We start from the raw sequence: 91,119 nt of genomic DNA on the forward strand, positions 1-91,119 counted from the left end.
GCTGACCACACCCCCTCAACCGGGTTGAGATCGGGAGCGTAACCGGGCAGTTGCTCCACACTCAGCCAGTCCCGCTCACCGATACTGTTTTGTACCGGGTCTGCTGGAGGCTGCTGCGCGTGTCGGGATCGCCTCCCGTCACCCGATACATCCAGTGATACCTACCGGTAGGTGGACCAGCGGGTGGTGGTGTCTCCGTGCTGGAGGGTGTCGAGGCGGTGGCGCCACTGGGTGCGTAGCCCGGGGTTGGTGTTCAGGACCGGGAGGACACTGGTGACCAGCCTGAGCTCACGGAGTTGGCGCAGGACGGGGAAGCCGGACCAGGTGAGGATGTCGAAGCCGTACTCGGCCGCGAGGGGGCTGTGGTGGTCGGTGGGGTAGTCCATGCGGACCTTGCCCACCGCAGCGGGAACCAGGTCCCATTCGCGGGGGCCGTGACTGAGGCTGTCGAAGTCGCAGATCACCGGCCCCTCAGGACCCGGGATGAGGTTGCCCATGAACGGGTCGCCGTGGAGCACTCCGGCGGGAAGTTCGAACTCCAGGTCCTGGACCAACAGCTCCAGGTGGCCGGTGCGCTCGGTGAGGAAGACCCGGTCGGCCTCGGCCAGTCCTTCGGCATCGACGATGCGGCTGCGGATACGTGCGAACGGCTCCCACGACGGCAGTGCGAAATTCGGCGCTGGCAGGGTGTGGATGTGTTTGAGGAGGCGGCCCAGATCGGTACCGGTGGGCTCGGGGCCGGTGGAGGGCACCAGGTGCCAGAAGGTCGCCGTGGCCCCGGAGGCCCGCACCGGTTGGGGGATCTCTTCGACCAGCCGCACCGCGGGCGCGTCGTGCCGGGCGAGCCACCGGGCCGCTTCGATGACGACGGGGACGCGTTCGGCCACGGTCGCCGAGCCAGCGATGCGCACCACCAGCTCCGTCCCCGGGAGGCGGTAGACGGCGTTGTTGGTGAACTTGATCAGCTCGGCGTCATCGGCCGCACGGGAGCCGATTCCGGCCTCCTCGCACAAGGCGGCCAGGAGCTCGTGAATGCGGTCGCGGGTGAGAGCGAAACGGTGGCTGGCGGAGGGGGCTGGAGGGGTGCTCATGATGTGCGAAGGGTAGCAATTTCAGCGGCCAGTTCTGCTGTCTCACCCCGGCTTCGGTAGGCCAGGGCGGCTTGCTGGAGTGGAGCGAGCCGGTCGATGACGCGCATCGAGCGGACCTGGCGGGCGAGGTCGACGGCTTGACGGCCGACACGGACACCTTGGTCAGGGTCGCCGTTGCGGATGTGAGCGGTGGCCAGGGTGGTCAGTTCGAAGGCTTGGCTGCGGCCCATGTCCGGGCTCCGGGCGTTCACGGCCCGGTACAGGTGCTCGGTCGTGGCCGTGTACGTACGAGCTGAGGGTGTGGGGAGCGCGGCGTTGACGACCCCGGACATGGCGTCCAGGTCGGCTTCGTGGAAGAACCGCACCCACGGAGTGGTGTCGGTCTCGGCACGGGCGAAGGCATCGTGCGCACGGGCCAGGGAATCCATCGAGCGCTTCTCATCATCGAGGACGGCATAGGCCCAGGCGGCATTGGCACACATGAGCGCGACGGTGCGCTCACACCCGGAGTCCTGGGCGGCGATCTGTCCCAGTTGTAGGAAGCGCAGGGCCTGGACGGTGTGGCCACGATGCAGGTGCAGGCGGCCCATCCGGTAGAGCACGTTGGCCACCAGTGAGGGCTCCTCGATGTACTGGGCCTGCTCCAATGCCAGGGACAGATGCTCGGCCGCAACCTTGTAGCGGCCGACATCGAAGCTCGCCCACCCGGCGAGATTGTGCAGATCGGCGACGGCTCGGTAGAGCTGGAGGCCGAGCCGGTTCGCGGGTTTGACCGCGCGCAGCAGACGGTGGGCGTAGGCCAGGTGCGCCATGATCGCATCCAGGCACGCACCGCCCCCGAGTTGGTAGTCGGCGGCTCGCAGTGCCTTGGTGACCGTCTCGACGTGGTCCACGTCGGTTCCCGTCACCCGTTGGACGGGCAGGGGCGACTCGGGAAGGTTCGGCCCGCGCCACCTGTGGGGATGGATGTCCGCCGCTCCCATGGTGACCTGAGCGGCGTGCGCCAACAGCCTGGTGCTCTCGACACTCTCCTGCTGCGTGCGGGTGGCCCTCACCCGAGGCGCCCCGAGCCCGTCGAGAAAGCGACGCAGCTTCACCACGTCCTTCAACTCGCGCTTGCGCGATTCGAGTTGGGAAACCATCGACTGGGACAACCCGGTCAAACGCCCAAGGGCCTCTTGGGACAGATCGGTGCGCGAACGCAGGAGGCGCACGAGCGAACCCGCGTCGAGGCGCCCAGCGGCCTCCTGTGCCTCAGATATATCCCAGAATCCCTTGGGTATACACGAACACCGTTTCTTTGCATCAGCGACAGATGCCCTCTTCCTGCCGCAATTCGCACATATCGACACCATGGATCCCTTGAACGGGGAAATGTTCGCTCCCCATGGAACAGGGCTCCTGTCCTGCCTCGACAGCCCTGCTCTCAAAAGCATCACCACCGTAATAGCGATCATCACCCCTGTTCATGGGAACCGAAGGCGTGCCAATCCGAAACTGAGAACTCGTCAACGACCTGGAACTGACGCACAAGGCACGGTGACCAGGCACGGGAGGACGGTGATGGAGATGAGGACCGTGTTGGAACGGGCAGAGGACACGGAGACCGGCACCGGGAGGCGAGAAGTTCCCTCGCTACCCAAACGCGCCACCGCACCTTCGGTCGCGCCCCGGTCCTGCTGGGAGTCAGCGACGAGGTCATCGGGTCCGCGATGACCGTTCCTGGCAACCCCTCCTACGCCAAGGTCATGCGCCGTCGCCTACGGACACTGACCTCCCTGCCTGACTGGGAGGTTCGCCCGATCGAACTGCTCGCCTCGGAACTGTTCAACAACTGCATCCGCCACACCCGATCGGGCGGACCGGATGGCGAGGTCACCATCAGCGTGTTCAAACTGGCGGGCCGTACCCAGGTGCGCATCACCGATGCCGGCCCCCGCGACGGGGAGATCACCATGCCCCACCTGCACCCGCTCGACCCCGACAGCGAGAGCGGGCGCGGGCTGCACCTGGTCGCGACGGACGCGAGCCGGTGGGGCACCATCCACCACGACGACGGGCGCACCAGCGTCTGGTTCGAGGTGGACCGCATCGAGCGCGCCTCCGGCAATCCCGCCGACCGCACCGACCAGGCCGGGCGGTGATCGCGGTGGCCTGGGACATCAGAAACGACCACGACCCGTACATGGCCGCCAGTTGGCTCCAGCTGCGCCACCGGAGCCGTTGGATCGTGATGTGGGGACCGGGTTCGCGGGACTTCTTCGCCTTCTACCGAGGCCGCGCCCACGGACCAGGAACTGCACCGCCGGATCCTGCGCACCGAAACGGTTCTCGCAACGACCACACCCTCCGATCGCCCCTACTCGGGCGCCACATGCGCTGGACTTCCAGAGCGCCTCCCTATCACCTCACCGAGCCAGGCGGATCGTTCCACCAGTCCGGCGGGGGCGACACGGCGATCCGCGCCAGCCGCCCCCTTGCACTCACCTGTGCCGAACAGCGCCGTGAAAGCACGGTTCGAGGGGCCCTTGGAGGAAAGCCCACCTTCACCAGGAGCCTTGGAGCCGGCACCGATGCCCCTGAACTCTTCCAGCTCATGACCACCCGAGCGGGGAGGAAAAGCTCCTCGCGGTCGGGCTCCGTCCAGCCGACCACGAGGCATCGCGGTGACACGCCCCTGTAAGGAACAGGACCCGTCACCGCACTCCATGAAGCAAACACATGAAGGGAAACCCGCAGATGCAGAGCACGCAGTTCGACGGCGACCTGATGGTCGCGGTCGAGGACATCCAGGCCGAGCGCACCCGGGGCGACCAGCCCTCCGACGGCGGCGGCACCGGCCGCTCCGACACCAACGACGGCATCCGCTAGGAGAACACCCGTGTCCGCTGACCTGATCAGCGGCCGTCTGGGCGGGGACCAGTTCCCCGCCCAGGTGCTCGGCCGCACCCACCGCCGCTATGCGGCGAACGCCACCCAAGCCACCGACTTCGCGCAACTACTCACCTGGCCCGACCTCAACCAGCTCCTCGCCACCCGACGCCTCGACGTACCCCGGATGCGGCTCTCGGACGGACAGACCGTGGACGTGGACCGGTACACCCGGCTGCAGACCTACCGGCGCATGCCCAGCTGGAACGCCCCGGTACCGCACCTGTTCCACGAACAACTCCGCTACGGCGCCACGCTGGTCGTGGACGCGATCGATGAGATGCATCCGCCCATCAACACCATGGCCGCCGGGCTGGAAGCATGGCTGGGCACCCGCGTCCAGGTCAACGCCTACGCCTCCTGGACCGCGAAGGAGGGCTTCGGTGTCCACTGGGACGACCACGACGTCATCGTCCTGCAGGTCTCAGGCCGCAAGCGCTGGCGGATCTACGGCACCACCCGTCAGGCACCGCTGTACTCCGACGTGGAGGTGGACAACGACGCTCCCACCGAGCCCATCGACGAGTTCACGATGGAGCCCGGCGATGTGCTTCATGTTCCCCGGGGATGCTGGCACGCCGCGTCGGCTTCGGAGGGAGAGCCCAGTCTGCACCTGACCTGCGGGCTCAACACGACCACGGGCGCGGACTTTCTCCACTGGCTCGGCGGACTGATGCGCGAACACGTCGAGGTTCGCAGCGACGTCCCCAGGAACAGGGCCGATCAGACGGAGTGGACCTATCGCCTGGCGGAGTTGATCACTCAGCGGCTCCAGTCGCCTGGGGTGGTCGAAGAGTACTGGGACCATCTGAACCAGACGGCCCCGGCGAGAATGGCGTTCAGTCTGCCGGTCGCCGTGACCGGGACGCTGTCGATGTCTTCCCGGGTGCGGCTGGCATCCCGCAGGGGTTCCGTGAATGAAGAGAACGGCCAGGTGGTTCTCTCCGCTCAGGGACGCCGTTGGCGCCTGGCACCGGTAGCCGCACCGGTACTCCACCGCCTCGCCGACCACGGACCGGTCACCGTCAAGGAGTTGCACCGGATCGCCTCGGAGATCTCCGAAGACGCCCTGATATCCCTGCTACGGCGACTGATGGACGACGGCGCCCTGGTTTGGGAGGGCGAAGAGTGACCCTTCTCGGACTGGGCACCTACCGCAGCCGCGACGCCGCCCGCTCGGTGCGCATCGCGGCTGCGGCAGGCTGCCCGCTCATCGACACTGCCCCCGTCTACGGGCACGGCACCCACCAGAGCGCCATCGCCTCCACCCTGCAAGCCAACCCAGAGATACGAATCGCCTCGAAGGTCGGGCACATGACCCCCGGTCAGGCCGAGATCGCCGTGTCCCATGGAGCACTCTCGGCGGAGGAAGCGCGCGGTCTGCACAGTATCGCCGCCGACTACGTCCGCCATCAGATCGCGATGAACCGGCTGGAACTGGGCCGGTCACGCCTGGACCTGGTGTACCTGCACAACCCCGACCATCACCACGACGGCGACCGCGCTGGGCTGCACGATCGCATCCGGGCCGGGTTCGCCGTCCTGGAGGAAGCCCGCGCCGACGGCCTGATCACGGGGTACGGGGTCGCCACCTGGTCCGGATTCACGCAGGCGTTCAGTGTGACCGGCCTTCTCCGACTGGCACGTGAAGCCTCAGGAAGCCTCGAGACCGGCCTGTCCGCCATCCAACTGCCCGTATCACTGGTCAACATCGACCCGATCAAGGACGCCTTGACCAGAAGAGGACCCCTCGCCGAGGCACACGAGGCAGGATGGGAAGTATGGGCCTCCGCCCCACTCCACGGAGGCAAGCTCGTCCACCTGGTGAACGAACGCCTCGCCCACCACATCAGCGAGGGAGCCTCACCTGCTGAGGCAGCCCTCATGGTGACCGCCTCAGCGCCCGGTCTGACCGGGATGCTGCTCAGCGCCTCGAGTGCAGGGCACTGGTCGAACGCGGCCTCGGTGGCGGGTCGCCCACCGTTGCCCGAGAACCGACTCAAGGACATCTGTGACCTCCTCTCAGGAGAAAAAGCCTGATCTGGAACAGGCGTGGCAGCACGCGGTCGCGGCCTTAGACCTGGTCGCACCGCCTGGCGTGACGCTGCACCGCGGTGTGGGCGGCCGGACTCTGAGCGGGCCGGTCGCCACCGTTGAGGGCTTTTTGTGCTGGCTCCGCGTCATGTCCGCCCCCACGCCCGGAGGGAAGGTATGGGAAGGGGCCGGGCTCGCCGCCGAGCTGATCGGCGACGGTGTTCCTCGGCCGTGCCTGCTCAGCGAATACACCTGGGGGGAGGGACCGGTCTTCCAAGCACTACTGTGGGAGCGGCTATCGGGGACAGTTGTGTCGGCGACCCCGGATCTCACCGTTCCTGTGAAGGTCGAACCCGGTTGGTGGGGCGGTCTACGCCAAGCTCTGGATGCTCTCCACGAGGTTCCCACGCCCGAGGGACGCCAGGTGTTCAGCCAGGCGTTCGTCCACCGCATTCCCGACCACATCCCCGAAACTGCTGAGACCGGGATCGACACGACCGTACGTAAATGGGTGACCGCTCACGGCGACCTGCACTGGGCCAACCTCACCGACAACCCGCTGAGCATCATCGACTGGGAGGGGTGGGGTGCCGCGCCGGCCGGGTACGACGCCGCTGTCCTGCACGCCTACGCCCTGCCCGTTGCGGAGATCGCGGCGAAGGTCCGCCAGGTCTTCGCCGACGTACTCGACACCGACGACGGACATCTGGCACACCTGATCATCTGCGCCGAGATCATCCAAGCGAGTGAACGGGACGAACTCCACGCCCGGCTGGCCCCCTACGTAAAGCGGTTCGTGTCCGAACTGCTGACTTCAACGTCGCCGTAGCCGCAGGACACGGGACTGCGCTTGATGAGCTGAACCGGCGCCGTGTCCCATACCCAGGGCACCGGACCAGGACCCGAACGGGTTCCCTGCGGGTGGCCGTAGGTCCTGAGCCGCGCCGAGCTCGGCCAGGTGTTGGCGGGAGGTCACCACAGCGCCTGGCTCGTGAGAGCCGTCCGGCCAGGGCGATAGATCTGCACGGCCCCTGTGGGCATGGACGGGCCCCGGCCTGGGGGTTGTTCGTGCCCACGGGCATCGCAGGCGTGACGGGGTGGCTGGTTGCCGAGCGGAGCGCCGTCGCTCGGATTCTTTTTCGGGTTCTATGACTTTTCTGAACCTGGTGGGTTGAAACTTCTCGCAAGTATAGGGAAACATCAAAACCGCTGTTCAGTCCGGGTGAACGCGACCATTCACGTCTGGCGGATTTACTCGCATGCTTGAAGTGGGATCATTTGTCATTTCTGTGTTTCCCCTGAGAAACACGCGCCTGCCTTGCCTCTGGCGGACGTAGGCGCCAGCTGACAGGGCTGGCCGCGCCGTGCCGAGCGGGGTGAGGAAGCGCAGCTCTAAAGGCGGGGCGACCTTCGGAGCCATTGACATCCGGCCGGTTCTGAACACGAGCTCGTGATCTATCGAGAAGACCGGAAGAGAAAGCGCCTCGGGTGGTGAGCCACCACCGGCCCGAGGCGTGATCCCCCACCTGGAATCAGCAGGAGGAAGATCTATGAGTCATGCTACGGGTCGGCACCGCAGGCGCCGACAGGGATGGGCCAGCCGTGCGCGGTAGGCTGTGCGTACGGTACTCGCCACGATCATCGGAGCAGGGCCCGCACCACCACCTCCGCACCCAGCGCCGCTCAACGGACAGGCGGTCTCGCCGTCACGGCGGGAACCCGTGAATTCACTGACCAAGCGTCCGGCTCCTGGGCCGGAATGGGTGAGGCGTTATGACGAGGCGCGGCGCTCCCACACGGATCGAGCGTGGCCCTTGTTTACAGAGGGCAGTGAAAGGGACACATCAGATGCCCCGGCCCAGCTGTCAGGGTCCGGTTGGTGTGTGGACGAAGACAGGGTGCGGACGGTGCGCCCGTACCTGGTCGCCCATGAACAACGCCAGCGGGACGGGCGGCGACGAGAAGCACCACCAACCTCTTGCCAAGGCAGGCCCGCGCCGGATGTCCCCGCTGAAGCGGCCGATGCGAACTTTCCTGGTGAGTGGGACGAGTTGGCCGGACTGATCCGCCAGTGGGGCGCGCAACGAGCTCCTGCGCTCTGAACCCGAGTAACGTCTGCGGGGCTGTCCTCATACAGGGACAGCCCCTTCGGTCTCGTTGTACGCCGCATCGGTAGTGCGGGCCCGTGTCCTCTCTTGCGGCGAGCAAATGGTGGCCATGGGCCGAACGAGGGCCTGTGACTCCGCCTGTGACTGGGCCTTTTGGGGGCCTGTGACTCCGCCGGTCGGTGGGCCGCTTTGAACGGCCCATCCTGTGGGCGTTATCTGTGCAGGTGGGAGCCGCTTCGGGTGGGCCGATGAGGGCCCAGACTTATACCCAGAGGTAGTCCTGTTCACGTAGGCGGGCGGTCCCGCTCTGGCAAGCTTAGGCGGGGCTGCCACGGCAGCCCGTTGGCCCACATGGCCACCACCTTCTGAACACCAGGAGAGGCTTCTCATAAGGTAGCCCCTCGTGGTCTGTAAGAGTCAGGACATCGGAAAAAGAACGGCTACGGGGAGATCACCAGCTTCGACCGTGGCCTGGTTGATGGACAGTTCGCAGTAGTTCCCGACTGCGGAGAACACCGCTGGCAGGAGTTCTTTCTGATGCTTTTCCCAGTACAGTTCCACCTCCTCCTCTGTCGTGTCCAGTACTGAGGGGTAGACCGCCCCGGCTTCTTGTAGCGCGACATCGAGTGCTGATCCGCAGCCGGTGTCCTGTCCGTACTCCACGCTGACGATGTGACCTTCGAGAGTGGCGTGTGAGATGTAAGGGGGTGGGTCGTCCATATTTCTGCTTACGCAGATGGTTTCCACCCCGGCCAGCTCGGTCATCGGTGGGCCGCCGTGACGGTGCAGGTGCCAGGTGGCCATTCCCCAGTCCTCCAGCGCATATACCCAGTTCCCGCAGGTACCGTACATGGCGTACCTGACGTCCCAAGGTTTCACCCCTTCGGAGAAAGCCACTGATCGCCAATCCTTGTACAGATAGCCCTCGTCAAGCTGTAGGGGCTCTGCCCCGAGACAGGTAAGGAAGTCCGCTGTGTCGATGTCCCGGGCCGTCGTGAGGGAGATACCGCCGAACATCCCGAGGATGCTCGGATTCGGGTTCTGATCGCTGTATTCGCCGATCCATCGGATTTTATCGCTCATACGGCCACGGTAGTCGGCAGTGGACTTGGAGTCTCACCGTATCCGGTGTTCTCGGCTGCTTGGTTGACCGCTCCGGAGTGTTTGACCTGCTGATTGCGGCTTTTCCCTGGGGTACCAGAACTGGCGTTTCGCGCACTTCAGAGGTTGGAGCACGCTCTTCGGAGGCTGACCTGGGTACAACTACTTGAGAATCTTTTTGTTTTGAGCCTGGTACATACCAAAGTCCTCTCCCAGTCTTGCAGAGGTCAGGACAGCGGGAAGAGAACAGCCAGGGGAAGGTCACCGGCTTCGACCGCGGCCTGGCCGATGGACAACCCGCAGTAGTCCCCGACCGCGGAGAACACGGCTGGCGGGAGTTCTTCCATATGTTGCTCCCAGTACAGTTCCAGCTCGTCCTCTGATGTGTCCCGCACGGACGGAAAGACCGCCCCGGCCGCGTGCAGCGCGACATCGAGCGCTGATCCGGATCCCGTGTCCTCTCCGAACTCCACACTGACAATGCGGCCTTCAAGGGTGGTGTGCGCGATATGGGGGGGGTGGATCGTCTTGGTTTTTACTCAAGCAGACTGTTTCCACCCCGGCCAGTGCCGTCATTGGCGGGCCGCCGTGACGGTACAAATACCAGGTCGCCCTGCCCCAGTCTTCCAGTACGTACACCCAGTCCCCGCAGGTGCCGTACATGGCATATCTGACGTCCCCAGGTTTCACCCCATTGGGAAGGGCCACCGATCGCCGGTCCTTGTACAGATGGCCTTCGTCGAGCTGGAGCGGCTCTGCACCGAGACAGGTAAGGAAGTCCTCTGTGTCGATGTCCCGGGCCGTGGTGAGGGAGATACCGCCGAGCATTCCGGGGATGCGGTTGTTCGGTCTTTGGTAGATGTGCTCGCCGATCCATCGGATTCCATCGCTCATACGGCCACGGTAGTAGGTAGCGGACTTGGCGCGTCACCGTATCCGGTGTTCTCGGCTCTTGGACCGACCAGGGCAGGACGTGTGACCTGCTGATCGTGATCTTTCCTGGGACTGAGACGGCTTCTGTTCTGCGTAATTCGCAAGGCATAGAGTGTGGCACCTGGGCTCTGGCCTGCGCAGATATGGGTGTGACTGTTCAATGGTCGTTTCTGTGGGCGGTGGGGTTCTGGCTGGTCAGCGGGGTGTGGTTGAAGGTCGATGGCCCGTTCAGGGCGGGGAGGCCGAGTTGGGTGAGCAGGTCGGCCTGTGGCTTGGACAGACAGGTGACCGGGCAGGATGTTGCGGCGGATCCGGTGAAGGTCTTGGTGCGCAGATACGGGAGTTCGCGGCGGGTCTGGGATCAGGTGGTCCTGGCCTCGAGACCGATTCGCGGTACCGGCGGCATGTCCTGGTTCGTTCCTTGCGCCGCTCATGGCATCTGACTGTGGCGCGCGAACTCCTGCGGGGTGAAAAGTTTCGCTGAACCGGCCGTATGCGGCTGTGGGGCGACAAGGCGCTTCACAGGGTTCGGGTGCCCGTGCGAGGCGGTGCCGGGGCGGCTGTGGGGCGCTGGCGGGCGGACACGCGGTCCCCCGACACGAAACCGCCAGGGTCACGAAACGGCAAAATGCTCCGCGAGGTGCTCCTCCGCCTGTACTGGACCTTGCACTGCGGAGCACACACGGAGCATTTCAGGCCTCGATCCGGGCCGAGCGCCTCGTCTGTTCGACTCGCGCACCCCGTCTGACCTGGGGTTTTGTGGCGCACCCGGCAGGATTCGAACCTGCGACCGTCGGATGAGAAGTCCGGCGCTTTGCTACCTCTTGGGGTTGTTCTGTGCCGTTGCGTGCCACCCCATCCGATCAGCCGTGCCGTCTGGGGCCGTGTGATGCCGTCTGGTGTCGTGCCAGTACGGAACTGCGGAGCATGAACGGAGCACACACCGGCCCCTGGCGGCGTCCGATGGCACCTCGCGAGGTCCCCACGAGCAGGGAGCCACCTTCCGTCACCCGGGGGAAGGGCGCCTACTTCTTCGGTGTGTCCGTTGACCGGTACTGGGTGTGGGTCCACACCCCCACCAACAGGGCCGCCCCGACCGCGATCAACGCGACCGCCCACGACCCCACCGGCGCCATGGACGTCTCACACCCACCGACCACCATGCTGGGCGGCGCCTCTCCGTAGGCGAACCATCCGAAGGCTGCCTCGCCTCTGGACGGGGCCCACCAGCCCGCTCCGCATGGCCCGGCGGGGACCAGCCCGAGGGCCCCGCCACCGGTGATCAAAGCGGTGGCCACCGTGCGGATGATCTGAACAGGGGACACGGATCTCTCCTCGATGCAGGGTTTTCCACGTGGGGCGCCCTGCGCACCCTACTGTTTGCCGCCACATACGTGGGTCTCAGATCCGGTGACCCTGACTGCGGTGCCAAGCGCATCGGCAGGCCCGTTCGGGTTCCTTCTGACAGGCCGGATCGCCATGAACGAGACATCGGATGAGCAGAATGCTCAAGCTTTTTTGGCAACGGTGCGTCTTGGCGAGCATTGCAGCGGGACCGTCACCAAGGTGACCCGCGACGGCGACGTGATGGTGGCCCTGGGCGGCTTTCCTGGACGACCGCTGGGGGTGGTCGGACCGTTGGACGTCTCCTGGACCCGGTTTCCGGCCGCGACCAGGGAAGTGGAGGTCGGACAGCGTGTCACGGCGGAGGTGATCGCCGTCGACCGGGACACGGGTCGGGTTCATCTCCTACGCCGCGTTGTCCTGGCACCGCTTCGACAAGGCTTCGGACATCGTTCAGATCGGGCAGCGTGTCTCGTGCGAGTTCCTCGGTTTCCACACATCGAACGGAGAGGCCCGGTTATCGCTGAAAGCGATGCAGCCTGACCCGTTCACGGTGTTCGCCGACAGTGTGCGAGAGGGGCAGGTGTTGTGTGGGCGCGTCACCAAGCTCGTGCCGTTCGGTGCCTTCGTTGAGCTGGCCGATGGTGTTGAGGGTTTGGTGCATCTGCGAGATCTGACGGAAGTGCCGGTGGAAACTCCGGAGGAGGGGGTCAGGGTGGGTGGGGAGCTCTTGGTGGTCGTCCTCGAAGTGGATCGAGAACATCGCAGGCTGGCTCTTGCCCGGCACCAGGTTCTGTCTGACTTCTGGTGACCTTGGTGCTCTGTGGGCAGGAGAGGCTCTGGATACTGACGGGATCGCCTCCCACCACTTCTATGAGTCGGACAGTAACCACCAGCGCTTCCCCAGGAGCACGCTGGCGGCGCAGCCGGGAGCTGTACCAGCCTCGTTCTGGCAACGCACACCTACGCGAGCGCGCTGCCGGATACGGCAGGGAGAGCAGGCAAGCGAACCGTGTGGCCCGTGCTGGACGATCTGATTCGGGTTAAGGGAGGAAGCATCGGGAACTGGGGTTTTGCGTCCTACCCAGCATGGATCCGCCTCTGTTGTCAATGAATCCGAAGTTAAACATGAGCTGCGTGTCCGCATGTGGCCAAAGTGAGGCCAGGCTCCCCTTCTAGGACCATAAGTGCACGTTATTCACCCATGGGGGATTTTTTGTGGCGTGTGTCACCTATGGTGCTTTTTCTTGCGGCCGGCTAACTTCTTCCCTCGTCCCAGGACAACCACCACCCGTGCCCCGACGGCACGGAACCCCGCTAGGTGATCCCCCGCCCTGGGTTAGAGAGCGCTCGCCATGTCCCGCCGCGCACGGGCACTCGGTGCTGCCTTGACGGCGCCGGTGCTCCTGCTGTCTGCCCTGTCCGCACCTGCCCTGGCGCAGGAGGAGCCCGAGGCCGACCCCATCCCGTCCACCCCTGAGGCGATCAGCGAGCAGACAGCTCTGGTCCTGGCCCAGGAGAGCGGTGAGCCGGTCGAGATCACGGCCGCCACCACCGAGACCACCCGGCACCTGGCCAACCCCGACGGCAGCTTCACTATGGAGCAGGCCGCCCACCCGGTCCGGGTACGCGGACGGCAAGGGTGGACCCCGGTCGACACCGACCTGGTCGTGGCCTCCGACGGCACGTTGCGCCCTCGGGCGGCCGTGGCCGACATCGCCTTCTCCGGAGGCGGGGAACAGGCTCTGGCCCGGGTCGGTATCGGTTCCAACTCCGTCGAACTCAGCTGGCGCGAGGACCTGCCCGCACCCACCATCGACGGCCCTCAGGCCACTTACGCCGATGTCCTGCCGGACGTGGACCTGGTGTTGACCGCGGGGGTGGACGGGTTCGGCCAGGTCCTGGTGGTGCACACCCCCGAAGCCGCCCAGCACGAGGATCTGGCCGAACTGGAGATGGGGCTGGCCACCACCGGGGTGACCATGCGCCTGGCCGACAACGGCATCCTCGAAGCCATCGGAGACCGGGGGCAAGAGAGTGTCTTCACCGCGGTCGCCCCGGCGATGTGGGACTCGGCCGGCGCCGAGGAGACGGGTGAGGATCCCACGGTGATGGCCCCCATGGGCGCACGCACCGAGTTCCTCGACGTGGACCTGACACCGAACAGCATCCGTCTGGTTCCCGACACGGCCATGCTCGGTGACGCCGAGACCCAGTACCCGGTTTACATCGACCCCTCGGTGGCGGTCAGCAGGGTGGGACGCACCTACGTCAACGCCCGTTTCCCCAGCCAGTCGTACTGGAACTATGCCACCTCCCACACCCCGGGCGTGGGATACGAACCCAGCCAGGGCAGCACCAAGCGCGCGTTCTGGCGGTTCAACATCGACTCGCGCACCCGTAACGCCGACATCACCCGAGCCACGTTCCGCGCCAAGGTCACCCACGCCTACGGGTGCACCAACGCCCAGGTGCAGCTGTGGCGCACCAACGCCATCACCTCCTCGACCACCTGGAACTCCCAGACTTCGGCCTGGAAGACTCGGTTGGACACCCGTACCATCAACGCCGGCCGTGCGGCCTGTTCCGGCGGTGCTTCGCCGACGGTGGAGTTCAACGCCACCGCCGGATACGTGTGGAGTCGAGACGCGGGCAATGCCACCACCACCCTGGGGTTGCGTGGCAACGAGACCAAGTCCTCCAGTAACTGGGACTGGCGGCGCTTCGCCTCCAACCCGACCTTGCAGGTGGACTACAACAACCCGCCCGAGATCCCCACCCAGTTGTCGGACTCCCACGGCGGTACCTGCTCCACCGATCCGGACAACCCGCGCCTGATCAACCAGACCCGGCCCACCTTCACCGCTTACGTCCGCGACCGCGACTCCACCTCGGCCAACCGCCAGAAGGTCAAGACACGTTTCGCCTGGTGGGTGGACGGCGCCCGGGTGGGTGAGGTGGACACCGTCTCCAGCAACGTGGCCGTGTGGTCCTCGGGCTCCTACCAGTCGGTGCGTGCGAGCACTCTTCCCGAGGACGTGTTGATCGCCTACCGGGCCAACGCCAACGACGGCACCTCCTGGTCGGGTTGGTCGCCCTACTGCTACCTGATGGTCAACACCTCCCGCCCCGAACAGGGACCCGAGGTCGCCTCCACCGACTATCCGCTGGGGGAGGAGTTCCACGGCTCACCCGGTCTGCCCGGGGAGTTCACCTTCACCAACAACGGAGTCGAGGGTGCCCAGAGCTACTTCTACGCCCTCAACGACGACTCCTGCGTCCACCAGGCCGAACCCGACGAACCGGGTGGACCGGTGACGGTGACCCTCACCCCGCGCCTGGAGGGACCGAACTGGGTCTACGCCCGCACCGTCGACGCCTTCGGCAACTCCTCCGACTGCGTGCTCGCCTACTCCTTCCTGGTCGCCGCGCCCACCGACCCGGTGGCCCACTTCGCCTTCGACGAGGGCCAGGGCGACCGCGCCGCCGACACCGCCAATCCTGGCCAAGGCGCCACCCTCTCCGACGGGGTGGAATGGGTGCGTGGACGGGTCGGCACCACCGACAACCCCGACACCAACCCCACCCCGCGCCTGGAAGGCACCGCCGTGCACACCAGCGGCTACACCGACGGCGACCCCGGCCCCTACGACGAGATCAACGCCGACCACTCCGCGGTGGACACCTCCGGCACTTTCTCGGTGTCGGCGTGGGTGAAGCTGGACCGCGCCTATGCCCATCACACCGCCGTCGCCCAGGAGGGTGAGGAGCAGAGCGCCTTTCACTTGGGCTACCAGGGCAACACGGGTGAGTGGGTGTTCAAGATGTCGCCCGAGGACGAGTACTGGGACGGCTCCCGGCAGTGGGCCACCATCACCTCTGCCGCACCCGCTCAGGTGGGGGTGTGGACTCACCTGCTGGGCACCTACGACGAGCAGACCGGGAAGATCACCCTGTACGTGGACGGTGTGGAACAGGGCACGGCCACCCACACCGGACCATGGAACGCCCAGGGACCCCTCACGGTGGGACGCGCCCTGTTCCAGGGTGCGGGCAACTACTACTGGCCCGGCGCGATCGACGACGTCAAGATCTGGGACCGCCTGGTGCTGGACGAGACCGTGAGCGTGGAGGAGACCACATCCGAGGTGTGGCGCCTGGCCAACCGCCCGGTGGCCGCCCAGGGCCGGTGGATGCTCGACGAGTACGAGGGCACAGCGGTCGCCGACTCCACCGACCACGGCCTGGACGCCGTCCTGCACGCCGACCCGGACACCGCGTGGAACGTGGCCGAGAACGGCATCACCGCATCCCCCGGGGTGCGGCTGAACGGGGAGAGCGACCACATCGAGGCCTCCGGCCCCGCCCTGCGCACCGACCGCAGCTTCAGCGTCTCGGCCTGGGTGCGCCTGGACGAGACGGGGGAGGGCGTCAACACCTCCGCCGTGAGCCAGACCGGCCACTTCCAAAGCGGATTCCACCTGGGCTACCAGGGCTCCAACGGAGCGTGGACGTTCAAGATGGCCCCCCACGACGACTCCCCCACCTCGGGCTCGGCCGGGTGGACCTACGCCTCTTCCACCACCACCGCCCGGCTGGGGGAGTGGACCCACCTGGCCGGCGTCTACGACCACACCACCGGTGAACTGGTGCTCTACGTCAACGGCCTCGAGGAATCACGGGTGGGCGTCGACCACGCCTGGCACGCCGACGGACCGCTCCGGATCGGCAGCGCCCAACACCAGGGCGCCAACACCTACCACTGGACCGGCGACATCGACGACGCCCACGCCTACCAGGGTGTACTCAACGACCGCGACCTGTTGCAGGTGCATACGGGGGAGTTCCCCGACGCCCAGGGCTGACAGCGTTTCCGACCCCACCCCCACCCCTGTGATCATCCCCCGCCGCCCAGGCGGGGAACAGAAGGATGACTGTGACCCCGCGCAGTGACACCCCCGCCCGCCCCGGACCGATCCGCCGAGGCATCACCTACTCCCTCGCCCTCGTTCTGGCCGCCGGACTGCTGAACACGCTTCCGGCGTCCGCGAACGCCTACAACCCCAGACCCGAGACAGAGGAAACCCCTTCGGTGGAGGGGCACGACCTGCTGCCCTCGGCCACGGGGGGAAGCGACGCGATCGCCGAGGCGGCTCTGACCGAACCGGAGGAAGCGGACTGGCCTGAGGCCTCCTCCAGCGAGGTCGCCCTGAACGGCGCCCGGGTCCAGACCCTGGATGCCCAAGAGGATTCGCCGGTCACGATCACGCCGGTGACAGGCGAGGAGCTGCAGGAGTGGGAGGTCCCCCAGCACTGGCAGGAGTGGGTACCACAGGCGCCTGAAGAGGAGGACCAGACCGAAGAAGAGGGGGCCGAACAGGAAGAACCCGCTGCGGAAGAAGAGGCCCAGGAGAACCCTGAGGCGGAAACTCCTTTCCCCGACACCGACACGGACACTCCAGACGAGGCCGACCCCTCAGCCGAGCCCGAGGAGCCCACCGCCCCGCGGGACGGGATGCGCAGGGAACCCGTCGCTTCCGAGGAGCACCCGCCGGAGGTGGACGCCTTCGCCGCTCCCGAACCGGTCGAATCGGTCCAGGTCGAGGTCCTGGACGAATCCGCCGCCGAGGCAGCCGGGATCAACGGCCTGCTCGTGCAGATCACCCGCACCGACGACTCACCCACCCTCGCCCCGGTCCAGATGGAGGTGGACTACTCCGACTTCGCCGCCGCGTTCGGCGGTGACTACGCCTCTCGCCTGCGCGTCATCGAACTCGACCCCTGCGTCCTGGACGACTCCTGCGCGGCGGAGGAGACCGTCGCCTTCGACGCGCCCCGCCTCCTCGACAACAGCGTCCAGGAACAGAGCCTGTCCGCCGTGGTGGGCGCGGCACCGGCCCAAGGTGCGCTTTTCGCCGTCACCTCCGCTCCTTCCGGCGGCAACGGCGACTACGGTGCCACCCAGCTTTCCGCTTCCTCCAGTTGGAACGTCAACACTCAGTCGGGTGACTTCTCCTGGTCCTATGGTTTGACCGCGCCTCCCGCGCCCAGCCAACTGTCCCCGTCGGTGGGGTTGAGCTACTCCTCCGGCGGTGTCGACGGACGTATCGCCACCTCCAACAACCAGACCTCCTGGCTCGGGGACGGGTTCTCCTACGCCCCAGGATCGATCGAACGCCGCTACGCCGCCTGTGCGGACTCCGGACACCAGACCGGCGACCTGTGCTGGAACACCGACAATGTCACCCTGTCCATGAGCGGCCACTCCGGTGCGCTCATCAAGCACTCCGACGGCAGCTACCGGTTGTCCAACGACGACGGCACCAAGGTCGAGCGGCTCACCGGCGCCACCAACGGTGCGCACAACGGTGAGTACTGGAAGGTCACCACCACCGACGGCACCCAGTACTTCTTCGGCCGCAACCGCCTGCCCGGCTGGTCCACCGGAGACCCCGAGACCAAGTCGGCCCAGACCATGCCCGTCTACGCCGCCGCGTCCGGGCAGCCCTGCTACAAGTCCAACTTCTCCGACTCCTGGTGCCAGCAGGCCTACAAGTGGAACCTGGACTACGTCGTGGACGTGCACGGCAACGTCATGACGTTCTACTACGACGCCGAGACCAACCACTACGGCCGCAATCTCACCAACACCGCCACCCCGTATGTGCGTGCGGCCAACATCAAGCGCATCGAGTACGGGCTGCGCAGCGACGACGTCTACGCCACCGCTCCGGCGAGGGTGGTGTTCTCCACCTCCGAGCGGTGCCTGGTCACCGACTCCTTCGACTGCGCCCCCGAAAAGCGCACCTCGGGCAACGCCGAGCACTGGCCCGACGTGCCCCTGGACCAGGACTGTAAGTCCGGAACCTCCTGCGCGGGACGGCACTCGCCCACCTTCTGGTCCACCAAGAAGCTCGACGCGATCACCACGCAGATCCGCCAGGACGGCGAATACACCAAGGTCGACACCTGGGCCTTCGACCACTCCTTCCCCGAAGCCGGAGACGGTACCGGCCCGACACTGTGGCTGAACTCCATCGAACACACCGGCCACGTGGGCGGCAGCGAGACGCTGCCCAAGGTGACCTTCGGTGGCACACAACTGCCCAACCGAGTGGACTCGCCCACCGACGACATCGCGCCGATGCTGCGCTGGCGGATCACCGAGGTCAGGACCGAGTCCGGCGGACAGTTGGACATCACCTACTCCGAACCCGAGTGCGAACCGGGCAAGACCCCGCAGCCGCATGACAACACCAAACGCTGCTATCCGGTGAAGTGGACCCCCGAGGGCGGGGTGGAACTGACCGACTGGTTCCACAAGTACGTGGTCACCGAGGTCAACGAGCTCGACCTGGTCACCGACCAGCCCACCCTCACCACGAGTTACGACTACGTGGGTACCCCGGCCTGGCGGTACACCGAGGCCGACGGCATGGTCAAGGACAAGTACCGCACCTGGGCCGACTGGCGCGGCTATGACCGGGTCATCGTGCGCACCGGCCACCCCGGTGAGGAACGCACCGAGACCGAGTACCTGTACTTCCAGGGCATGGACGGCGACAAACAGCCCAGCGGTACACGCAGCGTCTCCATCACCGACTCGCGCGGGGTCGAGCACACCGACCACAAGGAGCTTCACGGCACCCTACGCGAGGTCATCATCCGCAACGGTGAGGGCGGAGAGGAAATCTCCCGGGAGATCACCACACCGTGGCGGAAGAAGACCGCCGAGGTCACACACGGCTGGGGCACACAAAGCGCCCACATGATCCAGACCTCCCGGGTTTACAGCTTCACCCTCCTCTCCGACGGCACCTGGCGTCAGACCCGTGTCGACAACACCATCAACGACGCCGGCGCCATCACCAGGACCCGCGATCACGGAGACGTGGACGTGGCCGGTGACGAGAAGTGCGTCCACACCACCTACGTCAGCAACACCGACGCCTGGATCCTCAACCTCGTCTCCCGCAAGGAGACCTTGGCCGTCGACTGCGAACAGACGCCCGACCGACCTGAGAACGTCCTCACCGACGAACGGGTGTCCTACGACGGCAAGGCACACGGAGCCACCCCGGACCGAGGACTGCCCAGCCGCACCGAGAAACTCGACTCCTACTCCAGCGGAGAACCCGTCTACCAGATGGTTCAAGAGGCCGAGTTCGACAGCTTCGGCAACACCGTCGCCGAAACCGACGCCTCAGGTGGAGTAACCACCACCGACTACACCCAGACCTCCGCCGGGCTTCCGGAATCGGTCACCGAGACCAACCCCCTCGGGCACACCACCACCACACTCGTGGATTCGGCCCGTGGGCTGCCCGTGGCCGAGACCGACGCCAACGGTCGGACGATGACCATGGCCTACGACCCGCTCGGCCGACTCACCGGTGTATGGCTGCCCGACCGGGACCAGGCCGCGGGGGACAGGCCCACCGCCAAATTCGAATACCACATCCGCCAAGACGCACCAACCTCGATCGTCACGCACACACTCAGAAGCCCCACCGAGTACACGATCGGTTACGAGATCTTCGACGCGTTCCTACGCCCCCGGCAGACACAGGCCCCGGCACCGGGCGGAGGACGGGTGATCACCGACACCTTCCACGACACCCGCGGGCAGGTCGTCAAGGAACGCCAGGCCTACTACAACGCAGAAGACCCCAGCGACACGCTGCTGGTTGTCGCCAACGACAGTGATATCCCGCGCCAGACCGAGACCATCTACGACGGGGCCGGCCGAGCCACCGACGTCCTGCATGTGGCCTTCGGAGAGGAACGCTGGCGCACCAGCACCGAGTACCACGGGGACCGCTCCCTGCTCACCCCGCCTGCCGGCGGTATCGCCACCACCTCCCTCACCGACGCCCAAGGACGTCTGGTGGAAGTGCGCACCCACGAGGGCGGCACCCCTGAAGGCGACTACGAGGCCATCACCTACACCTACACCGGAAACGACCAGCTGGCCACGGTCACCGACCCCGAGGGCAACACCTGGAGGCACACCTACGACCTGCGCGGTCGTCTGGTGCAGACCGAGGACCCCGTCGCGGGCACCACCACGATGACCTACAACCAGCTCGACCAGCTGGTCACCACCACCGACGCCCGCGGCCAGACCCTTGCCTACTCCTACGACGCCCTCGGCCGCCAAGTCGGACTGCACGACGACACCCCCGACGGGGCCCTGCGCGCCAAGTGGGTCTACGACACCCTGGCCAAGGGACACCTGACCTCCTCCACTCGGTACGTGGACGGCAACGCCTACACCAACCGGGTAGTGACCTATGACCGGTTCTACCGGCCCATCACGACCGAGGTCCTCATCCCCTCCAGCGAACCAGGGCTTTCAGGCCGTTACCGCTTCTCCACCCACTACGGACCCGACGGCACCATCAAGTCCCAGACCTTGCCCGCCGCCGGAGGTCTGGGCCGGGAAACGGTGGCCTACTCCCACAACGAACTCGGCATGCCCACCCACATGTCCGGGTTCACCGGCTACGTCGCAGGAACCGTCTACAACAAGCTGGGCCAGATGACCCAGCGCACGATGGACATCGGCGCCTCCGGCACCCACGCCACTTGGCTGACCCGCCACTACGACCAGGCCACCGGCCGCATGTCCCAGACCAGCCTGATCCCCGAACGCGGAGTCGTCGGATCCCTGGTCAACCAGCACTACACCTACGACGACGCCGGCAACGTCCTCAACCTGCGCAACGAACCCACCGCCGACCACCTGCAGCCGGACGTGCAGTGCTTCACCTACGACCACATGCGCCGCATGAGTGACGTATGGACCCCCGACACCACCGGCGAACAGGCCTGCGCGGCCGAACCCACCGTGGACACACTCGGCGGAGCCGCCCCCTACTGGCACTCCTACGCCTACGACGCTCTGGGCAACCGCACCAGCGAGGTCCAACACGGCCCCACCGGCAACGTCACTCGCACCTACACCCACGGCGACGCCGCCGGACTGCGCTCCCAGGCACTGGCCCGGGTGGAACAGACTGGCCCCAGCGGCGACCGGTTGGAGGAGTACTCCTACGACGAGGCCGGGAACATGACCGGCCGCACCACCGCCGCCCGCGACCAGGACCTGGAATGGGACGCCGAAGGCAACCTGGCCCAGGTGACCGAAGAGGACGGCTCGGCCACCTCCTACGTCTACGACGCCGACGGCCAACGCCTGATCAGGCACGACCCCGACGCCTCAACCCTGTACCTGGCGGGCATGGAACTGCGCCTGGACAAACAGAGCCTGCTCAAAGAGGCCACCCGGTTCTACTCCTTCGCCGGAGAGACCGTCGCGATACGCCAAAACGACGGCACCCTGTCCTGGATCCACTCCGACCGCCACGGTACCGGACAGGTCGCCGTCAACGCCCGAACCGGTGAGGAGACCCACCGGTACATGACCGCGTTCGGCGCCGACCGTGGCAGCCAGGGGCAGTGGCCCTCCGACCGGGGGTTCGTGGGCGGCACGCTCGACGCCTCCACCGGACTGACCCAGATCGGCGCCCGGGCCTACGATCCAGGGTTGGGCCGGTTCATCTCGGTGGACCCGGTGATGCATCTGACCGACTTCCAGCAGATGCACGGCTACACCTACGCCAACAACAACCCGATCACCTTCACCGACCCCGACGGCCGCAGCATGCTGTGCATCGACGTGTGCGGACCCGGCGGTTACCTCATCATTCCGTCCACCCCCACACGCCCGGGTGGGATGTATGACTACAGCAAGGAGCGCACGAACTACTACGACCCCAAGACCGGATGGTCGGGCTGGGTCTCCACACCCTCACCGCGTACCCGAAAGAACAGCGGTGGTAGCTCCAGCGGTGGTGGTAGGACGACTTACCAGGCGCAGTACTCCCAGGCCTATCTGGATGCCAAGGCCGAGAAGGAAGAGGCCCAGCGCAAGCTGATCAAGGCCGCCACCGGGTTGGCCCAGTTGGTCGCGGACGAGCTGGGGATCACTGCGGGGTTGGAGTGTTTCACCACTGGTGATCTGGGTGCGTGCGGTGAGACCGCGTTGAACGTCGCGTTGATGTTCGTGGGCGGGTTGCCGGCCAAGATCGCGGCGAAGTACGGGCTTCGGTGGGGCAAGGCAGCGGAGCTGGGGCGTAAGATCGCCCGGCTCGGTGGTGACCTGGTCGACGGGGTCAGGGACCTGGTCAAGGCCAACCGCAAACTGGACAACGTGAGCTGCCCGATCGGGAACAGCTTTGTTCCGGGCACGCGGGTGGTGATGGCCGACGGATCGACCCAGCCGATCGAGGCGGTCGATGTCGGCGAGAAGGTGTTGGCCACTGATCCGGAGACGGGGGAGCAGACCGCGCGGACGGTGCTGGCCACCATCAACGGTGAAGGCACCAAGACCTTGGTGCAGATCACCGTGGATCCGACCACCGAGCGCGAGGCCGCCGGTGAGGACAGCGCTGCCGAGGACGAGCGGTCGGGGATCCCGGGGCCGGTGGCGGCCGGGGATGTGGTGATCGCGACCGACGGGCACCCGTTCTGGGTGCCGGACCTGGGGCTGTGGGTCGACGCGGTCGACCTGGTGCCGGGGATGTGGCTGCAGACCTCGGCAGGCACCTGGGTGCAGGTTTCCGCGGCGCAGGTCTGGACGCAGACCGCGACGGTTCATAACCTGACCGTCCAGGGCGTCCACACCTACCACGTGGCCGCTGGTTCGCTGGACGTCCTCAACCACAATTGTGATCCGTCTTCGAAGGTACTCCCAAGTCGAAAATCGGCTTTTAGAGAGGCGAAGAGAGATCTTGGTGTCCCAAATAGCCAACATCCGGATGAATTTCGGAGGGTGCCTATGACTGATCGGTCGGGCAGGGCAATTATGGGAGCCAACGGATCTCCAATTATTACTCGCGAGTATATTTTTAAGAGGAACAATGGAGATAAGGTTATTATTCAAGACCATTCCGCCGGGCACTATTATGGCGAAGGGGGGGTTGGTGACCAAGGTCCTCATTTCAATGCTCGGCCGTTTGATAATCCTAGGACGGGAAAAGTTCCTGGCACGGCCCAGCATTATGAATATTAGGGGAAATTGTGGCTAGTTGGGTGGATGCCCTAAGTAATCCGCAAGGGGTTCGTGCTATTTACGGAGGCGTGCTGCCAGTCTTGGAGGAGGTGAAGATCCACGAGATATGCATGAGTATGGATGGTCCAGTGGTCAAAATTAAATTTGACCTTCCAGGGTTCCCGAAAAACCCTCCGGAAAAATGGCGTCGAGATAACTTGAATACTGTCCAGTTTGAAATTTCTTTTATCGGTGTCAGTGAGGTGAGTGTGGTGCGATTTTCGGAGAATCCGATTTGTTCTCTCTCGATTCGGAAGAAGGGGGTTGTTTATTTTGGCGGGGAGTCTGAAAGTGTAGAATTTTCAGGAGTTGCTGAGGCAGTGGCAGTGTTGCGAATTTCCGCATACTTAGACGAATAGGGTTGCGGGTGGTGGAGTGGCCTTTAGAGATCATCTCAAAAGCCATCAGCATGCTTGGCCAGATGCTTGTAGCAGATGAGGACGCAGGCGATCCCGAGCATGGCCAGGAAGGTGGAGGCCTTGCGCTCCCAGCGCACGTTCAACCTGCGGTAGGAGCCCAACCAGGCGATGGAGCGCTCGACCTTCTACCGGTACCGTCCCAGACGCTGGGAGGACTCGATGCCAGGACGGGCCAGACGCACCCCGATGCCACGTTCGCGCAGCCAGCGGCGCTGAGCCCGCGAATGGTAGGCCTTGTCGCCGTGGAGCTTGGCGGGACGCCGCCGCCGGGGGCCTCGCCGTGAGCGCACCGCCGGGATACCCCGAACCAGAGGCTTGAGTGCCTCGATGTCGTTGACGTTGGCTGCGGAGACCGCACAGGTCAGCGGCAGGCCCTGGTTGTCGCACAGCAGGTGGAGCTTGGAGCCGGGGTTGCCGCGATCAGTGGGGTTTGGCCCCGTGCTCTCCCCCTCTCTTGGCGCGGATCGACTGGGAGTCGACGGTGGCGCGGGACCAGTCCAGCAGGGCGCTTCTGCCCAGCTCATCCAGGATCGTGCGGTGGATCCTGGGCCACAGGCCCATCCGGGTCCAGGTCTGGAACCAGCGGTGGGCGGTGGCACGGGTGACGCCGAACAGGCCGTCGGCCTTCTCCCAGGAGCAGCCGGAGGCCTGGACGAACAGCACCGTGGTCAACACGGCTCTTTGATCCACACGCGGTCGGCCGGTCCTCGGCGCGGGAGGCAGGAGCGGCTGGACGATCTCCCAGAGCCCATCGGGCAACACATCACTCACAGCACGTGATCATGCCAGGCACAGGGCCACCTCGCAGGGCTTTTGAGATGAGCTCTTAGGGAGTTTGTTTTTCGATATTGGTAAATTTCAGAGCGGAGAAACAGTGAGCCCTTTTCATCCTGAAGGTGCAGGTCACAGCCCTGTACCGGTTTCTCCGAGTCTCTTCTGGACAGCAAGAAGCCCCTGGTAGGTGGGTTAACAACCACGAGAACCTGCCACACCAAGGGCTCTGCATGCTGTTCTACCGCTCCGCGCTGCCGTTGTCACGCCGCACCCTGAACCTGGCCGCCCGCACCATCCGCGCCCACCGCAAGAGGACGGGGTCCCGGTGGCGGCGCCTGGATCCGGCACAACAGGCCCTGCTGGTGCTGGTCCACCTGTACAAGGGTGAGCCGTTCACCCACCTCGCGGCCGGGTTCGGTATCGGCACCACCACTGCCTGGCGGTACGTGCATGAGACCATTCGGTTCCTGGCCGAGCAGGCGCCCACCCTGGAACAGGGGCTGCGCCGCGCCCGTCGCAAAGGCTGGGCGTACGTGATCGTCGACGGGACCCTCCTTGCTTGCGATCAGGTGGCGACCGACCGGCCGTTCTCCTCCGGCAAACACCAACGGCACGGCATGAACATCCAGGTGGTGTCCGCTCCCGACAGGCGACCGCTGTGGACCTCTGAGTCGCTTCCCGGTGCGGTGCACCACCCCGGGCGGCCCCAGGGCTGTTTCAAAGTCGGGATCGTGACCCATCAGCGCTGATTACAGCCCTGTAGCAATCCGGTCGAAGCCCCCACCAACAAGCAACGGAGCCCGCTAGAAGATCAGGGACTCTCACATCTCTGACTTCCAAGGGACTCCGTTGCACCACCAGTCTGCCATGCCCGCCACCGGCCCCGTCGGCCTTCTCAGCAAGCTCGCGCACCTGGAAGATCCCCGCACGCCGCGGGGTCGCCGCCACAGCTTGGTAAGCGTCCTGCTGTGCGCCCTGTGCGCGATGCTCGCCGGAGCCCGCAGAAGCTGGCGGACTCTTTCAGCCGGATCATGGTCGCTTGTCGGCCGTTGTTGGCCCCGGGCGGGGTGGTGGTGGTCACCACCCGTCCCTACCGCAAGGACGGGCAGCTGGTGGACTTCCCCGGCCAGGTGGCCGAAGCGGGACGGCGGGCGGGGTTGGTGCAGATCGACCGGTGCGCGGCTTTGTTGTGCGCGCTGCGGGAGGGGGAGGTGGTCTCGCGCACCTCGTTCTTCCAGCTCATCGAGACCAAACGGCTGCGTAAGGAAGGCCGGCCGGTGCACGTGATCCAGCACGAGGACGCCCTGGTCTTTGCCAACCCCATCCCGGTCGGGCAGGAAGGGAGCGTCGCGGCGTGAGTCGATACATCCACGACCCCAGAGCCGACCAAGAAGACACCGACGAAGACCACACGGAAAGGTCGGGGAAGGCATTCTTCACCGATGCGGCGGGGCCGGAGTTGCGGGCGCGGATCATCGGGGACATGCGCGCGTTGGCCGACTTCCTCCAAGCCCACCCCGAGCTGCCCATCAGCCGGTACACGAGTGTGGACGTGACCTACTTCCCGCTCACCGATGACGAGGCTGTGGCGGTGGGGGAGGTGGCCGAGGCCGGGGCCCGATTGGGGCGGATGCCCGCCTGGGAGGGCGGCCACTACCTGGTCGAGCACGCGGTGGGGGCGGGCCGGTACCGGGTGGTGGCGGTCCCCGAGCGGGTCGCGGCTTCCTATCGGGCCTGGTTGGCCGCCACCGGCCACCGGCGTCCCGACTAACACAGGGAGCCGGGGCGGGGCGGTGTGGGGGCCTGTGTGCCCCCACACCGCCCCCACGAACCTGGCCCCGCTCCCCGTGGGGGCAACGCTGGGCGTTGGGCCGACACGGGGCTCCTGGGGCAGCGACCAGGGGAAACGGCCTATCGCCCGAAACGGGTGGGCCATTGAGTGGGGAGCGTGAATCCGGTGGCGGGTGGGGTGAATCCGCTTGCACTTCTCGGCGAGGTTGAGCGTGGATGCGTGGTGCCCCGCGTGGTGCGGGGCCGCGCACCGCATCCGTGCAGGTCACAGGTGGTGGGGAGGTGGGCAAGGTGGGCGTGAACCCTCAGATCACGCTGGATGAGGTGGGCTCGTTGCCGGTGGCATTAGACCCAGTGACGGCCGGGCGGATGCTCGGTTTGGGCCGCACCACCACTTACCGGCTCCTGCGCCAAGGTGCTTTTCCGGTGCCCGCGCATCGGGCGGGCAAGGCCTGGGTGGTGCCCACCGCCGGGATCCTGGCCCACCTGGGCCTCGAGCTTCCCCGCACCTACTGCTGTGGGTGCGGGTGTGGTGCGCGCAGCGATCACACATAGGAGAAGGAGTCATAGATGGCTTCTCATGACGGGTCGGTGTTCAAACGCTGCGGCTGCCGCGACCAGAGCAGCGGCAAACTTCTGGGAGCGAAGTGCCCGAAGCTACGCCGAGAAGAAGGTGGCTGGAACCCTCGGCACGGCGAGTGGGGCTTCCAACTGGAATTGCCCCGCACGACCGAAGGGCGCCGCCGCCAGGCCCGGCGCGGAGGTCTGAGCTCCCAGGAAGGGGCCCAACGGAACCTGGACCACCTCAAGGTGCTCATCGGCTTGGCCGAGGGTGAACCGGACGTGGAGGTGCAGGTCGCCGACCTGATCCAGAGCGCGCTACGGGGTCGGCACCGCCTGCCGGAGGTGGCGGAGGTCAAGCGCCGTATCGGGGTGGGGGTGCGGATGCGGGAACAGGTGCCCACCGTCGCCGCCTGGCTAAAAGAATGGTTGGAGGGCAAACCCGACCTGGCGGAGAAGACCCGCCTGTCCTACGACGGGCACATCCGCAACCATCTGGTTCCTCATCTGGGTCGGACCCGGTTGGACAAGCTCACCTCCTGGCAGGTGGAGCAGATGTTCGCCCAGATCGAAGAACAAAACGCCCACATCCTGGAGTGCCAGGAGTCTGAGGATGCGAAGGTGCGGGCCTCGGTGAAGGGCCGGCGGGTGATCAGCCTGTCCACCAAGCACCGCATCCGCGCCACCCTGCGCAGCGCTCTCTCCGAAGCAGTCCGAAGGCCCGACCTGCCTGTAAACGTGAACATCGCCTCCCATGTGCGGTTGCCCTCGTGCCCGCGTACCAGGCCGCTGGTATGGACGGCCGACCGGGTGCGCCAATGGCAGGTGGACGGAATCGTGCCGGGGGAAGTGATGGTGTGGACCCCGGAACAGACCATCACCTTCCTGACCCACGCCAGGAAGTACACCTGGCTGTTCCCGCTGTTCCACCTCATCGCCGTCAAAGGCCTACGCCGCGGAGAAGCAGTCGGACTCCCGTGGGCGAACACCCGGCTCACCGACGGGCAGGTGGACATCCGCACCCAGGTGGTCACCCTTGGCTGGAAAATGGCCACGACGACGCCGAAGAGTGCGGCGGGGCGGCGCACCATCACCCTGGACACCGACACCGTACGGGTGCTGCGCTCGTGGAAGAAGTTCCAAACCGAAGCCCGCCTCGAAACAGGGCAGAGCTGGAACGATACGGGGTTGGTATTTACCCAGTCAGATGGGTCTGGGTGGCACCCGGGGCAGGTGACCCGGTGGTTCAACCGGATCAGTAAGGCGGCGGGGTTGCCGCCGATCCACCTGCACGGGCTTCGCCACGGTGCTGCCTCGCTGGCTTTGGCGGCGGGGGCAGATGTGAAGGTGGTCTCCGGCGAACTCGGACACGCCACCACGCACTTCACTCAGGACACCTACCAGACCGTGTTCCCCGAAGTGGCGCGGGCGGCGGCGGAGGCCACCGCCGCGATGCTCAAACCCGCACGCGCATAGCGGGACCGGGGAACATACCAGGGGCCACACGGCACCGACCCCAGATCAGCCCACGGGTTCGCCCGGCTGACCTGGGGTTTTCCCATGTTTGGAGGCGCTTGGCCACCGGATCAAAGGTCTCCTGCGGCGATGGTCGACGAAGAGAGGCAACTTTTGAAACCCTGCCGCAGGGAGGGAAGGAGGTATGAAGTCTCCAAGGTTCAGGTTTCTCCTGGTCGATGAACCCTTTGTCCAAGATTCCGCGTCTTCGGGCCGACCAACACGCTACAGTGCTCGCCCAGGGGGTGCGGCAGCACACCCAACCTCAACAAGCACCCTAGAGTTCGCCTTTAGCCATGGGGAGGGCTGAACTTCATGACCACAGTTGGTGAACATATCCGGAATGCGGATGGGGCAATCTGCCGAAACATCGAGGAATTGATAGGTCAGCGTGCACTGCTTTCCCAAAATCTTCTTGCTCAGCTCCGGAACCTGGTTGAGGGTGTCGCGGTTCGCCTTCAGAAAGGTTCCTCCGATGCCGAGTACAACTGGGACGCAATCAGGCTCGGAGTCGCCTTCATCAAGGGTAGCAGCAAGGGTCAGTATCGATTCCTGGGCCGGTTCTACCAACTCCTCGAAGCGAGCGCCTCTCACTACACGGTTGACGGGGATGCCTCCGAACGTCTGATGCTCAAGTATTACGAATACCTTCACCGAATCCGAACGCTTCTCCGGGACAGTTGCGGGATCGCTGTGCTGGCGAACCTTGAGTCCTTCCCGGTCGACCTCGATCCATCGTTGCGGGAATATCACCAGAAGATCGCCGCTCGCATCGAGGCACCTCGTTCGACTAGCTCAAGCGGTGAGACGCGGGCACGGTACTATATCCATAAGACGCGCCCGTTCTTCGTTGGCGAGCGTATTTACTACGAAGTTACTTTCTACCGAGCCGTCAACAAGGTCAGTAAGTTCGACCGCATTATTGCCTTCACCGACATCGACATGACTGACAAGTACTCGGCCATGCTTACCCTGCAGCGCGACTCAATTCGGGTGCTTGACCAGACGATGCCAATCACGCTCATCCGTGAGTGGGAAGTATCGATCCGTCCCTGTGAGTTCGACAACTTCGCCCGACTCCTGGGCATCACGATCAAGGTCAAGACCAGCTTCGCGGAGTACCGCTTCCTGATGCGTGGTCTCACAGCAGGATCGGGAAGTCTACTCGACCTCATCGACATGCCCACTGACCAGTATGCAGAGATCAAGGCCACAGGGACAGCAAAGGCTACCAAGCCGCAGATCTTCCCCGTGCTGGATGAAGCGCGCCGCATCGTGAGGTCGGATGCACCTGGCCATAACGTCATCCGCTACCTCATGCTGCGAATGCATAACCAGGTTCTCAGGTCGCAGTACAGCGTGGATGAGTGCGGATATCTGTCGAACCTGAATCTTCCCTATGGCTGTATACCGTTCGATCAGATGCCTTTCTGCACCTCACTGCCGGGCCACAACCCGCGCTACTGGGACCTCGTCGAGGCCCTTGACGCGACCGACCGGAACCACGAGTTGTTCGCTCGGAGGGTACGCAACAACATCGATCGCCATGGAATGCTCTACACCCCTGCCAAAGGTCTGAAAGGGTTCGGCGACGTCACTCAGCTGATCGCCGCCTACAACGGCAAGCTCTACTACAAGCACACAGGGCGCCAGCTGGTGCAGGACAAAGGCCATGTCTTCATTCGCGGGTACGAGGACGACACCCTCGCCATCGTCGAAAAGCTCCAGGAGCACGCGGAATCTGGGGTCGACGGTTACACCCAAGCCGTTGAGCACTGGCTCGACGAGGTACCACGGGGCATCGACGACAAGATCAAGGAGGACGCACTCAAACACCTGTTCAGCCAATCGAAGGTCGCCCTGGTTTACGGTGCGGCTGGTACGGGTAAGTCAACAATGGTCGATCACATTGCCAGCTACTTCGACGATGAGAAAAAGCTGTTCCTCGCTCACACCAACCCGGCTGTCGATAACCTCAAACGCAAGGTTAGTTCCCAGGAGTCGACCTTCCGCACGATCAGCAGCCAGATTCGCAGGGCCGTCTCGGAACCGGAGTACGATCTTCTAGTTATCGATGAGTGCAGCACGGTCAGCAACGCTGACCTGCTCAAGGTACTGGAGCGGACCTCCTTCAAGCTGCTCGTGCTCGTTGGCGATATTTTCCAGATCGAATCGATTCAATTCGGCAACTGGTTCAGCATCATCCGGTCGTTCATTCCGAGAACGTCGATCTTCGAACTGACGACGCCATACCGGACCACGAGCGAGTCGCTCCTGAGCTTCTGGAACAAGGTCCGGCACCTCGAGGACGACGTTGCCGAGACCATTGCCCGTAACGGCTACTCGACCGTGCTCGACAAGTCTCTGTTCGAGACCCAGCGCCAAGACGAGATCATCCTGTGCCTGAACTACGACGGCCTCTACGGCATCAACAACGTTAACCGCTTCCTCCAGAGCAATAACCCGAATCCGGCGGTAACCTGGCGAGACTCCACATACAAGGTCGGTGATCCGGTGTTGTTCAACGAGACCGAGCGGTTCAGGCCAGTGATTTACAACAACCTCAAAGGTTGGATTGTCGACATTAACCATGCACCTGGCGAGATTCAGTTCGACGTTGAGCTGGACCGATCACTGAGCGAGTTCGACATCGGCAGCGAAGAACTCGAATGGGTAGATGATTCAACTGTCCGATTCTCGGTCTACGACTATGACACCAGCGACGAGGACGACGACTCCGTCAATACCTCAGTACCGTTCCAGGTGGCATACGCTGTCTCGATCCACAAGGCGCAGGGCCTCGAATACGACTCTGTCAAGGTCGTGATCACCGACGCCAACGAAGACGACATTACGCACAGCATCTTCTACACAGCTATCACCCGAGCTCGTGAGAATCTCAAGATCTTCTGGACGCCGGAGACCCAGCAGACTGTTCTTGGCCGACTCCAGAGGAGTTCGAGTCCGAAGGACGTTGCCCTTCTATCGAGCCGCCGAGGGCTCACGCCCGTCAACGGATCCCGGCGTGCTCCGTGATCGGCGGAGTGTCGGGGTGAAGTCAGACATGAGACGGAGAGGGGACGCCTAGGAAACCGAACGCCACTGGGGCGACAGGGCGTTACCACGCCCAGAGGTCACGGCGCAGTGGCGCCGGAGCGGCTGTGGGGTGCTGAAGGCGCACACGGGGTTGTCCGGCCCGGTCACCAAGATCACGAAACAGTAAAATGCTCCGCGAGGTGCTCCTCCACCTGTACTGGACCTTGCACTGCGGAGCACACACGGAGCATTTCAGGCCCCGAACCAGGCCCGGCGCCTCGTCTGTTCGACTCGCGCACCCCCTCTGACCTGGGGTTTTGTGGCGCACCCGGCAGGATTCGAACCTGCGACCGTCGGATGAGAAGTCCGGAGCTTTGCTGTCTCTTGAGGTTACTTTGTGTCGTTGCGTGCCACCCCATCCGATCAGCCGTGCCGTCTGGGGCCGGGTGGTGCCGTCTGGTGTTGTGTCAGTCCGGAACTGCGGAGCATGAATGGAGCACACACCGGCCCCTGGTGGCGTCCGATGGCAGCTCGCGAGGTTCTCGCCGGCCGCTCGATGGTGGGGGCCATAGCCAGTGCCGTCCCGACGTAGCTCTTGCGCCCGGGCCCCTGCCTTCTCGCTCCGGGCACGGCTGTGCGCGGCGAAGTGTCTCTGCGGTATCGCACAGTTGGTGAACATGGTGACCGAACCCGTGCTCCACTGCGTACGCGACTACTACTGGGGCTGCATCTTGTGCGAAGACTTCGAAGGCTACGACGGGGATTACGAGCACCTCGCCGGTGACGGCCCCTTCTTCGCCGTGGACGACCAGATCACCATTCAGGTGGTCAACAGCCGAATGGCGGACCCCCAAGACGCCGCCGTCGAGCTGAACGTGTACGTCCACACGGCTCCCGTGCCCTCGTGTGACCACGCATCCGTGATCCTCCTACGTTCGGGGATTCTTGTACTCGGCGACGCCGACCGCTTCGACGAGGTATCCCTTCGGCCCGGGCGTTGGCTGCTGCAGGCCGACCTGGATCCCCACCGGTCGGACGAGGCCCGGTGGGTGACTGTTCACCTGTCTCCTGCAGACGCCGGTGAGATGCCTGCTTCGACTCAAGCTCCAGTGTGAGCGGGATCGCCTTCCGACCCTCATGTGAACTTGGGAAGCCGCTGAAGGCGATGCTGAGTCCGGCCGGCACCGTGTCACCGGATGCGGCGGAGCGGACGGCATGGCTGCTCCTGCCAGCGGAGTTCGAGGACGACTTCTATAGGCAGCAGGCCGGGTCAACAGAAGACGAAGCGTTGGTTCCTCGCCTCCAATGAATCGGAGCGAGACAGCCATTTTCGTGGCCTGAACCGGCTCATGCAGTCGGGTGGTATCGAGGCGGAGCCCGGCGTGCTGGGACGCTTTGTCGCGCCCGCCACGCGCGGCGATCTGTTCGCGCACCGGTGCGGGTGCGGTGGCCAGTGCGTTCTGCAGCTGAGTGTGCCTTCACCGCGTAGTTGTGCGCCAGAGAGAGCAGTCTGATTGATTCGACGGCGCCGTTCGTGCTCTTGGACCTGGTGGTGGCTTCTCCAGACAGCACCTTGCGTGCGGCTGCTTCGGCATCGATCACATCGTCCTTGCCCCTACGGACTCTGGTGTGGGGATGGTGTGTGTTGACCTCGACCACGTCGTCACCGGCGTCGAGCAAGAACCGGGGCCGACCGGGATGGCCAGACCGGCCCTACTTGTGCCCGTGACCACCGTCGCGGAGCAGCCGCTTCGCGGTTCTGTTCACCACGCGCACTGGGTAACCCCCCGCGAAGTCGAACGCGAACAGGGCGGCACCGCGTTGGTCGGCGTACTCGACGGCGGCGTCCGTGTAACGCGAGGAGGTGAAGAACACGGCCACGTCACCGACCCGGGCCGCGCCGACCAGCTGTTGCACCTCAGGACGCCCAACGCCTTTGGAGGCGTAACGTTTGACCTGCACGGAGATACCTGAGGCGGTAACATCGATCCCCGCGTCACTTGACGGAGGCGTGGCCCGGACGCTCCGGAAACCCTGGCTCCGCAGCCACTTCGCCACGAATGTCTCGGCCTCCGTGGGCGTGTGGATCCGCGTCCGTGCGCGCTCCCGCGCCTCCTGTTTCCTCTCCCGCGCGGCTGCGGCCTCCTCGTCCATCACACGCGCCAGCCAGCCCTTGGGCTGGGCTGCGGCCGTATCCTGGCCCTTTTTCGCCCGCCTGCGCCTGCGCAGAGCGGCGAGCGCCCAGTACAACAGCAGGCCGCCCACGGCAGACGGCCCGAGAGCGTCGATGAGAGCGGGCTCCTCGGAGTGGTATTCCACGAACAGGGTGGTGGAGAACGCCACCGAGACCAGGACGAAGACCACCGTGGATCGTTCTGGCCTGGTCCGGATCGCTGGCGAGCTCGCCTCGCCATTCGAAGACGACGCGGGGGATGGGGGGGAGGGGGATGGTTCTGGAGTCACTCTGTGTCCTCCGCTGCCGAGGATGCCGGCTCTTTGCAGCAAACCAAGAAGAGATCAAACAAGGAAAAATTGAGCATATAGGACGTATCTTGACCGCGCCCGGAAGCGGCCACTGCCGGGTTCGCCATAGGGCGACCGACCCCTTGTTCGTCCTGCTCATGCCCCCGAATCTGCGCAAGGGCAAGAAGTGGGCCGACCACCGCCGCATCGGTGCCGGGGTGCGCATCCGGGAAACGGTGCCGACCGTCGCGGCGTGGCTGGCCAAGTGGTTGGCGGGCAAACCGGACCTGGCCCAGAAGTGTTTTGTACCGGGTCTGCTGGAGACTGCAGCGCGTGCCGGGATCGCCTCCCGTCACTCGGGTGAGTGGTGAGTGCGTCGAGTCATGACCGGCTTGTCATGGAACCTATGACTGGTCGGTCATGGCCTCCCGCACGTGCCCTGGCCACAGTGGGCGCATGGACGGATTCGAGGAAGAAACCCGCGCCCTGACGCGGCCCCGTTTGGGCGGGTGCACCGATGGCCGCTGACCTGCTGACCCAACGGATGGACGCTGGCCACTGGGGGCTCAAGGCCGCCCGGCTGAGCGAGGTCGCCGAACTCGGGATCCCGGTGCCGCCCGCGTTGTGCCTTCGGGCCGAGGACCTGGTACGAACGACCGCCGAGGCGGTGAACGCGGCCAAGACCTGGCTCCGCCTGTACCGACCCCGCCGCGTGGTGCTCCGGACCAGCGCGCACGAGGACTTGGTGAAAAGCGCACAGGCCGGCCGTACCGTCTCCCTATTGAACTGCCCTCCCGACGCTTCGGCGCTGTTGCGCACGATCGACCAGGATCTCCTCACCGCTGAGAACCTTGGGGGCGGCAGCGGGGCCTGCGTCATGGTTCAAGAACAAGTCCAAGCCCCCCTCTACGGCGTGGCCTTCTACGAGGACGGCCACTTGGTGTTGGAAGCCACCCGTTACGCCGACGGCATCACCGCCGGGAATCCGCCCCGAACACGTGTCCAGGTAGAGAAGGACCGCTTCCACATCACCACCCAGGAGCCGCCCATCCCGGGACTGCTGCTGACCCGTCGTCTGCATCAGGCCTGCCGCCTCCTGCACAAGCACTTCGGCTTCGGAGTCGACATGGAGTGGGCGTGGACCGGCGCTGCGGTCGTCGTGATCCAGGTTCGCCCGATCACCAGGAGCCTCTTGGAGCGCGCGGCATGAGCACGATGAGCAAGCTCGATACCGTGACAGCCCTGCGGAACCACGGGCTGCTGCGCATGCCCGTCCAGGTCTACCGCCGTCCGGGGCGGGTGACAGCCCGAATGGTCCGTAACAGCGTGGGAAACGGTGAGATCCTCGTCGTTCGGACCGGATCTCAGGCCGAGGAACGAAACCTGCCTCGTCTGGTCGGTGCGGACGCCGAGACCACGGCGGCGTGGATCAATGGACTTCCGCCATCGTTGTCAGCGTTGGTCCAGCCTTACGACCAAGTGGTGTTCTCTGTCGAAGTGGCCGTCTACGACGGTCTGGAAGTAGCCGAGATCATCCCCGGTATCTGGGAGCTGGACAATCAGCTCCCACCGGTGGTGGCCTGTGTCCAGGGTGATCGCGTCGACCTCACTGCCCTTGACATCGGAACCGGTCGGACGGCGAGGTTCCATGACCTCGCCCGTGGCCACTACGAGAGTCCCGCTCAGGCGGACGACTGGCAGGTCACCACGGTTGTGGAGTGGATCCGCAGTCGCCGCCGTGACCTGACCGCTCTGCGCCGGGACCTCGGTCATCCGTTCGGACTCAAGCTGCACTACTCCACCCGCTTCGGGCTTTCCCCACAGAACATCCGCAGCACAGTGCCACATCGCGAGGCCTGGACAGGGAATCAGGACTCATCCCACCTCGCAGCCACGGTCCTGGCCTCCACGAACGAACCGATCCCCAGCGGTCCGTTGCTGCTCGACGTGTCCATCGCACGCGAGCAGCACGCTCAACTCACCCGCTTTCTCAGCCGCCTGAGTAAGGCGGGGACCAGCGAGGTCTACCTGCGTTCCGGATTGCTCTCCCATCTGGCCATCAATCTTCGCGAGGTCGGAATCACCGTCAGGAGTGCCCATGGGTGACTTCTGGGTGGTCGAGGGTATCGACGGGGCGGGCAAAAGCCATCTTCTGTCCCGCCTCACCGATAGCACCCGCGAAGCGGTCGTTCTCCGTAAGGACGCCCTTCCCACGTCAGGCAGCCCCTGGGCGGACAGGCGACTGTCAGCGATGCACCGCCTCACCTGGGGGTACGACCACGCCGAGCCCGTGTGGCACTACCCGGCCCGCTACTGGCTGCACACCCTCGCCGCCTGGTACGAGCTGTTCCACCACGTCCATGTAGCGCCCGCCCTCTCCCACGGCTATCCCGTGGTGGTCGACGGCTGGTACTTCAAACACCAGGCCCGGATGGCGCTCTCCGGGGATGAGCAACTGGAAGACCTGGCCGCGCAGGTGTTCTCGGCTGTTCCGCAACCCGACCACGTCATCAGGTTGTCCACCCCCGCGCACCTGGCAGCGGCCCGCCGCAACGGAAACTCCAAACCTTCCGAGCACGGAGCCTTCCTCTCGGGCGAGACCACCATGTCCGTACGGAGCTTCACCGACTACCAGACCCGCACCAGCCAGGCCTTGAACTCACTCCTCGTCGCCCACCCGGCTCCCATCCACACCATGGACAGCACCTCCGACGCCGAGTTCCTCCTGTCCCTTCTCCGTAAGAAAGCCGCGACATGAGCCCTACCGCGTCCACGGTGGTTCCGGCCGGCCACACGATGGGGGAGCGGCTGGCCGACTACGTTCTCCCCAAGGTTCCGGTCGACCTGCTCACCGCCACCAACGGCCGGGCCTGGGTCTACCCCAACCGCTCCCTGTCCTTCCTCCTCGGCGGGGACAAACGCGAAGGGAAAAAGTTCAATTGGCGCCGCCCCTACTTCACCGTCGCCGACCAGGTCCTGCACTGCGTGGTCCCGCCAGGTCGCGACTATGCCCACCACTACACCCAGCTCATCCGCGCGGCCTGCACACTCCTCGGGCTCCCCTCCGACGTCACCACAGAATTCCCGACACCGGGGCAAGGACTGGAGTTCATGAACCACTGGCTCCCCGCACGCCTGCCCGTCAACGACCGAATGATCCTCGGCTACGTCGAATCCCTCTTCCGTGACCGCAGCACCCACTGGACCCACCAGCCCGGATTCGGCTGGCGCATCGCCCGTATAGGCAATGCCACCGTCCTCCTCCTGGGGTGTGAGTTCAGTTTCTGGGGCGATCTCGCCGGAGACCTGGTCACCGCTCTGGCCGCACGCGGCCACACCGGGGGAGTGGTCTACGTCGGTAAACTCGGCGGACTCCAAGCGGACATGGCACCCAACACCCTCGTCGTCACCGGTACCACCACCCGCATCGGGGACCGCGACCTCACCTGGAACAGCACCCTGGACCTTTCCCAGGCACCCGCCACCCTCCGCTCCGGCGTACGACACGCCACCGTCCCCAGCGTGCTGGACGAAACCCACGCCTGGTTCGAGGCCAACAGGGCGGACTTCGACGTCGTGGACCCCGAGATCGGTCACATGGCCCGCGCCGCCACCACCGCCGGCGTGCCCTTCGACTACCTGCACGTCGTCACCGACAACCTGTGCGGCACCTACGAACACGGCCTCTACGGTGAGCGCGCCGCTCCCGTGGCCGCCGCCCGCCGCCGTTGCCTGCACGACATCGAGACCATCCTGCACCGGAGCCTGACATGACCATCACCGGATCCGTCACCGTCCTCGGCCTCGACTGGAGCACGCCGGACACACCGCGCCTGCGCACCACCGACCCCGCCACACCTGACGGCAGTCTGCTCCATCCCCTTCTGGGAGAGCACACCTTCCGTGTGGACGGCGACGAGCGCCACTGCGTCGGCTGGTTCGATCTCACCGGCCCTGAAGGAAAGCATGTGCGCTGCCGCGCTGACGAGATCGTCACCAGGGGGAGGCAGTGCCGCCGCTGCCAGTACAGGGAAGGATTCATCGCAGCCCACCAGGCCCATCACAACCCGCGGGCGCTGCCGGACAACATCCGCCACTACCTTCAACAGCCGCACTGGCTCTACCTCGATGTCTTCGCCAAAGGAACGACGAAGGTCGGCACCGCCGCCGAAACCCGCCGACGCAGCCGCCTGGCCGAACAGGGGCCTGTCGCTGCCCTCTACATCGCGCGCACCGCCGACGGCATCGCCGTCCGTTCCCTGGAAGCCGCTGTCTCCCGGTACCTCGGCCTACCCCAGCAGGTCCCGACCCGTCGCAAGGTCCTCGGCCTCCAAAGCCAGGTGGACACCGCCGCTCTCACGAGTGGGCTCACCGAACTCGCCGCCGAGGCCACCACCTACCTGGAGAAGATCACCGCGGACCAACCGAGCACCGAGGTGTTCTCCGACCCGGAATTGTGGGTCCGCCCCACGTGCGCCGCGACCGTCTTCGAGGCGGCCCCGGTCCTGGCCTACCCCGCCGACCTCACCGAGGGCATCCATCACCTGTGTGTCACCGGAGCCAGTGGACCCGTCGCCCTGTTCACCAACGAATCCGCTCCCGGTGCGGCCCTCTACTGTGCCGACCTCACCGCACTCGTCGGCCGCCGTCTCGTTCCAGCGGCTCCCGAGGACGTACCCACCAGCACCCCGACCCTGTTCTGAACCCACCTCCTGCTCACGAAACGGAAGACCCGTGGACGACACCCTGCGCGAGATCTGCACCTTCTGCTGCGAAGTCGAAGGCGGCGACGACTCCAACCTCTTCTACGACCTGGGTCTGGCACACGACCGCTCCGACTACGTGCTCCACGAGACCGACCACTTCGTCGTCATCCCCTGCATCGGCGCCCTGACCGACTGGTACCTGCTCATCGTCTCCAAACGCCACACCTTGTCCGTGGGCTGGCTCGACGACGCCGAACGCGCCGACCTGCGCACCCTTATCCCGCAGGTCACCGACCTCGTCCGAGGGCACAGCGGCCTGAACAGCCTCGTCTTCGAACACGGCAGCTTCGACTTCCGCGACAAGGGCGGCGCCTGCTACGACCACACCCACATCCACGTCGTGGCCACCGACCGCGATCCCCACGCCTTCCTCGACCAGATCCCCGCACCCGTCACCATGCACCCCTGCTCGGACTGGATCGATGCCGCCCGACACCTGGTGGAGGACCGACAGCGCTCCTACCTCGCCCTGGGCACACCCGGGCAGGACTGGATCGGCACCGCCACCGGTGCACCCTCGCAGTTCTTCCGCCGCTGCCTGGCCTCCTGGATGGGCGCCGAGGAAGGCGAATGGGACTGGCTCACCTTCCCTCAGGCCGATCGGGTCCAACGCATGAGCAGCCTTCTCACCGCGGGATGACCCACTTCCCGCTGACGAAGGCGGAACCGGTGCCCCGGCGTAGGCTGGGGCGCGTGGTTCACACCGAGGACTTCGTGCGGCGCGCGGCCCGCGCCGTCCACACCGCCGCCGCCACCATGGGCCTCGCCCCCCACCAGGAACCCGAACTGATCCGGGCAGGGGAGCGAGCCGTGTTCCGACTCAGGGGCAAGGTGATCGCCCGCGTCGAGCGCTCCGCCGACCGATCCCACGAGGCCGACCGAGAGGTGCGCGCCGCCCGCTGGCTCGCCGCCCAGGGGATACCGGTGAGCCGCCCCCTCCCCGGTGAACAGCCCGTCCCGGCCGAGGACACCGTCGTCACCCTCTGGGAGGCCGTGGACGGGGAGTGGACCGTCCCCCGGGAACTGGCCGTGCTCCTGCGCTCCCTGCACCGACTCACCCCGCCCCCCGACCTGGACCTGCCCGACCTCGATCCCTTCGACCGGATCCGCGAGCGCATCGACACCGCGCCCCGGCTCACCGAGCCCCAGCGCGACCAGCTGCACCGGGCCCACCGTGACCTGGCCCGACGCCTTCCCACGGTGCGTCCGGTCCTGGGACGACACGTCATCCACGGAGACGCCAACATCGGCAACGTACTGGCCACCGACCATGGGGTGGTGCTCTTCGACCTGGACGGCATCTGCTGGGGGCCGCCCGAATGGGACCTGGTGCTGACCGCCCTGTACCGGGACCTGGGCTGGCACACCGACACTGAGTACGCCGACTTCTGCGACGCCTACGGATTCGACGTCACCGGTTGGAACGGCTACCCGCTCTACAAGGCGGTCCGCGAGCTGCGCATGACCACCTGGCTCGCGCAGAAGGGCGGTGAGAGCCCCCAGATCGATGCCGAGATCGACCGGCGCGTCACCGACCTTGGCGACCCTGAACGTCCCAGATTCTGGCAGCCCTACTGACCGGTGGCCGCCACAGCGCGTGCCTTGCGGAGAAACCGTGCCGCCTCAGGTTGGTCGCGGTGGGGCCAGATCCGCTGGGCGAAGTCGTTCAGGTAGCCGACGCATCGAGCCGACGAGGTCGCCTGTACGAGAGGGACCACCTGTTCGCCAATGTGGCCGGCCTCCTCCACCTCCCCCTGACCGAGCACGGCCACGGCCAACACCAGGCGGGTGAACACCCGGCTTCGCGCGTATTCGTCACCGGTGGAGGCGGCGAGACTCTGTTCGGCGAGACGACGGGCGACGTGCGCGTGTCCGAGATCCCGGTGGCAGTGCGCTACCTCGTCTGAGTACTCAGCATGGTCGAAGTAGCTGATCCACCCCGGGTCGGTACGGGGATCGCGCCTCCCGAACGCTCGCTCGGCCTCGCTCATCGCCCGGAAACAGCCGCTTTTGTCCTGCCGAGCGGCGTGAGCACGGGCTTCCATCATCAGAAACTGGGCGCGCATCGTCGCTGTCGCACGGCTTCCGGCACCGGTGAGGGCCGCACGCGCCAGATCGCGGGCCTCGGCGTGCGCACCCAGATAGTTGGCCTGGTGGCTCATCGCGGACAGGACACTCGCTCCCAATAGGCGGTCTTCGGCGTGTGTGGCCAGATCCAGAGCCTGGACGAAGTACCGCCGAGCGGCGCCGTTGCGTTGGGCGTCGTAGGACATCCAGGCGATGGAAAGGACGAACTCGGCTGCGACCGTGAACAGCGACCGCCGTACCGCCTCTGTGTGCGAACGCCGGAGGAGGGGGACGACGGTGTCGTGGAGGTAGTGCAGCGCCGTGGTCCTGGCGTTCTCACCACCGAACCGGTTGTCCAAGGAGCTGAACGCCGTGCTCGCGGCGCGGACCGCGGCCACCGGCCCTTCTTCCGTCAAAGGGTCGACCTCGGCGGAGCCCGGGGTCCGTACGAGCCAGGAGAGTACAGCCGGGCTGATCGCTGAGTTGCCGCTTCCCTCCTCCATACCCGGTGTGTGCTCGATGTCCGCCTGGGACAGCCGCCGCAGGGCCGAGGCCGCCTCTTCGCCCGAGTCGTTCAGCCTCAGAGCGAGGTGGGCGGGTACCCGTGCCATCCCGGTTGTCGGAACGTTGTACCCGTGCGTGATTCCGTCGAACGCACGGCGCCTGGACTCGGGTTTGCGGATCTCACGGCTGCCGTTCAGGACCCGGGAGACCATGGCCTGCGACAGGTCGCACATACGGGCGATGGCGTCCTGCGCCAGGTGAGTGTGCCGCAGCAGCAGACGGATCAGAGTGTTGGGGTCTTGGTCCGCGACCGCTCGCCGCACCTCGGGGATATCCCAGAACCGACTCGGAACGCACGAGCAGTCACCGGCCTTTCGTGCACGACCGCAGTTTCCGCAGAGCACAGGGAAGCCTTCCGCATCGGTTCGCTGACAGGGGCTTGGGTGACACCGAAGCCTATGGCTGTGCCGCGTCGCGGGGCCATGACCGGTCTGTCATGACCACCATGCCCGCTCCGTCATAGCGGTGTCAGGCGTTTCTTCGGACAGTGAGTACATGAATACCTCAATGCACGGCTCGCCTACTCTGGTCTGCCGGCTCTCGGTGGAGGGCTGATGCAGAGCCTTCCTTCTCCCCTCCCGCTTCGTGGCAGAACAGTGTTCTCGCCCCGGCACATCAGCTTCGATGACCCGAACACCTCAGGCCTACTGTGCGGTTCCGATACCGCACATCTCTCCCACGCCCGCCAATGGGCTGCTCAGGTCACCCGGACCACGCCGTCTGCCGCACATCCCTTGATCGTGTCCCTGAGCGAACTACACGCCAACGCTCTACGGCACAGCGCCTCTGGGCTTCCCGGTGGGCAGGTGCGGATCGAGATCGAGCGGCGCCGCCTCCTCTTCGTCCTGCGCGTGACCGATGACGGGCCTCGATCCGAGATGGCGGCAACCGTCCCCCGGGTGGCTCCTCCCTCCTTGGAGGAGGCGGGTGTGACGTTGGCCGAGAGCGGATACGGCTTGGCCGTGGTCGATGCGATGGCCCTGCACTGGGACTTCTCCAAGAACGACACTGGTGCCTTGACTGTCCGAGCGGCCTTTGACCGGTCCGGACGTACACGTGGCCGACAGTGACGAACAGTTGACACACGGGGTGTTCCGTACTTCACGTCTGGGGTTGAAATTCCTTGTCCACCCAAGGGAACATCGACCACCCCAATAGGACAGGGAGCTTCTTTCTATGGACGAGAGCGGCTTTGCATCTGTTCATTCAAGGCGTGGGTGGTCGGCGCAATTTCGGGGATTGCGATCCCGGAGCTACTGGCACTCGCCTTGTAATTTCACATCGAGAAAAATGACCTCGATCGCGGGTCGCTGACAAGAGAAAGCGTGCCCCGAAACGGTGAGGCAACACCGGTCCGGGGCTTGATTCCCACCTGACCACAGCAGGAGGAAACCGTGGAGAAGCATAGCGGGCGGCACCGCAAACGCCGTCAAAGTTGGGGCGAAGAGGTGCGTTGGATCATCGGGGCGGTGCTCGCCGCACTATTGTGCGGCCCCACCGATCGGAGCACACGACCGGTGACCGAGGTCCACCGGCCAATGCCCTCGCGGAGGGTGCGGGCAGACCGCGAACCTGCCCCAGCGCGAACCGCGGTCAAGAAGCGGGCGAGTATCCCGCAACATCGAACCCGAGAGGGGCAGCCGAGTACGGCTTCGCTCGTGGTGCCACCACAGCGGAGTCCATATACGGGGCCACGTGGGTGGTGTGAGGACGACGACGGGGTGCGCGGGGTGCGTCTCTACCTCGTTCGGCACGAGGACCTCGTCATCCGTACGCGCGGTGGGGAAGGGACGCGAGCGCACAGGGGGAAGACTGTCAATGGTCGAGGCTCAACGACACCACAGCCTCCGAGGGGCGGACGTGGTGGTGGAGGTGAGTTCGCTGAACTTGCCTTTTTGGTGCGGCGGTGGCAGGCGATCTCAACCTGAGGGATAGATCTTTCGCCGGGGTGGCGCCGACCATGTTCACGGGTCGGCACCACCCTGACCTTGCTTGGGTAGGAAAAAGAGAATCCTTCAGGTGGCCCATCGACACCTGGCCCTGCCACCTCTGCACCACGGAGGGAGAAGGGGCCTCCTTCGCACGTCGTGTACAAAGCACGGGCCGTTGAAGGGCCCGTGCCTCCGCCTGTGACTGGGCCTTTCGGGGGCCCTGTGACTCCGCCGGTCAGTGGGCCGCTTTGAACGGCCCCTTCCGTGGGCGTTATCAGTGCAGGTCGTTCGGGCTCGGGGTGGGCCGATGAGAGCCCAGGCTTATACCCAGGCGGGGTCCTATTCACGTAGGCGGGCGGGGCCGCTTCGACAGGCTTGGGCGGGGCTGCCACGGCAGCCCGTTGGTCCACATGACAACCTCCTTCTGAACACCAGGAAAGGATTCTCATAAGGCAGACCCTCGTGGTCTGTAAGAGTCAAGACATCGGAAAAAGAACGGCTACGGGAAGGTCTCCGGTTTCGACCGTGGCCTGGTCGATGGACAGCCCACAGTAGTCCCCGACCGCAGAGAACACTGCTGGCAGGAGTTCTCTCTGATGCTGTTCCCAGTACAGTTCCACCTCGTCCTCTGTCGTGTCCAGTACGGAGGGGTAGACCGCCCCGGCTGCTTGCAACGCGGCATCGAGCGCTGACCCGCAGCCGGTGTCCTGTCCGTACTCCACGCTGACGATGTGGCCTTCGAGGGTGGCGTGTGAGATGTAGGGGGGCGGGTCGTCCATGTTTCTGCTCACGCAGATGGTTTCCACCCCGGCCAGCTCGGTCATCGGTGGGCCGCCGTGACGGTGCAGGTGCCAGGTAGCCATGCCCCAGTCCTCCAGCACATACACCCAGTCCCCGCAGATGCCGTACATGGCGTATCTGACGTCCCAAGGTTTGACCCCGTCGGGAAGGGTCACCGATCGCCGGTCCTTGTACAGGTAGCCTTCATCGAGCTGGAGGGGTTCTGCACCCAGACAGGTGAGGAAGTCCTCTGTGTCGATGTCTCGGGCCGCAGTGAGGGAGATACCGCCGAGCATTCCGGGGATGCGGTTGTTCGGTCTTTGGTCGCTGTATTCGCCGATCCATCGGATTCCATTGCTCATACGGCCACGGTAGTAGGTAGCGGACTTGGCACGTCACCGTATCCGATTTCTCGGTTGTCCTCGCTGGGCCACTTGGCTTGCTGATCGTGTCTTGTTTCTGGGGTAAAAGAATTCATGTTCCCTGTACTCCCGGAGGTTGGAGCACGGCTTTCGGGGCTGACCTGGGTGCAATTGCTTGAGGAAACTTTTGTTTCGAACCCGGTACACACCAGAGTCCTCTCCCGGTCTGTATGGGTTAGGACAGCATGGGGAGAACCGCCAGGGGAAGGTTGCCCGCTTCGACCGTGGTTTGGTCGATGGACAGCCCGCAGTAGTTCCCGACTGCGGAGAACACTGCTGGCAGGAGTTCTTTTCGATGCTGTTCCCAGTACAGGTGCACTTCGTCCTCTGTCGTGTCCAGTACGGAGGGGTAGACTGCCCCAGCCGTTTGTAGTGCGCCATCGAGCGCTGATCCGCAGCCGGTGTCCCCTCCGGACTCCACACTGACGATGTGGCCTTCGAGGGTGGCGTGTGAGATGTAGGGGGGCGGGTCGTGCCGGTTCAAACTCACACAGACGATTTCTGCCCCGGCCAGTGCGGACATCGGTGAACCGTCCCAATAGTGCAGATGCCAGGTCGCCATCTCCCAGTCCTCCAGCACGTACACCCAGTCCCCGCAGGTGCCGTACATGGCATAGTTGACGCGATCGGGGTGCATCCCCTCGGGAAGGTGCACTGATAGCCGGCCCTTGTACGGATAGTGCTTGTCAAGCTGCGCGGGATCTGCGCCAAGACCACTGAGGAAGTCCTCTGTGTCGATGTCTCGGGCCGCAGTGAGGGAGATACCGCCGAGCATTCCGGGGATGCGGTTGTCCGGACTCTGGTCGCTGTGTTCACCGATCCATCGGATTCCCTCGCTCATACGGCCACGGTAGTAGGTAGCGGACTTGGCACGTCACCGTATCCGGCGTTCTCGACTCTTGGGCCGACCAGCAGAGCGTGCGACTTGCTGATTATGCCTTTTTCTCGGGCTAAGGAGGCTTGTGTTCTGCGTAATTCGCAAGACATAGAGTGAACCTTTTTCATCCTGAAGATGCAGGTCACAGCCTCGTGTTCCGAGCCTCTAAAGAATCCGGCACGGAACACACTGAGCCTTTTTCATCCTGCTTCTTTGAGTTGAAGAACGAGCACGGCTCGGGTGATCTCTCCGACCCGCTGCGGGCAGCACCGCAGCCGACGTAGGACATCCCAGTTCTTGAGTTGCGCGATGGCCCTCTCACCAGGCGAGCGGAGCTTGGCGTGGGCGGAATTGGCGTCCTTCTTCCACTGCGGCTTGCCCCGGCCCTTGAACGGGCACAACACCGCCTCCGACAACCCCACGTACCCCTTGTCGCCCAGTCCGAGCAGGCCCGCGGCTTTGCTGCGTTCAGCGATCCTCCACACCCGGGCGGCCCTGGTGTCGTGCACCGATCCCAGCAGCGACCACGAGGTCCACAAGAGCTCCCCGTCCGGTGCGGCCACCACCTGGACGTTCATGCCGTGTTGCTTGTGCTTGCCGGAATAGAACGGGCGGTCGGCCGCCACGCGGTCGCAGGCGATCAAGGTGCCGTCCACGATCACGTATCCCCACCCTTTGCGGCGTGCTCGGCGTAGCCCTTGTCCGAGGGCGGGCGCTTGCTCAGCGAGCAGGGCCGTGGTCTCGCGCACGTAGCGCCAGGCGGTCGTGGTGCCCACCTCGAAACCGGCTGCGACCTGGGTGAACGTCTCGCCTTTGTACAGGTGGACCAGGACGAGTAGAGCCTGCTGCGCGGGGTTCAGGCGCCGCCATCGGGAACCGGTCTTCTTACGGTGGGCGCGGATGGTGCGGGCAGCCAGGTTCAGGGTTCGGCGTGACAAGGGCAGGCAGGCGCGGTAGAACAGCATGTGGAGCCTCTGGTGGGGCAGGTTTTCTTGGTCGTTAACCCGTCTACCAGGGGCTTCTTGCTGTCAGGGGTGGTTCCGGGGAGCTGGTACGAGGCTGTGACCTGCATCTTCAGGATGAAAAAGGCTCACTGTGATCCAGCGGAGGCCTGGCCGGTGAACCAGAACTGAGCCGCTTTGGGCCGAGGCTCTGAGCCTCGTGTGTGGAGCCTTTTCTATTCACCACAATCTGCTTTGTACAGCGTGGCTTTCGGATGGAACTCGGGTAGCTTCAGATCGGTTATTCGGACACATATCTGCCCGTGTCCTCCGACAGGCGGATACTCCACAGTCATGGTGCTCAGCAAGGCGATACCACTATCGGTATGGAGTTCTGCTGCCTGCGGTGTGCCAGCCACAGTTCCGGCCACGGTCCCGAACGCCAGGAGGTCGGCGCCGTCGTCGCAGGTTTCCTGGATGTCGATCCGCCAGTGCTCTTGTGCGGTGCTGATCAGGGCGCGGCTTCGGTGGCCGAGCCTGCCCAGCGCAGGACGGTGGACGTGAACGTGATCGGCGATCGCGCAGCACAGGCGGACTTCGTCCTGAGTGCGGAAGAATCCGGGGGAGGGCCGGAAGTTCAGTGCGTCCTCGATGAGTTCCAGCGCAGCCTCCTGTACTGCGCTGTCGCTCGTTTGCGCGATCTGGAGCAGGAAAGGAGTGGCCGACACGGCAGAGGGGAGGACGGTGCCGCTGTGATCGTGAATGATTCCTCCTCCGGCCAAGCGGGATGCCGCTGAGGCCGCCTCCAGGCGCCCTCGTGCGCGGGCGATGCTGCGAAGGCCTTCCCTGGCAGCTGCAGGGCGGTAGTAGTCCGCGGGACCGGGGAAAGAATCCCAGTCGACGGCTTCGACGGCATCGACCATGTCAGCGTTGTCCTGCCGTGTTCGTCTCATGTCCGCTCGTGCTCGGCGCTACTGCATGACGGTGCGGTGGGGATGTTCCGGGGAGGCGGGACAGTAGTGGAGACCCAGGGAATAGCCGCGGCTGATGACGAGGCGCTCCAGACCGCCCGGTTCCATGCTGCCGATCTGGAACAGGTGTTCCATGGGGGTGCCACACTCGCACTCGATGGGGACGGGGTCGGTGAGGCTCCAGCGGTGGTAGCCGCCGAGCTTCATACCTCTCCGGTGGGCAAGATCGTAAAAGTAGCTGGGCTTGAGGACCACGTGCCCAGTCTGGGGGACGTCTTCCTCCCACTCCTCAATGCGGACGGCGAGTTCTTCGGGCAGGAAGGCGTCGGAGGGGTAGTCGGTGATCTCCTCGAGAGCCAGGAGACAGGGCGGGAGCGTGTACTCCTGGGCGGCGGTGTGCGCGAGCGGTTGTTCCCGGAGCGGTCGCAGGTTCGCTGTGTCGTGTCGCGAGCGGATGGTGAGCCAGGGGGTGTAACCGTGCCCGAAGGCGTCAAGCGGCTGCGGATGGCGGTTAGGGCACCACAGGACCTGGAGGAGTTCGGCTCCCCCTGGGAGGGCGTGTTCGTCGGGCAGGTCACAGGCGAACAGTTGGAGCACCGGCTGCAGGGCGACGGGCGCGTCGAAGTGGGTTTCCTCGGCTCCCCGTGGGGCGTCGAAGCCGTAATGGAGGAATTCGCAAGTGGGCCAGGGTTCGTCGGTGGGCCACAGGAGAGGGCCGCCGACGGAGCTGTCCTGAGGTCCGGGTTTCCCAGGTGGGGGTGGAGCAGGAGTGCGGGTGTGCCGTACTCGTGGAGTTCGGGGAAGACGCTGAGGAGCTGGTCGCGTCCGGTCAAGACGGTGGATTCGGGCATGGAGGGAGCCTTGATCAGGGAGGTGGTGTTGTGTCAGGAGCAGGGTAGCTCTGCTGGGTGACAGCCTGGCCTGCGATGGGCCGTGGGGACGCCTGGCACATCTGGGCTGGCCCTGACCGGCCGTATCGGGGCAGCTGTGGGGTGCTGGTGGGCGGGCATGGCCCTGCACCGGTGCGGGCCCACAGGGTCATGGATCGGCAAAGTGCTCCGGCAGGTCAACCCCCACCTGCACCCACCTTGTACTGGGGAGCACACCAGGAGCACACATGGCCCAAAAACACCGCGAGGGCCTCGACTGAGGTCCTCACTCACCCCCTCTGACCAGGGGTTTTGTGGCGCACCCGGCAGGATTCGAACCTGCGACCGTCGGATTAGAAGTCCGGCGCTCTGGTGTTGCCACGTGTCATTTCGTGCCGTTGCGTGCCGCCCCATCCGATCAGCCGTGCCGTCTGAGACCGTGTGATGTCGTTTGGTGTCGTGTCAGTACAGAACTGCGGAGCATGAACGGAGCACACACGTGCGGCCGCTGGCGTCCGATGGCACCTCGCGAGGTCCCCACGAGCAGGGAGCCACCTTCCGTCACACGGTGAAGAGACCACCACCCACGCCCCCAAGAGATAGTGCCCATGTCATCCACGCCGTTGTTCTCCACCTACCGTCAGGGCGAACACCGCATCACCTTGTCCATGCTCCCGGTCTTCGAACGCGTCGGCCTGTTCCTGACCGAGGAGATCCTCTCCTGAGTCTCCAGCGAGTCCACCTTGAAGACGGTTGCCTTCACCAACCAACCCGCGACCGGAACGGGCTCGATTCCCGACGCACGGATCTCCGCTGACTTCACCTACCTGCCTGATGTCAAGATCGCCCATGGCACGGTCGATGAGAAACAACTGCGCGCCCACCTGAAAACCCTGGTGGAGGGGCCAAGGCAGTTGCTGTTCGTTCTCACACCCGATGCGACACAGCCACCGGTGACCGCCTCGCTGGCGGACCAGCGGCTGGTGTGGTTCAACTTCGCCGCGTTGCACGACGCCATCACCGCGGTCCTGGACGATGCCCTGCTCGCCCCGTCCGAGCGAGACCGGTTCCTGTTGCGGCAACCGTAGACCCTGTTCGACAACGACGGGGCTGCTCACCACCAACGAGGTGGTCGTCCTCGTCGCCGGCCTGGCCTACGACGAGTACCTGGACACCGGCGCCTACATCTGCCAGTCCTGCCGCTTCTTCCGGGACGGGTTGACCTACATGGTTTTCTACGCCCAGCAGGCCATCCATCCCGAGATCGCCCGTATCGAAGCCTGCGAGGATCAAGTGCCGTTCACCTATGTCGAGAGGTCGACCAGCGTGAGGCCAAAGGTGGAATCGATGTGCGTGTCGGCGCTGTGACCCGCAGCGCCCTGGACACGGGAGTACGGGAGGAAGGCGAGGAGTACATGGTGTTCCTGCCCCAGGCCCGGAGGATGCCGCGACCGTGGTGTTGGAAGCGCTGGTGGTCAACAACAAAGTGACAGCTTCTGGTCGTCCACGGGCACGGACGATGAGCCAGAGCTACGTGCCCTTGGCCAAACTGCGCCACACGGAGCGCAAACCAGTGACTTGGAGAGTCCCTGAGCTTTCTGATGGCCCAAGCGAGAAGCAGATTGTCGGTACCAGCAGTTACCGTTCGGGCATGGGCAAATCGGGGCCGAGCGAGGTCCGCCGTAAAGACATCGGCGACACCACGTACCGGAACATCTGGGTCAGGGCAGCAGGGCGTTGTGTCCTTTGCTCGACCTACCTCCTAGACGCGAGGTTCCACTATCACTCGGCCAAAGCGGTCGGCGAGGTCGCGCACAACGTCGGTGCCACCGACACAGCGGGATCCCCGAGAGGCAAGAGCGCCCTGACACTCGAGCAGCGTGCAGCGGAGGACAACCTCCTCCTGCTCTGTCACTCCTGTCACAAGGCGATCGACGATCCCGCGAACGTAGAGATGTTCACCCAAGAGTGGCTCTTGGCACGAAAGCTCGAACACGAACTCCGCGTCCACCGGGTCACGAACTTCGCGACACTGCAGAAGACGCTCGTTCTCGCCAACCGAGGCATGCTCCGCGGAGCTCCCATCTCCGTGACCGACCGGCAAATCACTGAGGCACTTGTAGACGCAGGTCTTGTGGCTCACGTGAGAGATGGTTGGCGCACTGACGTCGTCATCGAGCTCGACGACGAACCGTCAGCCCCTTACGCATGGGAGCGCGGTTGCCACCTGATCGATCGGGGAATCGAAAAACTGGAGACGGGAATCAAACAAGGCGGGATAGACCACGTCTCCGTGTTCGCGCTCACGTATATACCGTGGCTCGTCTACCTTGGCTCCCGACTGGACGACACTCTCACAGTGAAGGTCTTCGATCACGACCGCAAGGGGCGAGACCGGGCTTGGTGCTGGAAACAGCCGACAAGATCCCCGGTTTCCTTCGGGTCGATCATCGCAACCCCTGAGCCAGAGGACGCCGAAGAGGTCGTCGTGGTTCTCAACGTTTCTGGGACGGTCAAGACTTCCCGTATCCCCAAGAACCTCACGAATCTACCTGTCATCAAGCTCCGACCAGACGAGGAGACCCCCAAACCCGGGATTATCGAGACAGAAGTGGATCTCGACGCCGCAGCGGAGGCCTGGATCGGGCTGCTGGCGAAAGTAGAGGAAAAGTGGCCTAACGCGCGCATCCTCCATGTGATCGGCCCTATCCCTGCGAGCCTTGCGGTGCGTGTTGGCATGCACCGGATGAGAAGTGCCCAGGCCGAACTCATCGTTTACCACCTCGACGGTGATACCTATCATCCCGCCCCAGCCATCACTGATACGAACAACTTGCAGGACTGCGGAGTTTCATGCAATTGATCAAGTACTTCAACACATTCATACGTTACGCGATCAATCTCCCGCAAGGACGACTTGATGAACGTGTCGGTCGTGTGGAATCCATTTATGGCATGCCGGAGAACGAGGTCTCACGATGAAACTCACTAATTATTTCAACGTCCTGCTCAAGGAAACCGTCAATCTCGGCCAGGTGAAGCTGGACTTGCTCGACTCGCGCGTCGAGGCGGTCTACAAGGCGTTGAAGGCCGATGAGCAGATCGGCCCGCTCATTCTCGGTAAGACGCCCCAGGGGTCCTGGGCCCACAGGACCATCATCAACCCCGTCGGCAGCAACGAGTTCGACGCGGACTTCATGCTCGACATGAGCGAGAACCCGGACTGGTCCGACGACCCCAAGAAGTACATAGAGGAGGTCTACGCGGCTCTGCACCGCCACAGCACCTACGGCAACATGCCGCACTCACACAAGTGCCGCTGCGTCCGACTCGTCTACGCGAACTCTATGCACCTCGATATCGTGCCGCACCTGAACCTCGCCGATGGGCGCGAAGTCATCGTCAACCGCGACGACAACGACTGGGAGCTGACCGACCCCCAGGGCTTCACAGACTGGATGAAGAACAAGGACGAGCTCGCGAAGGGCAACCTTCGCAAGGTCATCCGACTGATGAAGTACCTGCGGGACCACAAGGCCTCCTTCACCGGTACCCGCTCCATCCTCCTGACGACCATGCTCGGTGAGCAGGTCACCGAGCTGCGCACGCTGCTGGACCCCAGCTACTACAGCGACGTCCCGACCGCCCTCCTGCACATCGTGAAGGACCTCGACGTTTGGCTCCAGGCGAACCCGAGCACGCCGCCTGTCGCCGACCCGTCGGGGTCAGGTGTGTACTTCGGGCACCGATGGGGTCCTGATCCCGAGAAGGCACAGGCGACCTACAGCTACTTCCGGGACCGCATCCATGTCCACGCCGCCGAAATCGAGGAGGCGTACAAGGAGAAGAACAAGGAGCGCAGCATCGAACTGTGGCAAGGTATCTTCGGCGATGGTTTCAAGGCTCCGGCCACCTCGTCCAACAGCGCGAAGTTCCCGGCAGCAGCCCCCGCCGCAGCTTCCACTGTGGAGCGTTCTGGCCGCGCGGGATGAGTCGTCGCAACCGTGCCGCACTCTCGGCCTGGCAGAACCGACTCGTTGGCGAGCTGAGGTCACTTGTTAGGGAGCACCCCCACCAGGTGCGGCTTGTCCAGCAACACCAGCTCGACGCTGACGGCGACGTCACCCTCAGACTCCGGCTCCGCACCGCCGATATCTCGCATCGCCCCGGCGGGCTAGAACTCGGAGACGAAGAGGAATTCATCATCAAGATTCGCCCTTCGATGTTCCTGCCCCCGAGTGCCGAAGTCGACCACACTCGCTTCCTCGGCTTCCCACACGTCCTCCAAGGGCAACGGCTCTGCATCTACTTAGACCCCTCTCGCGAGTGGCGTCCGTCCGCAGGAATGGCCGGATTCCTCAGCCGACTGTGGGACTGGCTCACCGATGCCGCCAGCGGAGCATTCGATCCCTCGACCGCGATGTACCACGCTGTCGGAGGAGTACTCCACCACGCCGATGGCACGCCCACCATTGTCGTCCGCGAGCCCCTCCTAGCGAAGCGGAACCAGATCGCTTGGCTCATCCCTCGCTCACCGCACCGCTACGACCTCACCTCCTCGACCGGCCGCGACGGACACCGCACGCCCGTCTTCGTGCTTGCGAGTGACCTCCCCTTCGGCGCGGCATCCACCTTCGCGCTGTTCCTGACACTCCTGGACGATCCGTACCTTGGCCGAGCCGAAGGACGAGCACCGGAGGTCTCACCCCAGTCGCCCGCGTTCCTCACATCACTCCTCGCCAGCGCTCTACGAAACCCTGACGGCACCGAGCAGTACTTCGTGCTTGCCGTACCCCATCCCGCAGGCGGACCACACCATCTTCTCGGCGGACGCCTCCCCACAGCGATCTCCGACGCCCTCCGGCGCATCGCCAAGAAGCACGGCACCGCGGTCAACCTCGATCCCGCGATCATCAACGCCGACATTCCCATCGAATGGTGCAACATGTCCGACGAACGGCAAGAGGTCACAACCCGACGCGACGATGACCGTCCCGTCAATGGATTCCAAGGAAAGACCGTTCACATCTGGGGTTGCGGCGGCCTAGGATCATGGATCGCCGAGTTCATCGCCCGCGCCGGTGCCACCACCATCACCGTCTGCGACCCCGGCACCATCACCGGCGGACTCCTCGTCCGACAGAACTACACCGAAGCCGACATCGGCCAGACGAAGGCCAACGCCCTCGCGGCACGCCTCCGCGCGATCCGCGACGACCTGACGGTCACAGTCGCAGAAGGAAGAGTCCCTGATCCAGCCGTCTCCCTCGCAGCGGACCTCATCATCGACGCAACCGTCAGCCACAGCATCACCACCTACCTTGACACCCCCGCCAGCGAAAAGCGCAAGACACTCATCGCCCAGGTCGCCACCGACGCCAGAACGGGAACGCTCGGTATCGCCAACATCTGCGCACCTGGTGCTATCTGTACACCGTCTGAGCTTGACGACCAGGCAGGACGCTCGGTAATGGCCGATGGCCAACTGGAGTTGTACCACCCACTCTGGGAAGAAGCAGCCGAGAGCGACGAACTGATCCCCACCAGAGGATGCTCCGTACCCACCTTCCACGGCTCGGCGGCAGACCTCGCAGCAGTTGCCGCAACACTCGTCAACATGATCGGCCTCCACCTCCAACAGACAGAGGCAGTCGTTTCGGGAACGCACCTTGTCGCCCTGCCACACGCGCCAGCCGGCCCACGGCACCACTTCCTTCCGGTTGCTTCGGGCAATCTCCCATGACGTGGGAAACATCGCTGCGCGCGTCGACGTCGCTGGCGACAACCTCCTACGCCGGGTCAACGCGGTACCTGATTCATCGCCGATGCAGCCGGGTACCCGCTTCCGTGCTGCTGCCTCTCGGCGGCCAGTGTTTCGTACCGAGGTTGGTGGAGGCTGTGGCTTGTGCCGGAAACACCTCCCGCCACTCGTATGCACCGAGCAGCAGTGGCTCTCTTTGGATCTCCCCGGTGAGAAATCGAGTAAGCGAGATGGCTGGCCTTTCGCGAATTTAGCCGAGTCCAGAGGAGAATATGGACAGGACCGGATCAGTGGTGGGAGTCTGGTCTCAGGCTGGCCCTGCCCTGGCCTCGCTCGGCACAGCGGCTTAGTTGAGGTGTTGCTGAAGCCGCTTCGGCTGCTTTTGTGGTACCCCGGCAGGATTCGACCTTAAAATGAGACGAGCACAGGGGCGAAAGTCCTTTTGTTTTGGGAAGGATGGAGCTGACGCCTTGTGGGCGCTTTGGTTAAACTTGAGCCATCGCTCAATACACGCATAGCTCGCATTCTTGAAAAATAGATAGTTATGGGTTTAAAGTGTGTGATCTGTTCACGCATTACTACCTCTTGGGGTAAAGAAATCAACACATTGGACGATGTATGGATACGGAAGTAGCCCAGCGCAGCTGACCGCTGTTCATCCGCGGTGTCGAAGGAGGTCGTCGCGGGCAAGGTCTATAACTGTTGTGCTCGTGACTTACCGAGCGTACTCATGGGATGAGGTAGGTCATGTCGACCTGCGGAGTCCGCAGCAACACCACAGCCGCATTGCAGGAGAGGACCACATCATGAACGATGCCGATGGCCCCCGCAGTGGGGCGCACGATACGACGGGCATCATCGTGGGAGTGGACGGCTCGCCCGCGAGTCGGGCGGCCCTGGAATGGGCGGCCCGGGAAGCCGCCGACCGCGGTCTGGAACTGGTGGTCCTACACGCGTTGAGCATGCCTGTGATTGGCGCGCCGCCAGGACACACGTTGCGGATGCCGCCGTCGCAGGAGCTCGCTGACTGGTCCACGCACCTGCTCCAGGAGGCCGTCGAACATGTCACCCGATCCCACCCTGGACTGGAGGTGCGCTACAGGACTTCCATGGTCGACCCAGCCCACGCCTTGCTCAAGGCCTCACGCACAGCCACGCTGGTCGTTGTGGGCTCACGTGGCCTAGGGGGTGCCGCTTCGGCTTTCCTGGGCTCAGTGAGCATCCGCGTCAGCGCGCACGCGCCCTGTACCGTCGTGGTGGTGCCGGCTCCTGGACAGGCCTCAGCCGATGAGAAGCGACGGGATCCGGAGGGTTACGGACGTGTGGTGGTGGGGCTGGACGGATCTCGTGATGCCGAGGAGGCGTTGTACTTCGCCTTGGAGGAGGCCGCCCGTACCGGTGCAGAACTTGTCGCGGTGCACGCATGGACGGTGTCGGTGCCTCTGGGGCTCACTGCGTTTGCGGCAGAGGCCTACGCCGCTGAACGCGAGGATCTCGTTGTGCACGCTGAAAGGTATGTCCGGGACGTGGTGGAGGAGGCACGTCGTAAGTACACCGAAGACGTCCCTGTCCGCTTCGAGGTGGTAGAGGATCAGGCAGCCCACGCACTGCTGTCCGCGGGCGAGGACGCCGACCTCCTTGCAGTGGGATCGCGAGGACGCGGAGGTTTCACCGGGTTGTTGCTGGGATCGGTCAGCCAATCGGTGCTGCACCATGCTCGGGTGCCGGTGGCCGTGGTGCGTTCCGTACCTAGAAGAACGGTGGCTGATCACCGGACCTGGCGCGGCCACGGCTGAGATCTTCTCCTCATGAAATGATGAGCGCTTTGGCCGAGAGTGCGGTTGTGGACCTGCCTCGAATACACGCCTGGTACGGCTGCGACTCCTCGGACAGCAGGGCGAAGAAGATACGGGAATTCGACTGATACTTGTCGGAGGCGGCCCCTTTCTCATTCGGACGCTTTGGGACGGATGGAATCAGGGACCAACGGAGCTGGTTTTGAGTGCGAGGGTGTTCGCCGTCCGCAGGAACATTCTGAAAATCGAACCCGTGGGCGATGATACTCCTGAGATCGTCCGCTCTGTGAAGGGGATTCACCATGGGCAAGGAGAAGTCTTGGACGGTTGAGAAAGCTGATGGGTCCGTCGTCGTTGGGGTTGACGGACCTTCCAGGAGTCGGACCGCCCTGGGTTGGGCGGCCATGGAGGCCGCCGACAGGCATGTGGAGTTGGTGATTCTGCATGCAATGGGTGTGCCGTATGTCAGTGAACCGTTCCACGGTCCGGTGAGGGCATCTTCCATACCGGAGGCAACTGGCGAGTCGGATGGTTTGTTGACGACGTACGCGCACCTGGCCGACCTGATCCGCCCAGGACTCGCCGTCCGTACCGAGACCTCGGAGACGAAACCCTCGGAAGCACTGATCGCCGCGTCACAGCGGGCCATGCTGGTCGTTGTCGGCTCCCCGAGACCAGGCGAGCTGAGATCACCTCTTCGAGAAGCGGTGAGCCTGAGTGTCTGCGCGTACGCCACGTGTCCGGTCGTCGTGGTGCCGTCAGAAGTGTCGTTGGAGCGAGGCGGACACCTTGTGGTGGGTGTCGACGGCTCCCCCGAATCGGATGTAGCTCTGCGGTTCGCGTTGGAGGAGGCTGCTCTTCGTGGCTCGCGCCTTACCGCCCTCTACGTTCTTCCCTCCTCTGAGGAGGCCGGAGTAGTGACACTGGACCCCGCCGGGACGCAGGTTCTGCTGCGTCATGCCGAGAGACAAGTACATCGCATGTTGGACGAAGCCCGTACTGAGGACACCGAACGCGTCATGGTCCGAGTACTTGCCCTAACGAAGCGGAGCCACCCCGCAGACGCCCTCCTCGACGCCGCGCGTGCTGCCGACATGATCGTCGTCGGTTCCCGGGGCATGGGTGGTTTCCGGGGGCTACTACTTGGCTCGGTCAGTCAGAGGCTGCTGCGTCGTTCACATATCCCGGTAGTCGTCGCACATGGGTCTTCTATGTGAATAGCTCTGTGAAAACGGTCACCGCAACGGTAAGACGCAGGACGATCCGGAGGAGACCAAGGCCCTGTTCTCTTTGACCCGGACTTCGATCGGAGGTCCGTCCGAAGGGGGCACTGTGACCCTTACATTGTCGCGGTGCACGTCTACGCGTACTTCCCAATGGTCGTGGTAACGCAGATCGTAGGAAAGGCGGTCCAGCTCTGCGGGTAACAAAGGGCTGAGATGCAGGGCGCCGTCGCGTGTGCTCAAACCGGTGTAGCACCGGGTGAGAAGATCGACGGTGCCCGCCATGGCTCCCAGATGGATGCCCTCGGCCGTAGTGCCGTCCTGGGAGTCTTCGATATCTGCGCTCAGCGCCCTGCAGAAGAAGCTCCAGGAAACCTCCCTGTTGGTCCGAGACAACACCCAGGAGTGCACTACTGAGCTGAGAGTCGAGCCGTGGGAGGTACGTGCGAGATAGTAGTCGACCGTCCGAGGAATGAGCTCGGGATCGTAGGCGTAGCCGAGACCGCGCAGGATGTCGGCGAACTCCTCGGCGGGGAGGAGGAAGAACAGCATGAGTACGTCGGCCTGTTTGGAGGCCCGATACCGGTTGCAGCTGTCGCCCTCGGCCTCCAGGTAACGGTCCAGGCGACGGATGCCGCGGTAGGCCTCCCAATCCAGTTCCTCCAGTTCCTCGTAGCCGGCGAATTGGCTGATGACGCCTTCGTGGAAGGGGATGTGCATCTTACGGGTGATGGTCTCGAACCGTTCGATTTCCTCGGCCTTCAGGTCGAGGGATTCCTGTAAGTCCCGCTGAAGCGGTCCCGGCAATTTTCGCAGAATGTCCAAGGCGCGCAGCAGCACCCATACTGCCATGACGTTGGTGTAGGCATTGTCGTCCAGACCGGGCTCCTCCCGGTCGGGGTAGCCGTCGTGGTATTCGTCGGGACCCATAACGCCGCGGATCACGTAGCGATCCAGCCCCCGGTCGTAGATGGCCATGTCCGCAAAGGCGCGTGCGATCTCCAGCAGAAGTTCCGCGCCGAATTCGGACAGGAAGGCGAGGTCATCGGTCGCCTGGTAGTGTTGCCAGACGTTGTAGGCGATCGCGAGGCCGACGTGGCGTTGTAGGTGTGAATTGTCAGGAAGCCATCGTCCAGAGCGGGGGTTGAGGTGTGTCCGTTGAGTTTCCTCGCGACCATCACTTCCGCTCTGCCAGGGAAATAGAGCGCCCTTCAGACCGACGGCACGCGCGGCCGCGCGTGCCTGTGGCAATCTTCGCCACCGATAACGTAGTAGAGCGCGCGCGGTCTCGGGGAAGCGGAGGTTGAGGAATGGGAGGACGAACAGTTCATCCCAGAAAACGTGGCCTCGGTAGGCCTCGCCGTGCAGGCCTCTCGCGGGTACGCCTACATCGAGGTCGCTCGTATGTGGAGAGAGAGTCTGCAGGAGGTGGAAGAGATGGAGGTTGAGGGCGCGTTGCTCCTTCTCACTGCCGACATTCAACGAACAGGACCGCCACAGATGACGCCAGGCAGTGGTGTGACGGCTCAGCAGCTCGTCGAATCCCCCCGCTTCCGGCAAGGCGCCGCAGGCCGCATCGAGTACGTTGCCAACGGCGTGGTCGCGCGAAGAGTACAGAGCCACCGTCTTTTCCACTGTGGTCTGTTCACCGATCCTCAGGTCCAGAGTCAGGTCGGTGGCCACCCAGTCCTCGTGGGAGAGGGTCTCGGAAGACGAGGGCGCAGGTCCTTGGACGATTCGGGTTCGTGAGGCGAGCACGACCTCGACTCCCGAAGTGAGGGTCCGGCAGCGTAGCCAGGCGCCCCCGGGAGCGTTGGAGCCGGTACCCAGAACGTGTAGATGTCGTCCGTTCAGGTCACGGTATCGGTCCACACCGGAGTTGGACACCCTTCCGTCCAAGGCCGACCGGATGGCTATGGTCCCACTCCAGTCCTCGGGGACCAAGGTGGTCTCCAACGCCGCCAAGTGGGGAGTGTCCATGGACACCAAGCGTCGCTGGGTCACCCGGGTGGTCCTGCCGTCGTTCACCACATGGAAGGTCCGCGTTAGCATCCCACGACGCATGTCCAATTCCATGCGCTGAGGGAACCCCGGATCGGGTTGTTCGAACCAGTCGCCGTCACCGGTGCGGAATGTCAGAGGTAGCCAATTGGGAACGTTGACCAGGTCCTCGTTCTCCACCAGGCGCCCATCCACCGTGGACATGGCACGGTCGTAACAGCCGGCGACGTAGGTCCCTGGATAGTGGGTGCCATCGGGGCTGGACTCGGGAGGAGCACCACGTGTGGAAAAATAACCGTTACCCAGGGTGCACAGGGCTTCGCGTACACCTGCCTGGGCGGGGTCCGCTCCGTCGTAGATCAGAGTCCAGCGGCTCATGCGGTCGTTCCTGTGAGGGTGAGGTCGTCGAGGGCGTAGGACAAGTGACAGCGGACGTGAACCACGCCTTCGGCGGTACGGACCATATGTGCCAGGCGGGGGATGTCGGACCGACGCGCGACTTCGCCGTTCAGAGTCACTACTCCATGGTCGACGATGATCTCAACGTCGGTCAGTCCGAGCTGTCCATGAACGATGTCCTCCTGTACCGTCCGTCTGAGCTTGTCGTCGCTCACCGCGTATACGTGTAACAGATCTGACCGGCTGATCAGGCCTACTAGGCGCCCGTCCCGGTCAATGACCGGCAACCGTTTGACTCCGTATCGCCGCATCAGCACGGCTGCCTCGCGGGGCGTGGTGTCGGCCGTGGCGGTGACTGCCGGAGATGTCATCAGGGCCCCGGCCGTTGTGCCCGTGCTCTTGATTCGGTCGAGCCGTTCACGGAAGGGCTCATTCGCGTAGCCCTCTTCCGGGTCAGGGTCGGCGAGTTTAAGCAGGAGGTCGGCTGTTGAGACCACACCGAGTACGCGGTACCCGTCGTCCACGATGGGTACCGCGCTGACGTGGTGGCTGCGCATGAAGCCGGCGAGCTCCTTGTAACCTGCGTCGGCCCGGGCGGCCAGGACGCTCGTGGTCATCAGGTCGGCGACGGTGCTGGCCATGGGAACCTCCGCTCACGGAAGCCAGGAGATCTCTCCTATCTCTGAAAGGTTGCCCGGCCCCGGCGCGTCAGTGGCCGGAGCGAACGGCCTTCGGCACGGGGACGTTAGCCCTGTACTCCTTCCTACCTTCGACTCATGGGACTCGTGAATCTAGGATGAAAAGACAGGGAGACGAGCACTGCAGCGGTCGTGGGGGTGGCTGTGGGAGATAACGTCTGGTCCCCGAACGAGCGGTCACACGAACCGTGCTCTGAGACGAGCCTCGATCAACTTCTCCTGGAACTGCGGTCGCGGATCGACGAGGCGTTGATGAACCGTGAACGCCTGCGTTCCCTTCTGGACGCCATGGTCAGGGTCGGGGCCGGCCTGGATCTACAGGGCACCCTTCGGCGGATCGTCGAAGCCGCCATGGCCTTGGTCGAGGCCCGGTACGGGGCCATGGGCGTCGTGGATGACAACGGAAGGTTGGAGCAGTTCATCCCCGTTGGTCTTGACGCTGTGGAAATAGCCCGGATCGCGCATTGGCCTGAAGGGCGGGGTGTGCTCGGCCTTTTGATCAAGGCCCCACGGCCCCTGCGCCTGGACGACATCTCCGACCACCCCGAGTCGAACGGTTTTCCTGAGGGTCACCCGTTCATGCGCAGCTTCCTGGGTGTACCGATCCAGGTGCACGGCGAGGTGTTCGGCAATCTCTACCTCACCGAGAAGCGTGGTGGTGGTTCCTTCGACGAGGACGACGAGTCCATTGTTGTGGCGCTGGCCGCAGCAGCGGGGGTGGCGATAGAGAAGGCCCTCCTCTATGAACGTACGCGCCACCGCGAGATGTGGCTGGACGCTTCCGACGAGGTCACCACCCAATTGCTGGGCGGGACAGACGCTGACGGCGTCCTTCTCATGATCGCCCAACGAGCCCGTCATATGTCGAAGGCGGACGTGGCGGCCATTATGGGACCTGACCCTTCAGGGCAAAAACTTGTGCTAAGAATCGCGAACGGCGAGGACGCTGTGCAGATGCGGGGGCGCAGTGTGGCAGTGGATGGATCACTGGTCGGTCGAGTTTATGTCACGGGTGAGCCGATTATCACCGACATCTCCCGTGGCGATTCGCGCGGCGCACCGTTTCTGGGTGACATGGGAATTGGACCGATCCTGCTGGTGCCGCTGGGACGGCAGGACGCCGTACGTGGCGTCCTTTGCTTAGGCAGGGGGGTGGGCGAGGAGCAGTTCCCTCCTTCGACGGTTCAGACGCTGCATGCCTTTGTTGGACATGCCGCGATAGCTCTGGAGCTCGCTGAAGCACGTGCTGACGCTGAGCGCGTCAGCGTGCTGGAAGACCGGAATCGTATCGCTCGTGACTTGCACGATATCGTTATCCAGCGGTTGTTCGCGATCGCGCTGTCCCTGACCGGGGTGGTGAAACGTGTCGACGATCCGGTGGTTTCACGATATGTGCGGCAGGCAGTGGACGATCTCGATGACACCGTTCACAAGATCCGGTCGACGATCTTCGCCTTGACTGCGGTGAGCGATGCGCAGAGGCGGTCCTGGTTCCGTGATCGGATCGTAGACGTGGTGAGCGCCGCCACCAGGTCCTTGGGATTCGCGGTCGGGCTGAGGATGGACGGGCCACTGGACAGCCGAGTACCCGAACGAATCGCGGAGGATGCGGTTGCGGTACTTCAGGAGGCTCTGTCCAACGCTGCCCGGCATGCCAGGGCTCGACGGGTGGACGCACGGGTGGTCGTGGACACCGATCTGACGGTCGAGGTCGTCGATGACGGCGTGGGACTCCCCGCGAACAGTGCTGGCAGCGGACTGCACAATCTCGCGGAGCGGGCGGCGCGGCTAGGTGGTGTTTTCAAGGCGGGACCCGCGTCAGGTGGTGGGACGGTCCTGTGCTGGCGCGTGCCGCTCCCCGACGAGGACGAATGACATGCTATCGGCGGGCCGAGGAAAGATGCTCTAGGGAATCTCGAAGGCTGGTGGAACACCATGACGGGGTGTTCGGCGTGACGCAGAACCTTGGGGTGACCTCGTCCCGTACCAGGCGGGCGAGACCGTGCTCGCTTGGCGACCGGACCACGATCAGACTCTTGTGGCCGATGTCGGAGAGGAGCGTGCCAAAGGGATACTCGCGTATGACCTCACGTACTACTTCGACCTCCGGGTAGCGGGAAAGGGCCGGCCCTAATTTTTCTCCAGCGCCGAACGTTGTGGTTGACCGGATTCGGTCTCCACTCAGAACGATGTGCGCAGGGTGACCATGGGTGTGGTTCAGGGCCGCGATGGGCCTACGCGTCCGATGCCTACTGCGTGCGACCTCTACAACCAAGAATAGGGCGTGTGGGGATTTCGGCGGGGCGTCGATACCGACGATGCCGCACGCATCCGTGCACACCGGTTCGGTCTGCACGAACACCCCAGAAGGAGTATGCGGCGGCCTGCTGGAGCGATCCCAGAAGGCCTTCGGAGAACGACGTGACTCCGATCATTCCATGACGGTCATACTGCTGGGCCCGGCGTACCGCAACAGCCCTTGGGCGGCTGGCATCCCGCTGAGGACCTCTAAGTGGCAGGCGACTCGGGGAGCGTTTTTCCGAGCTGCTCGACCGCGCTTTGCACGGCCTCCCATACCCTCTGTTCCACCAGGTCCGTCGGGCACACCAGAGCGTTCTGAACCACATCTGTGTCGTGGACGTCAAAAACACGGATGTCGATTCTTCGATTTCCGCCTTCTCGGCCGCGATCAACGCACCGGCGGAGCCGTTGACACCGACGAGGATGCTCCCGGCATGACCGCTCCCCCTTCGTCCTCTTCCAGGGTCGTGAAGGCCCATCAGATGCACCATGGGCCAACGGCCGATCACCAAGGGCCTAAAATCCCGTGCTCACCGGACCCTGCGTCCCTGGTCCGAAACCGGCCGACATGCTGAACTCGGTTCATGGAACCGATGATGGACGCCTGGGCGGTGACCCGTCCTGGGCCGATCACGACCGGGCCCTTAGAGCGGGTACGCCGGCGCGTTCCTGAACCGAAGGAGCGCGAACTTTTGGTCGAGGTACGCGCCTGCGCCGTGTGCCGGACCGATCTGCACCTGGCAGAGGGCGATCTGGCACCACACCTGCCGAACGCGGTGCCCGGACACGAGGTGGTCGGCCGAGTGGATGCTCTAGGGTCGCGAGTGAGCCTGTTCGGACGGGGGGATCGGATCGGCGTGGCGTGGCTCGCCTCCACGTGCGGATCCTGCGCCTACTGCCTTCGCGGTGACGAAAACCTGTGCCCGAATTCCACTTACACCGGATGGGATCGTGACGGTGGTTTCGCTCGGTACCTGACAGCCGACGAACGGTTCGTACATCCGATTCCAGAGGCACTGCCCGACACGACGGCGGCACCGCTGTTGTGCGCAGGAGTTATCGGTTACCGCGCCCTCAAGCGTGCCGAATTACCGAAGAAAGGCGTACTCGGAATATACGGATTCGGAGCCTCGGCTCACCTGACGGCGCAGGTCGCTCTCGCCCGAGGGGCGAAGGTGCACGTCATGACGCGATCACAGCGGGCTCGCACATTGGCGTTGGAGCTGGGCTGTCATTCGGCGGTCGGTGCCCACGACCCACCACCTGAGCCGCTCGCCGCGGCGATATTGTTCGCCCCGGCCGGAGAGTTGGTGCCCACCGCGCTCAGGGCCTTGGACCGTGGTGGGACGCTCGCGGTGGCAGGCATCCATCTGTCCGACATCCCTTCCTTGGACTACCGGCAGGACCTGTTCCAGGAGCGGACATTGCGCAGCGTGACCGCCAATACCCGTTCGGATGCGCGCGAGTTCTTGGACTTCGCGGCCGGACACCAACTGACGGTGACCACGACCTCGTATCCGTTCGAGTATGCCGACAAGGCCTTGGTCGACCTGGCAGCCGACCGGGTGGACGGAGCGGCGGTATTGCGGGCGTGAAACCGGCTCTGGCCCAGGCATCCGTTCACACGGAGCCAACCAACGGCACAGACCGCCCTCGTGTCCCGTGGCTGAGATGGGCACGCAGGCGGATCCCATAGACACGGTGGCCGACACGGGAAGGAGCGGGGACCTCATGGACACCGAGGGACACACGGGCCTGACGCTCGATCGGGTGCGAGGAGCGGTATTGGACACCGATGGCGTCATCACCGACACTGCGTCTGTGCACGCGGCGGCATGGAAGCGGGTCTTCGACGCCTTCCTGCTCGAACGTACTCATGCCAAGGCCTCCCGTTTCCGTCCCTTCGATATGCGCGAGGACTATCTGCGCCACGTGGACGGTCGACCGCGGGCTGACGGTGTGCGGACCTTCCTCGCCTCGCGAGGCGTTCACTTACCAGAAGAAACGGTCCCGAACCACCCCGAAATGATGACGGTGGCAGGGCTGGCCGACCGTAAGGACCGCTACTTCCTCGAATTCGTGGGCCGCTATGGGGTCAGGGCCTTTCCCGGCACCGTGGCGTTCGTGCGCGCTCTGCGTTCGGCCGGTGTACCGGTGGCGGCGGTCTCGGCGAGTCGTAACTGCGCCCGGGTACTCCGAGCCGCCGGGGCGGACGGTCTCTTCGATGTCCGTGTGGACAGTGTCGATGCGGCACGCCTGGGTCTGCCCGGCAAACCAGATCCGGCCTTGTTCCTGGAGGCGGTTCGGTTGATGGGAACCGAACCACACCTGGCCGCTGTAGCCGAGGACGCGCTGGTCGGCGTGGAAGCGGGAAGACGTGGGCACTTCGGACTGGTGATCGGGGTCGATCGCACCGGTGTCCGCGAGAAGATGCTGGCGGGGGGAGCACACGTCGTGGTGGCCGACCTGGCCGAGTTCCTGCCCCTGTCTGGACTGCAGGAGTCCTGACCGCACCAGGATGTGACCATCGAACCCGCCCGGACATGGCTTCCTACCCTGTTGCACACCTTCCGGTGTGACACACGGTAAAGGTATGGGCGCTGAGAAACGTGGATCGACCTCCTATATGACAGCTCCGGCCGCTCTACTGGCTGTGTGCCTGGCAGGGCTCGTCATGGGTGGAGTGCTGCGCTTGTTGGGCCTCGGTACCGCCTCGGACACATTCTGGCTGATAGCCACCGCCGTCGCCTCTGTCGCCTCGGCATGGTGGGTGCTGCAGGGGCTGCGAAACGGCGAATGGGGGGTTGACGTGATCGCCCTCCTGGCACTGGTCGGTTCCGCATTGGTCGGGGAACTGGCGGCAGGGGCGATCATCGCCGTCATGTTCACCGGGGGGGCGGCTGTTAGAGGACCGGGCGGGCCGACACGCCCGCCGAGACCTGAGTGACCTGCTCTCCCGTGCTCCTCGTACCGCGCACCTCGTCGACGGCGACCAGGTGACTACTGTCCCTGCCGGACAGGTGCGCCCCGGTGACCTGCTTCTGGTCCGTTCCGGTGAGACGCTGCCCGTGGACGGCCGAGTCACACGGGAACCGGCTCTGGTGGACGAGTCGGTGGTGACCGGCGAGCCACTTCCCTCGGAGCGTGTTGCGGACGAGGAAGTGCGTGGTGGGACCGTCAACGCCGGGGGTCCCTTCCACATGCGTGCCACGACCGACGCCGAGCAGAGCGCCTTCGCCGCGATCGTCCGATTGGCCGGCGAGGCACAGGCCCGCACCGCGCCGTTCGTGCGCATGGCCGACCGCTACGCGGCTGTCTTCCTTCCGGTCACCCTGCTGTTGGCGGGTGCCGCTTGGTGGTGGTCGGGTGATCCCGTACGCGCTGTGGCGGTCTTGGTCGTGGCCACGCCGTGCCCTCTCATCCTGGCTGCACCCATCGCCTTCACCTCCGGCATGTCACGCGCCGCACGGCGTGGGGTCATCGTGCGCAATGGTGCTTCCTTGGAGCGGCTGGCCGACGCCCGGGTGCTGCTCTTCGACAAGACCGGGACTGTGACCGAGGGGCGGCCCCGGCTGGGCCGTACGGCCGTCGCCCCTGAGACGTCCGCGGACGAAGTGCTACGCCTAGCCGCCTCACTCGACCAGGTTTCCCCGCATGTGTTGGCCACTGCGATCGTACGTGCTGCTCGGGAACGTGGGCTGCGCCTAGAACAACCGGAGGAAGTGACAGAAGAACTGGGACAGGGAATCGAAGGCACGGTCGGCGGCCGACCGGTCCGTGTGGGCAAGGCTGCCTGGGCTGGAGAGGGCGCTGTCGAGCCCGACTGGGTCGTCCGGGCCCGGGCCGAGGGAGCCCGTGATGGGATGGTCACCGTGTTCGTCGGCGTCGGCGGGCACCTGCGTGGGGTTCTGCTGATGAGCGACCGGCTGCGTGCCGACGCACCGCGCACCTTGAGGTTGTTACGCCTGGCGGGAGTCGGTAGAGCCGTCATGGTCACTGGGGACCGGCGCGACGTCGCCGAGCGGATCGCCGCGCACGTGGGTGCAGACGCGGTGTACGCCGAACAGTCCCCATCCGACAAGGTGGCGGTGGTGCACGCCGAGAGCGAGCATGCTCCCACAGTGATGGTCGGCGACGGTGTCAACGACGCCCCAGCGCTGGCCACCGCGGGAGTGGGCGTGGCCCTGGGCGCCCGAGGTTCGACCGCTTCTTCGGAGGCCGCCGACGTGGTGGTCACCGTGGATCGGCTCTCCAGGGTCGCCGAGAGTCTGGCCATCGCTCGCCGTACCCGGGTCATCGCCCGGCAAAGCGCTGTTGCGGGCATGTTGTTGTCGGTGGTCGCGATGGCCGTCGCCGCAGTGGGGCTGTTGCCTCCGACCGCGGGAGCCCTGGCCCAGGAAGCGATCGACGTCGCGGTCGTCCTCAATGCCCTGCGTGTGCTCGGCAGAGGTCGCCACGAGCTCCTGCCGGCGCTACGCGGTGACGACGCCGATTTGGTACGAGCTTTGGAGGAGGAACACGCCCGACTGTGGCCTCGAATCGAGTGGCTCGTGTCCGCCGCAGGGACGTTGGCCCGTGGGGGACCGGACACGGCGGCGACGGCCGAGGCGGTACGGGTGTTCCTCGACGCTCTGGCCGTGCACGAGGAGCGCGACGAGCGCCTGCTTTACCCGCGGGTCGCCGAAGCTCTGGGCGGACCCGATACCACGGCCACGATGAGCCGGGCCCACGAGGAGATCGAAGATCTGTCCCGGCGCCTGCGTACAGCTTTGATGGAGGCGGAACATAACCCCGACGACAGGCAGGCCCGCTCGTACGCGGCCCGGTTAGCGGTGGAACTCCATGCGGTCTTGCGTCTGCACTTCACCCAAGAGGAGGAGAATTTCCACGTGCTCGCCGACGCTGACGAGGAAAGCGGAAGGAACGACCAAAGCTCCGGCGAACCGAACTCCTCGACCTCTGCTGGAAGCACCAGAACCGGGATGTCGAGGAGGACACCGAGGAGACCCTGGTAGAGAAAGGGCTCTGACCCCTGTCAGAGGAGAGGGCACACTCTCCTGACCCCCACCTGGTTCCCAGGTGCCTCTCGTCCACACCGTTTTCGTCAGACTCTGCCCCGCCCGTTTCCAGATGCAAGGGAGGACGGAGATCCGTCATGAGCGCCATGTAGATCACGGACCGCAGTACCCAGCGGTTCAGATCGACAACGAGGTCGAACAGTCCCTGCGGATAGGTTCCCACGAAAGCAGGACAAGGGTGGCGGACAACCAGGAGACCGATGAGGTTTGGTGACTGGAGCATCACGGCTGCTGTCTCCGTCGTCCCCTCCTCCCAGCGACGTCCGGTGGGACGCTTACGCCTGCGCGGACGAAGAGCATCGCCATCAGATAGTGAGGAAAGTCCAGCAACCACTTGAACATCCAGAGTCAGTTGTCCACCGTCGGATTCAGTGTCGCCTGGACCCATATCGAGTGAGTACGCCACCCGTCACCTCCGACACCCCAGGGGCGGCCGCTCATCCCTCCTCACCTTCGACCTGTCCCGGAAGGCGCGCCACGGTCAGAACCCTGGAAGGGCCTTTCCCAGGACATACGTCCCCTCGAACTGGGCGTTCCGTCCCTTCTCTGCTTGCGTCCTCGGGCCCAGGCTGGGGAGTAAAGGACGTGGAGGTGTCGTCATGACGGTATTGGCCGGTTACGCGAGCGAACACGGATCCACGGAGGAGATCGCGCAGAGAATCGCCGCCCGGCTGAGCGAACGCGGCCACGCGGTGGATGTGAGGCCCCTGGCCGAAGCCTCGCGGGCGGATGATTACGAGGCCGCAGTACTGGGCAGCGCCGTGCACGGCGGTTCCTGGCTCACAGAGGCCTCGGACTACGTCCAGGCCAACACCGCACCACTTGGTCGGATGCCCGTTTGGCTGTTCAGTGTGGGTCTGGCGCGAGTCGTCGGAGGCTGGTTCGAAAAACACTCCCAGGAACCCAAAGAGGTCACGGAACTACGTAGAACCACCCACCTTCGCGAACACCGCCTCCTGAAAGGGGCCTTGAGCCCCGAGCACCTTCCCCTCTTCGGGCGTGTCGTCTATCGGATCATGGGAGGGCACTACGGCGACTTCCGTGACTGGGCGGAGGTCGATGACTGGGCCGAGGCGATCGCCTCGGAGCTGTCTGCTGCCGGAGCCTCGGGCACAGCCTCGGTGTAGCTGTCTTCGGAACCTTCGTCCAATCTCATATCAGGGTCGAGAGGCGCGTACCACCACGACGGATGCGTTTCTTCACACCACGCTCTACCCCGGCCGGTTGTGGCTCTCGTACACCACTCTGAAAAAGCCCGAGTGTCTCCTCCGTGGGCGAACACGGTAGCGGAAAGGGGGTACGGGTTCGTGTCGCTTGATGCCCGTGCGTTCCTTCAGGGACGGCTCCCACAACCTCAGTGGCCACCGAGGTCGGATCTTGCTCCCGGCGGGGGTTCTGCCTCGTTTAGATCATGACGCGCAGAGCGGGCCTTGAGTCGTGCCGCGTATGCCGCGGCCTGGGATCGGCGCTGCATGTCCAGTTTGGACAACACGCTGGAGACATAGTTCTTCACCGTCTTCTCAGCGAGGAAGATCTGAGCACCGATCTGACGGTTGGTCATCCCCTCCCCGATCAGTTCGAAGACGCGGCGCTCCTGCTCCGAGAGGCCGGTCAGCGGGTCCGCGGCATTTGGCCCCTCACGTAGCCGTCGCATGACGAGAGTCGTACTGTGCGGGTCCAACAGGGAATCTCCAGAAGCGACCGTGCGGATTGCGCCGACCAGGTCCGAACCATGGATCTGCTTGAGCACGTAACCCGCCGCACCGGCCATGACCGCGTCATAGAGCGCTTCGTCGTCGGCGTAAGACGTCAACATCAGGCAGGCCAATTCCGGTGACCGTGACCGTAGATCGCGGCATACCTCTACCCCATTTCCGTCGGGCAGGCGTACGTCCAATACCGCGACATCGGGTCGTGTGGCCGGTATACGCCCGAGAGCCTCGGCCGCTGTGCCCGCCTCACCCACCACCTCGATGTCCTCCTCGTCCTGGAGCAGGGCTACGAGCCCCCTTCGCACCACTTCATGGTCGTCGACCAGGAAGACATGGATGGTCTGGTTCCTGTCCGGCATCGGTCGTCATCTCCTTCTCATGGACGAACATCCGACGCTGTGTTCGGCCGACACCCGCCGGAGCCGAGGCCGTACTTCGTCCTATGTCCTTCGCTCATACCCCGTGAGAGGGTTCGCGACCTGTCGCCGACATACGAACTCTCACCAGAGAACGCCCCGGCTACGGCTCCTTGACGGTCGTCATCGAAGACTCCGTCCGCTCACGTGGCGCCCACTGATCCTGTCCGGAACGACGCGGACGAAGAGGTCGCGGTCTCCTCCCGCCCACGGCCGAACAGGAGCACTGCGGCGAAGCGCGGCCACCTCCGCCTCATCGGTGACCGCTGCGGCGTGACCGACAACGAGGACGCTCCACCCCTCGCTCGTCGCACCGTCGACACGGTCGACCTCGAAGGCGGCGTCTCCCGACGTGTGCTTGGCGATCACCCCGTGGTCCACAGTGCGGAACACCACGGTGCCGTCGCGGACGAGGTAATTCACTGGGAGGATGGTCGGGGCGGTGTCGCCCTCGACCACGAAGCCGATCCGTCCCACTCCCCCCGGCTTGATGAGTTCCATGCACCTTGATGGGGACAGTGTGTGCGTCTCGGGAAGGGGGACGGCTGTGGTCGCCGCACCCGGTGGTACGTCAGTGCCGATTCCCAGCAGATAGTCCTGGGTGGTGTTCAGCGCGAGGGCAAGGCGGTACAGCGCCTGTCGGGTCATCCGTGGAGCGTACTCCTCCAGGTAAGCGACGTATCCGGGATCCATGCCGGCCAGGTCCGCGACTTCTTCTTGGGTCAACCCGAGTTCCTCCCTGCGCGCGGCCGCCCTGCGTCCGAGGTCACTTCCTGTAGGGCCCCTATCGACTTCTCTCCTCACGGTAGGACTTCCTTCCCGACCCGGAGGTCTTCCGCATTCCGTGTTGCCTGCATCCTCACCGGTACCTGCGCACGGGGCATGGGTCGTTAGGAATCCAAGACCGAGGCGGAGGTCCTGGCGACGCCAAGACGCATGTGGGCGGGGTGCGCTCCCCGACCCCCGCGTCCAGGACAGGACGGGCGTCGGCGCAGTGAGCCGGGTCCTAGGACCTGGCGATCGGCGACCTCGGTCCCGGCCCGTATCGGTGAAAAAGGAGAAGACTGAGTGGGGGAGACAGCGCGTCACGTGCGGTGACGCGCTGCCCGTCGACCCTGGAGATGCAGGTGTGGCGACCTGAGGGGAGTGACCATGGCCACCGAACTCGATGACCAATCGGTACGGGTGGGCAGTGGTGGAACCGCGCACGCTTTACTGTCCGACGGTTCGATTGTGCTGATCCGTCCAGCCCGGCCCGAAGACGTCGACGCCGTCAGGAAACTGTATGAGGAAATGTCGGAGGAGAGCCTGCGCATGCGTTTCTTCCTCCCGAGCGCTTCAGCTGCCCGGGCCGAGGCTCAGCGTGTCTGTATGGAGCGAGACCCCAAAAGTGCCGGCCTCCTGGCAGTCCTCGATGGCGAGGTGATCGGAGTTGCGAGCTACGTGATCGAGCGGACCGGCACCGCAGAGCTGGGATTGGCGGTCGCCGAGGGCCAGCATGGACGCGGGGTGGGCACTCTGCTCCTGGAACATCTGGCATCGGTGGCTCGCGAGCGTGGGGTAGGGACTTTCCGTGCCGACGTCTTGGCGTCCAATCACGAGATGCTTCGTGTGTGCGATAACGCGGGGCTACGATCGCGCCGTAGAACCGACACCGGAGTGGTGGAGATGACCATCCCCCTGGACCAGGACGAACGCTCCATCAACGCGGTGAGCCACAGGGAGGGACAGGCTAACCGTGAGAGTCTTGCTCGCCTGCTACGTCCCAGGTCAGTGGTGGTCGTCGGGGGTACGAGGCGCGCAGTGTCGATCGGTAACGCGCTTGTACGCAGCATTGTGTACAACGGCTTCACCGGTCCCACCTACGCTGTCCACCCACAGGCGTCGAGTGTGACCGATATTCCCGTCTACCATTCCGTTGCCGATCTGCCGGAGGCACCCGACCTCGCCGTGGTCGCGGTCCCGCCCGACGCTGTGGTCTCGGTGGCACGCTCCTGTGGTGAACGGGGAACCGGCGTCCTCGTCGTCATCTCGGACTTGGGGCCCGATACCGGTCAGGAAGTGCTGGCGGTGTGCCGAGAGACCGGCATGCGGCTCGTCGGCCCCGGGAGCATCGGGGTCGTCTGCACGGAGCCCGGCGTGCGTTTGCAGGCGACTTTCGCCGCGCATGCGCCTGCAGCGGGAAGAGCAGGGATCGTCGTGCAGTCGGGCGGAGTCGGGCTCACCCTGTTCGACCATCTCACACGCTTGGAGGTGGGGGTCTCCTCGTTCCTTTCGGTGGGTGACCGTCGAGACGTGAGCAGCAACGACATGTTGAGCTGGTGGGAGGCTGATGGATCGACCACCATAGCGATAATGCATGTGGGGTCTTTCGGGAACCCTCGCAAGTTCGTCCGCCTTGCCCGTGAGATCGGACGGCGGATACCTGTTCTCACCGTGCACGCGAGTCGTTCAGAAACAGGATGGCAAACAGCCCAAACGCACAAAGGATCCGCTCCAGGCTCCGACCTGGCCACCGGTGCTCTACTCACGCAAGCCGGAGTCACGGGAGTTTCCGGAGTCGGTGAACTGATCGGGACGGCGGCCCTGCTAGCCCACCAGCCCCTCCCTGCAGGACCCCGAGTCGCGGTCCTGACCAATACCACGGGTCTTGGGGAGGTGGCCGTCGACTCGTGTCGTCAGGCCGGCCTGGAGATCGCGGGACTGTCTGCGCGAACGCGCCTTGGCCTTGAAGAGTTGCTGTCCGCTGGGGCAACGTGCACCAACCCGGTCGACGCCACCCCGATCGCTCGCACCGATCAGTTGTGCGCATGCCTGGAACTGCTGTCCACGGCACCTGAGGTGGATGCCGTCATGGTCATCACGGTCTCCACTGCGCTCGCCGATCCAGCGCCCACCGTCAGCACGGCGGTACACGATACTCCAGTGATCGCGGTCGCCCCCGAACAACCCGAGTCCGTGGCCGTCTTCGGTGACGGGAAGAGAACCGTACCTTCGTACAACGATCCCGAGGCGGCGGCAGCGGCCCTTGGCGCCGCATGGCGACGGGCTTCGTGGCTGGCTCGCCCACTCGGAAAGGTTCCTGAGATGGCGGAGGTGGCGGCGTCCCGGGCAGCCGAGATCGTGAACGAGGCCTTGGCCTCCCGTGACCAAGGTGGGTGGCTGCCGCTGCATCGCGTAATGGAGTTGCTCGACTGCTACGGGATTCCGCTCGCGCCATGGCGTCGCGCACGAACAGAGGAGGAGGCATTGCATGCGGCGATGGAGATCACCGGGCCCGTCGCTCTTAAAGCGGACATCGCTGGAGTCGTCCATCGTAGCCGTGCCGGTGCCTTGTACCTCGGTCTCTCGGACGAGGAGGGTTTTGTGAAGGCCTACCGTGCTTTGGCCGAGCGATTTCAGGGAAGGGCACACGACTTCCTCGTTCAAGGGATGGTCCCGCACGGCTTTGAGGTGCTTCTCGCGTCGGCCCAGCAGCCGGACTGCGGCTCCGTGGTTATGTGCGGCCTCGGTGGAACCTATGCCGAGGCGCTGGGGGACCGCGCGTCTCGGCTCACACCGTTGACCGATGTCGACGCCGCAGAGCTGGTCCGTTCGGTGCCCGCGATACGGCGCCTGAGTGAAAAGAGCGGGAGTACAGGAGAGGACCCCGCCGCGTTGGAGGAACCGCTGTTGCGGCTGGCGCGGTTGGCCGAAGATCTGCCCGAGGTGGCAGAGATCGAGATGAATCCGGTCGTAGTCGGGTCCTCGTCGCCCATGTGTGTCGACGCCCGTGCTCGAGTGGCCAGGCACCCGCACGGAGACCCGTACCTGCGTGCGCTCCGACCGCTGTGACCGGAGCAGGGTCGGCTCTTCCGTGGTTGTTCCGGGGAGTGGACCCGGCAGGGAGGAGCCGTAGGACCCACCCGGGACAGGGACCAAAGCTCTGGTGTGGCGGATGCCGGCGGACCAGAATGAGAAAGAAGAGGCGGTGTGGAACCGGAGGGACCTTCCCGAGGGAGCGCTTTACGCCGACAGGTCCGTGCTGACCGATATCCGGGCCAGGATACGAAGGAGAGCCTGCGATGCGCACCGTGCGCGACGTCATGACGACCGAAGTCTTCTCGGTCACCGAGGAAACCGATTATCGGGAGGTCGCCAAGGGGTTGATCGAACACCGAGTGAGCGCGTTGCCCGTGACCGATGGAGAGGGGCACGTAGTCGGTGTGGTCTCCGAGGAGGATCTGTTGCACAAGGAGGAGTTCGCGGGAGGGGATTACTGGCCGCCCTTGCGCGCCCGGTTGAGGGCCCGGCTGGGGGCCGGGAGCAACGCAAGTGAAAAGGCCGCAGCAAGAAATGCGGCTGAGTTGATGACCGGTCCCGCCATCACGGTGGCCCCCGAAGCCTCGGTGGTCCTTGCCGCGCGGTTGATGGAGCGGCATGGGGTCAAACAGTTGCCGGTCGTCAACGAGGGCGGGCGCTTGCTCGGGATCGTGAGCAGACGAGACCTGCTGTCGGTGTTCATCAGAAAGGACGACGACATCGCCGATGAAGCCCGGAACGAGATCAGGGCGGCCCTGCCGGAACCCACTGTCACGGTCGAGGAGGGAGTGGTGAGCCTATCAGGGTGGATGGAGCATCGCAGTGATGTTGAGACGCTGATCCACCGTGTGGGCCGGATCGAAGGCGTAGTGGCTGTCGACTCCGAACTGCGCTGGCACAACGACGACGTTTTACCCCAGTACGTCCAGTGGCGGTCCGGTGCCCCCTGAGAACTCATCCCAAAAGTCGTCGGTGTGTTCGGCCGGGTGCTTCCAGTAGGTGAGGGCACAGGCAATATCAGGCATGCTCAGAATCTGGAAGCTTTGGGATTTCAGCGCACGTTCAACCCGCGGTAAGAGCCAGAGCGGGTGATGAAGCGCTTGCTCTTGTGCAGGTGCCCGCCCCACAGGTAAGGGAACTTGATGCCAGGGCGGAATAGTCCACCCAGCGCCATACCTTGTCGAACCGACTTGTGTAGGTGGGATCGGTGGTCAGATAGGTGGTCATGAGGCTCTCGAAGAGGGCGCCACGTTGGTCTCGCACGGCGAGATGGGCCTGCTTCCGCCGACGGAGCTCGAGGCTGGCTTCCTATCGACAACAGGCCGGGTCAGCAGAATCGGAAGGACTCACGGACGCACCCCGGCCAGGAGGGCCGCGCACCATCACCGACGCCCAGATCAAAGCCCTCCTCGCCAGGACGCTGGACCAGGATCCCCCAAGGGCGACTCGCACTGGTCGCCCCGGTCCATGGCCGCCCAGGCGGGTATGTCGCAGTCGGCCGTCTCGCGCATCTGGCGGGCCTTCGGCCTCAAGCCCCACACCGTGCAGACCTGGCGCAGTTCGTGGCCGGGGTCCGCGACGTCGTGGGCCTGTACTTGGACCCGCCCCACGACGCGTTGGTCCTGGCGGTGGACGAGACGTCGCAGATCCAGACCCTGGACCGCACCCAGCCGGTGCTGCCGATGCGGCCCCTACCTCTGAGCGCATGACGCACGACTACGTTCGCCACGGCACCACCAGCCTGTTCGCCGCCCTGGACATCGCGTCCGGGTCGGTCATCGCCCAGCACTACCGCCGTCACCGCCCTCAGGAGTTCCTGCGGTTCCTCAAGCTGATCGACGCAGCAGTGCCCGCCCACCTGGACTTGCAGCTGGTGCTGGACAACTACGCCACGCACAAGACAGAGGCGGTCAAGAAGTGGCTGCTGCGCCACCTGAGGTTCCACCTGCACTTCACCCCGACCTCGGCGTCCTGACTGAACCTGGTCGAGCGCTGGTTCGTCGAGCTGACCAACCGTAAGCTGCGCAGGTCGGCCCACCGCAGCGTCGTGGAGTTGGAGCGCGACATCCGCGTGTGGGTCAACGAGTGGAACAAGAACCCCAAGCCGTTGGTGTGGACCAAGACCGCCGACGAGATCCTGGAGACCCTCACCTCGTATTGCCAACGAATTAACGACTCAGGACACTAGCCATCTTCTGAACTGGCACTTCACTGCTTTGCAGAAATCTTAGGTAACTTGGCCGCGCTGAAGCGCCCGGCACGACGATGCATCCGGTGCCCGAGGTGGTGACCTCGTTTTTGTGGTGCTCGAGGAGCTGAGGTTTGGAAGAACCATCTCTTTGCCACCTCGATAAGCAACAGATAACAGATCACCATCAGGGAAAGGAAGAAGAGGAAAGAAAAAGGCATGGGTGTGAATCCCAGCAAGGGCGCGAGGGGGGTCGCGGGGAGCGCCACCCCCACGGTGACCACCCCGAACGCCGTGACTGACAGCAGTACGCTCGGCCTGCTCTGCAGGAAGGGAATCCGTCGGGTGCGGATGACGAAGACCACCAGGATCTGGGTGGCTAGTGACGCCATGAACCACCCGGAACGGAACTGATCGGGGCCGGTGTGGAAGACCCACAGCAACACGGCGAAGGTCATGAAGTCGAACATCGAACTGATCGGGCCGAAGAACAGCATGAACCGTCTGATCAGAACGATGTTCCATTGGGACGGTCGAGAGAGCTGCTCGGCATCGACGTGGTCGGTGGGGATCGCAAGCTGGCTGCTGTCATAGAGGAGATTGTTGAGCAGGATCTGGGAAGGCAGCATCGGCAGGAACCCCAGGAACGCCGATGCTCCGGCAGCGCTGAACATGTTGCCGAAGTTGCTGGAAGTTCCCATCAGCACGTACTTCATCGTGTTGGCGAAGATACGCCGCCCCTCGACTACACCATCGGCCAAGACCAACAGGTCCTTTTCCAGCAGGATCACGTCGGCGGCTTCCTTGGCCACGTCGGTGCCGGACTCGACGGACACCCCCACGTCCGCCGCATGCAGTGCCAGGGCATCGTTGACCCCGTCACCGAGGAAGGCGACATCGACGTCTCCACCTCGCTGCACACGGACTATGCGTGATTTCTGCTCTGGCCCCATCCTGGCGAACACGGTGGTCGCCGGTATCAGGTCCGCGAGCTGTTCGTCGTTGAGGGCGTCGAGATCGGTGCCTGTCAAGGTGTGACCAGGGGGTAGGTCTAGTTCCGTGGAGACACGTTCGGCGACCGCAGGGTTGTCCCCCGTGACCACCTTCACAGTGGTGCCCAGCTCGGCAAGGCGCTTGATCGCCTCCCCTGCGCTGGCTTTCGGCGGATCGAGAAAGACCAAGAAGCCCTGTAGGCGAAGGTCTTTCTCGTCGTCGGCCGTGAGCGTGGACTGCTCTGTCGGCACGGAACGAGTCGCGAGGGCGACCACTCGGTGACCGGCCGCGAATTCGGCCTCCAATGTCATACGTGCGCCATCGGGTACTACGGCGCACCGCACCAGTACGGACTCAGGTGCGCCTTTGGTCACGACCATCCGGCTGTTCGAACGTTCTTCCAAAAGGACGGAGACCATACGCCGCTCATGGTCGAACGGTACGAGCGCCAGTCGGCGATAGCTTTCCGAAGCCTCTCGCTGCGCTGGTGGCACCGGCCCTCCCCACAGCGCGGAGTCCAGCGGACTGGCGTGCACAAGTCGGCCGTTCTCGAGGGTGGCGTCGTTGCAGGCCAAGCCCATCGGCAGGATCCCGTCGCAGACCTCGCCTTCAGGGGTGAGGGCGTGCATGAAGCTGGTCCGGCCCTCGGTGAGGGTTCCAGTCTTGTCTGTGAACAGGACCTCGACATCGCCCAGGTCTTCGATGCACACCAGGCGTTTGACCAATACCTTGCGACGCGCCAGTTGACGAGAGCCGGTGGCGAGGCTGGTCGAGACGACCGCCGGCAGCAGCTGGGGCGAGATGCCGACCGCGATCGCCAGGGAGAACAGCAATGCGTCGATGACAGGTCGATCTAGCAGGACGTTCACAAGGAAGATCAGAGCGGTCAGAACCCCCGCCACCCGTATCAGAAGCAGGGAGAACCTTCGCAGCCCGATTTGGAATTCGGTCTCTGGCTGGCGTTTGCCAAGGCCGAGCGCGATCCGACCGAACTGCGTGGCCCCGCCGGTGGCCACCACCACGCCGCGTCCGTACCCCGCATGAACGACAGTGCCCATGAGCGCACAGCTGGACAGCTCTGCCAGTTCGCTGCCCGAAGGTACCGGGCGGGCCGTTTTCTTGGAAGGGACGGATTCTCCGGTCAGGACAGACTCGTCGCACTCCAGCCCCGTCACGGCGAACAGTCGCACATCGGCCGACACGACTTCGCCCATACGTAGTGTCACAACGTCGCCTGGTACGACTTCGGTGACGTCGATCTCCTGGACCCGTCCGTCACGAAGCACCAGGGCCCGATGCCGGATCTACTCGTGCAATGCCTGTCCCGTCCGCTCGGCGCGGTACTCGTTGAAGAATCCCAAGCCGATCGAGGCCGTCAGGATCACGGCGATGATGACCGCATCGGCACGCTCTCCGAGGAAGAACGAGATCGCAGCCGTCAGAGTGAGAAGTACGAGCAAGGGTGAGCGCAGTTGTCGCAGTAGTACGAGTGAGGGCCGAGCCTGATGTGAGCGCACGACGTTCGACCCTAAGGCTTTCAGACGCAGCTGTGCCTGTTGGGAGGTCAGGCCGCCGCTGTGCGTGCCCAACTTCGCCATCACGTCCCAGACCACTGACGAAGCTGCCTCAGTGGGTTCCAGGTGTGGAATGGTCGATGTTCTGCCTTCATGAGATTCCGTTGATGGCACACTGACCTCCTGTCCGCGAGGTATGGCCATGGGTTGTCGCCCGGGGGAACCGGTTCTCTCGTCCCGGGGCAACAGCTTTTCTGGGTCCGCGTGACGGCTTCTCCCGGACCGATCGTGACCACAGCAGGAGCACGCCAGCTCGGGTCGGCCCTCGCGGGAGTGCTAACTCTTTCCTTGTCCAGGTTCCACATCTTGCGAGCCCGCTCAGAGTGACAGGAACCCTCGTGCTGAGGCATGGGCAGGCGGCCCGGTGCTCTCTCAGTACCCAGAAAAGAGCGATCCAGAGGTGGAGGGGATGGCCTTTGCAGGGGCAGGCGCTCAGATGGTGCGCCTGTAGAGCCAGGAACACCGTTGCTCCCTCAAGGGATCGCGTGTGAGTTGGCAACCTGTGACACGGAAACGGTGTCACAGCACCTGAGTCGGCATCCCCAAGCACTCGCACATCGGTGGTTCAGACTCGATGAGAAGCCGCAGAATGAGGTCGGAGAAACATGAGCGGGGTTTTGTGAAACGGATGAGATCGGTCAGTTCGACCTGGGTCTTCCTGGGTATGGGCGCTCTACGGGAGTGAATGCGCCTCGGCCTGGGAGGAGGAGTGCGCGATGCGAGCCCTCATATACGAAGGTCCGGGTGACCGAAGATGGGGTGAGGTTCCTTCCCCCGTCGTCCAGGACGACACTGACGCGGTCGTCCGTGTTGATGCAACGACCATCTGCGGCACCGATCTGCACATTTTGAGGGGAGACGTTCCCGAGGTGATGCCTGGCCGGATACTCGGCCACGAAGCGGTGGGAACGGTCACTGATGTCGGTGCCGGAGTAAGGAATCTGAGTCCTGGAGATCGGGTACTGGTCTCGTGTATCATGGCTTGCGGTCGCTGTCGTTTCTGCCGTGAGGCCAGATACGGGCAGTGCTTTGGCGGAGGCGGGTGGATCCTCGGACATCTCATTGACGGCACGCAGGCGGAGTACGTCCGAGTGCCGTTCGCGGACAGCTCCACACAACCGGTGCCTGTGGGGATCGGCGATGAGGAAGCGCTCATGCTCGCTGACATCCTGCCCACCGGGTACGAGGTAGGGGTATTGAATGGTGCAGTGGGTCCAGGGGACACGGTCGTTGTTGTCGGAGCAGGCCCGATTGGGTTGGCCGCGATACTGACCGCACGGCTGTTCTCACCCAGTCACGTGGTGGCGATAGAGACGGCCCCAGCTCGCCTCGAATCCGCGAGACAATTTGGGGCCGACATTACAGTGAACAATGCGGTGGAGGATCCCATCGCCCGGATCAAGGACATGACCGGAGGACTCGGTGCAGACACAGTCATCGAGGCTGTCGGTGTACCACAGACCTTCGAACTCTGCAGTCGTCTGGTTCGACCGGGCGGGCATGTGGCGAACGTAGGTGTGCACGGTGCGCCCGCACCCCTGCATTTGGAAGAGCTCTGGAGTAAAGATGTCACCATCACCACAGGGCTCGTCGACACCTATTCCACGCCGACGCTGATGCGGCTCGTTTCCACTGGACGTATCGACTCCGCGAGGTTCGTCACGCACCGTTTCTCCTTGGAAGAGTTCGTCGATGCCTATGATGTTTTCGAGGGATCTTCTGATACTGGGGCACTCAAAGTTGTCCTGAAGCGTCAGTGAAGTAATTTCCGCAAGGAGAGAAGTGTAATACTTTCCTTTTTGGGGGCGCGGGAAGTTAAAATCCGAGTTTTTGTTTCCCTGGTAATGTGTTCTGTTAAGGAGTGGAATTTAATTCCTGAGGCAAGGTCTTCAAGGGTGAGTGGATATTTCGTTTGAAATGATGGAGTGCTGCTCGCCGAGCTCTCAAATCGTACGTTTAGGGCACTAAAAAGAGCTTCCATGGCGCAGGGGTATTTGCCGTTATGGAAAATAATTCCTGCGGTGGGTCGATCCTGTGATGCGCTATGTATGAGTCGAGCAAGGCTCCAAAGGTTGGGTCCACCGGTTCCGGCATCCATGCGGGGCACTGGAGGAGAGGTAGTTCACCATGGAGGTCACTAACAGCGCTTATGGCAGTGGGGGCGCTCGGATGCGGAGGGATCCTACGGGAATCGTAGTGGGGGTGGACGGTTCTCCCTCAAGCTGGGCGGCTTTGGACTGGGCCGCGCGGGCCTCTGCCAACCGAGGCGGAAAGTTGGAGATCTTGCACGCGCTGGATATGCCTATGGTAGGCGTGCTGCGGGGGTTCATTGGGCGGGTGCCCCCGCCTCAGGAGTTCGCTGACTGGGCTATGCAGTTACTCAGAGAAGCTGGCGACCATGTCACCCACACCAGTCCAGGCCTGGAGCTGCACACCGAGATCTCCGCGTCGGATCCAGCCCATGCTCTGCTCGCAGCTTCGCGAACAGCCAAAATGATCGTTGTGGGAACGCGTGGTCTAGGCAGTGCCGCCTCGGCTTTTCTGGGCTCGGTGAGTGTTCGCGTCAGCGCGCATGCCTCTTGCCCAGTGGTGGTGGTACCAGATCCCGAAGGGAAGACGGGCGGGGAGGAGTCACGGGCGAAAGGGTCCCGTAAATGTGTGGTAGTGGGTCTGGACGGCTCATCTGGGGCAGGCGCCGCACTGCGCTTCGCCTTGGACGAGGCGGCCCGTACTGGCTCCGAGCTCGTGGCAGCACATGCCTGGGAGGTGCCGCTGCCCATCGACGTTCCGGTACTGGATCCCGCCTCCCGCGCAGGCGCACGTGATTTTCTGATTGCGCGTGCTGACAAGTACATCCGCAACTTGGTAGAAGAAGCGCGTGGTGAATATACTAAAAACGTTCCTGTCAAGGTTGAGGTGGTCCAGGACCAAGCTGCTCATGCGTTGCTGAATAAAGGAAACAAGGCCGCTCTCATGGTTGTGGGTTCCCGAGGGCGAGGAGGTTTCACTGGACTGCTGTTGGGCTCAGTCAGTCAGACCGTGCTGCACTATACTCGTGTGCCGGTGGCCGTAATACGCCCCTCTTCACAGTGGAGTAAGGGATAGTTCCCAGACGCGTGACGTAGTCCTGGCCATTATTTTCAACGCTAGATGTACTGGTCGCAGAATTCAGGAGAAGCCCGGAAGCTATGATCGTCAGGAATGCATGTATAGCATGAAAACATGCTCCACCGGTGCCAGGAGAACCACGTCTGCATCTGGTGTTCGTCCAGTTCGGCGGCCCCTGCCTTGCTTAAATCCTTCTTCGGCCGCCCATCTACGCCCGACCACCGTTGCTAGGCGTGAAAGAGGCATATCCTAGAATGTGTAGCGCCGGCAGAAGGACAGCTCGCTGTTGGTGCGATGACGGTGCATCAGTGCCCGCCAGTATCCGTCGGGGCAGAATTTAGCTTCGATTAGTGCCCACTTGTAGAAGCGGTGGCCTTTGGTGCCGCTGTCTGCCTAGCGATTCTGTTAGGCGGAGGCGGGTGCGAGAACCGCCGATTCGCCGACGGTAGAGCCGGGCCGTGGGGCGGTGCGAGGCGTTTGTCTCGTGCGGGGGCGGTCTTATGAAGTCATCTCCCTTTCGGGTTCGACTGCCCGGACCATGTGGGGAACAGCTCGAGGGGAGCTAACGGGTCCCGGCAAGGACAGCACCGTCAGGCGCGTCGTTTTATTAGGAAGTCAGTACCCCACCGAGCCGTTTCCTTCACCCTCACTTTTTATTAGAGGGGATGGTCATGCCCCGGGGTTGATTTGATGCGTAAGCGGTGTGGACGTCGCGGTAATGTGAGAGGGGACGTTCTTTCTCTTGCCCCAATGAGGTTGTGGGAGCTGATGCTTCTCAGCTGAGCCGGACCACGGTCATGAGGAAGGTCCAGGCTTCAGCGGGAAACGCAAGGTGCCCGAGGTTCCGGTTCTGGGTGTCCCGGACGAGAACCTGCGTGCCCTCGGACACCTCCACACAGGATCCACTCGACCCGCTGTAGCTGCTCTTGTGCCAGGGGGCCTGCTCGCTCGTCATGTGAATACGTCCCTTGCCTTCTTGATCTGGTCGAGCGACTGCTCAGGAGGAAGCGCCGCAGCCTGCAGGGCACCGAACACCACTTCGCACTGACGCAGTTTCTCCCGGGTGTCGATGATGATCTCGCCGGTCATGTACTCCGCGGACGCCAGGGTGGGCTTGTCGGGGAACCCGTAGATCCTGAACGGGCCATCCTTACCAGGAGTAGGGGCCGTGGAGGGAAGCACCTGCAGGTGGATCTTGTCCTGCTCCAGCAGCGAGACCAGATGATCCAGTTGCTCCCGCATGCACGATGCGGAACCCACCGGACTGCGAAGGACACGATCGCTGAGCACGAACCACAGTAGCGGGCAGGTGCCGCTGTCCAACAGCTCCCACCGCAAGGTACGGGCCTCGAGCATCCGCGCCATGGCCTGAGGTCTCTCCCACGGGCGCTCCTGTTTGAAGAGGGCCTTGGCGTATGCCTTCGTCTGGATCAGCCCCGGTATCACCAGCGGTTGGTACTCGCGGATCTCCGAGGCCGCTTGCTCCAGCTCGGGCACCTTGTAGAACCAGTCGGGGAGCTGGTCACTGGTCATCTGGACCCAGAGCCGCATCACCTGGTCCCCGGTCTGTAGTGCCTCATCGATTCTGGCGGCGTGGCCTTCCAGACAGAAGCGCTTTCCCCGTTCGATGGACGAGTACATCGTCGGGGACAGGCCGACGGCGTTGGCGACCCAGACACCGGTACGCCCACGTTTCTTCCTGAGTCTGCGTACCGCGGAGCCGAACGCCGCCCACTCGGGCTTTCCCTCTCGATCCATGCTCTCCCCTCGAACGCGGGTACTCCGTTCTTCTCCATCCTGTACCAGGGCTACTCCACTTTTCCCTGGATTCGCCTAAATACTTCTAGCTGGTGAAAGCGCTGGTCAACGGTCAATGGTGCAGACAAGGTGTAGATCGAGCGGCCTCACGGTGCGGAGGGAAGAAGGCTCCTGCTCTCGGTGTGAGCATGATCAGCGAGGTGTCGGATATGAAAGTCCATCCCGTTCGTGGTCTTGAAGGCGCAATGGGCGATGTGTCCACGAATGCGCTTTCTGGGTTGGCCGTGGTGACCGTGGACCCCGATGAGTACCCTTCCGGGCATGCGGTGACCGTCCCCGGCCTTGCGTCTCTGGCGCCGCTGGTGCGGGCCTACCTGCGGGCCTCGGTAGACCTCCTACCGACGGAGACCGTCGACCTGGTGGAGCTGCTGGGCGCGGAGCTGTTTACCAACGCGGTCCGGCACAGCCGCAGTGGCGATCTGGGAGGCCTCGTCACGGTGCTGGTGCACTCCCTGCCCGACCGTGTCCAGGTACGGGTCGTGGACGCCGGCCCCCGCGACGGACAGCCCAGCGGCCCCTTCCTGCGACCGATCGACCTGGACCGCGAGGGCGGACTGGGGATGCACCTGGTAGCGACCGAAGCTTCGCGCTGGGGCACCGTGTACCAGCGCGGGCACACCAGTGCCTGGTTCGACATCGACCACGCCAAGACACCCTCCGCACAGCCGGTCCGGCGCATCCGCTGACGGCCTCCTTCGGATCCCTCCCACTTCCCGCCCCGAGCCATCACTCGGTTTGGAAGACGGGCGCACTGTTCTCGCCAGCCACCACCTGGCCCCCGCCGGAAAGGAACACCGACCTTGCCTCAAGAACCTTCGATGACCAGTACGGAGAGCCCGCTGACACCCTCGGAAGTGGCCGCTCTGTTCCGAGTGGACACCAGGACCGTGACCCGCTGGGCGAAGGAGGGCAAGATCTCCAGCTTCCGCACACCTGGCGGACACCGCCGATACCCCTCCAAAGAGATCTACGCACTCCGAGCCGCCAACTTCACCACACCCCAAAGATGAGCGCCGACTACCGACCCGGTCCCTGCCCAGCACACGAGTGATCTCGGCGGTCACGTTCCGACCGGCGCACACGTGGGCCGGCACCTGCAGCGTGGTCGTGTGTCCAAAGCCTCCCACCACCGTGGTCTACGCTGAGGATCGCAGAAATGGCGGTGAGAAGTGACGCACATATGCGGCAACTGTGTACGGCCTCGCACCCGCACCGGAGACCATTGCCGGTGCATTCCACACGAGTTCTGGCAACGAAGAGAAGTCCAGGCCGCAGTGCGGACCAAGGACGCCGCCAAAGTCATTCGCCTACTTTTGTCGCACACGCCCTCGTTGAACAGAGAAGCCATCGTGCGCATGACCGGACTCGCTCAGAGTACGGTCAGCCGGATCTGCGACGGTGCCTCCCTACGCAGAGTCGACAAGTGCCAGCAGGCCCTCCACGGCCTGGGCGCTCAAACGGCCATCGAGAACCTGGCCCTGACGTCCCTGGACGAGGAAGCCTTGAACCGGGTGCACTGGCTGGTGAACCAGGCCGGCCGGGTGGACGCCTCCTCCGTCAACGCCTTCGCCCAGATACTGGCCGCCCACCGCAGACTTGACGACGTGGTGGGAGCCCAAGCCCTGGTGGAGCTCACCCGTGCCCAGGCCCGCACCGCCACCATGCTGGCCGACCAGGCACGCGGCCCCCATGCCCATGCCCTGTGCCTGGTGGCCGCCGAATGGGTGCAGTTCGACGGCTGGCTGCACGCCTCCACCGGCCGCTTCAAGACCGCGCTGCCGCTCCTGGACCAGGCCGAGGCCGCCGCGCAGGAGCTCAACGCGCCCACACTCCTGGCCCAGGCCCGCAACTTCCGGGCTTACATCCACCGTCGCCGCGGTGATGTGCCCGGCCTGGTGCGCCACTTCAGGGCCGCTTACACCACCGCGGGCGCTCATCCCGCCCAACGGGTGGGAGATGCGATCCAGGCCGCGCACGGGCACGCCCTACTGGGAGAGCGTGACCAGGCCCGGCGACTGCTGGAGGAGGCCTCCGCTCTGGCGGAGACCGCAGAGGGCATGGCCCCGCCGCGCACCGCGTACTGGCTCACCCCGACCTTCCAGCACCTGAGTCTGGGGCTGGCACACCTGGGGTTGGGGGAGAAGGACGTGGCCGCCGACCGGCTACGCACCGGATTGGACGGCCTTCCCCCAGACCAACAGAACGCTGACTGGACCAAGGAGTACCGGCAGGCACTGTCCCAGGCCCGCCGGTAGGACGAAAGGAAAAGCGGTGAGGTGCGGCAACTGCGGGAACCTGGTGGGGGTGCTGTGTCGATGCCTGCCTGCGTGGCTGGGCACCGATCCTCAGGTACGCCAAGCCGTGGACCGGCAAGACCTGAGAACCATCATCCGCCTGCTGCGCTCACGCACCCGATTGCATCAAGGTGAGCTCGCCAGCATCACAGGACTACCCCAGCCCACGATCTCGCGCCTGGAGTCAGGTCGGATCCACCGAGTACGCGATCGGTACAAGCTCCGACGTGCCTTGGCGGGTCTTGGTCTGATCGATCCCGACCCCGAACTGGTCGCCGCTGCGGAGCCCTCCTCTGTGCCCGTCCCTCCTCAGCCCTCGACGCCTGTGGCACCGTTGACGGTGGACGACTGCGGATGGGAGGCCGACGCCGCGATGGACGCGTTGCACACAGCTTTGGGATACGCACCGAGCCGACGCACCATCATGGCCCTGGCCGGATCGACTCTGGCCGCGCAGGTATTGCAGTGGGCACTGGCCGATCCCACGCAAGCACGTCGCGCACGCGAGGGCGGACCGGTCAGCGACGTGCTCACCGATCGCCTGGCCCAGTCCGTGGACGCTGTACGCATCGCTGACGCCCAAGGCGGGGCGAGCCCCGCACTGCGGGCGATGGCTCAACCCCAGCTGGAGTTCCTGCACCGGCTGTTGCGCGAGGACAACCCGGGAACCGACCGCAGCCGTCTGCTAGGTGTGACGGCTGATCTGGCCGGGTTGTTGGGATGGATGGCGGTGGATGCCGGAGAAGCTCGTGCCCAGGCGTTGCTGCTCGCTGCTCTGCGCACGGCGCACGCGGCGGGAGATCCGGTTCTGGGGGCCGGCATCATCTCCTATCTGGCCGTGCACACCTACAGCCAGGGGCAGGGACGTGAGGCGGCGCTGATGGCCGGCACCGCCCTGCATCGTGTGCAGGGCATGGCCAGCCCGTTCGTGGAGTGCGTGCTATGGACACGCCAGGCTCGGGGCCATGCTGTGGCGGGGGAGGAACGCCGGGCCCGCATGGCGCTGGAGCACGCCTTCGACGCCTACACGATGGGACCGTGCGAGGACGATCCCGTGTGGCTTTACTGGGTCGACGAAGGGGAGTTGCACGGCCAAGCCGGCAGCACCCTCCTGGAGTTGGGGTACCACGATCAGGCCCTGGAACACGCGGAACAGGCTCTGGCTGGTTACAGCCCCGAGTGTGTGCGCAACCAGGCCAGTACCCAGATTCGCGCAGCCCGCGCCTTGATCGGGATGACTGAGGTGGAACAAGCGTGCGATCGGGCACACCAGGCCCTTGACCTGGTGGAAACCCTCAGGTCCGAACGCACCACGGGGCAGATGCGCTCCCTGCTCACCCGCCTACGACCACACCAGGGCCATGCTCCGGTCCGAGAACTGCTCGAACGTGCCCGCCCCCTGGTCAGAGAAGGAGCTTGAGTGCGACGCGATTTGGTCCTGGTGTTGTGGGACATCGACCGGACCCTGCTGTATGCCGGGGAGACGGATCGGCTCATCTACCGCGAGCTCGTTGCCGACCTACTGGGGTGCCCCGCAGAGCACCTGCCCGCCAAGGGGACCGGCCGTACGGTTCCACTGGCCGTGCGCGAGCTGTTGACCCTCAACGGTGCTCCGTCCGAGCAGCTCGACGCACTGGTGGAACAGGCATTGCGTGAACTTCCCCGAAGACTGACCGAACGCCAGGAGCACATGCTCACCCACGGCTATCTTCTCCCCGGGGCCATGTCGGCGTTGACAGCCGTACAAGCCGTGGACTGGACGGTGCCGACCGTGGTGACCGGCAACCTGCAGCGCAGCGCACAGATCAAGCTGGACGCTTTCGGACTGACCCCCTACGTGAGCACCGCCATCGGCGGATACTCCAGCGACGATCCCCACCGGCCCTCCCTGGTCGCCGTCGCCCAGCGTCGAGCACGTCACGGTCACGGCGTCGAGTTCGACCGCACCAACACGGTGATCATCGGTGACTCATTGGAAGACGTGACCACCGGAGTCGAGGGTGGTGCCCGTGTGATCGGAGTGGCCTCGGGCACTACCACCGCCGAGGAACTGCGAGCTGCCGGCGCTGACGCGGTCTTGGCCGACCTCACCGACACAGCGAAGATCCTCGCAACCCTGAAAGACCTGGCCCCCGCCGTTTCAGAAGCCGGCTGACACCCAGCCCAAAGTACGTCTTTCGAGCAGAAGACGTGCACCCCGCGCGCTGTGGATGCAGTGCATATCCCGAATATGCGCGCGCGGATGGCTCGCAGGGATGTCTCCTCCCCAGACTGCATGTCATGACTCGATCCCATGCAGGGAAGCCGACTCAGAACTCTGGCAGCAACTGGTCGGATTCCGCTCCCGACGGAGGTGAGCTGTGAACGCCTCCCTCAACCGCAGGCGTACTGCGGTGCCACCGCGACGACCTCCTGAGGATCCCTGCCCGCGCCTGCTGGTCGCCGATCACGCCTTGGTCCTCTGCCTTCCCCACCCTTCAACAGGGGTTGTGCGCGGCCTGGACGACGTCGCACACGCCATCTATCGGCTGCGCGCTTCGCGATCGGCGACGTGGTCCGGGGTGTGCTGGCCCGATATACGGGGGAGGCGGCCTCATGAGGTGTCTGATCGTCGGGGCAGGCCAGTCCGGGCTGGTTCTCGCACACGCCCTGTTGTCCCACGGCGTCGATGTCACCGTGATCACCAGCCGCAGCTCTGAAGACCTGCGGCGGGGCCGAGCCCAGCTCACCCAGCTCACTTTGCCCCATGGCCTGGCCGTGGAGGCCTCCCACAACCTGTCTCGGTGGGAGGGGGCAGCACCCGCGTTCGACCGAGTCTCCTTGAACGTCATTCCCGAACCCGGACAGAGTCTGGGTTTCACAGGAGCCCTGGCCGGTATCGGTATGGCGGTGGACCCTCGTGTGAAACGCGCTGACCTGCTGGAGTACTTCGAGGACCGCGGCGGCAAGGTAGCCGTCCACGGGCTGACCGTCAGTGACCTGGAGTACTTCACCAGGCCCCACAGGATGTACGACCTGGTGTTGCTCGCAGTGGGGGACGGTGAGCTCGGACAGATCCTGGAAACCGACCACAGCCGCACGACCACCCGCGAACGTGTGATCACCCAGGCCTACGTGACCGGCCTACGAGCCCCTGAGGACGAGGTGCAGGTCTACTCATGTTCCTCAGGAGAGGTGTACGTAGTACCCACCCTGAGCATGCAGGGAGCCGTCCACGCGGTCACTCTCATCGCCCGTTCAGGGTCTGCTCTGGACTGTTCCGCCTCGGACGTGCGCATCACTCAGCCCGAGGCCGTACTGCGCCGCATGATCACTCAGCTGCACCAAGCCCATATCCCGCTGTGGGAACCATTGCGTCAGTCCGAGTTGCTGGACTCCTCCGCGGTGCTCATCAAGCGGATACGCCCCGTCGTGCGTCAGCCCGTACATGTCTTCGACCACGGCGGCGCACTGCTGGGAGTCGGCGACACCGTGCTGACCGTACCTCCGCAGTGCGGGCAGGAAGGCGAAGCCTCCGTACGCTCCGCGCAGGTCTACGCCGACCGGATCCTGTCCGAAGACGGCATCGGCCACGCCTTCGACGCCGATTTCCTGCGCGCCACCTTCCTCGCGTACATGGAGCACAGCGGTCGTCACATCGACGTGTTCGAAAAATATGTCGATGCGTTCTGGACTGGCCGGCTCACCGAAGCAGAACAGGCCCTGTTCCAGCAGGCGTGTACCGACCAGAGCGCCGCCGATGCCTACGTCGCCGGGTTCGCCGACCCTGAGCAGCTCGTGCGCCTACTTCAGAACCCTCGGACTTGATCCTCCCCCCAGCACCGCCCATCAGAAGGGCCCGGTTCGTCATGCCTGAACATCTCTCTACCGGAGTTTCGACACCGAATCCCCGGCTCTACAGCCCCCGTAACCTCAAGCGGTACCGCCACCTGGTGGTGGGCCTGTCCCACCGGCTTGCGTGGAAGGTCGACAACACCCGGATCGCTGACCTGTACGCCCACCACCTGGCCCCCACCCACCTGGAAGTGGGTCCCGCGGACGGACACTTCCTGACTCAAGCCCCCAACCCCACAGGGCCCGGCGGTGAGCCGTTCCCACCGAGCCTGCGACAGATCCACCTGCTGGATCTGAACCCCGCACCACTGGCAAGGTGCGCACGCCTGCTGGGTGAACGCGCCCAGGTCATCACCCACGAACACGACGTGCTCACCAGCCCATGGCCGCTGGCAGACGACTCGGTGGGATCGGTGGCGATGTTCCACGTCCTGCACTGCGCCCCGGGCGCCTCGCTTCGCCACAAGCACACCGCGTTCTCCGAAGCGGCCCGGGTCCTGCCGGAGACGGGGGTGTTCATCGGCTCCACCCTGCTCGGCGCCGAAGACGTCCACACCCACAACAACTGGCTCGCCCGCCGCTTGCAGGCCGCCTACAACCGCCCTGGACGCAACATCTTCCACAACACCCAGGACCGGTTGGTGGATCTGCGAGCGATGTTGGACCTGCACTTCACCGACGTGGAATTGACCGTCATGGGCGCGGCCGGAGTGTGGGTGGCAAGGGGGCCGATCCGATGACCACCACACCCCCCACCGGCCGGAACCCGGTCGCGATCATCGGGATGGGCTGCCGCCTGCCCGGCGGCATCACCACACCCCGCCTGCTGTGGGAGGCCCTGACCCAGGGATGGGACTGCGTCACCCGCATCCCCGATGATCGATGGAAACGCATGGTCGAACAGTTGCACCCTGACCAGGTGCCCACAGAACCCTTCCACGCGAGCGTTGTGAACGTGGACGACTTCGACCGGGAGTTCTTCGGCGTCACGGTCGACGAGGCCGCGGAGATGGACCCACAGCAAAAACTCCTGCTGGAGAGCGTCTACGAAGCGCTGGCCGACGCCTCACTCCGCCCCGCCGGCCTGGCCGGATCAACCACAGGGGTATATGTCGGCGCGGCCTCCACCGACCAGGCCTCGGTGAATTTCGGTACCGGCTACCGGGCCGGAGTGCATACCGGGTCCGGTGCGGGCATGGCCATCCTGGCCAACCGCCTCTCCTACACGCTGGATCTGGCCGGGCCGTCGCTGACCTTCGACACCGCCTGCTCCTCGTCGCTGACCGGGTTGCACTACGCGGTACGCGACCTGCGGGCCGGGGTGGTGGACAGCGCGATCGTCGCCGGAACCAACATCCTCACCTCCCCGATCATCACCGCATCGTTCGTGGAAGCCGGTGTGCTCTCCCGGGACGGCCGGTGCCGGCCCTTCGACACCCACGCCAACGGATACGTGCGCTCCGAAGGCACGGTCGTGCTCGTGCTGACCCGCGCCGACACCGCCCACGAAGGCGGGCACCGGGTGTGGGCGCAGGTGGCCGGGACCGCCATCGGCCACGGCGGCACCTCCGCCCATCTGCTCGCGCCCCGGATCGAACGCCAGGCGGCGGTGATCCGCCAAGCCCTGGCCGACGCCGACATAAGCCCGGACCAGGTGGGGTGGGTCCAAGCCCACGGCACCGGCACCCGAGCCGGAGACCGCATCGAGGCCACCGCCATA

At 64.6% G+C, this 91,119-nt stretch carries 71 protein-coding genes and 4 pseudogenes (1 of these 75 cut by a window edge); 53 read left to right on the plus strand and 22 right to left on the minus strand.

All coding sequences use genetic code 11. The annotated features are described in order from the left end of the window. The 3 genes in view from PFX91_RS15925 to PFX91_RS15935 are tightly spaced (at most 6 nt apart) and all read right to left on the minus strand, a layout consistent with a single transcriptional unit that may run on beyond the window. Positions 1 to 155, minus strand: partial view of a transposase gene (locus tag PFX91_RS15925; protein WP_352231693.1) — the 5' portion only. The gene continues 145 nt to the left of window position 1, outside the view; only the first 155 of its 300 coding nucleotides appear in the window; it begins with the start codon at positions 153 to 155; its stop codon lies beyond the left edge, outside the window. A 6-nt stretch (positions 156 to 161) separates the two neighbouring features. Continuing rightward, positions 162 to 1,091: a phosphotransferase enzyme family protein gene (locus tag PFX91_RS15930; protein WP_285732658.1), complete on the minus strand. Its 930-nt coding sequence runs from the start codon at positions 1,089 to 1,091 to the stop codon at positions 162 to 164. Next, entirely contained in the window at positions 1,088 to 2,548 is a 1,461-nt protein-coding gene (locus PFX91_RS15935) for an NsdA family TPR-like regulatory protein (protein WP_352231694.1), read from the minus strand. Before PFX91_RS15935 ends, PFX91_RS15930 begins: the two co-directional genes overlap by 4 nt. Positions 2,549 to 2,803: 255 nt before the next feature. Here PFX91_RS15935 and PFX91_RS15940 point away from each other — a divergent pair, with 255 nt between their 5' ends. From PFX91_RS15940 to PFX91_RS15960, 5 genes are all read left to right on the plus strand, one after another. Further along, positions 2,804 to 3,235, plus strand: coding sequence for an ATP-binding protein (locus tag PFX91_RS15940; RefSeq protein WP_285732662.1), 432 nt, complete (start codon positions 2,804 to 2,806; stop codon positions 3,233 to 3,235). 595 nt (positions 3,236 to 3,830) lie between these two features. Continuing rightward, positions 3,831 to 3,962: a hypothetical protein gene (locus tag PFX91_RS15945; protein WP_285732664.1), complete on the plus strand. Its 132-nt coding sequence runs from the start codon at positions 3,831 to 3,833 to the stop codon at positions 3,960 to 3,962. 10 nt (positions 3,963 to 3,972) lie between these two features. Beyond that, complete coding sequence (locus PFX91_RS15950; protein WP_285732666.1) at positions 3,973 to 5,154, plus strand: cupin domain-containing protein; 1,182 nt, start codon at positions 3,973 to 3,975, stop codon at positions 5,152 to 5,154. Further along, complete coding sequence (locus PFX91_RS15955) at positions 5,151 to 6,062, plus strand: aldo/keto reductase (RefSeq protein WP_285732668.1); 912 nt, start codon at positions 5,151 to 5,153, stop codon at positions 6,060 to 6,062. Before PFX91_RS15950 ends, PFX91_RS15955 begins: the two co-directional genes overlap by 4 nt. Beyond that, a complete protein-coding gene (locus tag PFX91_RS15960) occupies positions 6,034 to 6,885 on the plus strand; it encodes an aminoglycoside phosphotransferase family protein (RefSeq protein ID WP_285732670.1) in 852 nt (283 codons plus the stop codon). The genes PFX91_RS15955 and PFX91_RS15960 overlap by 29 nt, the downstream gene beginning before the upstream one ends. A gap of 1,696 nt (positions 6,886 to 8,581) precedes the next feature. Here the strand turns inward: PFX91_RS15960 and PFX91_RS15965 are convergent. The 3 genes from PFX91_RS15965 to PFX91_RS15975 form a co-directional block, all read right to left on the minus strand. Further along, positions 8,582 to 9,247, minus strand: coding sequence for a hypothetical protein (locus tag PFX91_RS15965; RefSeq protein WP_285732672.1), 666 nt, complete (start codon positions 9,245 to 9,247; stop codon positions 8,582 to 8,584). A 245-nt stretch (positions 9,248 to 9,492) separates the two neighbouring features. Further along, entirely contained in the window at positions 9,493 to 9,660 is a 168-nt protein-coding gene (locus tag PFX91_RS15970) for a hypothetical protein (RefSeq protein WP_285732674.1), read from the minus strand. A 94-nt stretch (positions 9,661 to 9,754) separates the two neighbouring features. Then, positions 9,755 to 10,159 carry a hypothetical protein gene (locus PFX91_RS15975; RefSeq protein ID WP_285732675.1) on the minus strand — a complete coding sequence of 135 codons (405 nt, stop codon included), beginning with the start codon at positions 10,157 to 10,159 and terminating at the stop codon, positions 9,755 to 9,757. A gap of 966 nt (positions 10,160 to 11,125) precedes the next feature. Here PFX91_RS15975 and PFX91_RS23160 point away from each other — a divergent pair. From PFX91_RS23160 to PFX91_RS16005, 6 genes and pseudogenes are all read left to right on the plus strand, one after another. Then, a complete protein-coding gene (locus PFX91_RS23160; protein WP_352231690.1) occupies positions 11,126 to 11,383 on the plus strand; it encodes a hypothetical protein in 258 nt (85 codons plus the stop codon). Between the two features lie 402 nt (positions 11,384 to 11,785). Then, positions 11,786 to 11,893 (plus strand): annotated as a pseudogene (locus PFX91_RS15985) (S1 RNA-binding domain-containing protein); the annotation flags it as partial. Positions 11,894 to 11,957: 64 nt separating this feature from the next. Next, positions 11,958 to 12,353 (plus strand): S1 RNA-binding domain-containing protein, encoded by a 396-nt coding sequence (locus tag PFX91_RS15990; RefSeq protein WP_285732679.1) that lies wholly within the window; start codon positions 11,958 to 11,960, stop codon positions 12,351 to 12,353. A 544-nt stretch (positions 12,354 to 12,897) separates the two neighbouring features. Continuing rightward, positions 12,898 to 16,407, plus strand: a complete 3,510-nt coding sequence (locus PFX91_RS15995; protein WP_285732681.1) for a LamG-like jellyroll fold domain-containing protein — start codon at positions 12,898 to 12,900, stop codon at positions 16,405 to 16,407. A 65-nt stretch (positions 16,408 to 16,472) separates the two neighbouring features. Next, on the plus strand, positions 16,473 to 23,618 hold the full coding sequence (locus tag PFX91_RS16000) for an HNH/endonuclease VII fold putative polymorphic toxin (protein ID WP_285732683.1): 7,146 nt from the start codon (positions 16,473 to 16,475) through the stop codon (positions 23,616 to 23,618). An 8-nt stretch (positions 23,619 to 23,626) separates the two neighbouring features. Then, positions 23,627 to 24,016: an Imm50 family immunity protein gene (locus PFX91_RS16005; RefSeq protein ID WP_285732685.1), complete on the plus strand. Its 390-nt coding sequence runs from the start codon at positions 23,627 to 23,629 to the stop codon at positions 24,014 to 24,016. A 35-nt stretch (positions 24,017 to 24,051) separates the two neighbouring features. On the opposite strand, the pseudogene PFX91_RS16010 reads toward PFX91_RS16005, so the two are convergent. Continuing rightward, a pseudogene (locus PFX91_RS16010) lies at positions 24,052 to 24,847 on the minus strand (IS5 family transposase). A gap of 233 nt (positions 24,848 to 25,080) precedes the next feature. Between PFX91_RS16010 and PFX91_RS16015 the strand changes: the two are divergent. From PFX91_RS16015 to PFX91_RS16045, 7 genes and pseudogenes are all read left to right on the plus strand, one after another. Beyond that, positions 25,081 to 25,599 (plus strand): transposase family protein, encoded by a 519-nt coding sequence (locus PFX91_RS16015; protein ID WP_285732687.1) that lies wholly within the window; start codon positions 25,081 to 25,083, stop codon positions 25,597 to 25,599. Between the two features lie 118 nt (positions 25,600 to 25,717). Then, positions 25,718 to 25,804: pseudogene (locus PFX91_RS16020) on the plus strand (hypothetical protein); the annotation flags it as partial. 77 nt (positions 25,805 to 25,881) lie between these two features. Next, the gene (locus PFX91_RS16025; protein WP_285732789.1) at positions 25,882 to 26,208 is read left to right on the plus strand and encodes a hypothetical protein; all 327 of its coding nucleotides are present in this window, start codon (positions 25,882 to 25,884) and stop codon (positions 26,206 to 26,208) included. After that, entirely contained in the window at positions 26,205 to 26,621 is a 417-nt protein-coding gene (locus PFX91_RS16030) for a hypothetical protein (RefSeq protein WP_285732689.1), read from the plus strand. Before PFX91_RS16025 ends, PFX91_RS16030 begins: the two co-directional genes overlap by 4 nt. 590 nt (positions 26,622 to 27,211) lie before the next feature. Then, the gene (locus PFX91_RS16035; RefSeq protein ID WP_285732691.1) at positions 27,212 to 28,678 is read left to right on the plus strand and encodes a tyrosine-type recombinase/integrase; all 1,467 of its coding nucleotides are present in this window, start codon (positions 27,212 to 27,214) and stop codon (positions 28,676 to 28,678) included. 354 nt (positions 28,679 to 29,032) lie between these two features. Beyond that, on the plus strand, positions 29,033 to 31,753 hold the full coding sequence (locus PFX91_RS16040; protein WP_285732693.1) for an ATP-dependent DNA helicase: 2,721 nt from the start codon (positions 29,033 to 29,035) through the stop codon (positions 31,751 to 31,753). Positions 31,754 to 32,430: 677 nt separating this feature from the next. Next, the gene (locus PFX91_RS16045) at positions 32,431 to 32,868 is read left to right on the plus strand and encodes a hypothetical protein (protein WP_285732695.1); all 438 of its coding nucleotides are present in this window, start codon (positions 32,431 to 32,433) and stop codon (positions 32,866 to 32,868) included. 598 nt (positions 32,869 to 33,466) lie between these two features. Here the strand turns inward: PFX91_RS16045 and PFX91_RS16050 are convergent. Beyond that, positions 33,467 to 34,117, minus strand: a complete 651-nt coding sequence (locus tag PFX91_RS16050) for a restriction endonuclease (protein WP_285732696.1) — start codon at positions 34,115 to 34,117, stop codon at positions 33,467 to 33,469. A gap of 188 nt (positions 34,118 to 34,305) precedes the next feature. Here PFX91_RS16050 and PFX91_RS16055 point away from each other — a divergent pair, with 188 nt between their 5' ends. The 8 genes from PFX91_RS16055 to PFX91_RS16090 all read left to right on the plus strand — a co-directional run bounded on the left by PFX91_RS16055 (position 34,306) and on the right by PFX91_RS16090 (position 40,560). After that, complete coding sequence (locus PFX91_RS16055; protein ID WP_285732698.1) at positions 34,306 to 34,587, plus strand: hypothetical protein; 282 nt, start codon at positions 34,306 to 34,308, stop codon at positions 34,585 to 34,587. Positions 34,588 to 34,733: 146 nt separating this feature from the next. Next, positions 34,734 to 35,426, plus strand: a complete 693-nt coding sequence (locus PFX91_RS16060; protein WP_285732700.1) for a pyruvate phosphate dikinase — start codon at positions 34,734 to 34,736, stop codon at positions 35,424 to 35,426. After that, a complete protein-coding gene (locus tag PFX91_RS16065) occupies positions 35,423 to 36,322 on the plus strand; it encodes a hypothetical protein (protein ID WP_285732702.1) in 900 nt (299 codons plus the stop codon). Before PFX91_RS16060 ends, PFX91_RS16065 begins: the two co-directional genes overlap by 4 nt. Continuing rightward, positions 36,315 to 36,974 (plus strand): dTMP kinase, encoded by a 660-nt coding sequence (locus PFX91_RS16070; protein ID WP_285732704.1) that lies wholly within the window; start codon positions 36,315 to 36,317, stop codon positions 36,972 to 36,974. Before PFX91_RS16065 ends, PFX91_RS16070 begins: the two co-directional genes overlap by 8 nt. Next, a complete protein-coding gene (locus PFX91_RS16075) occupies positions 36,971 to 37,990 on the plus strand; it encodes a nucleoside phosphorylase-I family protein (protein ID WP_285732706.1) in 1,020 nt (339 codons plus the stop codon). The genes PFX91_RS16070 and PFX91_RS16075 overlap by 4 nt, the downstream gene beginning before the upstream one ends. Next, positions 37,987 to 38,919, plus strand: coding sequence for a DUF2797 domain-containing protein (locus PFX91_RS16080; protein WP_285732708.1), 933 nt, complete (start codon positions 37,987 to 37,989; stop codon positions 38,917 to 38,919). Before PFX91_RS16075 ends, PFX91_RS16080 begins: the two co-directional genes overlap by 4 nt. 31 nt (positions 38,920 to 38,950) lie before the next feature. Then, the gene (locus tag PFX91_RS16085; RefSeq protein WP_285732710.1) at positions 38,951 to 39,622 is read left to right on the plus strand and encodes an HIT family protein; all 672 of its coding nucleotides are present in this window, start codon (positions 38,951 to 38,953) and stop codon (positions 39,620 to 39,622) included. A gap of 53 nt (positions 39,623 to 39,675) precedes the next feature. Then, positions 39,676 to 40,560 carry a phosphotransferase enzyme family protein gene (locus PFX91_RS16090; RefSeq protein ID WP_285732711.1) on the plus strand — a complete coding sequence of 295 codons (885 nt, stop codon included), beginning with the start codon at positions 39,676 to 39,678 and terminating at the stop codon, positions 40,558 to 40,560. On the opposite strand, the gene PFX91_RS16095 is transcribed toward PFX91_RS16090, so the two are convergent. Then, positions 40,554 to 41,876: an NsdA family TPR-like regulatory protein gene (locus tag PFX91_RS16095; RefSeq protein ID WP_285732712.1), complete on the minus strand. Its 1,323-nt coding sequence runs from the start codon at positions 41,874 to 41,876 to the stop codon at positions 40,554 to 40,556. The genes PFX91_RS16090 and PFX91_RS16095 overlap by 7 nt on opposite strands. A 291-nt stretch (positions 41,877 to 42,167) precedes the next feature. Between PFX91_RS16095 and PFX91_RS16100 the strand changes: the two genes are divergently transcribed. After that, positions 42,168 to 42,683, plus strand: coding sequence for an ATP-binding protein (locus PFX91_RS16100; RefSeq protein WP_285732714.1), 516 nt, complete (start codon positions 42,168 to 42,170; stop codon positions 42,681 to 42,683). A 1,337-nt stretch (positions 42,684 to 44,020) separates the two neighbouring features. On the opposite strand, the gene PFX91_RS16105 is transcribed toward PFX91_RS16100, so the two are convergent. The 5 genes from PFX91_RS16105 to PFX91_RS16125 form a co-directional block, all read right to left on the minus strand. Then, positions 44,021 to 44,686 carry a hypothetical protein gene (locus PFX91_RS16105; RefSeq protein ID WP_285732715.1) on the minus strand — a complete coding sequence of 222 codons (666 nt, stop codon included), beginning with the start codon at positions 44,684 to 44,686 and terminating at the stop codon, positions 44,021 to 44,023. A 235-nt stretch (positions 44,687 to 44,921) separates the two neighbouring features. Beyond that, positions 44,922 to 45,587 carry a hypothetical protein gene (locus PFX91_RS16110; RefSeq protein ID WP_285732718.1) on the minus strand — a complete coding sequence of 222 codons (666 nt, stop codon included), beginning with the start codon at positions 45,585 to 45,587 and terminating at the stop codon, positions 44,922 to 44,924. Between the two features lie 236 nt (positions 45,588 to 45,823). After that, positions 45,824 to 46,588 carry a transposase family protein gene (locus PFX91_RS16115; protein WP_285732720.1) on the minus strand — a complete coding sequence of 255 codons (765 nt, stop codon included), beginning with the start codon at positions 46,586 to 46,588 and terminating at the stop codon, positions 45,824 to 45,826. Positions 46,589 to 46,800: 212 nt separating this feature from the next. Then, positions 46,801 to 47,517: a hypothetical protein gene (locus PFX91_RS16120; RefSeq protein ID WP_285732722.1), complete on the minus strand. Its 717-nt coding sequence runs from the start codon at positions 47,515 to 47,517 to the stop codon at positions 46,801 to 46,803. Positions 47,518 to 47,535: 18 nt separating this feature from the next. Then, complete coding sequence (locus PFX91_RS16125; RefSeq protein WP_285732724.1) at positions 47,536 to 47,742, minus strand: hypothetical protein; 207 nt, start codon at positions 47,740 to 47,742, stop codon at positions 47,536 to 47,538. A 9-nt stretch (positions 47,743 to 47,751) separates the two neighbouring features. On the opposite strand from PFX91_RS16125, the gene PFX91_RS16130 reads away from it, so the two are divergent. The 8 genes from PFX91_RS16130 to PFX91_RS16165 all read left to right on the plus strand — a co-directional run bounded on the left by PFX91_RS16130 (position 47,752) and on the right by PFX91_RS16165 (position 57,178). Beyond that, on the plus strand, positions 47,752 to 48,447 hold the full coding sequence (locus tag PFX91_RS16130; protein WP_285732726.1) for a hypothetical protein: 696 nt from the start codon (positions 47,752 to 47,754) through the stop codon (positions 48,445 to 48,447). 700 nt (positions 48,448 to 49,147) lie between these two features. After that, positions 49,148 to 49,492 (plus strand): hypothetical protein, encoded by a 345-nt coding sequence (locus tag PFX91_RS16135; RefSeq protein ID WP_285732728.1) that lies wholly within the window; start codon positions 49,148 to 49,150, stop codon positions 49,490 to 49,492. Positions 49,493 to 49,532: 40 nt separating this feature from the next. After that, on the plus strand, positions 49,533 to 49,772 hold the full coding sequence (locus PFX91_RS16140) for a hypothetical protein (RefSeq protein WP_285732730.1): 240 nt from the start codon (positions 49,533 to 49,535) through the stop codon (positions 49,770 to 49,772). 151 nt (positions 49,773 to 49,923) lie between these two features. Further along, positions 49,924 to 51,267 (plus strand): SAVED domain-containing protein, encoded by a 1,344-nt coding sequence (locus PFX91_RS16145; protein ID WP_285732732.1) that lies wholly within the window; start codon positions 49,924 to 49,926, stop codon positions 51,265 to 51,267. A gap of 115 nt (positions 51,268 to 51,382) precedes the next feature. Beyond that, a complete protein-coding gene (locus tag PFX91_RS16150) occupies positions 51,383 to 52,396 on the plus strand; it encodes an SMODS domain-containing nucleotidyltransferase (protein ID WP_285732734.1) in 1,014 nt (337 codons plus the stop codon). Continuing rightward, positions 52,393 to 54,147, plus strand: coding sequence for a ThiF family adenylyltransferase (locus PFX91_RS16155; RefSeq protein ID WP_285732735.1), 1,755 nt, complete (start codon positions 52,393 to 52,395; stop codon positions 54,145 to 54,147). Before PFX91_RS16150 ends, PFX91_RS16155 begins: the two co-directional genes overlap by 4 nt. An 824-nt stretch (positions 54,148 to 54,971) precedes the next feature. Then, positions 54,972 to 55,961 (plus strand): universal stress protein, encoded by a 990-nt coding sequence (locus tag PFX91_RS16160; RefSeq protein ID WP_285732737.1) that lies wholly within the window; start codon positions 54,972 to 54,974, stop codon positions 55,959 to 55,961. Positions 55,962 to 56,263: 302 nt separating this feature from the next. Continuing rightward, the gene (locus tag PFX91_RS16165; protein ID WP_285732738.1) at positions 56,264 to 57,178 is read left to right on the plus strand and encodes a universal stress protein; all 915 of its coding nucleotides are present in this window, start codon (positions 56,264 to 56,266) and stop codon (positions 57,176 to 57,178) included. Between the two features lie 18 nt (positions 57,179 to 57,196). Here the strand turns inward: PFX91_RS16165 and PFX91_RS16170 are convergent, their stop codons facing one another. Both PFX91_RS16170 and PFX91_RS16175 read right to left on the minus strand, forming a co-directional pair. Further along, on the minus strand, positions 57,197 to 59,563 hold the full coding sequence (locus tag PFX91_RS16170) for a glycoside hydrolase family 65 protein (RefSeq protein WP_285732740.1): 2,367 nt from the start codon (positions 59,561 to 59,563) through the stop codon (positions 57,197 to 57,199). Continuing rightward, a complete protein-coding gene (locus tag PFX91_RS16175) occupies positions 59,560 to 60,225 on the minus strand; it encodes a CBS domain-containing protein (RefSeq protein WP_285732742.1) in 666 nt (221 codons plus the stop codon). The genes PFX91_RS16170 and PFX91_RS16175 overlap by 4 nt, the downstream gene beginning before the upstream one ends. Positions 60,226 to 60,534: 309 nt before the next feature. On the opposite strand from PFX91_RS16175, the gene PFX91_RS16180 reads away from it, so the two are divergent. From PFX91_RS16180 to PFX91_RS16200, 5 genes are all read left to right on the plus strand, one after another. Next, positions 60,535 to 62,157: a sensor histidine kinase gene (locus tag PFX91_RS16180; protein ID WP_352231691.1), complete on the plus strand. Its 1,623-nt coding sequence runs from the start codon at positions 60,535 to 60,537 to the stop codon at positions 62,155 to 62,157. Between the two features lie 1,022 nt (positions 62,158 to 63,179). Further along, the gene (locus tag PFX91_RS16185) at positions 63,180 to 64,178 is read left to right on the plus strand and encodes a zinc-dependent alcohol dehydrogenase family protein (RefSeq protein WP_285732782.1); all 999 of its coding nucleotides are present in this window, start codon (positions 63,180 to 63,182) and stop codon (positions 64,176 to 64,178) included. Positions 64,179 to 64,314: 136 nt separating this feature from the next. Further along, positions 64,315 to 65,091 carry an HAD family hydrolase gene (locus PFX91_RS16190; RefSeq protein WP_285732744.1) on the plus strand — a complete coding sequence of 259 codons (777 nt, stop codon included), beginning with the start codon at positions 64,315 to 64,317 and terminating at the stop codon, positions 65,089 to 65,091. 440 nt (positions 65,092 to 65,531) lie between these two features. Next, a complete protein-coding gene (locus tag PFX91_RS16195) occupies positions 65,532 to 67,598 on the plus strand; it encodes a heavy metal translocating P-type ATPase (protein WP_285732784.1) in 2,067 nt (688 codons plus the stop codon). A gap of 662 nt (positions 67,599 to 68,260) precedes the next feature. Further along, complete coding sequence (locus PFX91_RS16200) at positions 68,261 to 68,788, plus strand: flavodoxin domain-containing protein (RefSeq protein ID WP_285732746.1); 528 nt, start codon at positions 68,261 to 68,263, stop codon at positions 68,786 to 68,788. Between the two features lie 227 nt (positions 68,789 to 69,015). On the opposite strand, the gene PFX91_RS16205 is transcribed toward PFX91_RS16200, so the two are convergent. After that, on the minus strand, positions 69,016 to 69,732 hold the full coding sequence (locus PFX91_RS16205) for a response regulator transcription factor (RefSeq protein ID WP_285732748.1): 717 nt from the start codon (positions 69,730 to 69,732) through the stop codon (positions 69,016 to 69,018). 180 nt (positions 69,733 to 69,912) lie between these two features. After that, entirely contained in the window at positions 69,913 to 70,593 is a 681-nt protein-coding gene (locus PFX91_RS16210) for a helix-turn-helix domain-containing protein (RefSeq protein WP_285732749.1), read from the minus strand. A gap of 348 nt (positions 70,594 to 70,941) precedes the next feature. On the opposite strand from PFX91_RS16210, the gene PFX91_RS16215 reads away from it, so the two are divergent. From PFX91_RS16215 to PFX91_RS16225, 3 genes and pseudogenes are all read left to right on the plus strand, one after another. Continuing rightward, the gene (locus PFX91_RS16215) at positions 70,942 to 73,623 is read left to right on the plus strand and encodes a bifunctional acetate--CoA ligase family protein/GNAT family N-acetyltransferase (RefSeq protein WP_285732752.1); all 2,682 of its coding nucleotides are present in this window, start codon (positions 70,942 to 70,944) and stop codon (positions 73,621 to 73,623) included. A 230-nt stretch (positions 73,624 to 73,853) separates the two neighbouring features. After that, positions 73,854 to 74,540, plus strand: a complete 687-nt coding sequence (locus PFX91_RS16220; protein ID WP_285732753.1) for a CBS domain-containing protein — start codon at positions 73,854 to 73,856, stop codon at positions 74,538 to 74,540. Between the two features lie 359 nt (positions 74,541 to 74,899). Next, positions 74,900 to 75,778 (plus strand): annotated as a pseudogene (locus tag PFX91_RS16225) (IS630 family transposase); the annotation flags it as partial. Positions 75,779 to 75,798: 20 nt separating this feature from the next. On the opposite strand, the gene mgtA reads toward PFX91_RS16225, so the two are convergent. Both mgtA and PFX91_RS16235 read right to left on the minus strand, forming a co-directional pair. After that, on the minus strand, positions 75,799 to 78,057 hold the full coding sequence (gene mgtA / locus PFX91_RS16230; protein ID WP_285732755.1) for a magnesium-translocating P-type ATPase: 2,259 nt from the start codon (positions 78,055 to 78,057) through the stop codon (positions 75,799 to 75,801). Positions 78,058 to 78,075: 18 nt separating this feature from the next. After that, positions 78,076 to 78,489 carry a cation-transporting P-type ATPase gene (locus tag PFX91_RS16235; protein WP_352231692.1) on the minus strand — a complete coding sequence of 138 codons (414 nt, stop codon included), beginning with the start codon at positions 78,487 to 78,489 and terminating at the stop codon, positions 78,076 to 78,078. A 572-nt stretch (positions 78,490 to 79,061) separates the two neighbouring features. Here PFX91_RS16235 and PFX91_RS16240 point away from each other — a divergent pair. Then, entirely contained in the window at positions 79,062 to 80,105 is a 1,044-nt protein-coding gene (locus PFX91_RS16240) for a zinc-dependent alcohol dehydrogenase family protein (RefSeq protein ID WP_285732757.1), read from the plus strand. Positions 80,106 to 80,514: 409 nt separating this feature from the next. Beyond that, positions 80,515 to 81,450, plus strand: a complete 936-nt coding sequence (locus PFX91_RS23270) for a universal stress protein (RefSeq protein WP_502888325.1) — start codon at positions 80,515 to 80,517, stop codon at positions 81,448 to 81,450. A 778-nt stretch (positions 81,451 to 82,228) separates the two neighbouring features. Here the strand turns inward: PFX91_RS23270 and PFX91_RS16255 are convergent. Both PFX91_RS16255 and PFX91_RS16260 read right to left on the minus strand, forming a co-directional pair. Then, positions 82,229 to 82,408, minus strand: coding sequence for a DUF397 domain-containing protein (locus tag PFX91_RS16255; protein ID WP_285732759.1), 180 nt, complete (start codon positions 82,406 to 82,408; stop codon positions 82,229 to 82,231). Further along, a complete protein-coding gene (locus PFX91_RS16260; RefSeq protein ID WP_285732761.1) occupies positions 82,405 to 83,211 on the minus strand; it encodes a helix-turn-helix domain-containing protein in 807 nt (268 codons plus the stop codon). The genes PFX91_RS16255 and PFX91_RS16260 overlap by 4 nt, the downstream gene beginning before the upstream one ends. Positions 83,212 to 83,465: 254 nt before the next feature. Between PFX91_RS16260 and PFX91_RS16265 the strand changes: the two genes are divergently transcribed. From PFX91_RS16265 to PFX91_RS16300, 8 genes are all read left to right on the plus strand, one after another. Continuing rightward, on the plus strand, positions 83,466 to 83,957 hold the full coding sequence (locus PFX91_RS16265) for an ATP-binding protein (protein ID WP_285732763.1): 492 nt from the start codon (positions 83,466 to 83,468) through the stop codon (positions 83,955 to 83,957). Positions 83,958 to 84,089: 132 nt separating this feature from the next. Beyond that, the gene (locus tag PFX91_RS16270) at positions 84,090 to 84,281 is read left to right on the plus strand and encodes a BldC family transcriptional regulator (RefSeq protein WP_285732765.1); all 192 of its coding nucleotides are present in this window, start codon (positions 84,090 to 84,092) and stop codon (positions 84,279 to 84,281) included. 345 nt (positions 84,282 to 84,626) lie between these two features. After that, complete coding sequence (locus tag PFX91_RS16275) at positions 84,627 to 85,526, plus strand: NsdA family TPR-like regulatory protein (RefSeq protein WP_285732767.1); 900 nt, start codon at positions 84,627 to 84,629, stop codon at positions 85,524 to 85,526. A gap of 16 nt (positions 85,527 to 85,542) precedes the next feature. Then, entirely contained in the window at positions 85,543 to 86,985 is a 1,443-nt protein-coding gene (locus PFX91_RS16280; protein ID WP_285732769.1) for an NsdA family TPR-like regulatory protein, read from the plus strand. Further along, positions 86,986 to 87,720 carry an HAD family hydrolase gene (locus tag PFX91_RS16285; RefSeq protein WP_285732771.1) on the plus strand — a complete coding sequence of 245 codons (735 nt, stop codon included), beginning with the start codon at positions 86,986 to 86,988 and terminating at the stop codon, positions 87,718 to 87,720. Positions 87,721 to 88,160: 440 nt separating this feature from the next. Next, the gene (locus PFX91_RS16290) at positions 88,161 to 89,372 is read left to right on the plus strand and encodes a styrene monooxygenase/indole monooxygenase family protein (RefSeq protein WP_285732773.1); all 1,212 of its coding nucleotides are present in this window, start codon (positions 88,161 to 88,163) and stop codon (positions 89,370 to 89,372) included. A 41-nt stretch (positions 89,373 to 89,413) separates the two neighbouring features. Beyond that, entirely contained in the window at positions 89,414 to 90,139 is a 726-nt protein-coding gene (locus tag PFX91_RS16295; protein ID WP_285732774.1) for a class I SAM-dependent methyltransferase, read from the plus strand. Next, the coding region (locus tag PFX91_RS16300) for a beta-ketoacyl [acyl carrier protein] synthase domain-containing protein (RefSeq protein WP_285732776.1) at positions 90,136 to 91,119 on the plus strand (984 nt) is incomplete at its 3' end. The genes PFX91_RS16295 and PFX91_RS16300, both read left to right, overlap by 4 nt.

The organism is Nocardiopsis sp. ATB16-24, from assembly GCF_030271535.1.
GTDB lineage: Bacteria > Actinomycetota > Actinomycetes > Streptosporangiales > Streptosporangiaceae > Nocardiopsis.

What these genes read in the sequence shown, in the direction of transcription:
- PFX91_RS16080 (WP_285732708.1), top strand. Translation starts at nt 37,987, where the DNA reads ATGACCATCACCGGATCCGTCACCGTCCTCGGCCTCGACTGGAGCACG.
- PFX91_RS16275 (WP_285732767.1), top strand. Translation starts at nt 84,627, where the DNA reads ATGACCGGACTCGCTCAGAGTACGGTCAGCCGGATCTGCGACGGTGCC.
- PFX91_RS16155 (WP_285732735.1), top strand. Translation starts at nt 52,393, where the DNA reads ATGAGTCGTCGCAACCGTGCCGCACTCTCGGCCTGGCAGAACCGACTC.
- PFX91_RS16070 (WP_285732704.1), top strand. Translation starts at nt 36,315, where the DNA reads ATGGGTGACTTCTGGGTGGTCGAGGGTATCGACGGGGCGGGCAAAAGC.
- PFX91_RS23270 (WP_502888325.1), top strand. Translation starts at nt 80,515, where the DNA reads ATGCGGAGGGATCCTACGGGAATCGTAGTGGGGGTGGACGGTTCTCCC.
- PFX91_RS16025 (WP_285732789.1), top strand. Translation starts at nt 25,882, where the DNA reads ATGGTCGCTTGTCGGCCGTTGTTGGCCCCGGGCGGGGTGGTGGTGGTC.
- PFX91_RS16125 (WP_285732724.1), bottom strand. Translation starts at nt 47,742, where the DNA reads ATGAAGCTCGGCGGCTACCACCGCTGGAGCCTCACCGACCCCGTCCCC.
- PFX91_RS16145 (WP_285732732.1), top strand. Translation starts at nt 49,924, where the DNA reads ATGAGCCAGAGCTACGTGCCCTTGGCCAAACTGCGCCACACGGAGCGC.
- PFX91_RS16255 (WP_285732759.1), bottom strand. Translation starts at nt 82,408, where the DNA reads ATGACGAGCGAGCAGGCCCCCTGGCACAAGAGCAGCTACAGCGGGTCG.
- PFX91_RS16060 (WP_285732700.1), top strand. Translation starts at nt 34,734, where the DNA reads ATGGCCGCTGACCTGCTGACCCAACGGATGGACGCTGGCCACTGGGGG.
- PFX91_RS16185 (WP_285732782.1), top strand. Translation starts at nt 63,180, where the DNA reads ATGGACGCCTGGGCGGTGACCCGTCCTGGGCCGATCACGACCGGGCCC.
- PFX91_RS16235 (WP_352231692.1), bottom strand. Translation starts at nt 78,489, where the DNA reads ATGGCCATACCTCGCGGACAGGAGGTCAGTGTGCCATCAACGGAATCT.
- PFX91_RS16065 (WP_285732702.1), top strand. Translation starts at nt 35,423, where the DNA reads ATGAGCACGATGAGCAAGCTCGATACCGTGACAGCCCTGCGGAACCAC.
- PFX91_RS15945 (WP_285732664.1), top strand. Translation starts at nt 3,831, where the DNA reads ATGCAGAGCACGCAGTTCGACGGCGACCTGATGGTCGCGGTCGAGGAC.
- PFX91_RS16100 (WP_285732714.1), top strand. Translation starts at nt 42,168, where the DNA reads ATGCAGAGCCTTCCTTCTCCCCTCCCGCTTCGTGGCAGAACAGTGTTC.
- PFX91_RS15930 (WP_285732658.1), bottom strand. Translation starts at nt 1,091, where the DNA reads ATGAGCACCCCTCCAGCCCCCTCCGCCAGCCACCGTTTCGCTCTCACC.
- PFX91_RS15975 (WP_285732675.1), bottom strand. Translation starts at nt 10,159, where the DNA reads ATGAGCGATGGAATCCGATGGATCGGCGAGCACATCTACCAAAGACCG.
- PFX91_RS16180 (WP_352231691.1), top strand. Translation starts at nt 60,535, where the DNA reads ATGAACCGTGAACGCCTGCGTTCCCTTCTGGACGCCATGGTCAGGGTC.
- PFX91_RS16160 (WP_285732737.1), top strand. Translation starts at nt 54,972, where the DNA reads ATGAACGATGCCGATGGCCCCCGCAGTGGGGCGCACGATACGACGGGC.
- PFX91_RS16220 (WP_285732753.1), top strand. Translation starts at nt 73,854, where the DNA reads ATGCGCACCGTGCGCGACGTCATGACGACCGAAGTCTTCTCGGTCACC.
- PFX91_RS16165 (WP_285732738.1), top strand. Translation starts at nt 56,264, where the DNA reads ATGGGCAAGGAGAAGTCTTGGACGGTTGAGAAAGCTGATGGGTCCGTC.
- PFX91_RS16295 (WP_285732774.1), top strand. Translation starts at nt 89,414, where the DNA reads ATGCCTGAACATCTCTCTACCGGAGTTTCGACACCGAATCCCCGGCTC.
- PFX91_RS16110 (WP_285732718.1), bottom strand. Translation starts at nt 45,587, where the DNA reads ATGAGCGAGGGAATCCGATGGATCGGTGAACACAGCGACCAGAGTCCG.
- PFX91_RS16075 (WP_285732706.1), top strand. Translation starts at nt 36,971, where the DNA reads ATGAGCCCTACCGCGTCCACGGTGGTTCCGGCCGGCCACACGATGGGG.
- PFX91_RS16215 (WP_285732752.1), top strand. Translation starts at nt 70,942, where the DNA reads ATGGCCACCGAACTCGATGACCAATCGGTACGGGTGGGCAGTGGTGGA.
- PFX91_RS15935 (WP_352231694.1), bottom strand. Translation starts at nt 2,548, where the DNA reads ATGATCGCTATTACGGTGGTGATGCTTTTGAGAGCAGGGCTGTCGAGG.
- PFX91_RS16035 (WP_285732691.1), top strand. Translation starts at nt 27,212, where the DNA reads ATGGCTTCTCATGACGGGTCGGTGTTCAAACGCTGCGGCTGCCGCGAC.
- PFX91_RS16260 (WP_285732761.1), bottom strand. Translation starts at nt 83,211, where the DNA reads ATGGATCGAGAGGGAAAGCCCGAGTGGGCGGCGTTCGGCTCCGCGGTA.
- PFX91_RS16000 (WP_285732683.1), top strand. Translation starts at nt 16,473, where the DNA reads ATGACTGTGACCCCGCGCAGTGACACCCCCGCCCGCCCCGGACCGATC.
- PFX91_RS15940 (WP_285732662.1), top strand. Translation starts at nt 2,804, where the DNA reads ATGACCGTTCCTGGCAACCCCTCCTACGCCAAGGTCATGCGCCGTCGC.
- PFX91_RS16120 (WP_285732722.1), bottom strand. Translation starts at nt 47,517, where the DNA reads ATGAGACGAACACGGCAGGACAACGCTGACATGGTCGATGCCGTCGAA.
- PFX91_RS16170 (WP_285732740.1), bottom strand. Translation starts at nt 59,563, where the DNA reads ATGAGCCGCTGGACTCTGATCTACGACGGAGCGGACCCCGCCCAGGCA.
- PFX91_RS16150 (WP_285732734.1), top strand. Translation starts at nt 51,383, where the DNA reads ATGAAACTCACTAATTATTTCAACGTCCTGCTCAAGGAAACCGTCAAT.
- PFX91_RS16040 (WP_285732693.1), top strand. Translation starts at nt 29,033, where the DNA reads ATGACCACAGTTGGTGAACATATCCGGAATGCGGATGGGGCAATCTGC.
- PFX91_RS16175 (WP_285732742.1), bottom strand. Translation starts at nt 60,225, where the DNA reads ATGGCCAGCACCGTCGCCGACCTGATGACCACGAGCGTCCTGGCCGCC.
- PFX91_RS16290 (WP_285732773.1), top strand. Translation starts at nt 88,161, where the DNA reads ATGAGGTGTCTGATCGTCGGGGCAGGCCAGTCCGGGCTGGTTCTCGCA.
- PFX91_RS16105 (WP_285732715.1), bottom strand. Translation starts at nt 44,686, where the DNA reads ATGAGCAATGGAATCCGATGGATCGGCGAATACAGCGACCAAAGACCG.
- PFX91_RS15965 (WP_285732672.1), bottom strand. Translation starts at nt 9,247, where the DNA reads ATGAGCGATAAAATCCGATGGATCGGCGAATACAGCGATCAGAACCCG.
- PFX91_RS16015 (WP_285732687.1), top strand. Translation starts at nt 25,081, where the DNA reads ATGCTGTTCTACCGCTCCGCGCTGCCGTTGTCACGCCGCACCCTGAAC.
- PFX91_RS16270 (WP_285732765.1), top strand. Translation starts at nt 84,090, where the DNA reads ATGACCAGTACGGAGAGCCCGCTGACACCCTCGGAAGTGGCCGCTCTG.
- PFX91_RS16240 (WP_285732757.1), top strand. Translation starts at nt 79,062, where the DNA reads ATGCGAGCCCTCATATACGAAGGTCCGGGTGACCGAAGATGGGGTGAG.
- PFX91_RS16190 (WP_285732744.1), top strand. Translation starts at nt 64,315, where the DNA reads ATGGACACCGAGGGACACACGGGCCTGACGCTCGATCGGGTGCGAGGA.
- PFX91_RS16045 (WP_285732695.1), top strand. Translation starts at nt 32,431, where the DNA reads ATGGTGACCGAACCCGTGCTCCACTGCGTACGCGACTACTACTGGGGC.
- PFX91_RS15995 (WP_285732681.1), top strand. Translation starts at nt 12,898, where the DNA reads ATGTCCCGCCGCGCACGGGCACTCGGTGCTGCCTTGACGGCGCCGGTG.
- PFX91_RS16205 (WP_285732748.1), bottom strand. Translation starts at nt 69,732, where the DNA reads ATGCCGGACAGGAACCAGACCATCCATGTCTTCCTGGTCGACGACCAT.
- PFX91_RS16200 (WP_285732746.1), top strand. Translation starts at nt 68,261, where the DNA reads ATGACGGTATTGGCCGGTTACGCGAGCGAACACGGATCCACGGAGGAG.
- PFX91_RS23160 (WP_352231690.1), top strand. Translation starts at nt 11,126, where the DNA reads ATGAACGGAGCACACACCGGCCCCTGGCGGCGTCCGATGGCACCTCGC.
- PFX91_RS16115 (WP_285732720.1), bottom strand. Translation starts at nt 46,588, where the DNA reads ATGCTGTTCTACCGCGCCTGCCTGCCCTTGTCACGCCGAACCCTGAAC.